This window comes from Virgibacillus sp. MSJ-26 (assembly GCF_018918075.1).
Lineage (GTDB): Bacteria > Bacillota > Bacilli > Bacillales > Amphibacillaceae > MSJ-26.
The window spans coordinates 1-115,343 of the sequence record NZ_JAHLPW010000005.1 but is presented as its reverse complement, the minus strand read 5'-3'; the positions used below and the strand labels follow the sequence as shown (position 1 = coordinate 115,343).

The 115,343-nt window shown below is 35.4% G+C and carries 120 protein-coding genes and 1 riboswitch; of the genes, 98 read left to right on the top strand and 22 right to left on the bottom strand.

Going from position 1 to position 115,343, the window contains the following annotated elements:
* The first annotated feature begins 230 nt into the window (after window positions 1-230).
* Window positions 231-1,793: a rhomboid family intramembrane serine protease gene (locus KQI49_RS06065; RefSeq protein WP_216487481.1), complete on the top strand. Its 1,563-nt coding sequence runs from the start codon at window positions 231-233 to the stop codon at window positions 1,791-1,793.
* Window positions 1,794-1,802: 9 nt separating this feature from the next.
* Here the strand turns inward: KQI49_RS06065 and KQI49_RS06060 are convergent, their stop codons facing one another.
* The gene (locus KQI49_RS06060; protein WP_216487480.1) at window positions 1,803-2,648 is read right to left on the bottom strand and encodes a hypothetical protein; all 846 of its coding nucleotides are present in this window, start codon (window positions 2,646-2,648) and stop codon (window positions 1,803-1,805) included.
* A 112-nt stretch (window positions 2,649-2,760) separates the two neighbouring features.
* On the opposite strand from KQI49_RS06060, the gene KQI49_RS06055 reads away from it, so the two are divergent.
* The 3 genes from KQI49_RS06055 (at window position 2,761) to KQI49_RS06045 (ending at window position 5,939) form a co-directional block, all read left to right on the top strand.
* A complete protein-coding gene (locus KQI49_RS06055; protein ID WP_216487479.1) occupies window positions 2,761-2,964 on the top strand; it encodes a YqgQ family protein in 204 nt (67 codons plus the stop codon).
* Window positions 2,965-2,970: 6 nt separating this feature from the next.
* Window positions 2,971-3,942: an ROK family glucokinase gene (locus KQI49_RS06050; RefSeq protein ID WP_216487478.1), complete on the top strand. Its 972-nt coding sequence runs from the start codon at window positions 2,971-2,973 to the stop codon at window positions 3,940-3,942.
* 101 nt (window positions 3,943-4,043) lie between these two features.
* Window positions 4,044-5,939, top strand: coding sequence for an LTA synthase family protein (locus KQI49_RS06045; protein ID WP_216487477.1), 1,896 nt, complete (start codon window positions 4,044-4,046; stop codon window positions 5,937-5,939).
* An 80-nt stretch (window positions 5,940-6,019) separates the two neighbouring features.
* On the opposite strand, the gene KQI49_RS06040 is transcribed toward KQI49_RS06045, so the two are convergent.
* Entirely contained in the window at window positions 6,020-6,199 is a 180-nt protein-coding gene (locus tag KQI49_RS06040) for a DUF2759 family protein (protein ID WP_216487476.1), read from the bottom strand.
* A gap of 177 nt (window positions 6,200-6,376) precedes the next feature.
* On the opposite strand from KQI49_RS06040, the gene KQI49_RS06035 reads away from it, so the two are divergent.
* Window positions 6,377-7,003: an MBL fold metallo-hydrolase gene (locus tag KQI49_RS06035; protein ID WP_216487475.1), complete on the top strand. Its 627-nt coding sequence runs from the start codon at window positions 6,377-6,379 to the stop codon at window positions 7,001-7,003.
* 67 nt (window positions 7,004-7,070) lie between these two features.
* Here KQI49_RS06035 and KQI49_RS06030 read toward each other — a convergent pair whose 3' ends face one another.
* The 9 genes from KQI49_RS06030 to comGA all read right to left on the bottom strand — a co-directional run bounded on the left by KQI49_RS06030 (window position 7,071) and on the right by comGA (window position 12,073).
* Window positions 7,071-7,313, bottom strand: a complete 243-nt coding sequence (locus tag KQI49_RS06030) for a DUF2626 domain-containing protein (protein ID WP_216487474.1) — start codon at window positions 7,311-7,313, stop codon at window positions 7,071-7,073.
* Between the two features lie 81 nt (window positions 7,314-7,394).
* Window positions 7,395-8,084 (bottom strand): helix-turn-helix transcriptional regulator, encoded by a 690-nt coding sequence (locus KQI49_RS06025; RefSeq protein ID WP_216487473.1) that lies wholly within the window; start codon window positions 8,082-8,084, stop codon window positions 7,395-7,397.
* Between the two features lie 124 nt (window positions 8,085-8,208).
* Window positions 8,209-8,598, bottom strand: coding sequence for a hypothetical protein (locus KQI49_RS06020; protein WP_216487472.1), 390 nt, complete (start codon window positions 8,596-8,598; stop codon window positions 8,209-8,211).
* Window positions 8,570-9,022, bottom strand: a complete 453-nt coding sequence (locus tag KQI49_RS06015; RefSeq protein WP_216487471.1) for a ComGF family competence protein — start codon at window positions 9,020-9,022, stop codon at window positions 8,570-8,572. The genes KQI49_RS06020 and KQI49_RS06015 overlap by 29 nt, the downstream gene beginning before the upstream one ends.
* Window positions 8,976-9,314 carry a prepilin-type N-terminal cleavage/methylation domain-containing protein gene (locus KQI49_RS06010; RefSeq protein ID WP_216487470.1) on the bottom strand — a complete coding sequence of 113 codons (339 nt, stop codon included), beginning with the start codon at window positions 9,312-9,314 and terminating at the stop codon, window positions 8,976-8,978. The genes KQI49_RS06015 and KQI49_RS06010 overlap by 47 nt, the downstream gene beginning before the upstream one ends.
* A complete protein-coding gene (locus KQI49_RS06005; RefSeq protein ID WP_216487469.1) occupies window positions 9,301-9,732 on the bottom strand; it encodes a type II secretion system protein in 432 nt (143 codons plus the stop codon). Before KQI49_RS06005 ends, KQI49_RS06010 begins: the two co-directional genes overlap by 14 nt.
* A complete protein-coding gene (gene comGC / locus KQI49_RS06000; protein ID WP_216487468.1) occupies window positions 9,722-10,027 on the bottom strand; it encodes a competence type IV pilus major pilin ComGC in 306 nt (101 codons plus the stop codon). Before comGC ends, KQI49_RS06005 begins: the two co-directional genes overlap by 11 nt.
* A 17-nt stretch (window positions 10,028-10,044) precedes the next feature.
* Complete coding sequence (gene comGB, locus KQI49_RS05995; RefSeq protein WP_216487467.1) at window positions 10,045-11,100, bottom strand: competence type IV pilus assembly protein ComGB; 1,056 nt, start codon at window positions 11,098-11,100, stop codon at window positions 10,045-10,047.
* Window positions 11,072-12,073, bottom strand: coding sequence for a competence type IV pilus ATPase ComGA (gene comGA, locus KQI49_RS05990; protein WP_216487466.1), 1,002 nt, complete (start codon window positions 12,071-12,073; stop codon window positions 11,072-11,074). The genes comGB and comGA overlap by 29 nt, the downstream gene beginning before the upstream one ends.
* A gap of 109 nt (window positions 12,074-12,182) precedes the next feature.
* Between comGA and KQI49_RS05985 the strand changes: the two genes are divergently transcribed.
* On the top strand, window positions 12,183-12,368 hold the full coding sequence (locus KQI49_RS05985) for a YqzE family protein (protein WP_216487465.1): 186 nt from the start codon (window positions 12,183-12,185) through the stop codon (window positions 12,366-12,368).
* Between the two features lie 48 nt (window positions 12,369-12,416).
* On the opposite strand, the gene KQI49_RS05980 is transcribed toward KQI49_RS05985, so the two are convergent.
* The gene (locus KQI49_RS05980) at window positions 12,417-13,199 is read right to left on the bottom strand and encodes a YqhG family protein (RefSeq protein ID WP_216487464.1); all 783 of its coding nucleotides are present in this window, start codon (window positions 13,197-13,199) and stop codon (window positions 12,417-12,419) included.
* Window positions 13,186-14,847 (bottom strand): DEAD/DEAH box helicase, encoded by a 1,662-nt coding sequence (locus KQI49_RS05975; protein ID WP_216487463.1) that lies wholly within the window; start codon window positions 14,845-14,847, stop codon window positions 13,186-13,188. The genes KQI49_RS05980 and KQI49_RS05975 overlap by 14 nt, the downstream gene beginning before the upstream one ends.
* 243 nt (window positions 14,848-15,090) lie before the next feature.
* Window positions 15,091-15,188, top strand: a riboswitch (glycine riboswitch).
* 278 nt (window positions 15,189-15,466) lie between these two features.
* Here KQI49_RS05975 and gcvT point away from each other — a divergent pair.
* The 3 genes from gcvT to gcvPB are packed head-to-tail and all read left to right on the top strand — an operon-like array spanning window position 15,467 to window position 19,404.
* Window positions 15,467-16,579, top strand: a complete 1,113-nt coding sequence (gcvT, locus tag KQI49_RS05970; RefSeq protein ID WP_216487462.1) for a glycine cleavage system aminomethyltransferase GcvT — start codon at window positions 15,467-15,469, stop codon at window positions 16,577-16,579.
* A 13-nt stretch (window positions 16,580-16,592) separates the two neighbouring features.
* Complete coding sequence (gcvPA, locus tag KQI49_RS05965; RefSeq protein ID WP_216487461.1) at window positions 16,593-17,945, top strand: aminomethyl-transferring glycine dehydrogenase subunit GcvPA; 1,353 nt, start codon at window positions 16,593-16,595, stop codon at window positions 17,943-17,945.
* Complete coding sequence (gene gcvPB, locus KQI49_RS05960; RefSeq protein WP_216487460.1) at window positions 17,938-19,404, top strand: aminomethyl-transferring glycine dehydrogenase subunit GcvPB; 1,467 nt, start codon at window positions 17,938-17,940, stop codon at window positions 19,402-19,404. Before gcvPA ends, gcvPB begins: the two co-directional genes overlap by 8 nt.
* A 222-nt stretch (window positions 19,405-19,626) precedes the next feature.
* On the opposite strand, the gene KQI49_RS05955 is transcribed toward gcvPB, so the two are convergent.
* Window positions 19,627-19,998 (bottom strand): rhodanese-like domain-containing protein, encoded by a 372-nt coding sequence (locus tag KQI49_RS05955; RefSeq protein WP_216487459.1) that lies wholly within the window; start codon window positions 19,996-19,998, stop codon window positions 19,627-19,629.
* Window positions 19,999-20,327: 329 nt separating this feature from the next.
* On the opposite strand from KQI49_RS05955, the gene KQI49_RS05950 reads away from it, so the two are divergent.
* From KQI49_RS05950 to KQI49_RS05940, 3 genes are all read left to right on the top strand, one after another.
* Window positions 20,328-22,886, top strand: coding sequence for a vitamin B12-dependent ribonucleotide reductase (locus KQI49_RS05950; protein WP_216487458.1), 2,559 nt, complete (start codon window positions 20,328-20,330; stop codon window positions 22,884-22,886).
* Window positions 22,887-23,055: 169 nt separating this feature from the next.
* A complete protein-coding gene (mntR, locus tag KQI49_RS05945) occupies window positions 23,056-23,475 on the top strand; it encodes a transcriptional regulator MntR (RefSeq protein ID WP_216487457.1) in 420 nt (139 codons plus the stop codon).
* Between the two features lie 433 nt (window positions 23,476-23,908).
* Window positions 23,909-24,799: a patatin-like phospholipase family protein gene (locus tag KQI49_RS05940; protein ID WP_216487456.1), complete on the top strand. Its 891-nt coding sequence runs from the start codon at window positions 23,909-23,911 to the stop codon at window positions 24,797-24,799.
* Between the two features lie 45 nt (window positions 24,800-24,844).
* Here the strand turns inward: KQI49_RS05940 and KQI49_RS05935 are convergent, their stop codons facing one another.
* Window positions 24,845-25,213 (bottom strand): SA1362 family protein, encoded by a 369-nt coding sequence (locus KQI49_RS05935; protein WP_216487455.1) that lies wholly within the window; start codon window positions 25,211-25,213, stop codon window positions 24,845-24,847.
* Window positions 25,214-25,479: 266 nt separating this feature from the next.
* Between KQI49_RS05935 and KQI49_RS05930 the strand changes: the two genes are divergently transcribed.
* From KQI49_RS05930 to spo0A, 26 genes are all read left to right on the top strand, one after another.
* Window positions 25,480-25,977, top strand: a complete 498-nt coding sequence (locus KQI49_RS05930; RefSeq protein WP_216487454.1) for a YqhR family membrane protein — start codon at window positions 25,480-25,482, stop codon at window positions 25,975-25,977.
* 93 nt (window positions 25,978-26,070) lie between these two features.
* Window positions 26,071-26,511, top strand: a complete 441-nt coding sequence (gene aroQ / locus KQI49_RS05925; protein WP_216487453.1) for a type II 3-dehydroquinate dehydratase — start codon at window positions 26,071-26,073, stop codon at window positions 26,509-26,511.
* A 23-nt stretch (window positions 26,512-26,534) separates the two neighbouring features.
* On the top strand, window positions 26,535-27,599 hold the full coding sequence (locus KQI49_RS05920; RefSeq protein ID WP_216487452.1) for a M24 family metallopeptidase: 1,065 nt from the start codon (window positions 26,535-26,537) through the stop codon (window positions 27,597-27,599).
* A 63-nt stretch (window positions 27,600-27,662) separates the two neighbouring features.
* On the top strand, window positions 27,663-28,220 hold the full coding sequence (efp, locus tag KQI49_RS05915) for an elongation factor P (protein ID WP_216487451.1): 558 nt from the start codon (window positions 27,663-27,665) through the stop codon (window positions 28,218-28,220).
* A 180-nt stretch (window positions 28,221-28,400) separates the two neighbouring features.
* Complete coding sequence (spoIIIAA, locus tag KQI49_RS05910; protein ID WP_216487450.1) at window positions 28,401-29,309, top strand: stage III sporulation protein AA; 909 nt, start codon at window positions 28,401-28,403, stop codon at window positions 29,307-29,309.
* Between the two features lie 11 nt (window positions 29,310-29,320).
* On the top strand, window positions 29,321-29,833 hold the full coding sequence (gene spoIIIAB, locus KQI49_RS05905; RefSeq protein ID WP_216487449.1) for a stage III sporulation protein SpoIIIAB: 513 nt from the start codon (window positions 29,321-29,323) through the stop codon (window positions 29,831-29,833).
* A 14-nt stretch (window positions 29,834-29,847) separates the two neighbouring features.
* Window positions 29,848-30,054 carry a stage III sporulation protein AC gene (gene spoIIIAC / locus KQI49_RS05900; RefSeq protein ID WP_216487448.1) on the top strand — a complete coding sequence of 69 codons (207 nt, stop codon included), beginning with the start codon at window positions 29,848-29,850 and terminating at the stop codon, window positions 30,052-30,054.
* Between the two features lie 3 nt (window positions 30,055-30,057).
* A complete protein-coding gene (gene spoIIIAD / locus KQI49_RS05895) occupies window positions 30,058-30,450 on the top strand; it encodes a stage III sporulation protein AD (protein ID WP_216487447.1) in 393 nt (130 codons plus the stop codon).
* Window positions 30,451-30,479: 29 nt separating this feature from the next.
* Window positions 30,480-31,649 (top strand): stage III sporulation protein AE, encoded by a 1,170-nt coding sequence (gene spoIIIAE, locus KQI49_RS05890; RefSeq protein ID WP_216487446.1) that lies wholly within the window; start codon window positions 30,480-30,482, stop codon window positions 31,647-31,649.
* A 10-nt stretch (window positions 31,650-31,659) separates the two neighbouring features.
* Window positions 31,660-32,286 carry a stage III sporulation protein AF gene (gene spoIIIAF, locus KQI49_RS05885; RefSeq protein ID WP_216487445.1) on the top strand — a complete coding sequence of 209 codons (627 nt, stop codon included), beginning with the start codon at window positions 31,660-31,662 and terminating at the stop codon, window positions 32,284-32,286.
* Window positions 32,283-32,918, top strand: a complete 636-nt coding sequence (gene spoIIIAG / locus KQI49_RS05880; RefSeq protein WP_253286696.1) for a stage III sporulation protein AG — start codon at window positions 32,283-32,285, stop codon at window positions 32,916-32,918. The genes spoIIIAF and spoIIIAG overlap by 4 nt, the downstream gene beginning before the upstream one ends.
* 3 nt (window positions 32,919-32,921) lie before the next feature.
* A complete protein-coding gene (locus KQI49_RS05875) occupies window positions 32,922-33,476 on the top strand; it encodes a SpoIIIAH-like family protein (RefSeq protein ID WP_216487443.1) in 555 nt (184 codons plus the stop codon).
* A 517-nt stretch (window positions 33,477-33,993) separates the two neighbouring features.
* Window positions 33,994-34,488 carry an acetyl-CoA carboxylase biotin carboxyl carrier protein gene (gene accB / locus KQI49_RS05870; RefSeq protein WP_216487442.1) on the top strand — a complete coding sequence of 165 codons (495 nt, stop codon included), beginning with the start codon at window positions 33,994-33,996 and terminating at the stop codon, window positions 34,486-34,488.
* A 17-nt stretch (window positions 34,489-34,505) separates the two neighbouring features.
* Complete coding sequence (gene accC, locus KQI49_RS05865) at window positions 34,506-35,873, top strand: acetyl-CoA carboxylase biotin carboxylase subunit (protein ID WP_216487441.1); 1,368 nt, start codon at window positions 34,506-34,508, stop codon at window positions 35,871-35,873.
* 4 nt (window positions 35,874-35,877) lie between these two features.
* A complete protein-coding gene (locus KQI49_RS05860; RefSeq protein WP_216487440.1) occupies window positions 35,878-36,270 on the top strand; it encodes an Asp23/Gls24 family envelope stress response protein in 393 nt (130 codons plus the stop codon).
* A gap of 202 nt (window positions 36,271-36,472) precedes the next feature.
* Window positions 36,473-36,856, top strand: coding sequence for a transcription antitermination factor NusB (gene nusB, locus KQI49_RS05855; protein ID WP_216487439.1), 384 nt, complete (start codon window positions 36,473-36,475; stop codon window positions 36,854-36,856).
* 48 nt (window positions 36,857-36,904) lie between these two features.
* On the top strand, window positions 36,905-37,762 hold the full coding sequence (gene folD, locus KQI49_RS05850; RefSeq protein WP_216487438.1) for a bifunctional methylenetetrahydrofolate dehydrogenase/methenyltetrahydrofolate cyclohydrolase FolD: 858 nt from the start codon (window positions 36,905-36,907) through the stop codon (window positions 37,760-37,762).
* Complete coding sequence (xseA, locus tag KQI49_RS05845) at window positions 37,755-39,095, top strand: exodeoxyribonuclease VII large subunit (RefSeq protein ID WP_216487437.1); 1,341 nt, start codon at window positions 37,755-37,757, stop codon at window positions 39,093-39,095. The genes folD and xseA overlap by 8 nt, the downstream gene beginning before the upstream one ends.
* Before the next feature lie 3 nt (window positions 39,096-39,098).
* Entirely contained in the window at window positions 39,099-39,332 is a 234-nt protein-coding gene (locus KQI49_RS05840; RefSeq protein WP_216487436.1) for an exodeoxyribonuclease VII small subunit, read from the top strand.
* Window positions 39,333-39,334: 2 nt separating this feature from the next.
* A complete protein-coding gene (locus KQI49_RS05835; RefSeq protein WP_371817530.1) occupies window positions 39,335-40,219 on the top strand; it encodes a polyprenyl synthetase family protein in 885 nt (294 codons plus the stop codon).
* Window positions 40,220-40,900: 681 nt separating this feature from the next.
* Window positions 40,901-41,476 carry a hypothetical protein gene (locus KQI49_RS05830; protein WP_216487434.1) on the top strand — a complete coding sequence of 192 codons (576 nt, stop codon included), beginning with the start codon at window positions 40,901-40,903 and terminating at the stop codon, window positions 41,474-41,476.
* A 56-nt stretch (window positions 41,477-41,532) separates the two neighbouring features.
* Window positions 41,533-42,351 (top strand): TlyA family RNA methyltransferase, encoded by an 819-nt coding sequence (locus KQI49_RS05825; RefSeq protein ID WP_216487433.1) that lies wholly within the window; start codon window positions 41,533-41,535, stop codon window positions 42,349-42,351.
* Between the two features lie 21 nt (window positions 42,352-42,372).
* Window positions 42,373-42,822: a transcriptional regulator AhrC/ArgR gene (gene ahrC / locus KQI49_RS05820; RefSeq protein WP_216487432.1), complete on the top strand. Its 450-nt coding sequence runs from the start codon at window positions 42,373-42,375 to the stop codon at window positions 42,820-42,822.
* 78 nt (window positions 42,823-42,900) lie between these two features.
* Window positions 42,901-44,634 (top strand): DNA repair protein RecN, encoded by a 1,734-nt coding sequence (recN, locus tag KQI49_RS05815; protein WP_216487431.1) that lies wholly within the window; start codon window positions 42,901-42,903, stop codon window positions 44,632-44,634.
* Window positions 44,635-44,803: 169 nt separating this feature from the next.
* Entirely contained in the window at window positions 44,804-46,084 is a 1,281-nt protein-coding gene (gene spoIVB, locus KQI49_RS05810) for a SpoIVB peptidase (RefSeq protein WP_216487430.1), read from the top strand.
* 226 nt (window positions 46,085-46,310) lie between these two features.
* The gene (gene spo0A / locus KQI49_RS05805) at window positions 46,311-47,126 is read left to right on the top strand and encodes a sporulation transcription factor Spo0A (RefSeq protein WP_216487429.1); all 816 of its coding nucleotides are present in this window, start codon (window positions 46,311-46,313) and stop codon (window positions 47,124-47,126) included.
* 25 nt (window positions 47,127-47,151) lie between these two features.
* On the opposite strand, the gene KQI49_RS05800 is transcribed toward spo0A, so the two are convergent.
* Window positions 47,152-47,400: a DUF2627 domain-containing protein gene (locus KQI49_RS05800; protein ID WP_216487428.1), complete on the bottom strand. Its 249-nt coding sequence runs from the start codon at window positions 47,398-47,400 to the stop codon at window positions 47,152-47,154.
* A 167-nt stretch (window positions 47,401-47,567) separates the two neighbouring features.
* Between KQI49_RS05800 and KQI49_RS05795 the strand changes: the two genes are divergently transcribed.
* The 9 genes from KQI49_RS05795 (at window position 47,568) to KQI49_RS05755 (ending at window position 58,151) form a co-directional block, all read left to right on the top strand.
* Window positions 47,568-49,613: a sigma 54-interacting transcriptional regulator gene (locus KQI49_RS05795; RefSeq protein WP_216487427.1), complete on the top strand. Its 2,046-nt coding sequence runs from the start codon at window positions 47,568-47,570 to the stop codon at window positions 49,611-49,613.
* 129 nt (window positions 49,614-49,742) lie between these two features.
* The gene (locus KQI49_RS05790) at window positions 49,743-50,639 is read left to right on the top strand and encodes a bifunctional enoyl-CoA hydratase/phosphate acetyltransferase (RefSeq protein ID WP_216487426.1); all 897 of its coding nucleotides are present in this window, start codon (window positions 49,743-49,745) and stop codon (window positions 50,637-50,639) included.
* Window positions 50,640-50,665: 26 nt separating this feature from the next.
* Window positions 50,666-51,763, top strand: coding sequence for a Leu/Phe/Val dehydrogenase (locus tag KQI49_RS05785; RefSeq protein WP_216487425.1), 1,098 nt, complete (start codon window positions 50,666-50,668; stop codon window positions 51,761-51,763).
* Between the two features lie 21 nt (window positions 51,764-51,784).
* The gene (buk, locus tag KQI49_RS05780; RefSeq protein ID WP_216487424.1) at window positions 51,785-52,882 is read left to right on the top strand and encodes a butyrate kinase; all 1,098 of its coding nucleotides are present in this window, start codon (window positions 51,785-51,787) and stop codon (window positions 52,880-52,882) included.
* Window positions 52,875-54,296, top strand: a complete 1,422-nt coding sequence (gene lpdA, locus KQI49_RS05775) for a dihydrolipoyl dehydrogenase (RefSeq protein WP_216487423.1) — start codon at window positions 52,875-52,877, stop codon at window positions 54,294-54,296. The genes buk and lpdA overlap by 8 nt, the downstream gene beginning before the upstream one ends.
* A gap of 23 nt (window positions 54,297-54,319) precedes the next feature.
* Window positions 54,320-55,312, top strand: a complete 993-nt coding sequence (locus tag KQI49_RS05770) for a thiamine pyrophosphate-dependent dehydrogenase E1 component subunit alpha (RefSeq protein ID WP_216487422.1) — start codon at window positions 54,320-54,322, stop codon at window positions 55,310-55,312.
* Between the two features lie 15 nt (window positions 55,313-55,327).
* Window positions 55,328-56,311: an alpha-ketoacid dehydrogenase subunit beta gene (locus tag KQI49_RS05765; protein ID WP_216487421.1), complete on the top strand. Its 984-nt coding sequence runs from the start codon at window positions 55,328-55,330 to the stop codon at window positions 56,309-56,311.
* Between the two features lie 17 nt (window positions 56,312-56,328).
* Window positions 56,329-57,603, top strand: a complete 1,275-nt coding sequence (locus KQI49_RS05760) for a dihydrolipoamide acetyltransferase family protein (protein WP_216487420.1) — start codon at window positions 56,329-56,331, stop codon at window positions 57,601-57,603.
* Window positions 57,604-57,719: 116 nt separating this feature from the next.
* Complete coding sequence (locus tag KQI49_RS05755) at window positions 57,720-58,151, top strand: BrxA/BrxB family bacilliredoxin (protein WP_216487419.1); 432 nt, start codon at window positions 57,720-57,722, stop codon at window positions 58,149-58,151.
* 136 nt (window positions 58,152-58,287) lie between these two features.
* Here KQI49_RS05755 and prli42 read toward each other — a convergent pair whose 3' ends face one another.
* Entirely contained in the window at window positions 58,288-58,428 is a 141-nt protein-coding gene (prli42, locus tag KQI49_RS05750; RefSeq protein WP_216487418.1) for a stressosome-associated protein Prli42, read from the bottom strand.
* A 126-nt stretch (window positions 58,429-58,554) separates the two neighbouring features.
* Between prli42 and KQI49_RS05745 the strand changes: the two genes are divergently transcribed.
* From KQI49_RS05745 to KQI49_RS05720, 6 genes are all read left to right on the top strand, one after another.
* Window positions 58,555-60,198 (top strand): acyl-CoA mutase large subunit family protein, encoded by a 1,644-nt coding sequence (locus KQI49_RS05745; RefSeq protein ID WP_216487417.1) that lies wholly within the window; start codon window positions 58,555-58,557, stop codon window positions 60,196-60,198.
* Window positions 60,199-60,209: 11 nt separating this feature from the next.
* Entirely contained in the window at window positions 60,210-61,037 is an 828-nt protein-coding gene (mce, locus tag KQI49_RS05740; protein WP_216487416.1) for a methylmalonyl-CoA epimerase, read from the top strand.
* Window positions 61,037-62,584, top strand: a complete 1,548-nt coding sequence (locus KQI49_RS05735; RefSeq protein WP_216487415.1) for an acyl-CoA carboxylase subunit beta — start codon at window positions 61,037-61,039, stop codon at window positions 62,582-62,584. Before mce ends, KQI49_RS05735 begins: the two co-directional genes overlap by 1 nt.
* Before the next feature lie 35 nt (window positions 62,585-62,619).
* A complete protein-coding gene (locus KQI49_RS05730) occupies window positions 62,620-63,747 on the top strand; it encodes a M20/M25/M40 family metallo-hydrolase (protein WP_216487414.1) in 1,128 nt (375 codons plus the stop codon).
* 145 nt (window positions 63,748-63,892) lie between these two features.
* Window positions 63,893-65,143: a DNA polymerase IV gene (locus KQI49_RS05725; protein ID WP_371817529.1), complete on the top strand. Its 1,251-nt coding sequence runs from the start codon at window positions 63,893-63,895 to the stop codon at window positions 65,141-65,143.
* A 109-nt stretch (window positions 65,144-65,252) separates the two neighbouring features.
* The gene (locus KQI49_RS05720; protein WP_216487412.1) at window positions 65,253-67,526 is read left to right on the top strand and encodes an ATP-binding cassette domain-containing protein; all 2,274 of its coding nucleotides are present in this window, start codon (window positions 65,253-65,255) and stop codon (window positions 67,524-67,526) included.
* Window positions 67,527-67,750: 224 nt separating this feature from the next.
* Here KQI49_RS05720 and KQI49_RS05715 read toward each other — a convergent pair whose 3' ends face one another.
* From KQI49_RS05715 to KQI49_RS05705, 3 genes are read right to left on the bottom strand one after another with little or no spacing between them, the layout of a single operon-like run.
* On the bottom strand, window positions 67,751-69,121 hold the full coding sequence (locus KQI49_RS05715; RefSeq protein WP_216487411.1) for an aldehyde dehydrogenase: 1,371 nt from the start codon (window positions 69,119-69,121) through the stop codon (window positions 67,751-67,753).
* A 17-nt stretch (window positions 69,122-69,138) separates the two neighbouring features.
* Window positions 69,139-70,065 (bottom strand): ribonuclease Z, encoded by a 927-nt coding sequence (gene rnz / locus KQI49_RS05710; RefSeq protein WP_216487410.1) that lies wholly within the window; start codon window positions 70,063-70,065, stop codon window positions 69,139-69,141.
* On the bottom strand, window positions 70,056-70,787 hold the full coding sequence (locus KQI49_RS05705) for a glycerophosphodiester phosphodiesterase (protein WP_216487409.1): 732 nt from the start codon (window positions 70,785-70,787) through the stop codon (window positions 70,056-70,058). Before KQI49_RS05705 ends, rnz begins: the two co-directional genes overlap by 10 nt.
* 172 nt (window positions 70,788-70,959) lie before the next feature.
* Between KQI49_RS05705 and KQI49_RS05700 the strand changes: the two genes are divergently transcribed.
* From KQI49_RS05700 to KQI49_RS05595, 22 genes are all read left to right on the top strand, one after another.
* Complete coding sequence (locus KQI49_RS05700; protein WP_216487408.1) at window positions 70,960-71,922, top strand: MBL fold metallo-hydrolase; 963 nt, start codon at window positions 70,960-70,962, stop codon at window positions 71,920-71,922.
* A 500-nt stretch (window positions 71,923-72,422) separates the two neighbouring features.
* Window positions 72,423-73,700, top strand: a complete 1,278-nt coding sequence (locus KQI49_RS05695; protein WP_216487407.1) for a Y-family DNA polymerase — start codon at window positions 72,423-72,425, stop codon at window positions 73,698-73,700.
* A 58-nt stretch (window positions 73,701-73,758) separates the two neighbouring features.
* Window positions 73,759-74,307, top strand: a complete 549-nt coding sequence (locus KQI49_RS05690; RefSeq protein WP_216487406.1) for an NUDIX hydrolase — start codon at window positions 73,759-73,761, stop codon at window positions 74,305-74,307.
* Window positions 74,308-74,346: 39 nt separating this feature from the next.
* Window positions 74,347-75,558, top strand: a complete 1,212-nt coding sequence (locus tag KQI49_RS05685) for an endonuclease Q family protein (protein WP_253286695.1) — start codon at window positions 74,347-74,349, stop codon at window positions 75,556-75,558.
* Window positions 75,559-75,664: 106 nt separating this feature from the next.
* Window positions 75,665-76,303 (top strand): stage II sporulation protein M, encoded by a 639-nt coding sequence (gene spoIIM, locus KQI49_RS05680; RefSeq protein ID WP_216487405.1) that lies wholly within the window; start codon window positions 75,665-75,667, stop codon window positions 76,301-76,303.
* A gap of 161 nt (window positions 76,304-76,464) precedes the next feature.
* Window positions 76,465-76,920: a ferric iron uptake transcriptional regulator gene (fur, locus tag KQI49_RS05675; protein ID WP_216487404.1), complete on the top strand. Its 456-nt coding sequence runs from the start codon at window positions 76,465-76,467 to the stop codon at window positions 76,918-76,920.
* Between the two features lie 132 nt (window positions 76,921-77,052).
* Window positions 77,053-77,259 (top strand): YqzK family protein, encoded by a 207-nt coding sequence (locus tag KQI49_RS05670; RefSeq protein WP_216487403.1) that lies wholly within the window; start codon window positions 77,053-77,055, stop codon window positions 77,257-77,259.
* Between the two features lie 3 nt (window positions 77,260-77,262).
* The gene (gene xerD, locus KQI49_RS05665) at window positions 77,263-78,156 is read left to right on the top strand and encodes a site-specific tyrosine recombinase XerD (protein WP_216487651.1); all 894 of its coding nucleotides are present in this window, start codon (window positions 77,263-77,265) and stop codon (window positions 78,154-78,156) included.
* 89 nt (window positions 78,157-78,245) lie between these two features.
* Window positions 78,246-79,424 (top strand): phosphopentomutase, encoded by a 1,179-nt coding sequence (gene deoB / locus KQI49_RS05660; protein WP_216487402.1) that lies wholly within the window; start codon window positions 78,246-78,248, stop codon window positions 79,422-79,424.
* A 21-nt stretch (window positions 79,425-79,445) separates the two neighbouring features.
* Window positions 79,446-80,264 (top strand): purine-nucleoside phosphorylase, encoded by an 819-nt coding sequence (locus KQI49_RS05655; RefSeq protein WP_216487401.1) that lies wholly within the window; start codon window positions 79,446-79,448, stop codon window positions 80,262-80,264.
* A gap of 80 nt (window positions 80,265-80,344) precedes the next feature.
* Window positions 80,345-81,649, top strand: a complete 1,305-nt coding sequence (locus KQI49_RS05650; RefSeq protein WP_216487400.1) for a pyrimidine-nucleoside phosphorylase — start codon at window positions 80,345-80,347, stop codon at window positions 81,647-81,649.
* A 123-nt stretch (window positions 81,650-81,772) separates the two neighbouring features.
* A complete protein-coding gene (locus tag KQI49_RS05645) occupies window positions 81,773-82,942 on the top strand; it encodes a D-alanyl-D-alanine carboxypeptidase family protein (RefSeq protein ID WP_216487399.1) in 1,170 nt (389 codons plus the stop codon).
* A gap of 103 nt (window positions 82,943-83,045) precedes the next feature.
* On the top strand, window positions 83,046-83,399 hold the full coding sequence (spoIIAA, locus tag KQI49_RS05640) for an anti-sigma F factor antagonist (RefSeq protein WP_216487398.1): 354 nt from the start codon (window positions 83,046-83,048) through the stop codon (window positions 83,397-83,399).
* Window positions 83,396-83,836: an anti-sigma F factor gene (spoIIAB, locus tag KQI49_RS05635; RefSeq protein ID WP_216487397.1), complete on the top strand. Its 441-nt coding sequence runs from the start codon at window positions 83,396-83,398 to the stop codon at window positions 83,834-83,836. The genes spoIIAA and spoIIAB overlap by 4 nt, the downstream gene beginning before the upstream one ends.
* A complete protein-coding gene (sigF, locus tag KQI49_RS05630) occupies window positions 83,837-84,604 on the top strand; it encodes an RNA polymerase sporulation sigma factor SigF (protein ID WP_216487396.1) in 768 nt (255 codons plus the stop codon).
* Between the two features lie 106 nt (window positions 84,605-84,710).
* Complete coding sequence (locus tag KQI49_RS05625; protein WP_216487395.1) at window positions 84,711-85,328, top strand: stage V sporulation protein AA; 618 nt, start codon at window positions 84,711-84,713, stop codon at window positions 85,326-85,328.
* On the top strand, window positions 85,306-85,737 hold the full coding sequence (locus KQI49_RS05620) for a stage V sporulation protein AB (RefSeq protein WP_216487394.1): 432 nt from the start codon (window positions 85,306-85,308) through the stop codon (window positions 85,735-85,737). Before KQI49_RS05625 ends, KQI49_RS05620 begins: the two co-directional genes overlap by 23 nt.
* A gap of 26 nt (window positions 85,738-85,763) precedes the next feature.
* Window positions 85,764-87,257: a spore germination protein gene (locus KQI49_RS05615; protein ID WP_305852316.1), complete on the top strand. Its 1,494-nt coding sequence runs from the start codon at window positions 85,764-85,766 to the stop codon at window positions 87,255-87,257.
* Window positions 87,258-87,600: 343 nt separating this feature from the next.
* Window positions 87,601-88,932 (top strand): diaminopimelate decarboxylase, encoded by a 1,332-nt coding sequence (gene lysA, locus KQI49_RS05610; RefSeq protein WP_216487392.1) that lies wholly within the window; start codon window positions 87,601-87,603, stop codon window positions 88,930-88,932.
* Between the two features lie 142 nt (window positions 88,933-89,074).
* Window positions 89,075-89,512 carry a peptidylprolyl isomerase gene (locus KQI49_RS05605; RefSeq protein WP_216487391.1) on the top strand — a complete coding sequence of 146 codons (438 nt, stop codon included), beginning with the start codon at window positions 89,075-89,077 and terminating at the stop codon, window positions 89,510-89,512.
* Window positions 89,513-89,521: 9 nt separating this feature from the next.
* Window positions 89,522-89,995, top strand: a complete 474-nt coding sequence (locus KQI49_RS05600) for a site-2 protease family protein (protein WP_371817526.1) — start codon at window positions 89,522-89,524, stop codon at window positions 89,993-89,995.
* A gap of 243 nt (window positions 89,996-90,238) precedes the next feature.
* Complete coding sequence (locus KQI49_RS05595) at window positions 90,239-90,589, top strand: GNAT family N-acetyltransferase (protein ID WP_216487389.1); 351 nt, start codon at window positions 90,239-90,241, stop codon at window positions 90,587-90,589.
* 91 nt (window positions 90,590-90,680) lie between these two features.
* Here KQI49_RS05595 and KQI49_RS05590 read toward each other — a convergent pair whose 3' ends face one another.
* Complete coding sequence (locus tag KQI49_RS05590) at window positions 90,681-90,770, bottom strand: YjcZ family sporulation protein (RefSeq protein ID WP_216487388.1); 90 nt, start codon at window positions 90,768-90,770, stop codon at window positions 90,681-90,683.
* Window positions 90,771-90,938: 168 nt separating this feature from the next.
* Here KQI49_RS05590 and KQI49_RS05585 point away from each other — a divergent pair, with 168 nt between their 5' ends.
* The 17 genes from KQI49_RS05585 (at window position 90,939) to KQI49_RS05505 (ending at window position 108,026) form a co-directional block, all read left to right on the top strand.
* Complete coding sequence (locus tag KQI49_RS05585; protein WP_216487387.1) at window positions 90,939-91,685, top strand: segregation/condensation protein A; 747 nt, start codon at window positions 90,939-90,941, stop codon at window positions 91,683-91,685.
* Between the two features lie 58 nt (window positions 91,686-91,743).
* Complete coding sequence (gene scpB / locus KQI49_RS05580) at window positions 91,744-92,322, top strand: SMC-Scp complex subunit ScpB (protein WP_371817525.1); 579 nt, start codon at window positions 91,744-91,746, stop codon at window positions 92,320-92,322.
* Between the two features lie 556 nt (window positions 92,323-92,878).
* Window positions 92,879-93,793: a D-alanyl-D-alanine carboxypeptidase family protein gene (locus tag KQI49_RS05575; protein WP_216487386.1), complete on the top strand. Its 915-nt coding sequence runs from the start codon at window positions 92,879-92,881 to the stop codon at window positions 93,791-93,793.
* Window positions 93,786-94,370: a nucleoside recognition domain-containing protein gene (locus KQI49_RS05570; RefSeq protein WP_216487385.1), complete on the top strand. Its 585-nt coding sequence runs from the start codon at window positions 93,786-93,788 to the stop codon at window positions 94,368-94,370. The genes KQI49_RS05575 and KQI49_RS05570 overlap by 8 nt, the downstream gene beginning before the upstream one ends.
* A 1-nt stretch (window position 94,371) precedes the next feature.
* Window positions 94,372-94,899, top strand: coding sequence for a spore maturation protein (locus KQI49_RS05565; RefSeq protein WP_216487384.1), 528 nt, complete (start codon window positions 94,372-94,374; stop codon window positions 94,897-94,899).
* 132 nt (window positions 94,900-95,031) lie between these two features.
* Complete coding sequence (locus KQI49_RS05560) at window positions 95,032-95,775, top strand: pseudouridine synthase (RefSeq protein WP_216487383.1); 744 nt, start codon at window positions 95,032-95,034, stop codon at window positions 95,773-95,775.
* A 51-nt stretch (window positions 95,776-95,826) separates the two neighbouring features.
* Entirely contained in the window at window positions 95,827-96,396 is a 570-nt protein-coding gene (resA, locus tag KQI49_RS05555; RefSeq protein ID WP_216487382.1) for a thiol-disulfide oxidoreductase ResA, read from the top strand.
* Between the two features lie 33 nt (window positions 96,397-96,429).
* Complete coding sequence (resB, locus tag KQI49_RS05550) at window positions 96,430-98,067, top strand: cytochrome c biogenesis protein ResB (RefSeq protein WP_216487381.1); 1,638 nt, start codon at window positions 96,430-96,432, stop codon at window positions 98,065-98,067.
* Between the two features lie 18 nt (window positions 98,068-98,085).
* Entirely contained in the window at window positions 98,086-99,282 is a 1,197-nt protein-coding gene (gene ccsB, locus KQI49_RS05545) for a c-type cytochrome biogenesis protein CcsB (RefSeq protein WP_216487380.1), read from the top strand.
* 171 nt (window positions 99,283-99,453) lie between these two features.
* Window positions 99,454-100,170 (top strand): response regulator transcription factor, encoded by a 717-nt coding sequence (locus KQI49_RS05540; protein ID WP_216487379.1) that lies wholly within the window; start codon window positions 99,454-99,456, stop codon window positions 100,168-100,170.
* On the top strand, window positions 100,170-101,927 hold the full coding sequence (locus tag KQI49_RS05535; protein WP_216487378.1) for an ATP-binding protein: 1,758 nt from the start codon (window positions 100,170-100,172) through the stop codon (window positions 101,925-101,927). The genes KQI49_RS05540 and KQI49_RS05535 overlap by 1 nt, the downstream gene beginning before the upstream one ends.
* A gap of 432 nt (window positions 101,928-102,359) precedes the next feature.
* Window positions 102,360-103,406, top strand: a complete 1,047-nt coding sequence (locus KQI49_RS18885; protein ID WP_216487377.1) for a YpbB family protein — start codon at window positions 102,360-102,362, stop codon at window positions 103,404-103,406.
* Window positions 103,407-103,431: 25 nt separating this feature from the next.
* The gene (locus tag KQI49_RS05525) at window positions 103,432-104,979 is read left to right on the top strand and encodes a RecQ family ATP-dependent DNA helicase (protein ID WP_216487376.1); all 1,548 of its coding nucleotides are present in this window, start codon (window positions 103,432-103,434) and stop codon (window positions 104,977-104,979) included.
* Window positions 104,966-105,532: a CPBP family intramembrane glutamic endopeptidase gene (locus KQI49_RS05520; protein ID WP_216487375.1), complete on the top strand. Its 567-nt coding sequence runs from the start codon at window positions 104,966-104,968 to the stop codon at window positions 105,530-105,532. Before KQI49_RS05525 ends, KQI49_RS05520 begins: the two co-directional genes overlap by 14 nt.
* A 10-nt stretch (window positions 105,533-105,542) precedes the next feature.
* The gene (locus tag KQI49_RS05515) at window positions 105,543-105,872 is read left to right on the top strand and encodes a hypothetical protein (protein WP_216487374.1); all 330 of its coding nucleotides are present in this window, start codon (window positions 105,543-105,545) and stop codon (window positions 105,870-105,872) included.
* A gap of 149 nt (window positions 105,873-106,021) precedes the next feature.
* Complete coding sequence (locus KQI49_RS05510; RefSeq protein WP_216487373.1) at window positions 106,022-106,597, top strand: genetic competence negative regulator; 576 nt, start codon at window positions 106,022-106,024, stop codon at window positions 106,595-106,597.
* Window positions 106,598-106,748: 151 nt separating this feature from the next.
* Window positions 106,749-108,026, top strand: coding sequence for a Glu/Leu/Phe/Val family dehydrogenase (locus tag KQI49_RS05505; protein ID WP_216487372.1), 1,278 nt, complete (start codon window positions 106,749-106,751; stop codon window positions 108,024-108,026).
* Window positions 108,027-108,192: 166 nt separating this feature from the next.
* Here KQI49_RS05505 and KQI49_RS05500 read toward each other — a convergent pair whose 3' ends face one another.
* Entirely contained in the window at window positions 108,193-109,167 is a 975-nt protein-coding gene (locus KQI49_RS05500; protein ID WP_216487371.1) for an asparaginase, read from the bottom strand.
* A 123-nt stretch (window positions 109,168-109,290) separates the two neighbouring features.
* On the opposite strand from KQI49_RS05500, the gene prsW reads away from it, so the two are divergent.
* The 6 genes from prsW (at window position 109,291) to rpsA (ending at window position 115,057) form a co-directional block, all read left to right on the top strand.
* Entirely contained in the window at window positions 109,291-109,944 is a 654-nt protein-coding gene (gene prsW / locus KQI49_RS05495) for a glutamic-type intramembrane protease PrsW (protein ID WP_216487370.1), read from the top strand.
* A gap of 116 nt (window positions 109,945-110,060) precedes the next feature.
* Window positions 110,061-110,825 carry a spore cortex-lytic enzyme gene (gene sleB / locus KQI49_RS05490; RefSeq protein WP_371817524.1) on the top strand — a complete coding sequence of 255 codons (765 nt, stop codon included), beginning with the start codon at window positions 110,061-110,063 and terminating at the stop codon, window positions 110,823-110,825.
* A gap of 14 nt (window positions 110,826-110,839) precedes the next feature.
* Window positions 110,840-112,189 (top strand): germination protein YpeB, encoded by a 1,350-nt coding sequence (gene ypeB / locus KQI49_RS05485; RefSeq protein ID WP_216487368.1) that lies wholly within the window; start codon window positions 110,840-110,842, stop codon window positions 112,187-112,189.
* A gap of 13 nt (window positions 112,190-112,202) precedes the next feature.
* Window positions 112,203-112,934 (top strand): flagellar brake protein, encoded by a 732-nt coding sequence (locus KQI49_RS05480; RefSeq protein ID WP_216487367.1) that lies wholly within the window; start codon window positions 112,203-112,205, stop codon window positions 112,932-112,934.
* 163 nt (window positions 112,935-113,097) lie between these two features.
* Complete coding sequence (cmk, locus tag KQI49_RS05475) at window positions 113,098-113,772, top strand: (d)CMP kinase (protein ID WP_216487366.1); 675 nt, start codon at window positions 113,098-113,100, stop codon at window positions 113,770-113,772.
* A 154-nt stretch (window positions 113,773-113,926) separates the two neighbouring features.
* Window positions 113,927-115,057 carry a 30S ribosomal protein S1 gene (gene rpsA, locus KQI49_RS05470; RefSeq protein WP_216487365.1) on the top strand — a complete coding sequence of 377 codons (1,131 nt, stop codon included), beginning with the start codon at window positions 113,927-113,929 and terminating at the stop codon, window positions 115,055-115,057.
* The last annotated feature ends 286 nt before the right edge of the window (window positions 115,058-115,343 follow it).

Sequence of the window (115,343 nt, the reverse complement as noted above, 5' to 3'; positions counted from 1 at the left end):
CATTAATTTTCTTTTAGCTGTAAGTGTTATCAGGAAATTAATGATATCATTAGCCATGAGGGTTCCTTTCTTTAAATCCAATGTTTTTAGATTCTTGTTTAATGAAGAAAAGGTATAAGAACAGAAAAAGAAGTTGTTTAATAAAAACAACTTCTTTTTCTTATTACCGCAGTCATTTGACTAAGAAAAAGAGCGTGATTTTGATATGATGGGAGTAGGGAGGAAACTGAATGAATGTTAAAGAAAATTACTTATTGTATCTAACTGCTTATGAGCTAGTATCTGACCAAGGTTATGAGTTGTTACATATAAATGATCAAATAAAAGAAATTTGGTTACAAAAAGATGAAAACAAAACATCTAAAGTTTTACGTCTAACAACACAAGAATTTAATTGGAAAAATCATTTAAAAAAAGATATAGCGCAAGTTTTTCAAAAAACCTTAGCATTGAAAAGATACTTACCAAGAAAGACAGTAGAAGTTAATAATATTTATATTACAAAACATGCTCCTGTTGACGACTGGGAAACGTTAAAAAAACCTATGATGTTGAAAGAAAAGAAAAACCCTGTTCGAATGAATATATATTATTTAGATGAAAAGGGTTTTCAGGAAGAAGAAGAAAGACTCGAGGCGAATTTACATTTCTCCTTACCTAACGAAGACATTGAGGAATCTGAAGATATACTTGAAGAAAAAACTAACCATTATAAAAGAGAGTTATCTCAATTTATATCTAATAAGAAAAAAGAACGAGAAAATGTCTTCTCATTCGGAAAGCCAAGGTTAATTTATTTATTATTATTAGTTAATGTTCTCATGTACTTTCTCTTAGAATTTAATGGCGGAAGTGATTCGATTGATACTTTAATCAAATATGGAGCAAAATACAATCCAGCTATCTTAATGGATGGAGAATGGTGGCGGATTGTTAGTTCAATGTTTTTGCATATTGGATTACTACATTTGATTATGAACATGATTGCCGTGTTCTACCTAGGAACTCTTGTTGAACGAATTTATGGGTCATTCCGATTTTTCATTATCTATATGTTAGCAGGGATTGGTGGCGGTGTAGCTAGTTTTGCCTTTTCGATGAATGTTTCAGCAGGCGCTTCTGGTGCGTTGTTTGGTTTATTTGGTGCTTTATTATTTTTTGGACTTATATATAAGCGTTTATTTTTTCAAACGATTGGTATGAACTTATTAATTTTAATTGGAATCAATATTGTGTTTGGTTTTACGGTTCCTGCAATCGATAATGCTGCTCATATTGGTGGGCTCATAACAGGGTTTATAGCTGCAGCTATTGTGCATTTACCCAGAAAAGAAGCTTTGCTTAAACAAGGTCTGGCCTTTGTTCTTTATATTATTCTTATCACAGCGCTCGTCATATTCGGCATTCAAAACAATTCAAATGATCCGACATATCAACTTTCACGTATTGATCAATTACTTGAAGAAGATAATTATGAACAAGTTGTTGAGGATGCAACAGAGGCATTGGAAAATCCTAGTGCATTAGAAGCTCCATTATTATTTCAGCGTTCCTATGCTTATATTGAATTAGATGAACTGGATTTAGCAATAAAAGATTTAGAAAAAAGTATTCAGTTAACCGATGAGGAACCACTTCCCGAGTCCTTTTACAATCTGGCATTATTATATTATGAAACGGGGGAAGAAGCGAAAGCAGAAGAAGCCATTAAAGAAGCTTATCAGTTAAAACCTGATGATGAAAATTATCTAGAGTTGTATGAGAACATTATAGGAGAAAAGCCAACTGAATAAAGCTTCATTTTATATACGTTGAATCAACATATCCTTTTTATTATTTAACTCAAATAAAACTAGAATATGAGTTTGATTTTTATCTAACAAAACAATAGGTTCTAAACCAGTTAGTTGCATGTTTTTAGTTTTCGTCGCTGGGACAATGTAATTTTTGTACACTCCTTCCCATAATTGACCAATGATTCGGTTCGTTTCACTTGTTGTCATATTTGGCAGGGGTGTATGGCTGTATTTAAATAAATTCGTAAAGGGAATTAATTGATAGTCCTCAAGAGATACATTAAAGTGCGTGGCTAACTTATGCCAATGATTAAGAAGATTTCCTTTAACCATTAAATCAATATCTTTCTGTGCTCTTTGTTTGTATGGAACAAGAGGCTTTTGAAAAGCGATTAATCCACGATTGGACGATGGAATAATATATAAATAATCATAAGACATATCTTGTACACTTGTTATATCTGTACCCGCATTTTGTAACTCACCATAATGAAAGCTAATGGCTTCCCATAGGATATTTTTATTAGAAGTTAATCTCTCTTCCATATTAATAATGTCAGCATGATCTACCCATTGACTTTTTACACCTTTTAATTTTCCATTACCAAATAATAAAGATACATCCTGACGTAAATAGGAAATTCGGTCAGATTTGGAATGTGTTTTCCATTTTAAAGGCTTGTCCTGTTCATGGGCTTCTAAAGAGAGAGAGGTAGTAGCCTGGTCAAATGCTGTATCTTCATCAATTGGGAAAAAAGTAATTGTTTGAATCGAACGTTGATTGAACAGTAATATAATCATGAATACTATAACTAGAAAAAAAGATATATAGTTGAATGCTTGCTTTTTCATTCAATCATTCCCTTAGTTTAGTTTGTAGTAAAATGTATGTAAGCGTATTGCCTAATATGTTTATCTAATTCAAAAGTAAAAATTAATTTGATATAATTAAAATGGTGATTAAATGGAATCAGTTTATGATGTACGTCAATTATTAAAAAGGTTTGGAATTTTCATTTATCTTGGGGAGAGAGCTGCTGACTTAAGTTTAATGGAGTTGGAATTACAGGAACTATATAAAATCGAATGTATTTCAACGATAGAGTATCAGATGGCTATTTTAATAATTCGCAAAGAAAAAACACGATTACAAAACAAGGAGGAGTAGCATGAGATGGAAAACATTATCATAGGTATTGATATAGGTGGCACTACAGCAAAAATCGGTTTGTTAAAAGCTACAGGTGACATACTTGAAAAGTGGGAGATTCCTACAGTTACCGAAAATAAGGGTAAATTAATTATTAATCATGTTTGTCAATCAATTGAACGCAAATTAAGAGAGTTTAACTATAAAAAAGATAATGTTTTAGGGATTGGTATAGGTGTTCCCGGTTTTATTGATGCAGAAAATGGATGTGTTTATGAAGCAGTTAATATTGGTTGGGAAAACATTAACATAACTAAAAAAGTAGAAGAAAAATTAAAGTTACCTACCTTTTTAGAGAATGACGCTAATGTTGCAGTATTAGGTGAAAACTGGTTAGGTGCGGGGAATCAGGATAAAGACATTTTGGCTGTCACACTCGGAACAGGGGTTGGTGGAGGTATTATTGCAAGTGGTAAAGTTTTAAATGGAAGTAATGGTACAGCAGGAGAAATAGGACATATGACAGTTGATATTGATGGTCCGCTTTGTAATTGTGGGCGAAAAGGATGTTTAGAAACTTATGTTTCAGCCACAGGGATGGTTCGACAAGCGATGGAAATGATCTCAAAACACCCAACAAGTAATCTAGCTAAAAGATACAAAGCTAACGAGTGTATTACGACACAAGATATTTTTGAATTATTAGAAGAAAATGATCCTATCTCACAACAAATTATAAATTTTACGACAGATGTTCTCGGTAAGGAGTTGGCAAACGTCGCCACTATTTTAAATCCCTCTAAAATTCTTATTGGCGGGGGAGTATCCAAGGCTGGAGATCAATTGATGATACCACTAAAAACTGCTTTTAAAAAATATTCTTTACCACGTATACATGAAAGTTGTGAATTTAAAGTGGCTCAACTTGGAAACGATGCTGGTATTATCGGTGCTTCCTATCTTGTAAAACAAAATATTCAGCGTTTAACCTTTTAATCCATTTTAACTGTTACCCCTTCATCTAATGCCGTAACGGGTAGAATATTTATTACATATAAATAAGAGGTAAGTAGAAGTGAATTATAGGAGGATTTAAAATGAGTGGTAAACGGCTTAAGACCCCTTTATATGTTATTGCTACCATTTTATTTGGTGTGAAAACATATATTGTATACCGTTTTATGTTTAATATTGAGGTTGAAAATTTAATGCAAGAAATTATCCTCTTTCTGAATCCTTTCATCTCAGCTTTTTTAATATTTTCAATCAGTGTGTGGATTAAAAAAACAACTAGGCAAATGAAATATATAAAATACACAGCTTTAATTGGTACCGTTATTTTATTTGTGAATCTAGTATTTTACCGAAATTTCACAGATTTTATTACTGTACCGCAATTATTTCAATCTAGTAATATGGTAGATTTAGGATCCAGTATTCTCAGCCTTATTAAGGTATATGATATATTTCTATTTTTAGATATTGCTTTTATATGGTATTTAAGTAAACGTCATCGAGATGTTGTCTACGTAAACTATCCGAAAAGTGGGCGAGTATTTGCATTAGTTTTATCGTTGTTATTGTTGACAGGTAATTTTTTTCTAGCGGAGATGGAAAGACCTGAATTGTTTACGCGAGCTTTCGATCGGGAATATCTCGTCAAAAATATTGGTTTATTTAATTATCATGTTTATGATGTGTTTATGCATTCCAAAGTAAAGTCTAAACGACTTCTTGCAGATGGAAATGATATTCCAGCTATTAAAGATTATATAAGTGATAATATAAGAAGTGATGAAGAGTCTGACTTGTTCGGTGTAGCAGAAGATAAAAATATCATTTTTATTTTTGCTGAGTCGGTGCAAAACTTTGTGATTAATAATAAGGTTAATGGTGAAGAGATTACCCCATTTATGAATAATTTAGTAAAGGATGAAGACACATATTACTTCGATAACTTTTATCACCAAACTGAACAAGGTAAAACATCTGATTCTGAGTTTTTAGTAGAAAATTCTTTATACCCTTTATCAAGAGGGGCAGTATTTTTTACTAATGGACAGAATGAATATAACGGCTTATCTGAACTTTTGAAAGAAGAAGGATACTATTCAGCTGTGTTTCATGCGAATAATAAGAGCTTTTGGAATAGGGATCAAATGTATGACAGCTTACATGTTGATGACTTTTTTGATATAGATTCGTTTGAAGTGACGCAAGAAAATTCAGTCGGATGGGGTTTGAAGGACAAAGAATATTTTGATCAATCAATCAAACATTTAGAATCGTTAGAGACCCCTTTTTATGCCAAGTTTATAACCTTGACCAATCATTTTCCATTTGAACTCGATGAAGAAGACCAATCCATTGAGCCTTATGATTCAAATTCAGCTACACTTAATAATTACTTCCCTACTGTAAGGTATACTGATGAGGCGTTAGAACAATTTTTCGAACAATTAAAACAAGCGGATCTTTACGAAGACTCTATTATAGTCATCATGGGAGATCACTACGGAATTAGTGCCAATCATAATAAGGCCATGAGTCAGTATTTAGATAAAGAAGAAATTACGCCATATGATCATGTGGAACTACAACAGGTACCATTTTTCATCCATATTCCTGGCCATGGAAAAGGGGAGACAATATCTAAAGTATCCGGTCAAATCGACGTCAAACCGACATTATTGCATATGGCTGGTGTCCATACTGATCAAGATCTTTATTTCGGAAATGATTTATTCCACGATGATCGAAAAGACTTTATTGTTTTTCGAAATGGAGACTTTGTGAGTGAAGACAATATTTATGCGGCTGGAATTTGTTTCGATGGTAAGACAGGGGAGCCTTTAAATGACCATAATACGGGCTTTACAACAACCGAGTCCAAGAACGCTTGTACTTCATTTATTGAAGAAGCAGAGAAAGAATTGAAGTATTCAGATGATATTATTTACGGAGATTTATTTCGCTTTATGGATTTTAATTAATTTTAATTGTTAAATACAAAAGACACAAGTCGAAGATATACCTTTGACTTGTGTCTTTTTCAACTAATGATAAATATTCTTTAAATAGAATCTTGAATCACATTAATAATTGTTGCGATTGAAAAGAAACCAAACACTAAAGCTGCTAGTGCTGAAAATGCTAATGCTAATAAGTTTTTAAATTTTAACTGACGTACGACAGATATAACAGCGAAAAGGGTGACAAGTAATAGGATACTTGCAAATACAAGATGTGTCATTATTAAATCGCCTCCTTATAAGTTCCTTGGTTATAATGTTTGATAAAGGAATTACATTTATATTATTATGTATCTAATCGCATACATTAGTTATTTTATAATAAGTAAACTGATTTGTCGAGGTTTATTAATTTGAAGATAAACTTATTTTTTAATTAAAGAAAGGATGAAAGTAAATTGAACATTAAAGCTTTTTCTTTAGGCCCACTAGGGACTAATTGTTATATCGTATATAAAGAAGCTAAGGCGCTAATTATAGACCCTGGTGGTGATGCTGAACAAGTGATTTCCTTTTTAGACAAAAACGACGTAGAACCACTTTGCATATTGCTGACGCATGCACATTTTGATCATATTGGTGCGGTTGATGAATTACGGAATCATTACTCGATTGATGTTTATCTTCATGAAAATGAAAAGGAATGGTTAACAGATGCCGAATTAAATCGTTCACTCTTGTTCACGGGCGTAGGATTCACTACAAGTGCACCAGACCATCTTATAGAGCCCGGTTCAATCGATATCGGTCCTTTTCATCTTGACATTATACATACACCAGGTCATTCGCCAGGTAGTGTAACTTTTATATTTCATGATGAAAAATTCATCATTAGTGGAGATGTTTTATTCCAAAGTGGTGTGGGCCGAACCGATTTACCTGGAGGAAAGTTTTCTCAGTTAGTTGCTTCGTTAAGAGAAAAAATTTACACGCTCCCAGAAGACTTCACCGTACTACCAGGACACGGTGGTCAAACTAATATTGGTATAGAAAAAAAGAATAACCCTTATATACCTGGTAAATAAAATAGCACCCGCTTAGGAGCGGGTGCTATTTTGGCTATGTATTTTTCTTTTAATAGCCTTGTCCCTATTAATGTCCAAAGCCGGGAACTAAGATAAATTCTGAGTACCACGTGAATCCAATAAAGAATAGTGTACAATAAGCTCCGAATAGGTACATATACATACGTTCAGAAAGTTTTAAATAACTTACTGCAAGGAAAAACGCCGTTTGAACAAGAAATAACACTGCTACTTTGCTCATATCGCCTACGTAGAACATTACCGTAAATATTCCTGTCCAAAAGGCAAGGACACGAAACATACGATCCATGCTTTCCCCTCCTTTTAGATAGCCTTTTACATTGCTATTATAAACGAGACAATCAAAAATGTAAATGAATGTTTATCAACTTCAAGAAAGTTCTGCTACATAAGAGCAATTTTCGCATCCTGTTAGCATATTCTCTGTCTCAATCAGTTTAATATTCGTAAATAATGATTCAAACATACCTCTTAAGAAATATTGATGCATATTACATACTAAGGAATGATTAGTTAAAGCAATCTCTTTAAATGGACAATTATTAACCTTAAACATAATACTATTTGTATCAGGTACATAAGTAAATTCAGGATACATTCCTAGCATAATGCCTGCATCTTCTAAGATTTGTAGTTTCTGATCGATGCTAAGACTTTTTATCGCAGGTGTATCATATCTTTCCATTATTTTAAGTCCATATTTTCTTCCAGTTTGATATAATGCTTCCTTACCTGGATCTCCTAATTCTGCAAAAGTCTCAAGCGCAATGATTGAAAACATCTTGTAGTCTCGGTGGGGGAAGTTTAGTTCAATAACTTCTTCGGAAAGACTATATAATCGACTTGGCCTACCACCTTTACCAGTTCTTTTTGAATAAGAAATAAGAAGGTTAATATCTTGAAGTTTAGTTAAGTGCATTCTAGCCACATTAGGATGAATATCAAAATGATCAGCAATTTCTGTGACCGTCACTTCATGTCTGTGTTGGATCATAAATTGATAAATATTGAAACGAGTTGGATCACTTAATACATTGGTAACTTTCAATGTGTGTTCCATTATATTTCACCTCATTACTATTATTATTATATTTATTATATTATTAAATACATTAATATTGGATTGTAATGAGTGATTGTTGAAAATTATACATAATCCTGAGACAAACTTCAGACATATATGCTTAGTTTCTATTGTTTTGATGATGGGCAAGTTCTATATAATCATTAATTGAAAAGGATATATTATTGTCTGTTGTAATTTGATAGTGAACGAATGCACGATTCTCTTTATGGTTAAGAAATGAAATCGTAACATCACCTGAAGGAAATGTATATGAGATAACTTCAGGAATGTGATTGCTTTGATTGACATCCTCCCTGTATTTCATATGACTCATCTGAATAAGTGTTTCTATTTTTATTTGCTCAATTAAGTGGTGCATCATGTGGATTTCATTATCGTATAGTTTAATATTTGTAGTAACTAAGAGAAATGTCAATGAAACAATAAACAGCACGTAAGGAAGAAAAAAGCCACGTTGATTATTGAAATAAAAAAATTTGTTTCTCATAAAATTCTCCTTGCATCGTTGAAACCGTTATAAGCATACCATGTGAAGTTTTTTTAAACATTAATTTATCGATATCTCTTAGATAAATTTCATGTCCTTTTTCTTCAACTCGTCGGCGAACTAAATTGTTATAAAATGAAATTTCTGCAACATCTCCATTTTTTAGTTCATAAGAAATTGCGTCTGGATTAATAACTTCGATATGTGGCGATTCTGTTAGTTCGTCACGTAAAAAGAGGAAAAACTGCTGAGTTGAAATCATTTCCTGATGTGATGAATAGGCAAGGCTATTTAGTAAATAAGCAAGAAAGGGAAGTGAGATGAAAATAATAGTGATCGTTGTGAGCATCGATATCATTGAAAATCCAAATTCATTTCTAGCGATAACCGAATAAGCATTTTTTTTCAACTTTTTCTCTGACATTGGTCCATTTGACACATCCTTTAACAATGTTATGCGATTCCTTAGTAAATAAGAATGTGACAGTTCTATTATTTAATGTTTTTTCATAGATGCTTGGAAGTTTCTTATTCTTTTGCCATAAATAAGACTGTAATTCTTCATGTAACTGAGAAGTATGATCAAATCGTTCACTTAAAATCTGCCGCTCACTAGTCAATAATGAATTGATCGGTATGGCTATTATAATAATTATGAATAGAATACTTGAGGCAATAATAACTTCGATTAAAGTAAACCCTTTATTGTTTATCAATATATCCTCTTCCTTTTCCTAATGGAAAAATTATTCGATAATCGGTATTTTCGGATTGGATTAAAATCGTGCCGGGCTTGCGAATAGTACCATTTTTAAATGAAATTTCTTTAAATAATCGTTCATCTTTTTTCCATCCTGGAGGATACGACCTTTTAATTTTCCGTTTGTGACCATTCTTATCAACATGCACTGTATAAGAATAATCTTCAAATTTAACATACGCCTTACCACTATTCATTCCGTGGGATGCTACCTGTATGAATAAGAGGTCGGAAAATAGCAAATCGAAAAACTTCTTTTCACTTTGGTTGTCTAAAATTGAAAATATAATGGGAGCGCTTAGCGAGACGATGATAGATAACATAGATAATGTAAATATAACTTCAAGGAGTGTGAATCCTCGATTACTTTTCAACCGACACAACTCCATCTTCAATTGTTAATTTGTTTCCGTTGGGGCATGATTTTTGCTCGTTTTTAATATATTTTTCTGAAGCGAGTTTATCAATGGTAGAAGGATAAGATCCTTCGTCAAGATAATAAGCATTGGTTTGGGATTGTACAACAGATATTAATGCTTCACATCCTTTACTATTGACTGTCTTTGTCTGATTTCTCAAATTGGGTACTATTAGAATAATTAATACAGAGATAATCATTAATACGATCATCATCTCTACTAGGGTAAAGCCTTTCTCATTTTTTAACACTATATCCAGACTCTCCTTTATATTGTTTTAATTAATTGAAACATAGGCCACATTAAACTGACGTAAATAAATATAATAAAGCTGGCTAAAATCATAAAAAATAATGGTTGCATCAGTGTTAAAACTTTCATCATTTTATGATGCAGCTCTTCGGTTAAATAATCTGCATAGGCTTTTAGATCGCGTCCTAAAGAATCTGCGTCTATGTTCTTTTGAAAAATAGAAGAAAGCTGTGAATCCATGAAAGTCATTTTGCTTAAAAGACTGGTGACGTATACTCCTTTAGATAATTCTGTTGTCATTTGGTCTGCATAGTGTGATAGAATTGGGAGCTTTTCTTGTAAAGCTAAAATGTTAAGTATTTCTTTAATCGGCAAGCCTGTCTTTAGTAAGGTACTTAGATGGGTGGCAAACAGTAAAGAAGTATGATTCTTCAAATAATAACGATAGAAAGGAATAGCATTATAAATTTTCATTTTTAGGTTAATGTTAATTTTTTTGTTTGAAAACCGCCATACTATCATCAGACACCCTATGCCGACTGTGAAATAGAGTATTGCTTGACTAATGATATCAATTAATAAAATTGAAATTAATAGGGTAGAGGATGAACTTTCACTCATTTGAAAAATGTCTTGAAAGGATGGTAAAACTGTGTACTTTAAGAATATAAGCAAGATAAAAAAGAAAATAAACAGTATAAGTGGATAACGAACAGTTTGTTTAAATTTATTTAAATAATTTAAGCGTTGTTCGTAGATGAGGATACATTTATGAATATGTGTTTCAAGATCTCCAACAGTGCGAACAAAGAAAAGATAGGATGTAATATCTGGATGAAATTTAGCCTCTTCTAAAGCTTGATCTATGGGCGTACCGTTTTTCAGCAATCTTGCAATCACTTGAGAGGTGTTTGCTAATTTACCATCCCATTCAATGATTTCTAAAGCTTCTAACAGAGGATAGCCACTTTCAAGTAAATGGGCCAAGCGTTTAAGAAACCGTAATTGAATATCTGTTGATAACCATCTTTTTTCAAAAAAATTAATGTTTTTTTTCAGAGATAAATCCATATGCCAATGCCTTCCTCTTCAAATGTTTAAATGAATATATTTGTTTTTTCATGTCAATCTCCTTTCCTAGAATAGCTTGGTGAAGATTATGTCCATCAAGAAGTTCCATAATTGCTGCTCTTCTCTTACCGGTTGTGTAAAGATTTAGCGAGACAAGTTCTAGTGCCGCCACACCAATTAATGATTGTTTTAGTTCAGAAGTTTCTAACCCCATATCAAGAAGTCGATGGATTGTTCCTAGAGCGTTTTTAGCATGTAGGGTGCTAAGGACAAGGTGGCCGGTCAGTGAGGCTTCAAATGCGAACTGGGCAGTATATTTATCGCGAATTTCACCAATCATAATAATATCTGGATCGTGACGTAATGCTGCTTTTAGACCTACATGGTACGAAATACCTGCTTTTTCATTAACTTGAACTTGTAAAATATCATGGATGTTTTTTTCAATTGGATCTTCTAATGTTATCGCCTGGTAGGAACTTTCATTAAGAATAGTTTGTAGTAGGGAATACAAAGTTGTGGTTTTCCCACTTCCCGTGGGGCCGGTTAATAAAATGAGACCTGCTCGTTTTGTCGTCCACTGTTTTATGGTTTTTAATTGGTTTGGAAATAAAAATAATCGATCAAGAGAGAGGTCATGTTCTTGTGGAAGTATTCGGATAGCTAAGCTCTCAGTTTGATTAACAGGTAACGTGGATAAACGAAGTGAAAAAACTGATGTTCTAAACATATGCCTGATCACTCCGTTTTGTGGTTTCCTAACTTCTCCGATGTCCATTCCGGATGTGAATTTATAGTAAGTTAATAACAACTCGTATTGCTTAGAAGATATTGTTGTGTGATGCAGACGTTTTCCATTGGTCCTAAAGTATATGTTTGTATGCTCTTGAAATGGATAGAAGTGAATGTCTGAGGCATGAACACTGTAGGCAGAAGTTAGGAGACTTTCAGATAAAGACGCAGCCTGATTCAATGGATCACCTCCTTTTAGTGGGGGTAATTATACTATTCGACATGTATCTTCAAAGTCCTGCATTTATTTTAAAATTTTTTATAATGAAATCGAAGTTAGGAGCGGTTGTATGTCGGTAAATGATTATATCAAGTATATAACAGAGCAGGTGATGACTCATCTTAATAAGTCGCCTGAAGAGAAACGACGAGAAAAGATTCAGCAAAAGAAAAAGAAAACAGGAAAAGTGAAATTGACCAATCAATGGTTGGGTGTATTACCCATGGCTTTTAAATTATTTATAAAAAAAGATTAAGAGGCCGCCATGGCCTCTTAATCTTTGTTCTTTTCGTTAAATTTTCATCTATAAATGATGTAAATAAAAAATGCCTCCATTAATTATAGAAATATTTATTTGTGGTTCATATCGAGTTTTTATTTCGTGGATTTCTTTTTTCATTTGTTTTTCTTCTTCTTCACTTGGATTAATATAAAATAACTTGAGCAGTTCAATATCTTCTTCAAGTTTTGCAATTGATTCATCCGCCCATTTGTGTTCCTGATTTTCTATATAGTTCTTAATGACGGATTCAATTCTTTTATAGCCGCTTTTCAATTTAATAAGTGGGGAAATAGTGTAACAAAAATCAGGTATAGTATTCTGTAAATTAATCTTATATAAATATTCCATCATTTGGGATTTCATCATACCATTAATTAAATTTAGCCCCAATGAAAATACTTCATCTTTTTGTAATTTACCAACATATGTTACTTTAATGTTTAAAAGCAACCATGGATGTAAAGCTGTATTAGTCGTTACATCCGCTAGATTTTGGTAGGCTTTTGTAAAGCGTTCATTTATCTTAAGATGTTCCATGATTTGTTGTAATCGTGGACTTCCAAAATGGATTAATTCTCCTTGTTTACCACTAGTTCCTTGATCTGTTATGAGTGTAAGTGTCTGAGGTTCACCAACTTGGCCCATTTTTTTAATATAATGCCAGTAGAAAGGTCGATTCATTAAAGCTCGGTCCATTTCTTCAGTCAATTGTATTGTTAGAACACCGTTTTGATTAGAGATGAGCCGGCATTTATGTGCAATGAAAAAATCACTTAAGAATTGATTTAAATTAGTTATAGCCATACGACTGCTCCTCATTATGCAATTCATTATTTTTGTTTTGAATAATTGAAGCTAAATTATCGAGTTTTATTTTAGCTTCACCATGTGATGATGAGCTTGTATAAATAGAATAGAGCTCAGACTCTAAGTTATTAATATCAAGTTCCGCTAAAATATCATCTAGCTGACCAATTACTTGTTGGAATAAATTAATTTTTTCATATAATAAGCTCATAATATGATCTTCTACAGTACCTTTAATCGCGAAATTATAAATGTAAACATCTTTCTCTTGCCCGTAGCGATGAATACGGCCGATTCGTTGCTCTAAGCGCATTGGATTCCAAGGTAAATCATAATTTATCATTATATTGCAAAATTGTAAATTTATTCCTTCCCCACCTGCTTCTGTAGCGATGAGAACTTGAGCATGGTTTTTAAATAACTGCTTCATCCAATCTTTCTTTCCGCCTTTAAAGCCCCCTCTGAAAGGCACTGATGTTATATTATGCTGTTGTAAATACCATTGTAAATAGAGCTGGGTTGCTCTATATTCGGTAAAAATAATAACCTTTTCATCTTTATGATGTTCAATTAATTCAATGACTTTTTTAGCTTTTGAATGATGTGGTAGCCCTTCGATTTCTTTCAACAATGGATCAATCAACTCTTTAGTTTCTTGTTCCTTACTCATTTTTTGAAGAGATAAGTAACAGGCTTCACGAGAGGAACAAATTTCTCTAAGTAATGTGATTTTAGCAAATGTAGATAAAGGTTGGATTGATGTACTTAATTGCTGATAGAAATCATTCTCAATCTTTGAAAAATCAACTCTTACTGTCTCTATTTTTCTCGAAGTCTGATTGAGCGATGTATTTTTTCTGGTGTTTCGGACCATAACTTTTTGAATGAGTTTTCTTAACATGGCATTCTGTTTAATTTTGTTGCGATCATTTCCATATTCCTTAATAAATGAATCATAACTCCCTAAGTGTCCTGGTTTTAAAATCGATACAAGATTAAATATTTCTATTAAATGATTTTGAATAGGTGTAGCTGTTAATAATAAGCAATACTTTTTCTTCAAGGCTCGTACTAATTTATAATTTTGTGTTTGATGGTTTTTTAATTTGTGTGCTTCATCTATTAAAATGAGGTCGTAGTCAATATCTAGTATTTCTTCCCGATGTGGTGATCGTTTAGCAGTGTCAATAGATGAGATAAGGATATCATGTTGGCTCCATTGATAATTTTTACGGTAGGGAACGGCCGGAATGAAAAATTTTTCATTCAATTCTCTCGCCCACTGATTCACGAGGGAAGCAGGAACCAGAATGAGTATTTTTTTCACAAGTCCCCTTAATAAATATTCTTTAAGAATAAGACCTGCCTCAATTGTTTTACCTAATCCTACTTCATCCGCTAAGATCGCCCTGCCATTCATGTCTTGAATAGCTTGTTTAGCTGTTTCTACTTGGTGGGGTAAAAAATCGATATGAGATAAGTAGTTTAAGGCATGCAACTCTCCAAAGTTAGGTGATATATTAGTTAGTTCAGTTTGGTAAGCCATAGAAAATAAATCCCAGGACGAAAAGGTTTCCTCCCTATTAACTTTTTCGTCTAATTCTTTTATAAATTGTTTATCGGTTTCCAATTTTATATTTTTCATTTCTTCACCTTCTCGTTATAAGACAATTTATTAAAATGAAACAATTAATTAACTATAATAATTAATCTATGCTATAATATAGATAGTAAAAGAGAGAGTTTTCACCACTTGATACATAGTATAACCAAACTAATCCTTTTTCATTAGGCGAATGAATACAAGGGGAGAGTTTACTAAACGTTTTATTAGAAAGAGTCAGGGGTCTCTTTCTAAGTGATTTTATACATATTGCGGAATATAGACATACTTTCTAAGGAATTTACTTAGTAAAACTCGTTTAGTAACGCCGAAGGAGCAAGCAGTCACGCGAATCTCTCAGGTAAAAAGACTCTTGTAGGACGCATCTCTGGAGAGAGTTTACATGTCGTCTCACAATATTTTGATATGTGAACCACCCACGAAGCAAACACTCGATAACTTGAATGCGTTTTCCAAGTTACTTTTAAGTGTGCAACTTTCTGGTTGAAGGACAGAGGTTTTTACTGGAAAAGATGGAATTCAAATATCTGTATTTAGATACTTGTTTTTCCATATCAGTGAAATCTCTGTTTTTTATTATGGAATTTATTATGAAAAATAAACTCATGAAGTAGCGAAAATGATAAAGGAGTGATGGAAGGTGAGTGAATTGAAAAAAACTTCAATTTATCCTGAGTATGAGCGGTTGGGGGCTAAAACCATTGACTTTGGCGGTTGGGATATGCCAGTTCAGTTCTCAAGTATTAAACAGGAACATGAAGCGACAAGGACTCATGCAGGATTATTTGATGTATCCCACATGGGGGAAATCGTCGTAAAAGGTGAGAAAAGCTTAGAATTCTTGCAAAAAATGGTAACGAATGATGTTTCTAAGCTGTCACCTAAGCGTGCACAATATACGTTTATGTGCTACCAAGATGGAGGCACTATTGATGACTTTCTTATTTATATGATTGAGGAAGATCATTATTTTCTAGTTGTAAATGCTGCTAATACAGAGAAAGACTTCGAGTGGATGATGGAACATAATGATTACTCAGAAGATGAATTAACTATTGAAAATGTTTCGGCTAATTACGGTTTACTTGCTTTACAAGGCCCAAATGCAGAAAAAATCTTACAAACTCTAACGGAAACAAACTTAAGTGAGATTAAATTCTTTCGTTTTGAAGAAAATGTCAAATTTACTGGTATTGAACAAGGGTCCATCGTTTCTCGAACAGGATATACAGGGGAAGATGGTTTCGAGATATATATTGATAGCCACGCGAGTCGTGAACTTTGGAACAATATTTTAGAGGCAGGAAAAAATGATGGCTTATTACCAGTTGGACTCGGAGCAAGAGATACGCTTCGTTTTGAAGCTAATTTACCACTTTATGGTCAGGAATTATCAAAGGATATTTCGCCAATTGAAGCTGGTTTGAAGTTTGCGGTTAAAGTGGATAAAGCAACTAATTTTATTGGTAAACAGGCCCTTAAAGAACAAGTCGAAAATGGTGCAAATAGAGAACTCGTTGCACTTGAGATGTTAGACCGAGGAATTCCAAGAACTGGTTATGAGGTTTATTATGAAGGTGAGAAAATTGGTTCGATAACGTCCGGTACACAGTCTCCAACATTAAAGAAGAATATCGGCTTAGCCCTAGTGAAAAGCAATGTCACTGAAGTGGGGACTGAAATTGCTGTGCAGGTGCGTAAAAGAAAGTTAAAAGCTGAAATTATTGAAACGCCATTTTTAAATAAAAAATAGGGGGAGAATTAACATGGAATTTCGTTATTTGCCCATGACAGATGCGGATAAAAGAGAAATGCTTGAAGAAATCGGTGTCGAGTCAACCGATGAATTATTTTCTGAGATTCCCGAAAAAGTTCGTTTTAAAGGGGAACTTAATCTCAAGAATCCCGTAAATGAAGTAGAGTTGAAAAAAGAATTGACTCATATGTCTAATAAAAACGCCAATTTAAAGGAATATAGTTCATTTCTAGGTGCGGGTGTGTATGATCACTTCATCCCGTCGGTTGTGGACCACGTCATTTCTAGATCTGAATTTTATACAGCCTATACACCATATCAGCCGGAAATCTCACAAGGAGAGCTCCAAGCAATATTTGAGTTCCAAACAATGGTTTCTGAATTAACAGGTATGGAAATTGCAAACTCATCAATGTATGATGGGGGGACATCGCTGGCTGAAGCTGTGACCTTAAGCGCCGGACATACAAGAAGAAAAAAAGTTCTTGTATCAAAAACAGTTCATCCTGAATCAATAGATGTTATAAAAACATATGCAAAAGCTCAATATATCGAAATTGTCGAAATTGATATGAAAGATAATCGTACTGATCTAGAGCATCTGGAAAAAGAATTGAATGAAGAGATTGCCGGTGTTGTCGTTCAATATCCAAACTTTTTTGGTGAGATAGAACCCCTAAAAGAGATTAAATCAATCATAGAAAAACAAAAGAAAACTATGATGCTCGTATCGAGTAACCCTCTAGCTTTAGGTTATCTTACGCCTCCAGGAGAGTTAGGTGCAGATATTGTAGTAGGCGACACTCAAGTATTTGGCATCCCTGCTCAATTCGGGGGACCACATTGCGGTTATTTTGCTACAACAAAGAAATTAATGCGTAAAGTACCTGGTAGATTAGTAGGGCAGACAACAGACGAAGAAGGAGTGCGTGGATTTGTCTTAACGCTCCAAGCGAGAGAACAACATATTAGACGTGATAAAGCTACATCTAACATCTGTTCAAACCAAGCTTTAAACGCGCTAGCAAGCTCTGTAGCTATGAGTTCAATAGGTAAAAACGGTCTTAAAAAGATGGCCGAATTAAATATGCAAAAAGCTCGTTATTTAAAAAACCAACTTGAGAAAAACGGAATATCTGTCGCAACAAAAGGTGCATTCTTTAATGAGTTTGTAATAAAACTTTTTAATAATGTTTCAAATATAAATAAAAAATTGCTTGAAAAAGGAATTATTGGAGGATATGATTTAGGGCTGATTAACCAAGAATTAAATAATCATATGCTTGTTGCAGTAACTGAAATTCGTACAAAAGAAGAAATTAATGCTTTTGTTAAAGAATTGGGGGAGATCAACAATGGCTAAAAAGGATTTTCCATTAATTTTTGAATTAAGTAAAGAAGGAAGAACGAGTTATAGTTTACCAGATATGGATGTTCCCGAAGTTAACTTAAATGAAGGGCTTGAGGACGATTATGTGCGAAAGTCTGCTCCCGATTTACCTGAAGTAAGTGAACTGGATATTATGAGACATTATACAAGACTATCGCAACGAAATTACGGGCTTGACTCAGGGTTTTACCCACTTGGTTCTTGTACGATGAAGTATAACCCGAAGATTAACGAAGATGTGGCAAGATTGCCTGGATTTACTCACATACATCCACATCAACCAGAGGAAAGTGTCCAGGGTGCAATGGAAATGATGTACGATCTACAAGAGTCATTAAAAGAGTTGACAGGAATGCACGAAGTATCGCTTCAATCAGCAGCCGGTGCCCATGGAGAATGGACAGCGTTAATGATGATTAGAGCATTCCATGAGGCAAATGGTGATTATAACCGGACAAAGGTCATTGTTCCCGATTCAGCTCATGGAACAAACCCAGCCTCTGCAGCCGTTGCAGGTTTTGATTCTGTAACAGTAAAAACAAATGAAGAAGGCCTTGTTGATATAGAAGATTTAAAAAAGGTTGTTGACAAAGATACAGCAGCGTTTATGTTAACAAATCCTAATACATTAGGTTTGTTCGAAACAGATATCGTAGAAATGGCAGAAATCGTCCATAGTGCGGGTGGCAAGCTTTATTATGACGGAGCTAATTTAAATGCAATTATGGGTTATACTCGTCCAGGAGACATGGGCTTTGATGCGGTTCATTTAAACTTACACAAAACGTTTACTGGGCCACATGGTGGAGGAGGTCCTGGTTCAGGCCCAGTAGGAGTTACTGAAGAATTAGCACCATTTTTACCAAAACCCGTCTTAACTAAAAAGGACGATTACTTTACGTTTGAATATGATCGTCCACAGTCAATCGGAAGAATTAAGCCTTATTACGGTAACTTTGGGATTAACTTACGAGCCTATACGTATATTCGTACGATGGGAGCGGAAGGGCTTAAAAAGGCAAGTGAGTACGCTGTATTGAATGCGAATTATATGATGCGTAAACTTGAAAAAGAATATGAATTGCCTTTCTCTCAGCACTGCAAGCATGAATTCGTACTTTCAGGGAAGAAGCAGAAGAAATTGGGTGTAAGAACACTTGATATTGCGAAACGTCTGCTAGACTATGGGTACCATCCACCGACCATATATTTCCCTCTTAATGTAGAAGAAGCAATGATGGCTGAACCAACTGAGACTGAGTCAAAAGAAACTCTGGACGGATTTATTGATGCGATGCTACAAATTGCTAAAGAAGTTGAAGAAGAGCCTGAATTAGTTCAAGAAGCACCACATGATACCATTGTGAAAAGAATGGATGAAACAACAGCAGCAAGAAAACCAATATTAAGGTATTATACTGAAAATAACTAAGATAATGTTAAAAACAGTAAAAAGCGCTCCGAATTTGGAGCGCTTTTGTCTTGTTAATGTAATGAAAACAATCAACAGATGCCGCTTATATTATTTAAATTCCGAATAAAGAATATAAGTTGATTGCTTCAGAGTTCTGTATGCATTTATAGAATCGTCCTTGCCTTCTATATCATGTTTAAAAGTAAGAGTTTGAGCTACCTATTAAGTTTTAGGAGTTCTTTATTTTGACTTGACTTTTCCTGTCCATTTTTTAAATCCACCTTTTAATTGGTAGAGATGTTTGTAGCCATTTTTGTTTAGAAGCTGTGCTGCACGAGCCGAGCGTGAGCTACCTTGACAATACAAGTAAACTGGCTTGTCAGGTCGTATTTCTACTAGTCGTTGTTTCATTTGTGTTACGGGTATATTTCTAGCGCCTAAAATATGTCCTTTATCAAATTCTTGGGGTTCCCTTACATCAATCAGTTGTGCTTTTCTATATCCCTCAATGAATTGTTCCTCAGTTAAAACATTCAGATAAGTAGATTGACGGTAATATCTAAATACACCAATACCAATTAATACAACTAAAGCCACGATTAAAAACGTCATATATTTCCCTCTTCTTTCAAATTTGTTCTAATACTATTATAAGTATATATCTTTATTATTTCAAAGATTAGTTTTTAAAAATTTATTTTTACTGTTTATTTTTATTGCTTTTTCTTCAATAAACAATTAAGTTTGATAGGGTGTTAAAATCTTAGTGGTAGTTGCAAAAATCAATAGTTGACAAAGATTTTATTTAATGTATATTACTATATGTAGTACATATAAACATTTTAAGCACAATATATTGTTTGAAGTGTAGCGAATTAGGCTATTGGCTTATAACAACAATAATTATATTCATGATGAAGAAATAAACAGGGAGTGATAGTATGTCAACTAAAACGAAAAAATCAGCCAATATTGATTTTGAAATGCTTAATAAAGATATAGCACAGTTTCCTCAAGTGCATCCCATTACAAAAGACATGAAACTTACACATGAAGGCGTCTCACGTTTGGTTATGCTAGACCGTTATGCGTTTAAAGATACCGAGAAAAAAACTCTAAAAGAAGGGGATTTCGTCGTCCTTACGGTAAAACCGGATCCTAAGTTTCCGGCTAGAGGATATGGCTTTATTAACTCAATTGATTGGACAAACGGTGAGGCATATATAAAAGTTGATACTGATTTCCTTTCTATTTTGGAAGGCGAAGAGGCGGAAACTGGATTGATTCGTCGTGGCCTAGAAGTTATAGATAAACCACTGGAGATATTTTATGAGCAAATTGCCATGAGAAATGCAACAGGACTTGCGAGTGTTGAAGAAACTGAAGATAAGGTTAACTATTGGCACGATAAATTCAAACAAGAACTGGTTAATATGAACTTTATTCCGGCAGGAAGGGTTCTTTATGGAGCAGGTTCAGGAACAGATGTGACATACTTTAACTGTTATGTTATGCCTTATATTCGGGATTCAAGGGAAGGGATTTCAAATCATAGAAAACAAGTCATGGAAATAATGAGCCGTGGTGGTGGTGTGGGCACAAATGGATCTACACTACGCCCGCGAAATACATTGGCACGAGGTGTCAATGGGAAGTCGTCAGGCTCAGTCTCATGGTTGAATGACATTGCGAAACTAACCCATTTAGTAGAGCAGGGCGGCAGTCGCAGGGGAGCCCAAATGATCATGTTAGTTGATTCTCACCCTGATATCATTGAATTTATCATTTCAAAAATGCAGAATCCTAGAATTTTACGTTATTTAATAGAAAACTCCGAAGATGAGCATATAAAACAGTTTGCGCAAGAAAAACTTAAATTCACTCCTTTAACTGAGACAGAGACAGATCTTTATCAAGGAATTGTCAATTATCAAACCATGCCTGGTCAAGGAGGCTTTACGCAAGCCGCTATTGACGAAGCTCAGAAAAAATTAAGAATGGGTGGAACATATGATGTCCACCAATCTGACTTTTTAACTGGCGCAAATATATCGGTTTGTTTAACAAAAGAGTTTATGACTGCAGTTGAAAATGATGATTATTATGAGTTGCGCTTCCCAGATGTAGAAAATTATACAAAGCAAGAAATGAAAGAATATAATGAGAAGTGGCATGAAGTGGGAGATGTCCGTAAATGGGAAGAAATGGGTTATGATATTCGAATTTATCGTCGTATTAAAGCAAAAGAATTATGGAACTTGATTAATATATGTGCGACTTATTCGGCCGAACCTGGGATATTCTTCATCGATAATGCAAATGACATGACAAATGCAAAAGCTTATGGTGACCAGGTTGTCGCGACTAATCCATGTGGTGAACAACCGTTAGCTCCATACTCAGTCTGTAATCTTGCAGCTGTTAATCTCGCTGAAATGGCTAATAAAGATACTAAAACAGTTAATTTTGAAAAGTTGAAAGAGACGGTACGTGTAGGAGTAAGAATACAAGATAACGTTATAGATGCCACTCCCTATTTCTTAGAAGAAAACAAGAAACAGGCTCTTGGAGAACGTCGAATAGGTTTAGGTGTTATGGGTCTTCATGATCTCTTAATCTATTCAGAAACTGAGTATGGTTCTAAAGAGGGTAATGATTTAGTTGATAACATATTTGAAACGATTGCGACGACCGCCTATCGTGAATCGATTGAGCTTGCTAAAGAAAAAGGTAGCTTTCCTTTTTTAGTTGGCGAAACAGAAAAAGAAACAAAGCAGCTTAGACAAGCATTTATTAGTACGGGATACATGAAAAAAATGCCAGATGCTATTCGAAATGATATCTTAAAATACGGGATACGTAATTCTCATTTGCTAACAGTAGCACCAACCGGTAGTACAGGCACAATGGTAGGGGTAAGTACTGGACTTGAACCTTATTTTTCATTTTCTTACTATAGAAGCGGAAGGTTAGGTAAGTTTATAGAAGTTAAAGCAGAGATAGTCCAAGAATATTTAGATGCCAATCCAGATGCTGATCCAGATCATTTGCCACATTGGTTCATTACTGCAATGGAATTATCACCAGAAGCCCATGCGGATACACAATGTGTTATTCAATACTGGGTCGATAGCTCTATTTCCAAAACAGTTAATGCGCCGAAAGGATACACTGTTAAACAAGTAGAAAGTGTTTATCAACGCTTATATAAAGGCGGAGCAAAAGGCGGTACTGTTTATGTTGACGGTAGTCGTGACTCTCAAGTATTGACTTTAAAAGCGGAAGAAAACAATATAGGGGAACAAACTGAGTTATTTGAAGCGGAATCTCCGCGTAAAGTGGTTGTGATGGATACTATAAACGAACTTGAAAGTACAAATGTTACTATCGGGTCTGAAGTTGGCAATACATGCCCAGTTTGCAGAAAAGGCCATATCGAAGACATTGGTGGCTGTAATACATGTACAAGCTGTGGAGCACAATTAAAGTGTGGTCTGTAGGCTTTTAGTAAGTGTTGGAAATGAATAATAAAAAGTCTTTAACTACAAAAAACTAACCAAATTGGTTAGTTTTTTGTAGTTAAACCTTGTGTATACAGCACTTTTAAGGTATTCTTTGACTAGAAACAATTTTGCCTTATATAAAATTATTTGAAATGAGGAGATGCTCTTGCCTACAGCTACTATGGAAGATTACATAGAACTAATATATAATCTTATTGAGATGAAAGGCTATGCACGCGTGTCCGATATAGCCGAAGAGTTAGAAGTACATCCTTCTTCAGTTACAAAAATGGTCCAAAAATTAGATAAAGATAATTTTGTTAATTATGAAAAATATAGAGGTTTTGTGTTAACTGAAAAAGGAGAAAAGGTAGGTAAAAAACTCGTTTTCCGTCATGAATTACTGGAAGAGTTTTTAGAAATCATAGGGGTGGAGAAGGAAAATATTTATGATGATGTAGAAGGGATTGAGCACCATTTGAGTTGGAATTCAATTGACCGAATTGGTGACTTAGTTCGCTACTTTGAAGAAGATCAAAAACGAATAAAGGATTTAAAAGGAATACAGAGTATAAATGAAGCGTAATCTCGTGAACGACTCACCACTTAATTTCATACGAAATTTGAGGTGAAAGCTTCTCGTTTCCGCGAAAATTGCTTACTATATAAGTCTTGTGTGTTTTCCACGAGCATGGATTCGGGGCATTCCAACCCTATTGACACGAAATGTTTCTAACGTACCTTGGATATCGCTGTAAATCCGCATGCAACTTCATATATCCAGTTGTCAAAGAACATTGCTTATATATAGCAACGTACTTGACCGAAAGCCAATTCACCTCTACCTTACCGCCTAAGCAATCGCTCTTCACACGCTTGAAGATGGAGACTTCTTGGCTAAAAATGTTAAAGAAGTTATCTATATGATCAAGTCATTTATCATCGACTTTTTAAAATAGTGGTTCTATTTTTGCAACTCCCGCTTATTCTAATAGAAAGTACTAATAAGGGGAGGAAATATGCAAATAGACGGTGTGTTTTCTGGCGGTGGTATTAAGGCTTATGCTTATATAGGTGCTTTACAAGAGATTCATCAGCATAATTTAACCTTTAAAAGGGTAGCTGGCACTTCAGCTGGATCCATTATTGCCTCATTTCTTGCTGCAGGCCATACACCAAGCGAAATTGAAAAGTTAACCAATCAATTAGATTTAAAAGCATTTATGGATGCTCCCGTGATAACAAAATACATACCAGGTACGAAATGGTTCTTTCTTTATTTTCAGATGGGTCTTTACCATGGTAGACGATTTGAGGAATGGTTACAGAACAAACTAGCTGATAAAAATGTGTATACATTTGGTGATCTACCTAAAGATGCCCTTAAAGTTATTATAAGTGATTTATCTTTAGGAAGGCTTATTGTTATTCCAGATGATTTGGAAAGAGTATATGGCATCCAGCCAAAGTATTTTCCTGTTGCTAAAGCAGTGCGGATGAGTTCTGGATTTCCATATTTTTTCATGCCTAAAAAAATGCCCGGTAAAGAAAAACAAAAAAGTGTTATTGTTGATGGTGGTCTATTAAGCAATTTTCCTATGTGGGTGTTTGAGAACAAGAAATCAAAAAACAGTCGACCTATTCTAGGAGTAAAGTTGAGTGAATCAATGGATAATCCTCATCCACAAAAGATTAGAAATGCCCTAGATATGTTGCACGCGCTCTTTTCAACAATGAAAAAAGCCCACGATACCAGATATATATCTAAACATGATATAAATAATATTATTTTTATTCCTGTTGATAACATTTCAGCCACTGATTTTAACCTGAGTCAAAACGAGAAGGAAAAATTAATTGATTTGGGAAGAGAACGGACAAAACAATTTTTAAAGTATTGGCCAAAATAATATAAAATTCAAAAACTAAAATATAATACAAAAAACGAGCTACACTTAATTGGAAGCTCGTTTTTTCTTGGATCCTTTGTTGCCTTCGATTACTCTTAAGTGACTTGCTCGTCTTCTTTGCTTTCTTCTTGTATTAGAAGAATTTGTTTTCTTGGATGTACGACCTGCATTTTGAGGTGAATCTTTATATTTTATTTTTGATTGTTTAACTGCTTGTTTATATTTCTTCATCTCAGAAGACGGCCGTTGTCTTAAAACCAAGAAGTAGAGCACCGCGAAGATAGCTACCCCAACTCCCACCATAATGAACACAGAAGTGAAGAAATTTACAGTATTTGTTAGCAATTGTGCCGCAACACCAATCACGGCAAGGCCGATAACTAAATAAATTAAGGTAGAAGCGATTCGACTCATTAAAAATGCCTCCCTCCTGAATCATCCTTATATACTCTATACCACATACAAGTATGAATATATCATTCTTTTTAAAATAAACAGGGTTATCATTTATCTTTTCCACTTACACCCAATTTATTCACCTCTTGTATAAGTAGTTTGTCTGTTTTCCGCTTATATGTGTCTACATTCTATTTTACTAAATAAATGGAATAAATGAAATGACTTTAACTTTTGTGATTGATTTTGAATTGAATGGTCACACTACATAATGGGGTGATGACATGCAAAAGCAAGTTAATCAGCAAAATAATAGGAACCAATCGGTCCAGTTTGGAAGAGCTCTATTAACAGGATTTATTGGTGGGGTGTTTTGGAGTGCGGTAGGAATGTTAATGTATTACTTTAACTTTATAGAGATTCCCGTAAAATCTCTTGTTCTTACTTTTTGGATAAAGGCCTCCTGGGCTCAAAGTTGGATTGGTAATGTAGTATCCATATTTTTAATAGGTCTTCTGTCAATTGTGGTGGCGATCATTTATTACGGTCTGTTTAAAAAACGTAATTCAATGTGGGTAGGATTTTGGTTCGGAATTGTACTTTGGTTTATAGTGTTTTATTTCTTCAATTCATTTATGGATAATGTGCCATCGCTATCTAATCTAAAAAACGAAACCATCGTTTCTACCCTGTCCTTGTATAGTTTGTACGGGCTTTTTGTAGGATACTCCATTTCATTTGATTATAATGACAATAGAGTTGCGGTTCGGCAAGAAGAGTAATATATTCACTTTTTAACTTAATAAAATTATTCAAAAGGCATAGTTTGTGTTAGACTAAAGTCGTCCTATTTTTTATAAAAAAGGGGAAGAGTAATGAAGCGCTTGCTTATGTTAAATGGTCCTAATATTAATTTATTAGGCGAACGTGAAAAAGATATCTATGGTGATTTCACTTTAAAAGATATTGAACAAGAGGTAAGAGACTATTTGAAAAGTGTTGGTTATTCACTTGATTGTTTCCAGTCCAATCATGAAGGAGATCTCATTGATTGGATACAAGAGGCGGATAAAAAATACGAGGGAATCATCTTCAACCCAGCAGCTTATACTCACACAAGCATTGCTCTTCGTGATGCTATCAAAACCACTGATATTCCAGTGGTGGAAGTACATATTTCAAATATTTATAAACGCGAAGAATTTAGAAGGAAATCAATAACTGCACCGGTTTGTCAGGGACAAATTGTAGGGTTTGGTAAAAATGGATATCGATTAGCTGCCATGGCACTCATCGATGTAGATGTATTTGATTAATAAAAAGAGAGGAATGACAGGACATGGAGAAAGTCAAAAAAGTACAAAGTGAATTAAAAAAACGAGAACTAGATGCCATATTGGTTACGAGTTCTATTAATCGTCGTTATTTGACAAGTTTTACAGGAACAGCTGGTGTTGCTTTAATTAGTCAAGATAAAGCTCGATTCATTACAGACTTTCGTTATACGGAGCAGGCAACTGAGCAAGCCGAGCATTTTGACGTCATAGAACATAAGGCATTGATTCATGAAGAAATTAAGAACCAATTAAACGAACTAAATATAAAACGTCTAGGATTTGAAAAAAATCAAGTTACATTTGCAACCTATGAATTGTACACAAAAACTTTCGATACTGTTGAGTTAATACCTGTAGGGGATATGATAGAGAACCTAAGAATTTATAAAACACCACAGGAACTTGAAATTATGAAGCAAGCAGCAGAAATTGCAGATAAGGCATACAATCATATCCAAACTTTTATTAAGCCGGGAGTTAAGGAAATAGATGTTTCAAATGAACTCGAATTTTTTATGCGTAAGCAGGGTGCCACATCTTCAAGCTTTGATATTATCGTTGCTTCTGGTTATCGTTCAGCATTACCGCACGGAGTTGCTTCTGACAAAATAATCGAAGAAGGCGAGTTAGTCACGTTAGATTATGGCGCGTTATATCAAGGGTACTGCTCTGATATTACTCGCACGCTGGCCGTAGGGGATATTGATGACGAACTTAAAAGAATTTACGATACAGTCTTGAAAGCCCAAGTGTTAGGTGTTGAAGGTATTAAACCAGGAATGACTGGGAAAGAAGCAGACGCTTTAACGAGGGATTATATCACTGATAAAGGATATGGTGATTACTTTGGCCATTCAACTGGCCATGGCTTAGGGATGGAAGTCCATGAGGCACCAGCATTATCTTTTCGATCAGATGTTAAATTGGAGCCTGGTATGGTTGTGACTGTTGAACCAGGGATTTATATACCAAACGTTGGTGGTTGCCGAATTGAAGATGATATTGTGATAACTGATTCAGGAAATGAAAGATTAAATCATTCAACAAAAGAATTAATTCACTTATAAGCTTGACTCTATGATTATTCGGTTAAATATATATCGGGGAGTTATTTCGAAGGAGGATAAACAATGATCTCGGTAAATGATTTTAAAACAGGGCTTACAGTAGAAGTTGATAATGACGTATGGCAAGTCATTGAGTTCCAACACGTAAAACCAGGAAAAGGTGCTGCTTTTGTCAGATCAAAATTAAGAAATTTAAGAAACGGAAATATACAAGAAAAAACGTTTCGCGCAGGTGAGAAAGTAAACAGGGCTCATGTGGAGCACAATACAATGCAATATTTATACGCCTCAGGTGATACACATGCGTTTATGGATACTAACACTTATGAACAAATTGAGCTTCAGACAAGTCAAATAGAAGATGAGTTGAAATTCATCAAAGAGAATATGGAAGTATCTATCGTTACTTATGAGGGAGAAATAATTGGAATAGATCTTCCGAAAAACGTTGAGCTGGAAGTAACTGAGACTGAACCAGGCTTGAAGGGAGATACGGTAAGTGGTGGATCAAAGTCTGCCACGCTAGAAACAGGGCTTGTTGTTCAAGTTCCTCTCTTTATAAACCAAGGTGAAACACTTGTAATTAGTACAACTGATGGGAAATACGTATCAAGAGCATAATAGAAAAGATTAAAAAAGCAGCCCGTTCAGGGTTGCTTTTTTTATGTTTAAATAACATACTCCTCTCTATTTTCCTCATATTTTTGTCCAATCTTTTAATATTCATTAATTTAAAAGTCATATTCCATTTGAATTATCATAGATTTACTATAAAGATAATTTAAAAAGTGGGGACATGCTATGAAAGAAATTCTTCGTTTATTCCCAGAAACATTAAGCGCACAAATCAACTTACAGATTGCGGGACGTTGGCACTACTTACAAGAAATTCGTTTCCGTTTCAATCAACCTATTGAATTGATTTTTGATCATCAAGTTGAATGGGTTAATAATATCAAGCCAAATCAGAAAGATAAAATGCATATTATTAACCAATTAAGCGACTTCTCTCTTTATCGAATGGAAGACGAACTAAGGGAAGGTTATATTACTATCGAAGGCGGCCACCGAGTTGGCTTAGCAGGAAAAGTCAACACAGTAGATGGGGCGGTTAAAGCCATTCAGTATATAACGTTTTTAAACATACGAATAGCTAAGGAGAAGCTAGGTGTGGCTAAACCTTTGATGTCCTATCTGTATTCCAACCAATATTTAAATACATTATTTATTGGTGCACCCCAAACGGGTAAAACGACTTTAATTCGAGATCTAATAAGAATTATATCTTCGGGGTGGAAAAACATTCCGGCAAAGAAAGTCGGGGTTATAGATGAACGCTCTGAGATTGGGGCTTCCTTAAATGGTATCCCGCAGCATAACTTAGGTAGGCGTACTGATGTCTTGGATGCTTGTCCCAAAGCGGAAGGAATGATGATGATGATTCGTTCTATGTCACCAGATGTCATTGTTGTTGATGAAATTGGAAGCCAAAAAGATGTACAAGCACTTCTAGAAGCGATTAATGCGGGTGTGACGATTATTTGTACGATTCATGGCCAATCATTAGAAGATATTAAGAAACGTCCGTCTATTCAGCCATTATTTCAACAGCATATTTTTAAAAGACTTTTTATATTGGATAACAGTGGGCAACCTGGAATAATAAAAAAAGTTTACAACGAGGATCAACAAATTGTTTTGCAAACTTAAGGAGCATAATAATGAAGTGGATAGGTGCACTTATGATTATAGGAATAACTACATGGATAGGATTCGATAAAAGCCATCAATTAAATAGAAGGCCAAAACATATTAGACAGCTAAAAAATGCTTTACAAATTTTGGAGGCTGAAATTCTTTACAGCCAATCGTCATTACAAACAGCTTTTCAAAATATAGCTGACCAAGTTCCACAACCAATGAGTAATTTTTTTCAATCATTAGCTCATAGAATGCAATCCAGAGATTTTGATTTAATGGACTGCTGGGAGAAAAGCGTTCAAAAGCTTATTAATCAATCGAGTCTTGGGCTAAATGAAGCGGAAATCCTTAAGCAATTTGGGAGAACTCTTGGACAACATGATATGGTTCAACAACAAAAACATATCCAATTAACAATTACTCATTTAGAACGAGAACTGGAAGAAGCAAGGGATGAGCAATACAGATTTGGTAAAATGTCAAAGAGCTTAGGTGTTTTATTAGGTGTATTTATTGTTTTATTGCTCATATAGGAAGGGGCATGATTATGCTAGCAGACGCAACTATTTTATTCCAGATTGCTGGAATTGGTATTATAGTGGCACTCATTCATACTATATTGAAGCAAATGGGCAAAGAAGAAATTGCCCAATTTGCTACCTTAGTTGGTTTTATTATAGTTCTTGTCATTGTCGTTAATAGTTTATCGGATCTTTTTCAACAAATAAAATCAGTGTTTTTATTTCAGGGATAATCTATGGAAATATTACACATCGTTATATTTGCTTTGATTGCTAGTATTCTTTATATCGTTTTAAAGGATTTACATGAATCATTTGCATTTTTAATTGTTCTGATCGCAGGGATTGTGATCTTTCTAGCGGTGATCAAACAATTAGGTATCATCTTTCAGCTATTACAATCGTTAGGACAAAAAGCGGCTATCGATGGAATGTATATCGAAACAATTTTAAAAATCATCGGCATCGCTTATATTGCTGAGCTGGGTGCAAATATTACAAAAGATGCAGGTTTAGATTCAGTCGCATCTAAAATCGAATTAGCTGGAAAAGTATTTATTTTGGTGTTAGCTATACCAATCATCACTGCGGTCATTGAGGCTATTTTATCCTTTTTGCCGACGACATAGATTGAATATGAAAGGAGTAACCATTGTGAATGAAACATTATAAATGGATAATTGCCTTCACATTTCTTTTCCTTTTCATTGGACAAACTGTGTCGCTAGCCTCTAGCGAGGAAGAACGTGATGATAAACAGATGATTGATGAGATATCCCTTGAAGGAGTACAAGCATACTGGAATGAACTAGTGCAAGAATACCAAGGATACCTTCCTGAATTAGAAAAAAATACTGTTTACGATTTTATAAAAGAAGAGAAGACTTTCTCCTTTAAACATACACTTACTGGATTAATAAAATTTCTGTTTCATGAATTTACTTTGAACGCTAAGTTATTAGGACAGTTACTAATTTTGACGTTATTTTCGGTACTGCTTCAGACGATTCACACGTCTTTTGAGAGAAGTGCTGTCAGTAAAATAGCTTACTTTATTGTTTACATCGTACTGTTGTTCATTTCACTTAACAGTTTTTATTTAACTTCAGAATATATTAGCAATGCCATTGGTATGATGACTAATTTTATGATTGCACTGATCCCTTTAGTTTTAGGCATTATGTCAACGTTTGGAAATCTTGCAAGTGTTTCATTTTTTCATCCCATCATAATATTTTTAATTAATTTTAGTGGGTTATTGGTTTCTAAGTTTATTATGCCGCTTTTATTGTTGTCAGCACTTTTAGAAATAGTAAGTACTTTAAATGAAAAACATCGTGTAACCCATTTGGCTAATATGATTCGATCAATCAGTGTTGGTAGTTTAGGCGTATTTTTAACAGTGTTTTTAGGCGTTATGTCGATTCAAGGAGCGGCTGGTGCCATTCAAGATGGGGTAGCCATGAAAACAACCAAATTTATCACAGGGAATTTTATTCCGGTTGTAGGTAGGACTTTTACTGATGCTGCGGACACTGTTCTTAGTGCTTCTCTCTTGTTAAAAAATGCAGTAGGGATTATAGGTGTGGCGATCATTATCTTTATTGCTATTTTTCCTGCTTTAAAAGTGTTAGCTATTGCGCTTATTTATAAATTAGCTGCTGCTATATTACAACCTCTTGCTGATGGGCCGATTATTACGTGTTTAAACTCAATTGGCCAGTATTTACTATATATGCTTGCATGTTTATTGACTGTATCCTTAATGTTTTTCTTGGCCATTGTAGTGATTGTCGTTTCCGGAAATATTACTTTATTTCTTCGTTAGGATGAAGTGTATGGATTTACTCATTAATTGGGTAACACAGATTATTGTATTCTTAATTTTTGCCGCCATTATCGATTTATTAATTCCAGCAAATAAAATGAAGAGGTATATTCAATTTGTCGTTGGATTAATTTTGTTACTAATATTCTTAAAACCAGTTTTTTATATGTTTAATATCGATATTCCCCAAGCCATAGAAACCTCATTTAAAGAATATTTACAAACAGATGAAAAGGTAGAAAATATGGATGAAATGATTAAAATACAAAAAAGTGAAATAGAATCAACACAAGATGCATATATTTTAGAAGAAATGGTTGTCCAGTTAGAAAACTTAGCAGAAGAACCTCTAGCAGAAGAACAAATCGAGTTGTCAGATATTCAATTTAGCTTTGCTGAATCAGGGAATTATACATTTGAAAATTTGGAAGAAATAATTGTCTATCTCGCAGCTATTAACGAAGAGGAGGGAGTAGTGGATGATATTGAAGAAGTAGACATCAATACAGAAGAGCCAAAGTTAGATGAAGAGGAATTAGAAGACATCGATACTGAATCAATAAAAAACATCTTACAGGAGGTTTGGGAGCTTGATGATATGAAAATTACAGTTGTATGGGAGGAGGGAGTAACTTGATCAAAAAAATTATTGAATATTTCCGATCAAAAGACAAGTCTACAACAACCTACAAAAAATATAGTTATCTAATTGTCATTGGATTAATTGGTCTGATGCTCCTTCTAATAGGAAACATATTTACTAATTCTGAAAGTGAAAAAGATTTAGCAAGTGAAACACCTATTCCAAAGAGCGAAGCTGAGCAGGTCGCATCTCAAGAAGAGTCCACATTGACTTCCAACGTAGATGAATTGGAATCAAGCTACCAAAAGGATTTAGAGGAAATGTTATCAAAAATTCAAGGTGTGTCAGACGTGGAAGTGATGATTAATCTTGATTCTACTAATGTAAAAGTCTATGAAAAAAATTTAATCTCGGGTAAACAGCTGACCGATGAAAATGATAAAAATGGGGGAGAACGACAAATAGAAGATCATACTGAAGAGACAGAAGTGGTTGTTGTCAGAAAAGGGGATCAAGAAGTTCCATTGGTTGTACAGACAAAAAAGCCTAACGTGAGGGGTGTCTTTGTAGTAGCAAAAGGTGTTGACCATGCGACTGTGAAACAATGGGTTGTAGAATCAACCTCTAGAGTGCTTGATGTACCAACACATAGAGTTTCTGTAATGCCTAAAAATAAGGAGGAATAATAAATGTTGAAAAAACAAACAATTTGGTTACTAACGATGTTAAGTTTGATGATTGTTCTAAGTATAGTTTATATGACTTCTGATTCTGAGGATTTAGCTTATATTGACGACGGCACGAATGAGACGCAAGAAACATCTCAAACAGAAGATGCAGCAGATGACTCAGATGTTGAAGTTGATGATGTTACAAATCTAGGGAAAGACGAGCTTTTTACAACTATTCGTATGAATTTACAAGATGAACGAAATATGAAAAAAGATAGATTAAATGAAGTTGTCGCAGCTTCTAATTCAACAAGTGAAGAAAAAAATGATGCATTAAATGATATTAATGATTTAGAACAGGTTTCTACAAAAGAGTCTATTATAGAAGAATCGATCATGTCCCAAGCTGAGTATCAAGATGTACTTGTTCGTTCCGATGAAGACATTATTCATGTGCATGTAAAAGTCGATGAGTTGTCAAACAAAGAAGCGAATAATATTATGCAAATGGTAAGAGATGAGTTTGGCGATGATTTGAAAGTAGATGTAAACTTTCAGCCGACAGAGGAGTAATTTCTAAATAATTATATCATAAAAATCCGAACACTGATTTATGTTCGGATTTTTATGTTTGTATATATAATGATAAAATAACTTTGTACAATGTACAGCTATAAAAACACAAGAAGATCCACTTTCCTATTAAGTTACTCCAGAGTATCGTAGTTGATATATGATGTGCAGGGTGTGTTAAATGCTTGGAAGTTGAGTTGTTTTTATTTAATAGCCGTTTTTTGTAGAAATTGCATCTTTTTCTTTTATAGATACTGAAATTGAAATGATGGATGTGTCGTGGGTTAACTGGCTTTAAACCCCAATTGGATGATGTTTCAATATATTAAAATTCAGATTCAAAGTTTTTCGAAATATATTAGCGTTGATTCTAGAACACTGTTATAATAATTTCAAAATGGTATGAAACTGTCTTTCTATAATTAATGTTGAATTTATATGAGGATATAGCGTAAAATGTTAAGAGAGATAGAAGGGATTAATACTTATGTTATTGAAAAATAAAGGGGTTGCAAACATGTTAAAAGTCCAGGAGATTCGTGAAATAATCAAATTAATCGATGATTCATCCATTAATGAATTTACTTATGAAACAGACGGAACAAAAGTCTCGATGAAGAAGTCTTTAAATGAAAAAGAAAGTTCAACAATCGAACAAAAGCCACAGCCACAAAAAGAAGAAATTTCTACAAAAGAAAATGTAGACGTTGAAGATGAAACGAGTGTGAAGGTTGAATCTACAATCAAAACAAACGAGCCTAAAGATATAGATTATGATTATGAGATTCAATCGCCGATGGTTGGTACTTTTTATAGCTCGCCAGACCCAGAAAGTGATGTTTATGTTAATGTGGGAGATTCTGTTAATAATGAAACTGTTGTTTGTATCGTAGAAGCAATGAAATTATTTAATGAAATCGAAGCCGAAACAACAGGAGAGATTGTAGAAATATTAGTGGAAAATGGCGAATTAGTTGAATATGGTCAGCCACTATTTAGAGTAAAGAACTAAATAAGGGGATGGAATAATTGATTAAGAAACTGCTTATAGCTAACAGAGGTGAAATTGCCGTCCGAATAATTCGTGCCTGCAAGGAAATGGGTATCGAATCCGTAGCTGTTTATTCAGAGGCAGATAAAGATGCTTTACACGTACAATTGGCAGATGAAGCTTATTGTGTGGGTCCTAAACTTAGTAAGGACAGTTATTTAAACATAACAAATATAATGAGCATCGCTACCTTAACAAATGTCGATGCCATCCATCCTGGATATGGTTTTTTAGCTGAGAATGTTGATTTTGCCGAGATTTGTAATGAATGTAATATTACATTTGTTGGTCCATCTCCAGAAGCTATACAAAAAATGGGTATCAAAGATGTGGCCAGGGAAACAATGGAAAAAGCAGGTGTTCCTATAGTACCTGGATCAAACGGTATATTGGAAAATGAAGAAGAAGCGATGGAAGTAGCTAAAGATATCGGTTACCCTGTGATTATAAAAGCAACTGCTGGGGGCGGTGGAAAAGGTATTCGGGTGGCAAGAGATGAACAAGAACTTCTTAATGGTATCCGTATCACGCAAAAAGAGGCCGAAACAGCATTTGGAAATCCAGGTGTATACTTAGAAAAATTTATTGAAGACTTTAGGCACGTCGAAATACAAGTTTTAGCAGATAAACATGGTCATGTTGTTCATGTTGGTGAAAGAGATTGCACTATACAAAGACGTCTGCAAAAATTAATCGAAGAATCTCCCTCGCCTGGTATAACAAAAGAGATCAGAAAGAAGATGGGTGAGGCAGCTGTAAAGGCGGCTAAAGCCGTTAATTATGTGGGTGCAGGTACGATTGAGTTTATTTTTGACCGTAGTAGCAAAACTTTTTATTTCATGGAAATGAATACACGTATACAGGTTGAACATCCAGTTACCGAAATGGTCACAGGGATTGACTTGATTAAAGAACAAATAAAAATAGCTAATAATGAATCGATTGCTTTCTCGCAAGAAGATATTGAATTCGAGGGTTGGTCTATTGAATGTCGCATAAACGCGGAGGATTCATTTAATAATTTTATGCCTTCACCAGGTACTGTTAAAATGTATCTAACGCCCGGAGGACCAGGTGTTAGAATAGATTCAGCAGTATATCAGGGTTACTCGATTCCTCCCTATTATGATTCGATGGTTGCCAAGCTCATTACTTATGGGTCATCAAGAGAAGAAGCAATACAGACAATGAAACGAGCATTGGATGAGTTTATTGTCGAAGGTGTTAAAACGACAATCCCCTTTCATAGGGAGATCATGGACCATCAAGTTTTCAAATCCGGCAAATTCAATACTAATTTTTTAGAAGAAAATCCAATCGTTGAAAAAGCCGAAGAAAGGGAGTGAAATCATGAGTGAACATCAATCGCTAGTTAATGTTAGTGAGAATACGGATTTAGGTAAAGTTGAAATTGCACCAGAAGTTATTGAAGTCATTACGGGAATTGCTGCTTCAGAAGTTGAAGGTTTATCTTCAATGCGAGGTAACTTCGCCACAGGCGTGGTAGAAAGATTTGGTGGAGTATCTCATAGCAAAGGTGTAAAAGTGGAATTAACTGAAGAAGGTATCTTAATTGATTTACATGTTGTCTTGAATTTTGGTGTATCGATACCAGAAATTGCACAAAAACTACAATCAAACATTAGACAATCATTAAAAAACATGACTGGTTTGGAAATTGCGGAAATCAATGTTCACGTAGTTGGGATTCAAATGGACCATCAAGACGCTCAAAATGAGTAAGGTAGATAATCTAGGTAATAGTAGGAATGAGTGAATAAATCACCAAGATGAAAGGCCAAAAGAGATGTTGTCTTTTGGCCTTTAGTTTATTAAATATAATCCTGTTATGTAAACCTATTTCTTGAAGATAAATTGCCATCATAGCATTGCATTAATAATCATGTTATTATTTGACTAGATGTGTTTAAAGGAGTAGTAAAAGATGAAACGACATGAAGCAAGAGAAAAAGCTTTTCAAACTTTGTTCCAGATTGATATAAATGACATAGAACCAGTTATCGCTATAAATAATATATTGGAAAACGACAAGAATGATGCATTTTTAACATATCTAGTAGAAGGAGTTATTAATAATAAACAATCGATTGATGAGGCCATCTCTGAACACCTAGAAAATTGGTCACTTTCACGACTAGCATCAGTAGAAAGAACAGTGTTACGTATTGCTACGTTTGAAATATTATGTGCAGAAGATATCCCGGAGAATGTGTCTATTAATGAGGCAGTCGAGCTGGCGAATAAATTTGGGGAAGAAAAATCCGGTAAATTTGTCAATGGTGTCTTATCAAAAATAATTCCCTCTTAATATTTTAGCAAATATATAGATAACTTCATCTTTAAGGAGAGGATTTAAATGGTAGCAGAAATAATTGACGGGAAAAAACTTTCACATGAATTGAAAATGAAAATGAAGGAAGAGGTTAATCAGTTAAAGAAAACAGGCGTGACTCCTCACTTAACCGTAATCCTTGTAGGGGATAATCCAGCATCGAAATCATATGTGAAAGGCAAGGAAAAAGCCTGTGAGGAAACGGGCATTTCATCAGATTTAATAGAATTAAATGAAACTATAACGGAAGATGAATTACTGGCCCAAATTGTGAAATTAAACAACGATAAGTCTGTTCATGGCATCCTTGTTCAATTACCCTTACCAAACCATATTGAAGAACAAAAAGTTATTGAAATTATTAGCCCTGAAAAAGACGTAGATGGTTTCCATCCAGTTAATATTGGAAGAATGATGACGGGACAAGATACTTTCCTTCCATGTACGCCGCACGGAATCATTAAAATGTTAAAATCTAAAAATATTTCAATTGAAGGTAAGCATGCTGTCGTGTTAGGACGTAGTAATATTGTTGGTAAACCAGTTGGACAATTATTACTAAATGAAAATGCTACTGTTACATATTGTCATTCTCGAACACCAAATTTAAAAGAATACACCAAAAATGCCGATATCCTTGTTGTCGCTTTAGGTAAAGCCCACTTTGTTGATGAAAATCATATCAAAGAGGGAGCTGTCGTTATTGATGTAGGTATTAATCGAACGGAGGATGGCTCACTAACCGGGGATGTTAACTTTGATAAAGTAAAAGAAAAAGCATCTTATATTACGCCGGTTCCACGTGGCGTTGGACCAATGACAATTACAATGCTTTTATCCAATACGATTAAAGCAGTAAAAGGATTGACTTCAGGTGAGTGAAAAGTACCTGACAGTAACGGCACTTACCCGTTATATAAAACGAAAGATTGATACCGACAATCATTTAAAAGATGTTTGGCTTATGGGAGAAATTTCAAATTTCAAGCATCATAATCGTGGTCATATGTATTTGACAATCAAGGATGAACAAACAAGAATTCAAGCAGTAATGTTCGCTGGGAAAAATCGCTTCTTAAAATTTATTCCCGAAAACGGGATGAAGGTTCTCATTAGAGGTGAAATAAGCGTATTTGAAGCGTTTGGTCAATATCAATTATATATCCATCAAATGGAGCCAGATGGAGTTGGTGCCTTATTTTTAGCCTACGAACAATTAAAAGAAAAATTATCTAAACAAGGTTATTTTGATCAACAAACAAAAAAACCAATCCCAGCATATCCACAACATATCGGAATTATTACATCACCGACAGGAGCAGCTGTGAGGGATATAATTATAACATTAAAACGACGTTATCCCATTGTTCAAACTACAGTGCTTCCTGTTTTGGTTCAAGGAGAAAATGCCCCCGGAACAATAGTTGATGCTATAAACAAAGCTAATCAAATGAATATGTTTGATGTTCTAATTGTAGGACGGGGTGGTGGCTCAATAGAGGAGTTATGGAGTTTCAATGAAGAAATAGTTGCAAAGGCTATCTACCAATCACGTATTCCGATTATTTCAGCTGTTGGACATGAAACAGATAACACCATTAGTGATTTTGTAGCAGACTTAAGAGCGCCTACTCCCACAGGAGCTGGGGAAATAGCCGTCCCATCCCAGCAAGAATTGCTTGACAGATTATCGGTCTGGCAACAAAGACTATCTAAAACAATGGAGCATAAACTTTATTTACAGGAAAAAACACTCAGACGTCTTAATCAATCATATGCTTTCCGTTATCCAGAGCAATTGTTGAGGCAAAAAGAACTTGAGTTGGATAAATCAATCGAAAGACTAGATAGAATAACAGAAGCACAAGTAGAACTTCGGAAAGATAGATTTAACAACGTATATAAAAGACTTATGTCTCAGCCCCCTTATAAACAATTGAACGAATCTAAACGAATGTTGAATCAATTAATGAAACAACATAAACAAGCGTTCAATCGAGTTCTCGAGAAAAAAACCTTGAATTTATCGGCGACTATTGACAAGCTTTCATTACTAAACCCGCTAGAAGTGATGAAACGAGGATTTGCTATCCCATTTACAACAAATGGAGAATTAATTAAAAGTAAAGGGCAAGTCGCTAAAAATGACTTAATACAAGTGGAATTATCCGATGGACATTTGGATTGTCAAGTCTTAGAAATAGAGGAGAAATAACCGATGGATACACCAGATGCAATGACATTTGAAGAAACTATGGAAAAGTTAGAAAAAATTGTTGAAAAATTAGAAGAAGGCGATGTACCTTTGGAAAAAGCCATTAATTATTACCAAGAGGGTATGAAGTTATCTAAAGTATGTAGTGATAAACTGAAAAATGTTCAGGAAAAAATAGTTAAAATAGTAAACGAACAAGGAAAACTTGAACCTTTTGATATTCAGGAGGACGAATGAGCGTGAATGTTAATTTAACTGAATATATAAGTGAAAAACAAACATTAATTGATAATAAAATTACAGACTATTTTCGCGATCAAGATATACCAGAGCAATTAAAGGAGTCAATGTTATATTCATTGCAAGCTGGTGGGAAGAGGCTGAGACCCGTCTTGTTGTTTGCAAGCTACCAAGTGTTTAAGGAAGATATTAGTCCTGTTGTATCATCTGCTGTTGCGTTAGAAATGATTCATACTTATTCTCTTATTCATGATGACCTTCCCGCGATGGATGATGATACCTATCGTAGAGGTCAATTGACAAACCATAAAGTCTTTAATGAAGCTACGGCAATTTTAGCAGGAGATGGATTGTTAACTTATAGTTTTGAAATCATTGCACGTGATCTTCTTCTAACAATAGAACAAAAGGTAGAAGTTGTTAAACTTTTAGCTAAAGCTAGTGGGCCAGAAGGTATGGTGGGTGGTCAAATCCTTGATTTAGAAGCTGAAAATCATGGCGTGAATTTGGAAGGTTTGGAACGGGTTCATACATCGAAAACAGGTGAATTACTCAAGTTTGCTATTTCAATAGGTGCATATCTAGGCGGCGCTTCAGAAGCTCAGATTTCTGAGTTGGAACGATTTTCATATTACCTAGGTTTAATATTCCAAGTCCAGGATGATATTTTAGATGTTACTGGCGATGAAGAAAAAATTGGAAAAGCAGTCGGTAGCGATGAAGATAATGAAAAGAGTACCTATCCTAAACTTTTAGGTCTACAAGGTGCCATTGATAAAAAAAATGAATATGTCCAATGTGCTAAAGAAGCATTGACAAAGGCTCAAGCAGATACATCTATACTTATGGCTTTGACAGATTATTTCAGCCAAAGGGATCATTGATTGTCTATATATTTTCTTGATCATATGGTATAATAGGGATGATTAGGGATGGTATAGTATTCTAGTCAACCCTCCGTTTCTGAAGGCGGGGCTAAAAATCCGCTAAAGGGCATATCGATGAAGTTCCTTGTGTTGGCTTGAGGCGCCCAGCTTTGGGTCAATGCTGGGAGTTAAGGTTTTCGGGCGATCCGCAAAGGCATGCGGGCGTTGACCCGATTACCGTGGAGGCCCATCTTTGTAGTGGGGACTAAGCCTAGGAACCACTATGAAATGGGGTATGAACCTGCATAACAAGGAAAGGGACACCTTATGTGCAGCGTAGCCTGCCCTGAGTGGTAGATGAGAGGATTAGAATCTCAAATGAAAAGCCGGTCGGCCGCTGGCTTGTCTATTTTATCTCTATGAAAGCATCACTGCAAAAGGGGCTAGGAAACGGTTAAAGGTTGTCGAGGAAATCTCCTAGACTGTTATTTTATAAATACATTCAAGCGGGATTATAGTGTGGACTAAGTGGTAATCCAGTCTAACTTTTGGTGACAAAGTTAAGATAGCTTTAAAGGGGAACCGCCTACATGGCAACATGAGGTAACTATCTGGGAAAACCTACTGGACCTAAGCCGCAGTTTTAACCGCTTGAATGACCATTCCTCATTACATAATTATAATTTTATGGAGTAAATTATGAATCCTCAAATAAAACGTTCGCTCAAATTCAGTATTACCATTGCCGTTATCACATTTGTGTTAGCGGCTATTTTTTCAGTTATATCTTCATCCATTTTAAGTAGAGTTGTATGGTTAGTCGGACTCTTTGTTGTACTAATTATTGTGTTAATAGGTGTTTTGTTTGATATGGTAGGAATTGCTTCCACATCGGCTAACGAAGCGCCATTTCATGCTATGGCTGCTGAAAAAGTCCCAGGAGCAAAGGAAGCTGTTACCATCATAAGGAATGCAGATAAATTTGCTAGCTTCTGTAATGATGTAATTGGTGATATTTCTGGAATTGTTAGTGGGACGGCTACTGCACTGGTTGTCCTCCAAATTACAAATTTACTTGGAGAAAGTGACGGATCGCCACTTGAAATAACACTGTCAGTTATGATAACGAGCATTGTCGCAGCGTTAACAGTAGGTGGCAAAGCCATCGGTAAGTACGTAGCTATCAATTCATCAACCACCATTATTCATTTTACTGGTAAGACAATTTATATTCTTGAAAAAAAACTTAAAATCACTATCTTTCGAAAAGAATAAAAAAATTCACTCATATTTAAACTAAAACTAATTGATATTAAAAAGGACTGTCGGTAATGGGTAAACAACGCTTAGATTTATTATTAGTGGAAAGAGGTTTGGTCGATAACCAAGAAGAAGCTAAACGCTTTATTATGGCCGGTACTGTCTTCTCTGAACAATTAAGACTTGATAAGCCAGGTCTGAAAGTTGATGACAGTATTTCCCTTACTATTAAACGGAAAAGCATACCATATGTGGGGCGTGGTGGTTTAAAATTAGAAAAAGCGTTAACTTCTTTTGATATAAACCTTCAAAATAAAATAATGGTGGATGTTGGCTCATCTACAGGCGGATTTACTGATTGCGCTCTGCAAAATGGGGTGAAGTTAAGTTATGCCATTGATGTTGGGTACAACCAATTGGATTGGAAATTAAGAAACGATGAACGTGTTATAGTTATGGAGCGAACCAACTTTCGTTATGTTACACCAGATCTACTTAAAAATGGATCACCTAATTTTGCTACCATCGATGTATCCTTCATTTCTTTAAAATTGATTTTACCTGTTTTGAAAAAAATACTAACGCGTGATAGTGAGGTTGTTGCTTTAATAAAGCCTCAATTTGAAGCAAGGAAAGAACAAGTTGGAAAAAAAGGAATTGTCAGGGACAAGCAAGTTCATCTAGGTGTATTAAGGCAAATACTTTCATTCGCAAAAAAAGAAGGGTTTAAAGTACAAAATATTACTTACTCCCCAATCACAGGTGGAGACGGTAATATTGAATTTTTAGGTTATTTTCGCTGGGAAACCAAAAAAGAAGAGAATGACTATGGAGATGAAAATTTGCTTCAACTTGTACTCTCGGCCCATAAAGAATTAGCAGAAATATAACTGGTATTAAGGGGATTTGATATGAGTAAAGTACAGAGGCATATAAAAATAAGAGAATTGATAACAGAAAGTGAAATCCAAACTCAAGATGAACTTGCTAACGAGTTGAAAAGACAGGGATTTACAGTGACGCAAGCTACTATTTCCCGAGATATAAAAGAACTCCATTTAGTTAAAGTTCCGACAAAAAATAACCAATATAAGTACAGTTTGCCAGCTGATCAACGATTTAATCCACATGATAAATTAAAGCGCCTTATTCGTGATGCTTTTGTGAAAATAGATTATACTAGTCATTTTATTGTATTGAAAACGTTACCTGGTAATGCTCATGCAGTGGGAGCCCTGATTGATAATCTAGATTGGGAAGAGATTATGGGGACGATTTGCGGAGACGATACATGTTTAATTATTTGTCGAAAAGAACAAGATGCGAAAATAATACAAAATCGTTTTATAAGTATGCTTTAACTTAGTTAGGTATATCCCTCACTGCTTCTTTAAAAAAGCTACTTTTTAAGCAACTAATGAACCTATGGGGTGTATATGATGTTAACAGAATTATCCATAAAAGATTTTGCTATCATTGACGAGATATCCGTAACATTTAACGATGGCTTAACCGTTTTAACAGGTGAAACTGGAGCGGGAAAATCAATAATCATCGATGCAGTACAATTACTTGCAGGGGGACGTGGATCAGTCGAGTTTGTACGTCATGGAACAAAAAAAGCCGAAATTGAAGGGTTGTTTATAATAAATCCCAAAAACCACCCAATCTACAACGTCAGCAAACAATTCGGAATTGACATTGAAGATGAGCAAATTGTCTTACACCGGACAATTACAGCCGGTGGAAAAAGCATTTGTCGAGTCAATGGAAAGTTAGTTACTCTTGCCATTTTACGTGAGTTTGGCAGTACATTAATTGATATTCATAGTCAGCATGAGACCCAATCTTTAATGCACCCAGAAAATCATATTGACTTATTGGATCTATACAATCGAGATGAAATAATGAAAGCGAAAGAAGATTATACTTACCTGTATAATGAGCTAGTTAATTTAGAAAATCGATATAGAAAACTTAGTAATAACGAGCAGGAAATGGCCCACCGATTGGACTTGTTGGAATTTCAACTTCAAGAACTTGAAGAGGCGAGTCTCAATCCGAATGAAGATGAAATACTTGAAGAAGAACTAAGCCATTTAGCCAACTTTGAACGAATTTTTACCAGTGTTCAGGACGCCTATAATGCATTATATGGTGAGAATAAAGGGCTTGATTGGTTAAATATAGCCCAACAATCCCTGCAAGATGGACGAAACTATAATGATTTTCTTTCGGAAAAAGCAGAAGAACTAACATCTTATTATTATAATATTGAAGAACTATCGTTTGCGTTGCGAAACTTTAGTGAAACATTAGAATATAATCCTGCGCGCTTAAATGAAATTGAATCACGGCTTAACGAAATTAATCGGTTAAAAAAGAAATATGGTGCTACTGTAAATGATGTACTTGAATATATGGCTAAGATTGAAGAAGAGATTGATGAAATTAAAAATAAAGACTCTCATTTAAATCGATTAGTTGAACAAATATCTGAAATGAAGAAAGATACTTTTTTAGAGGCGAAACATCTGCATGACTTAAGGAGACGGGCTGCCAACTCCTTAATTAATGAGGTACATGATGAACTTGCCAGTTTATATTTAGAAAAAGCATCTTTTTCAATTGCTTTTATCCCAGAAATTGATGAAAATGCACTCACCTATTTTGAAAATCATCCTGTAAAATTTTATAAAAATGGGATTGACCAGATTAGATTTATGATATCAACAAATGCAGGTGAGCCTTTAAAAGAACTTGATAAAGTTGCTTCAGGAGGAGAGCTATCTCGTATTATGCTTGTACTCAAAAAGATTTTTTCAAACCATCAAGGCATCACTAGTGTTATTTTTGATGAAGTTGATACAGGTGTTAGTGGTAGAGTTGCTCAAGCTATTGCCGAAAAGATATATCAGATATCACGTGATTCCCAAGTGCTTTGTATTACTCATTTACCTCAAGTAGCATCTATGGCAGATACGCATACACTTATCGAAAAAGGGGAAAATAAAAATCGAACATCGACCAACTTATTTGAACTTAAGCCCAATGAACAAGTAGAGGAATTAAGTCGAATGATTACTGGCACAAAATTAACGGAAACAGCAAAGGAGCATGCCAGTGAAATGCTACATTTAGCAGAGAACTATAAAAAACAAGAAATAAATTAAGAAACTCTTTATATAACTATCGTTTTCAGCTTTTTCTTTTTTATACTCTGGTTTTTCAGGAATTGTTATACAACTTTAACTTATCTTTCACCGTTTAAAAAAACAGTTTAAAGGTCAAATTATAGGTACAGACAATAAAAATGGTATGGGTGAGGAACGAGGAGAGTGAATGTTGGTGAAAAAAATAAAAAGTACCCGTTTTTGGATCGGGACCGCATTACTAATCGCTTTGTTCTTAGTTCCTTTTATACCCTCTATGCAAAGTTACGTCTCCATCCCTAATCAGATAGTAACTTTAAATAATGAATCCCCTATTGAAGTTCCAACAATGGGCACGTCGATAAATGTTGATGGAAATGAAAGTGTCCAAGCTATAGATTCTTCAACGTTTTTTCCAAAAGATACAGGTCAATCTGAACTCACGTATAAATACGCTGGGATTCCAATTAAGAAAGTCGATTTGTCTGTTCTAGAGGACAAAAAAGTTATCCCAGGAGGACAATCTGTAGGTATCCAACTGCATACACTAGGAGTTCTTGTCGTTGGGCATCATCTCGTGAATACTAAAGACGGAACTGTTTCACCCGGCGAAGAGGCAGATATTAATGTAGGTGATATTATTGTTAAAATTAATGGTAATAACATTAATGATATGAAAGAAGTAAAACCCTATGTTGAAAAAGCAGGTGAGAAAGGAAATACCTTGGATGTTACTCTTAAAAGAGGTAAAAAAGAAATAAATACCTCATTAAACCCGACAAAAGATAAAAAAGTCGATGAATTTAAGATTGGATTATATATTAGAGATTCCGCAGCAGGAATAGGAACAATGACATTTTTTGATCCAGAGACAAAGAAATACGGGGCGTTAGGTCATGTCATTTCTGATATGGATACAAAGAAACCTATAGAAATTCATGAAGGTACAATTGTAGGTTCCTCCGTTACTTCAATCGAAAGGGGAAATAATGGGACTCCTGGAGAGAAACAAGCGAAGTTTTCCACCAAAGAAAATAAACTTGGTTCGATTACGAAGAACAGCCCATTTGGAGTGTTTGGAGAGTTAGAAAAAAATATAAAAAATAATAAATATGATAAACCGATGTCAATAGCATTATCACACGAGGTTAAAGAAGGGCCTGCCAAAATATTAACAGTGATTAATGACGAGGAAGTTGAAGAATTTGATGTGAAAGTTGTTAGCAGTACTCCTCAAAAATCTCCGGCTACAAAAGGAATGGTTATTCAAATAACGGATCCTAAATTATTAGAAGCAACTGGTGGTATTGTTCAAGGAATGAGTGGCAGTCCAATCATTCAAGATGATAAAGTAATTGGAGCTGTAACGCATGTTTTTGTTAACGATCCCACTTCAGGTTATGGAGTTCATATCGAATGGATGATGCAAGAGGCTGGTCTTGACATCTTTAAAGAAGAAATAGCTAGTTAAGAAAGAACTTGTAGGAATAGATAGTCGCGTTTCCTACAAGTTCTTTCTCATTTTTTTCTTTTAATTTCTTTTAAATATTATTCGACAAACACAATGATTTTTGTCGCTCTTTGGTGCATGCTATCGAAAAACAACGATATTAAAAGCATTATTGAGAAAAAATGAGAAAAACCAATCTTTTTTCAAATAATAAAAGGATATTTTAAGGTTCTGTCGAATACATAGTATGGACACGTGTTTAAAGGGAGGAATAATAGTGGAGAATATTTCAGTATGTTTAGTGGATGATAATAAAGAACTCATTCATATGATGGAAGAGTATTTTAATGAACAAACGGACATTGATGTGGTAGGAAAAGCATTTAATGGAAGAGATTGTTTAGATTTAATTGAGGAAAAAGAGCCGGACGTGTTAGTGCTCGATATTATTATGCCTCATGTTGATGGTTTGGCGGTATTGCAATCAATTCGTGAAATGAATATGAAGAAGCCTCCGAATGTTATTATGTTAACAGCTTTTGGTCAGGAAGAAGTGATGAAAAAAGCCGTTGATTTAGGTGCATCTTACTTTATATTAAAGCCCTTCGATTTGGAACATTTAGCAAACCAAATTAGACAAGCTGAGGACAGTGCTGTTTTACCTCAACCAGTCATTTCGTCAGAAGGGAATCGAAAAGAACGTAAAAAGAAGGATTTAGAAGCCAGTATCACAAATATTATTCATGAAATTGGTGTTCCTGCCCATATTAAAGGTTATATGTACTTACGGGAAGCAATAACAATGGTATACCATGATATAGAATTATTAGGGTCAATTACTAAAATTCTTTATCCGGATATTGCAAAAAAATTCAAGACAACATCCTCAAGAGTGGAAAGAGCTATTCGCCATGCGATAGAGGTTGCTTGGAGCAGAGGTAATATTGACTCGATATCTGCATTGTTCGGACATACTGTCAGTGTATCAAAAGCAAAACCAACCAACAGTGAATTCATCGCCATGGTCGCCGATCGTTTGAGATTAGAACATCGTGCTAGTTAAAAATAAGGATTACTGACAAACGGTGTCAGTGATCCTTATTTTTTAAGCGTTTATTTCTCTCTATAAGGTTGTTCTTCCGATCTCTATGAACAATAAATCCAGTAATGAAAGCAATTCCGACAATAAATAGTATAAGTCCCACTCCGAATTGAATGCCTACATGATAAAACAAAGGATGAAAATCATCAAATAATGTATCCCTCATTAGTTTTATTCCAATCGCAGAAATAACCCCTGGTATTAAAAGTAACGAAACAGCAATTATTCTAACCATTTAGTCTTGTTCTCCTTTAAAGGCTTGTCTAATATGTATTTTAATTATAAAATATCTTCTCTAATATTATAACAGAGAAGTTAAGAACATAATATGAAAAGAGATTTGAAATAAGTTGCACAGTGATATAAAATAAATACATGCATTAAAATGCAAGGTGGGAAAACATGAAACGTATCCTTATTGTAGGTGCTGGTGCAGGTGGAAGCGCACTTTTAAAAATATTACACGAAACAGAACAAATGGAAGTTGTCGGTATTGTTGATAAGAATCCCGCTGCAAAGGGTTTATTGATTGCTAAAGACTTGGATGTTCAAGTTGGAACCGATTGGAAAAAATGGCTGAATGAAAAAATAGATATAATTATTGAAGCAACGGGAAATGAAGAAGTTCTAAAAGAATTATTTGAGGCTGAACATGATGTTGTTGTTATTCCAGGTACAGTTGCTTATATAATATCGGAACTCTTTGAAGAAAAAGAAATATTACTTGATGAATTGAGGACGCAGGCAATTAATCAAGAGTTAATTTTACAAAACATTCGTGACGGAATGATAGTTATTAATACAGAAGGGATTATTGACTTCATTAACCCGAGTGCAAATAAAATTCTGGGTGTTGATAAAGAAAAGGTTAAAGGAAAATACATCGGAGAAATTGTTAACAATACTAGGCTACCCCATGTCTTAAAATCTAGACGGAAGGAAGTAAATCAAAAATTATTGCTTGAAAATGGTAAAAAAGTTGTTGCAACAAGGATCCCGATAATCAATGAGGAAAATCATTTAAAGGGTGCCTTGGCCGTGTTTAAAGACATTACTGAAGTCGTCAACCTGGCTGAAGAAAACACCGACCTTGTCGAAATAAAAACATTACTTGAAGCTATTATTCATTCTTCAGACGAAGCCATTAGTGTAGTAGATGAAAATGGAATCGGTATGATGATTAACCCTGCATATACAAGAATTACTGGCCTTCAAGAGAGTGATGTAGTGGGTAAGCCAGCTACGGCGGATATATCTGAGGGCGAGAGTATGCATATGAAAGTATTGCAGACTCGGCGTCCAGTTCGTAGTGCAAGAATGAAGGTAGGACCAGGTAAAAAAGATGTTCTTGTGAATGTGGCTCCAGTCATTGTTGAGGGACAAATTAAGGGAAGTGTTGGGGTCATACATGATGTATCTGAAATAAAAGCATTAACTACTGAATTAAAGAGGGCACGCCAGATTATCCGTAATCTTGAGGCGAAATATACATTCGATGATATTGTCGCTAGCTCGACAGAAATGACAATAGCTCTTGAACAGGCAAAAGTTGGGGCTAAAACGCCAGCAACTGTGTTACTGCGCGGGCAATCTGGTACAGGTAAAGAACTATTTGCTCATGCTATACATAACGAAAGTGAACGAAAACATAATAAATTCATCCGAGTTAACTGCGCGGCAATAGCGGAAAGTATACTCGAAAGTGAACTGTTTGGCTATGAAGAAGGTGCTTTTTCAGGAGCGAAACGTGGAGGTAAAAAAGGGTATTTTGAAGAAGCGAATATGGGGAGTATTTTTCTTGATGAGATTGGTGAACTTTCGCTTAATATGCAGGCTAAACTCTTGCGTGTTCTACAAGAAAATGAAATTGTACGAGTAGGCGGGACGACACCGATTCCTCTTGATGTGCGTGTAATTGCTGCAACAAATGTAAATTTGGAAAAAGCAATCATGACCAAAACTTTTAGAGAAGATTTATATTACCGTTTAAGCAGATTACCAATTACCATTCCACCACTTAAAGAAAGATTGGCAGATCTCCCCATATTAGTTCAACGTATTATACAAAAAATAAATCAAGATTATGGAAGAAACGTGAAATCAATATCTGAAGATGCATTAAGTATCTTAAATAACTACCATTGGCCAGGAAATGTCAGGGAATTAGAAAACGTGATTGGACGGGCAATGATCTATATGGATATGAATGAAGAAGTTATTGAACAAATTCACTTGCCAGCGATGACACAAACCAATAAAGTATTACCTATGTCTCTCGAAGATATTAATACGAGTCACCCCCTTCAAAAAGCTATGGAACGGTATGAGAAGGAGTATATTAAAATTGCGTATAGAGAAAATGACTGCAATAAAACCAAGACTGCTAAAACCTTAGGCATATCAATCCGCAGTCTATATTATAAGATGGAAAAATTTGAACTTGAATAAAAAGGCATGCAATTTATTGCAAGCATGCACATTACTTCATACTATATCCACTTACCACTAAAGCGCTTTCAAGTAATTCGAGTTGGCATGGTATTTGCATACTATTAGTTGAGGAAGGAATGGCATCATATGAATAAAATACTTTCGCTTATTCAGAATGTTAATATCAATAAATCTATAGTTGCTATAGCTAATGCAGCTGATAAGCAGGTGTTATTAGCTGTTAAAGAGGCTATTGAAAAAAATTATTGTTCTTTCATCTTATTTGATGATCACAAAAATCTTATCACCTTTGCCGAAGTAGCCGGGCTCGATTTGGACAACCCGCTGATTGAAATAGTAGATACAGTAAGCTCACAAGCAGGAATGGAAGCGGTTAAGTCAATTAGAGATGGTCGAGCACACATCTTAATGAAAGGTAATATTCCAACCAAAACTTTATTACAGTCCGTTTTGAATAAGGAATATGGTTTAAGGACTTCTACAGCTCTTTCTCACGTCGCTGTGTTTGAAATTCCTACTCAGGATCGACTTATTTTATTGACGGATGCGGCGATGAATATAGAACCAGATTTAAAGCAAAAATCAGATATTATTCAAAATGCTGTTCAAGTTGCACATCAATTAAATATCAAGTATCCAAAAGTGGCTGCTTTGGCACCGGTAGAAGTCGTAAATGAAGCAATCCCATCCACAATAGATGCGGCACTTTTGACGCAAATGGCAACGCGCAATCAAATTAAAGGGTGCGAGGTTGAAGGCCCGCTTGCTTTTGATACTGCGGTTTCTAAATTAGCAGCTCGGCATAAAGGCCTCAACTCAAATGTGGCAGGTAAAGCTGATATTTTATTAGTCCCGACCTTGGAAGTTGGTAATGCTCTTTATAAATCATTTGTTTATTTTGCAAATGCTAGAGTTGCATCAATTATCAGCGGTGCTAAAGTACCTATTGTATTAACATCACGTTCTGATTCAAGTGATAGTAAAATGTATTCTCTATTGTTAGCTTTAACCGCGTCTAAATAATTAATTATATTAGGAGGAGATTTAAAATGGAAATATTAACTTATATGGAAGAGTATGATTATGAACAACTAGTGGTTTGTCAGGATAAAAACTCTGGATTAAAGGCTTTTATCGCTATTCATGATACAACACTTGGCCCGGCTCTAGGTGGTCTTAGAATGTGGACTTATAATTCGGAAAGTGAAGCAATTGAAGATGCATTAAGATTAGCAAGAGGAATGACTTATAAAAACGCTGCTGCTGGACTCAATCTCGGCGGTGGTAAAGCAGTCATAATGGGGGATCCAAAAAAGGATAAAAACCCAGAATTGTTTAGAGCTTTCGGTCGATACGTTCAAAGTTTGAATGGTCGTTATATCACCGCTGAGGATGTGGGAACCAAAGTAGAAGATATGGATCTAATTCATATGGAAACCGATTTTGTTACCGGAATATCAGCAGCAGATGGTTCGTCAGGTGGAGACCCTTCTCCTGTTACAGCTTATGGTATCTATAAAGGAATTAAAGCATCTGCCAAAGAAGCGTTTGGTGATGATTCACTAGAAGGTAAAACGATTGCTGTACAAGGAGTCGGAAATGTTGCTTTTACACTTTGCAGTCATTTGCATAAAGAAGGCGCTAAATTAATCGTAACCGATATTAATAAAGAGGCGGTTAATCGTGCTGTTGAAGCATTTGGTGCCAGGGCAGTCGATCCAGATGACATATACTCTGTAGACTGTGATATTTACTCACCATGTGCATTAGGAGCTACATTAAATGATGAAACTCTTTCAGTTTTAAAAGCAAAAGTCATAGCGGGCTCTGCAAATAATCAATTAAAAACTGCCAAACATGGTGACATTATCCACGAAAAAGGGATTGTCTATGCTCCTGATTATGTTATTAACTCAGGTGGTGTCATCAATGTTGCTGATGAACTTGTCGGCTACAATCAAGACCGTGCCATGAAAAAAGTAGAAGAAATTTACGATATTTTATTAAATGTTTTTGAAATATCTAGGAAAGAAAATATACCGACTGCAATAGCTGCAGATCGAATGGCGGAAGAGCGTATAAGGTCAATGAAAGAATCTAGAAACCAATTCTTACTTAATGAACATCATATCTTAAGCCGCAGATAGGCTTCCTATGGAGGTTGGGTCGTGCAAAAGACCTTTAGAATTTTAGTTATTAATCCTGGATCAACATCTACTAAAATTGGTGTTTTTAATAATGAAGTATGTATTTTCGAAAAAACAATCCGCCATCATAAAACGAAATTAACGGAGTATTACAGGATAATTGATCAATATGATTTCAGGAAAAAAGTGATTCTCGATCATTTAGACTATGAAGGAATCAGTATTTCAAAGTTAGACGCTGTGTGTGCCAGAGGAGGCTTGGTTCGAGCAATAGAAGGTGGTACTTACGTTGTTAATGAACCTATGCTAGAAGATCTTAAATTAGGTTACAACGGGAATCATGCCTCCAATCTTGGGGGGATTATTGCTTACGAAATTGCTTTTAATCTTAATATACCAGCCTATATCGTTGACCCAGTTGTAGTTGATGAGATGCATGACATTGCCCGCTATTCTGGTGTACCTGAAATTCCTAGGAAAAGTATTTTTCATGCTTTAAATCAAAAAGCCGTAGCAAGAAGAGCCGCTAGAGAGTTAGACAAGTTATACGAAGATATCAATCTGGTTGTTGTACATATGGGTGGTGGGATAACTGTAGGTATGCATCATCACGGAAAAGTGGTAGATGTTAATAATGGCCTACATGGTGACGGTCCCTTTTCACCAGAACGTGCCGGAACCATTCCAGTTGGGGATCTTGTCTCACTCTGCTTTTCAGGTCAATATTATATAGATGAAGTAATGAAAAAGCTTGTAGGGCAAGGTGGCTTAATGGCTTATCTTAACACAAATGACGCTATTGAGGTGGAACAAAGAATTGCACAGGGTGATGAAAAGGCAAAAGAGGTTTATGACGCCATGGCTTATCAAATAGCCAAAGAAGTTGGTGCCTTGAGTACAGTTTGTCAAGGGGAAATTGATGCTATCGTGTTAACTGGTGGCTTAGCCTATGGGAAAACTTTTGTCGAAATGATATCAACCCGTATCAATTGGATTGCCGATGTTCTGGTATATCCTGGTGAAGATGAACTCCAAGCGCTAACTGAAGGAACTTTAAGAGTCTTACAACAAATAGAAGAACCAAAAATATACTCTAAAAGGAGTGAAGCAAGTGAGTAAAGATTACGACTTAGTCATCCTTGGTGGAGGAACAGGTGGTTATGTAGCCGCTATTCGCGCAGCACAGCTCGGATTACAGGTTGCTATCGTAGAGAAATCAAAATTAGGAGGAACATGCCTGCATCGGGGATGTATTCCTTCAAAGGCCTTGCTCAGAAGTGCCGAAGTTTATAAGCAGACGAAAGAAGCTGCTCAGTATGGAATTGATACTTCAGAGGTGTCATTAAATTTTGGAAAGGTCCAAGAGAGGAAAGATAGTATCATAAGAACCCTGCATCAAGGTGTACAAGGCTTAATGAAAAAAGGTAAGATAGATGTATTTAATGGGTATGGTCGAATTTTAGGGCCTAGCATCTTTTCTCCTGTAGCAGGAACTATCTCCATTGAGTACGAATCAGGGGAAGAAAACACCATGATTGTACCTAAGAATGTTCTTATCGCTACTGGTTCACGTCCAAGAATCTTAGGTAGTCTAGAATATGATGGAGAATATGTCTTATCTTCAGATGAAGCCTTAGAAATGCAGGAGCTGCCATCTTCTATCGTTATCGTTGGCGGGGGCGTTATAGGTATTGAATGGGCATCCATGTTGGCCGATTTCGGTGTGGAAGTTACTGTGATTGAATACCTGGATCGCATCCTACCTACAGAAGACGAAGCGATTGGGAAAGAGGTTGAGAGACTTCTAAAGAAAAAAGGTATAACCTTTGTGAAAAATGCTAAAGTGCTAGATGACACACTTAAGAAAGACAAGGGAATTTCCATTGAAGTTGAAATGGCTGACGGTAAAGAGATCTACCAAGCTGATAAGATGCTCGTTTCGATTGGAAGAGAAGCGAATATAAATAATATCGGTCTTGATAATACAGATATCATTGTTGAAAATGGTGTCATACAAACAAATGACTTGTATCAAACAAAGGAATCACATATATACGCTATTGGTGATGTCATCGGTGGCATGCAGCTTGCTCATGTGGCTTCTCACGAAGGAATTGTGGCAATTGAATCAATCGCAAATAAAGCTCCAGACCCAATTGAATATAATAATATTCCAAGTTGTGTCTATTCAAATCCTGAGATTGCTAGCGTTGGCTTAACAGAAGAGCGAGCCAAAGAAGAGGGTTTTGAAATCAAGGTAGGAAAATTTCCTTTTAAAGCGATAGGGAAAGCCCTAGTCCATGGTGACTCTGAAGGATTTGTTAAAGTGATAGCGGACAAAAAGACAGAAGATTTACTAGGTATACACATGGTGGGACCTCATGTTACTGATATGGTTTCTGAAGCAGGTCTAGCAAAAGTACTTGATGCTACCCCTTGGGAAATATCCCAAACAATACATCCTCATCCATCATTATCTGAGGTTATGGGTGAAGCGGCACTTGCTGTTGATGGAAAACAAATTCATGGTTAATCAAATAAAGGAGGGAACTTATTATGACTACTAATCGTCATAAAGCATTAGGTTTGAAAGATGAAGATGTCATAGAAATGTATAAAACGATGCTGCTTTCAAGAAAGTTAGATGAGAGAATGTGGCTTTTAAATAGGGCGGGCAAACTATCGTTTGTTATCTCATGTCAAGGGCAAGAAGGTGCTCAAGTAGGTGCGTCATTTGCTCTAAATAGAGATGTTGATTATACAGCTCCGTATTACCGAGATGTAGGTGTGGTTTTAGCCTTTGGAATGACGGCGAGAGAATTAATGTTATCTGCTTTTGCTAAAGCTGAGGACCCAAACTCAGGCGGCCGTCAAATGCCTGGACATTTCGGACAAAAGAAAAATAGGATTTTGACTGGTTCTTCTCCAGTTACAACGCAGCTTCCCCATGCAGTAGGTGTAGCGTTAGCAGCAAAAATGGAGAAACAAAACATTGTTTCTTTTGTAACACTTGGAGAGGGGTCATCAAACCAAGGGGATTTCCATGAAGGCCTTAATTTTGCAGGTGTCCATCAATTACCGGTTATTACTATGGTGGAAAACAATAAATATGCCATCTCAGTCCCACTTGAGAAACAAGTCGCAGCAAAAAGCGTTGCTGACCGAGGCCAAGCTTACGGTATGCCAGGTTTAACAGTTAATGGAAATGATCCACTCGCGGTGTATGAAGTTGTTAAAGAAGCGAGAGAGCGTGCTTTAGATGGAGGTGGACCAACATTAATCGAAGCGATGACAGATCGGTTAACTGCCCATTCAAGTGATGATGACGATCGTTTATATCGTGAAAGTGCTGAATTAGAAGAAGCGAAGAAAAAAGATACTATATTAGTCTTCAAAAAATATTTGGAAGAAGCTGGTGTCCTAACTGAAGATTTAGCAAAGCAAATTACAGATGAAATTGATGACATTGTCAATGATGCTACTGAATATGCAGAAAATGCACCATATCCAGAGGCGGAATCAACATTGAAATATGTATATGAAGAGTAGGGAGGGGACGTACTTATGGCAATTATGACTTATATACAAGCTGTTACAACAGCTTTAAAAGAAGAAATGCAACGTGATGAAAAAGTTTTTGTACTTGGAGAGGACGTTGGAAAAAAAGGTGGCGTGTTTAGAGCAACAGATGGTCTTTATGATGAGTTCGGTGAAGCACGAGTTTTAGACACACCATTAGCTGAATCAGCTATTGCGGGTGTGGGCATTGGCGCTGCTATGTATGGTATGCGTCCTGTGGCAGAAATGCAGTTTGCAGACTTTATTATGCCTGCTGTGAACCAAATTATTTCTGAAGCTGCTAAGATTAGATACCGCTCTAATAATGATTGGAATTGTCCTATTACTATTAGAGCGCCATATGGTGGTGGCGTAAATGGAGCTCTTTATCACTCTCAATCGGTTGAATCTGTATTTGCAAATCAACCTGGTTTGAAAATTGTAATGCCTTCCACCCCCTACGATACTAAAGGATTATTAAAAGCGGCGATTCGAGATAATGATCCAGTCCTATTTTTTGAACATAAGCGTGCTTACCGTTTACTTAAAGGGGAAGTGCCTGAAGATGATTATGTTCTACCAATTGGAAAAGCCGATGTGAAACGAGAGGGTTCGGATATAACAGTTATTACTTACGGTATTGGTGTTCATTTTGCTTTGCAAGCAGCTGAAAAACTAGCTGAAGAAGGAATTGACGCTCATATTCTTGATTTAAGAACTGTATACCCACTTGATAAAGAAGCGATTATCGAAGCTGCTTCTAAAACTGGAAAGGTATTATTAGTCACTGAAGATAACAAGGAGGGTAGTATTATCGGTGAAGTGGCAGCTATAATTTCAGAAAATTGTCTGTTTGACCTTGATGCACCAGTTCAGAGATTGGCCGGACCAGATGTGCCTGCTATGCCATACTCTCCTCCAATGGAGAAATATTTTATGATTAATCCAGATAAAGTTGAACACGCTATGCGCGAACTCGCGGAATTTTGAATGAAGGAGGTTTACAAATGACTGAAAAAATCACTATGCCGCAACTTGGAGAAAGTGTTACTGAAGGAACGATTAGTTCGTGGCTTGTTAAAGAAGGGGATCAAGTTAATAAATACGATCCCATAGCAGAAATTATGACGGATAAAGTAAATGCTGAAGTCCCCACATCTATTGCTGGAACAATTACAGAAATTGTTGCTAGTGAAGGTGAAACAATAGCTGTTGGGGATCTCATGTGCTATATCAAAACTGAGGGAAGTCAGGAGCCAACCGAAACATCTGATGGTTCGGATAAAAGAGAAGAAATTTCGAAGACAGAAGTTTCCCAGTCAAAACCGGAAGACCAGTCTATGAAAAAGCGTTATTCTCCAGCGGTACTGAGAATGGCTCAAGAAAACGATATTGATTTAGAACAAGTCGATGGGACAGGTAAAGGTGGTCGCATCAGTCGGAAAGATATTGAGAGAATCATTAAATCGGGCGAAACACCTAAAAAAGTAGCCAAAACAGAAATGCCAACAGAGCCAGTTAAAGATACGTCACCGAAACGAAGCGTTGAACAGGTGAGTAAGTCTGCTCCTCCAGTCCAAGATGGAGACGTTGAAATTCCAGTTACGGGTGTTAGAAAGGCTATTGCCAATAATATGGTCAAATCCAAAACAGAAATTCCACATGCTTGGATGACAGTTGAAGTTGATGTGACAGATCTTGTTAAGTATCGTAACCAAATTAAAGGTGAATTTAAAGAAAAAGAAGGATTCAATTTGACGTTCTTTGCATTCTTTGTAAAGGCTGTTGCTCAAACATTAAAAGAATACCCACAATTAAATAGTATGTGGGCAGAAGACAAGATCATCCAAAAGAAAAATATTAATCTATCGATTGCAGTAGCGAAGGGACAAGAATTGTTTGTTCCGGTCATTAAACATGCTGATGAAAAAAGCATTAAAGGAATTGCGAAAGACATTAATGAGCTGGCATCTAAAGCTAGAGATGGTAAACTAACTCAAAGTGATATGGAAGGTGGAACATTTACTGTCAATAATACAGGGTCATTTGGCTCCATCTCTTCGATGGGTGTGATTAATCATCCGCAAGCGGCTATCTTACAGGTGGAATCAATTGTTAAACGTCCAGTCATTATGAATGATATGTTTGCGGCAAGAGATATGGTGAACCTCTCTTTATCTCTGGATCATCGTGTGCTTGACGGGCTCGTATGCGGTCAATTTCTAGCAAGACTTAAAGAAATTCTAGAAAATATTAATTCAGCCACCACTAACGTTTATTAAATTATGCTCGAAATCCAATTTGTAAAAATTGAAATTCATGAATAAACTTGGTAAGCTAAAATTATAAGTTAGAAGGCTTAAAATGTTTCAAATCTACTTTAAGGAGATGACTTTACATGGACTTCGATATATTTATGAACGATGTTGTAGATGTTGCCCGTCAAGACATTAGAGAAGCTGGATACGAAGAGTTGAAGACACCAGAAGATGTTGATCAGGCGCTGAAACGAGATGGAACAACCCTTGTTATGATCAATTCAGTCTGCGGTTGTGCAGGTGGTGTAGCTCGCCCGGCCGCGGCTAATTCAATCCATTATGATAAACGACCAGATCATTTAGTAACTGTGTTTGCTGGACAAGACCGCGAAGCGACGGAAGAAGCCCGTACTTACTTTGAAGGTTATCCACCATCATCTCCATCTTTTGCTTTTTTAAAGGATGGTAAAATCGTTACAATGTTAGAACGCCATGATATTGAAGGCTTTACTGCTATGGATGTTATAACTAAGCTCCAAAATATTTTTGAAGAACATTGTGAAGAAGTATAAGGATAGATTGTAAATTGATGAGGCTGTCTCACAGATTGGGGGTCAGCCTCATTTTATTAGAAGGCTTTATCTTTAATCTAATAAAAAAGACCATCATTACAATTGTAATTAGGTCTTAATCTACAATACATATTATTTATATTAAAAACGCAAGCCCACTGGTAAATAAAGATAGCAACATAGCAGCAACCATAACATAAATAGCAACTTTCATACGCTTTTCACGTTTAGACTTCCTTCTTGGAACATACTTTTGTTTTTGCTTTTTTGTAGACATTAAAATCCCCCTCAATCAGCATATCTAACCTTATTTTAACGTGAAACGAAGGATCAGACAAGTTTTATTTGTCGGATTGCAACCGCTATCATAAAAACTTTATTATTGTTTGGAGGAATTATAACAATGAACACTCGGGAACAAGAACAAAAGTGGAAGCAAACGGTAGAAAAAACGCAACAACGCTTCCCCGAACGAAAAGATAGTTTCAAAACATCGTCTGATATTGAAGTTGAGCGACTGTATTACCCTAAGGGTGATACAGAATATAATGAAAAATTAGGCTTCCCTGATACATATCCTTTCACACGAGGAATTCAGCCTACTATGTACCGAAGCCGTTTTTGGACTATGCGGCAATATGCTGGATTTGGTTCAGCGTCTGAAACTAATAAACGTTTCAGATATCTGTTAGATCAAGGACAAACAGGTTTATCAGTTGCTTTTGATTTACCTACACAAATTGGGTATGATTCTGATGATTTAATGGCAGAAGGTGAAGTCGGTAAGGTAGGAGTGGCTATAGATACGTTACATGATATGGAACAACTACTTGATAATATACCACTTGATAAAGTGAGCACATCAATGACGATCAATGCACCTGCTTCTATTTTACTTTGTATGTATATTGCGGTTGGGGAAAAACAGGGTGTTCCTGTAGAAGAGCTAACAGGGACTATCCAAAATGATATATTAAAAGAATACATTGCTAGAGGTACTTATATATTTCCACCTAAACCGTCAATGCGCTTAATTACCAATATATTCGAATATTGTCAGTCTTATGTTCCCAAATTCAACACTATTAGTATTTCTGGGTATCATATACGCGAGGCTGGCTCAACAGCTGTTCAAGAAGCTGCTTTTACACTAGCAAATGGGATGGCGTATGTGGATGCAGCTCTAGAATCTGGATTAGACATTGACTCATTTGCTCCACGTCTAGCATTTTTCTTTAATGCTCATAATAACTTTTTTGAAGAGATAGCTAAATTCAGAGCAGCTAGACGTATTTGGGCAAAGCTGATGAAGGATAAATACAAAGCTCAAAATCCAAAGAGCTGGAAATTACGTTTTCATACTCAAACAGGAGGATCAACATTAACGGCTCAACAGCCAGATAATAATATTGTTAGAGTAACATTGCAAGCGCTCGCGGCAGTGATGGGTGGAACTCAAAGTCTACATACCAATTCGAGGGATGAAGCTTTATCTCTGCCAACTGAAGAATCAGCACGGATTGCTTTAAGAACCCAACAAATCATCGCTCACGAGAGTGGGGTGGCAGATACAGTCGATCCTTTGGGGGGCTCTTACTTCGTTGAGGAATTAACTGATAAAATCGAGGAAGAGATTGAAGCATATCTTGATAGAATTGAAGAAATAGGTGGAGCAGTTCAAGCCGTGGAAGAAGGATTTATGCAACGTGAAATACAGCATGAAGCTTATGACACTCAGAAGAAAATTGAAAGTGGCGAAGAAATAATTGTCGGTTTAAATGAATTTAAACTCGATGAAGAGGTTAACCCAGATCTATTAAAAGTAGATGAAAAGCTGGAAAAAGCTCAAGTTGATAGTTTCGATAATATTCGCAAAAAACGAGACCAAGAGGCTGTAGAAAAGGCCTTGGTCACAATACGCGAACATGCTAAAAATGAAAAAACTAACTTAATACCGTATATTTTAGATGCTGTCAAAGTCTATGCTTCAGTTGGAGAAATTTGTAATGTATTAAGGGATGAATTTGGAGAATACACCGGTTTATAGGGGGAAACATGATGGCAAATACTAGAGTTCTTATTGCAAAGCCAGGACTTGATGGACATGATAGAGGTGCACTCGTCATTTCACAAGCTCTACGTGACCATGGAATGGAAGTCATTTATACGGGACTTAGACAATCACCAGCTCAAATAGCGCAAGCAGCTATTCAAGAGGATGTTGATGTTATTGGAGTGTCCTCTCTCTCAGGAGCACATAATTCGTTATTTCCGAAAATAATCGAGGAACTTGATAAACATGATGCAAGTGATATACCAGTCATTGGCGGGGGCGTTATTCCTAGTGAAGATATTCCTTATTTGCTTGAAAAAGGCATTAAAAAAGTTTTCACAAGTGGAGCATCAACTGACGCCCTTGCTAACTATATTAAAGAGTTACTTGGACATCAAGATGAATCAGTGGTCAATACAGCACCGAAAAAAATCGCCCATATTGGCATCGCAGTAAAAAATATTGAAGAATCGTTATCATTTTACACTGATATATTAAATTTAGAATTAAAAGCAGTTGAGAAAGTTGAGTCTGAATCCGTTAAAGTTGCTTTTTTAAAAATAGGGGAATCTATGTTAGAACTTTTAGAGCCACTTAACGAAAAGTCAACCATCCACCGATTTATTCAAAATAAAGGTGAAGGAGTTCATCATATTGCTTTAGAGGTAGATAATCTAGAGGAACGTCTTAATTATTATAAAAAAAATGGTGTTCGACTAATTGATACATCTCCCAGGGTAGGCGCAAATAATTCTCAAGTCGGCTTTATCCATCCTAAAGCTGCTAATAGTGTTTTAATTGAACTTTATGAACACGATGAGGAGAATGTATAATGGACATCTTTGATAAAATCAATGAATTATATGATAAACGAAGACAAGCTGAACTTGGGGGCGGCGACGATAGGATTAGACGGCAGCACGACCGAGGTAAATTGACTGCTAGAGAAAGAATTGACTACTTATTAGATAAAGACAGCTTCGTTGAACTTAACACATTTATAGAACATCGCAGTACGGATTTCGGAATGGATAACTCTGTAGGGAAAGGTGAAGGTGTCGTCACCGGCTATGGAAAGATAAATGGGAGGCCAGTTTACCTATTTGCTCAAGATTTTACGGTTTATGGGGGAGCATTAGGAGAGATGCATGGAAAGAAAATAGCTAACGTGATGGATCTGGCTGCTAAAAATGGGGTTCCTTTTATAGGGCTTAATGATTCTGGTGGTGCTAGAATTCAAGAGGGCGTTTCTTCACTTGACGGATATGGACAAGTCTTTTACCGTAATTCAATTTATTCGGGTGTAATCCCGCAAATTTCAGTCATCATGGGGCCAAGTGCAGGGGGAGCTGTGTATTCGCCTGCCATTACCGATTTTGTGATTATGGTTGAAAAAACATCGCAAATGTTTATCACAGGTCCCAAAGTTATTGAGACAGTAACAGGAGAGAACATTTCTTCGGAAGAATTAGGGGGAGCACACGTCCATAATTCCAAAAGCGGAAATGCCCATCTCAAAACAGAAACTGAACAAGAAGCATTAGATGCTGTTCGTGATCTACTTAGTTATCTCCCAGACAATAACAATCAGAAGCCACACCATAAACCAGTTGAATTAGATGATAATTTTTGTTCAGAGTTAACTGATATAGTTCCTTATGACTCAACTAGACCTTATGATGTCAAAAAAATCATTAATGAGGTTGTCGATCCAGATAGTTTCTTTGAAATCCATGAAGAGTTCGCTAAAAATATTGTGGTTGGATTTGCACGTATTAATGGGAAATCTGTTGGCCTTATCTGTAATCAACCAAAATATTTAGCTGGGGGACTTGACATTGACTCTAGTGATAAAACAGCTAGATTTATAAGGTTTTGTGATTCCTTTAATATTCCTTTGATAACATTTGAAGATGTGACAGGATTTTTCCCTGGCGTAAAACAGGAACATGGGGGTATTATAAGACACGGAGCTAAAATTTTATATGCGTATTCCGAAGCTACCGTTCCAAAAATAACCGTGATTACAAGGAAAGCATATGGAGGAGCTTATGTGGCATTAAATAGTAAATCAATTGGTGCCGACCTTGTGTATGCTTGGCCAAACGCAGAAATTGCTGTGATGGGACCAGAAGGGGCTGCAAATATAATTTTTGCTAAAGATATTGCAGAAAGTGATACCCCTGAAGCGACACGCCAAGAAAAAATTGACACTTATCGCGAGAAATTCGCAAATCCTTATATTGCTGCTGGGCTAGGTATGGTAGATGATGTCATAGATCCTAGGGAAACACGGATAAAGTTAATTCAGGCTTTGGACATGTTAAAGGATAAAGAAGAAGATCGACCGAAGAAGAAACATGGAAATATACCATTATAAAAAGCTGATGTTTAAACATAGGAGGATAAACAGCAATGATCACAGTTAATCAGGAAAGACTTACCGAAGAATTTTTAGAATTGGTTCAAATTGATTCTGAAACAAAATTTGAAACAGAAATTGCCGGTGTACTAAAAAAGAAGTTTACAGATTTAGGATTAGAAGTTGTTGAAGACAACGCAAAGGAAAAAACGGGTCATGGTGCAGGAAACTTGATCTGTACATTAAAAGGAACAAAGGCAGCAGCTGATCCTATCTACTTTACATCCCATATGGATACAGTTGTCCCAGGTAAAGGTGTGAAACCTTCAATTAAGGATGGCTACATTACCACAGACGGTACAACGATATTAGGTGCAGATGATAAGGCTGGACTCGCTGCTATATTAGAAGCTATTCGAGTTATCCAAGAACAGAAGATTGACCATGGGGATATTCAATTTGTAATCACTGTAGGTGAAGAATCAGGTCTGGTTGGTGCAAAAGCACTTGATTCTTCATTATTGAATGCGTCATATGGTTATGCAATCGATAGTAATGGAAAAGTTGGGGATATCGTTGTCGCTGCTCCTACTCAAGCTAAGATATTTGCTAAAATTAATGGGAAAACAGCCCATGCGGGAGTAGCTCCAGAAGAAGGAGTTTCCGCCATCACACTCGCGGCTAAAGCTATTTCTAAAATGCCCCTCGGTCGAATTGATGAAGAAACGACAGCGAATATCGGGCGCTTTGAAGGTGGTCAGCAAACAAATATCGTTTGTGATTATGTTGAAATTTTGGCTGAAACGAGGTCGTTAGTTCCTGAGAAAATGGAGAAACAAGCAAACAAAATGAAAGAGGCCTTTGAATCAACTGCTAATGAATTGGGTGGAGAAGCAGATGTTCAAATAGAAATTATGTACCCTGGTTTCAATCAAAAAGATGGCGACCAAGTTGTGGAAATAGCGAAACGAGCAGTCAAAACGATTGGACGTGACAGCCAACTTGTTAAAAGTGGTGGAGGAAGCGATGCGAATGTCATTGCAGGGTTTGGTATCCCGACAGTAAACCTTGCTGTTGGTTATGAAGATATTCATACAACAAATGAACGCATGCCTGTCGAAGAGTTAATTAAAATAGCAGAGTTAATTACATCGATTATTAAAGAAGTAGCTACTGAATAAGGTTTATAATTAATAAAAAAAGAATCCTACAATCAAGGATTCTTTTTTTACCTTTCTTAGTTTGGAGCTTCTAAGTACAAAAACACATTGACTATGCTATAATTAAGATGCAAACAACCGTTCTAAAAGGGTGGTTTATATGCTTATTAAACAACAGCAAAAGCGCAAGGGACGGATTATTTTTCATATTGATATGAATTGTTTTTATGCATCGGTTGAGATGGCGTATGATCCTAAATTGAAAGGAAAGCCACTCGCTATTGCAGGCAATCCAGAAGAACGAAAGGGTATTATTGTAACGAGTAGTTATGAAGCACGAGCAAAGGGGATAAAAACAACGATGCCGCTCTGGCAGGCACGGAGGCTCTGTCCTGATTTGACCGTGATGCGCCCTAATTTTAATCGATATCGCCAAGCCTCTAGAGAAATTTTTAAAATGCTATCTGAATTAACCCCACTCGTGGAACCCGTCTCAATTGATGAAGGTTATATGGACGTAACAGACATAGAGACGAGTGACCCTATAACTCTTGCGGAAGAGATACAACAACAAATTATGTCTACGCTTGATATACCGTGTAGTATTGGAATTGCACCGAATAAATTTTTAGCAAAAATGGCCTCGGATATGGAGAAACCAATGGGTCTGACTATTTTACGTAAGAGGGATATCAGTCGCATATTATGGCCGTTACCAATTGAAGAAATGCACGGAGTTGGTGAGAAAACGAAAGAAAAATTATCTACTATTAACGTGAAAACTATTGGTCAGCTTGCAAATAAAGATGTTTACACATTAAAACAACTATTAGGAGTTAATGGAGAGCGGCTAAAGAATCGTGCAAATGGGATTGATTTAAGAGAAGTCGACCCTGATGCTGTAAATGAATACAAAAGTATTGGAAGCTCTCAAACATTATCTCAAGATACTACAAATGAGATAGAAATAAGGCGATTAATGCATACTTTAGCAGATAATGTTGAGCGCCGACTGAAACGAAAAAAAGCTGCTGGTCGAAGCGTCCAGCTTATGATTCGGTATCACGATCGTAAAACAATCACAAGGAGCAAGAAGCTTCAGATGTTTATTGATACAAAAGAAGATATTATTGAAATTGCTAATGAGCTTTGGCAATTACACTGGAACATGCAACCTATTAGGCTTCTTGGGATTACTGTGCAGGATATTGAAGAAAAAAAGCAACTCGGTAAGCAACTAGATTTATTCACATATAAAAAAGAAGCTGAAAAAGAAAAACTTTATCATACGATTGATACACTTTCAGAAAAGTATGGAAAAAATCCGTTTAAGTCGTTAGAAATGGTTAATGATCAGGATGACGAGGAACCGCGTACCAGCTTTCAAAAAGATTTCTTAGATGATTATAAAAAGTAAATAAACCTGATAAAATATCTGTTATGGAAGGAGATTTTTAAATTAGTATTTAAAACAACGGTTAAGTTGAGCCGTTGTTTTTTAGTATAAAATTAGAAAGGATGATAGAATGTTCGAGATAAAGGATGAGATTGTTTTAAGAGGACTTAAAGAGAATAATTTAAAAAATATTAATTTAAATATATTAAAAGAAAAAATCACTGTTTTTACCGGCTTATCGGGTTCAGGAAAAAGTTCAGTCGTTTTTGACACATTAGCAACAGAAAGCAGAAGACAAATGACTCTAAACTATCCTCTCTATGTTAGAAATCAAATGCCAAGGTACGAGAGACCACATGCCGACCTTATGAAAAACTTGAGCCCAGTTGTCGTTGTCGAGCAACGACAAGCAGGAGGTAATTCCCGTTCAACTGTGGGCACCTATATGGATATCCATCCATTAATTCGACTTCTATTCTCTCGGATTGGAAGGCCGTCTATCACCTCTGCGACAGATTTCTCAAGCCAAAGTTCTTTTGGTAGATGTCCTGAATGTAATGGTTTTGGAAGAGTCATTTCGCCTGATTTAAATAAAATGATTGATTTTGATAAATCACTTCGAGACTATGCTGTGAAATTTAAACCATTATCGCCTTCAGGTTGGCAAGGTAGATGGATGATGACGGGGGGATTATTTGACCCAGATAAACCGATTAAAAATTACTCCGATGAAAAGCTTCGCTTATTTATATATGGTCCTCTGAAGGGAAAGAAAGTTTATGCGCCGTTTCATACCAAGAATGGGCCTCAAGATCATGAATGGGATGGATTATTACCTAGGTTCACACGCCTGTATATAAATAGAGATGTCTCTAAGCTGAAACAAATATCACAGGAAGACGTGCTGGCAGTGTCAAATCAAGTCTTGTGCCCAACGTGCTTAGGTTCGGGACTCAATCCAAAAGTGTTAAAATGTAAGATAAACGGTTTAAATATCGCGGAGTATGACCGATTAGAGATTACGGAATTACTAGAAGAATTAACGAAGATAAAAAAACCTCTGGGTGAATCGATAGCACAACAAGCAATTCCACATTTGAAACAGCTTGTCGACATGGGGTTAGGATATCTTAGCCTATCAAGAAAAATGAGTACGCTTTCCGGTGGTGAAGCACAAAGAGTGAAAATCGCACGTCATTTAGGAAGCAGTCTAAACAATATTACTTATATTTTCGATGAGCCAAGTGCAGGACTTCATCCAGAAGAAGTGAATATGCTCATTCGGATGTTAAAAAATATTAAAACCCATCATAACACTGTTATTATTATTGAACATGATTTATCAATTATAAAAGAAGCTGATGAAGTTATCGAAATGGGTCCCGGAGCAGGTGTAAATGGAGGAGTTGTTGTTCATCAAGGGAAGACACACGAACTTAAAAAATCTAAAGCCGCCACAACCCTGGACCATAAAATTAAAATAAATAAAAGTCCAAGGGGAATAAAAAATTACTATACAATTAAAGGGGTAAATAATAATAATTTAAAAAATATCGATGTGAGTATTCCTAAAAATGTCTTAGTTTCAGTATGTGGCGTGTCTGGTTCAGGGAAAAGTTCTTTAATGTTGGATGCATTCGCAGAAAAATATCCAGAAACCATCATGGCAGGACAAAATAGAATAGGGATTTCTAGCCGTTCGACCTTGGCCACCTATATGGGAATTATGGATGATATTCGTTCTATATTCTCAAAAGAGACAGGAGAACCAGCAGGTCTGTTCACTTTTAATTCTTTAGGAGCCTGTCCTGTTTGTGAGGGAAAAGGGGTGACCACACCAGATGTTGCATTTGCTGATCCGATATCCATCTCATGTGAAACATGTGGCGGGACGAGATATTCAGATGAAGCTTTATCTTTTCGATACAAAGATAAAAATATAGTAGAGGTTTTAAATTTAACAATCGTTGAGGCTCTGACCTTCTTTAAGAGACCGAAGATCATAAACAGAGTGAATACGCTAAAGGACGTAGGGTTAGAATATCTAACCTTAGGACAGACGACAAGTTCTCTAAGCGGAGGGGAAGTCCAGCGTTTAAAGTTAGCAAGCCAACTTAAGAAAGAAGGACAAATTTATCTATTAGATGAACCATCTTTAGGGCTGCACGCAAAAGATAACGGGAAGCTTTTAGAAGTATTTCAAAACCTTGTTAACAAAGGTAATTCGGTTATCATTATCGAGCACAATCTAGACTTTATAGCGGCGTGTGATTGGGTCATCGAATTAGGTCCTGGAGGAGGAAAAAGAGGCGGTTATGTAATGTTTGAGGGAACACCAGAAGAGTTGTTAAACACTGAAACAGTGACAGCAAAATGGCTGAAAAATGGTATTAAAGAGACTTAAAATAACACATTATCACGGTGAGGATCGATTAACTCGTTTTAGATATCTTTCCACTTTTTATGTAAAAGAACTATAGAGAAAACGTCTCTCTCGTTCAGAATTATTAAAAATTACTCGAGAGAGCGTCTCTATCGTATTGGATGTTAATAAATCCTTGCACGCGGTAGCCGTTCGGACTTGCTCAATTACAGTTCATACAGGTTTTGTACGCATGGTCTTGTCTTTTAAAATTTACTCATTACTTTTTTAATAATCGTTTCTGTCAATTTTCCGCCGGGGTAGCGAAAGGGTACATCAAATTTAGTTGTTTGCTTCATAATTGATTTATCATGGGAGAATGTATTGAAACTATACTTGCCATGATAAGATCCCATACCGCTCGTGCCCACGCCACCGAATGGAAGATGAGGATTTGCTAGATGGTATAATGTATCATTGATGCTTCCTCCACCAAAAGATAAGTCCGCAATAACTTTGTCTTGTTGCGTTTCATCTTCTCCAAAATAGTAAAGGGCAAGTGGTTTTTCCATTTTCTTTATATTCATTAATGCATCATCCAAAGTTTCAAAAGATAAAATAGGCAAGACTGGTCCGAAAATTTCTTCTTGCATAACAGAATCATTCCAAGATATATTATCAAGAAGAGTGGGAGCAATCAATAATCTATCTTCATCTCTATCCCCCCCATAAATAATCATCTCATCATCTAAAAATCTTTCCACATGTTTATAATGGTTATGGTTAATAATCCGTACATAGTCTCTATTTTTCAATGGATTTTTACCGTAAAATGCTTTAATTTGTTTGATAAGTGCTCGTAAAAATTTAGTTTTAATTGTATCGTGAACATAAATGAAATCAGGAGCTACACAAGTTTGACCTGCATTGGTAAATTTCCCCCAAGCGACTCGTTTAGCAGCTAATTTAATATTGGCATCTTGATTTATTATAGCAGGGCTTTTGCCACCTAATTCTAAGGTAACGGGGGTTAATGTTGCACTTGCTTTTTGCATTATAATTTTGCCAACTTTAGCACTACCTGTAAAAAAGATATAATCAAAAGATTCACTAAGCAAAGCTTGATTCGTTTCTTTTCCTCCCTCTACGACAGTAAAGTATTCTTTAGGAAATGTTGTTTCTATCATGTTTGATAAGAGACGAGATGTTGCAACAGCCGCTTCAGATGGTTTGATTATAACTGTATTCCCAGCCGCAATAGCTCCAATTGCAGGAGCAATGGCAAGTTGAAGTGGATAATTCCAGGACGAAATAATTAAAGTGACGCCGTATGGTTCTTTATATATATAATTTTTTGTTCCTTTATGAGTGATTGGCGCTTTTACTTTTTCTGGCTTCATCCAGTCTTTAAGATGTTTTAAAGCAAAGTCAATTTCCGTATAAAGTACACTCAACTCAGTTGTCAAAGTTTCAAAACGAGATTTATTTAAATCTTCTCGTAAAGCATAATAAATGTCGTCTTCGTAATTTTTAAGCATTTGTCTGAGTATTTCAAGTTGTTTTATACGATATTCATAATCGAATGTTTGATTGTTAAAAAAGTCTTGTTGTATTTTTACGATGTTTTCAATATCCATTATCGGTACTCCCACCTTTAATGTTGGTATTTAACATTAAATCTAGAAAAATCCTCAGCTAAAGTTGTGTTTGGAAAAATAGCTTGTGCTTCTTTAAGAAGACGTGGTAAATCTTCCTTTTGATAGCGTGAAGAAATATGTGTTAAAATTAGTTTTTTCACATGGCCGTCTTTTGCCAATTGAGCAGCCTCAGTCGTTGTTGAATGAAAATATTTACGAGCCTGTTCTTGTGCTTCATCTTCAAATGTTGCTTCATGTATTAGGACATCGGAATCCTCAATGAAAGAAACATTCTTACTTGTAGATCTCGTATCGCCGAGAATAGACAAAACCCTTCCTTTTTTTGGAGGGCCAATAAAATCTTTTCTATGAATGATCCGTCCATCAGATAACTCGATTGTTTCATGCTCTTTAATTTTCTTGTAGATGGGCCCAGGAGTTATCCCTATATCTTTTAACTTATCAACTTTTAGTTCACCAATTTTATCTTTTTCTTTAATTCGAAAACCGTAACTAGGTACACCATGTTCAAGCTTTTGACAGGAAACTTCGAATTGGCTATCCGCAAAAAGAATTCCGCTAGATAATTCGATTATCTCAAGAGGATATGTTAAATGAGAACCGCTCGCTTTTAGAGATACATCGATAAACTGCTTAATGCCTTTAGGTCCATAAATTGTTAATGGGCTATCTCCTCCCTGAAAAGAACGGCTACTTAACAGGCCAGGTAATCCAAAGAGATGGTCGCCGTGTAAATGAGTAATAAATATTTTATTAATCTTTCGAGGTTTAATAGAAGTGTGCAATATTTGATGTTGGGTGGCTTCACCACAATCAAATAACCATATGTTGTTCACTTCTTCTAAAATAGATAATGCAATAGCTGATACATTTCGCTCTTTCGACGGGACCCCAGCTCCTGTTCCCAAAAATATTAGTTCCATTTTAACTCACCTCTTAATTTTAGAGCTTTCTGCGGTACATCTGTTAAAATACCTCGACATTCATAATTAAAACATTTTAAGATTTGTTTTGTCCTATTTACAGTATACACTTGAACTGCAACATCTTTTTTTCGTGATTGCTTTATGAATCGAGGGGTCAATAATGTATGCTTGATGTGCAGAGTATCTGCTCCTAGTAGCTTCCCGTATTTAACAAGATTCCAACGCCGTCTAGACGTTAACAGAGCGGTTTCAATATCCAGTGAATTCATTCGTTTGATACTATAGTGATTGAATGTAGATAGAGTTGTGCGCTCGATAAGCTCAAAGTGATCCAGCATTTCGTATACGATATATTCCAGAAGGTGATAGTCGATTTTATTATTTTTTAATTCTATATTTAAATTCAAATTTTTTGGTTTAATCCATTTCAAAAAATCTTCTAAAGACAATATGGGCGTGTCTAAATAATCGTTTCCAAACCAGCTGCCTACATCAAATCCCTTTAGCTGCGTATAGGTGAAGTCTTTAATATAACCAGGATGACGTGCCGTGCGTTTTAAAGTCTCGTCATGAATAAGAACAGGAACATTATCTTTTGTTAGATGAACATCAGTCTCAATTCCATCTGCACCGAGTTCATATGCAAGTTGAAAGGCAGGAAGTGTATTTTCAGGAGCATGTCTACTTGCTCCTCGATGAGCAATTATATCAATAGGCATTTTTTCACCTCTTGTATTAGATTGTGTTTTATTTTAACGTGAATGTCAATTTGAAGCTAATTGGGTCTCATCAAAAAGCACATACAAAAAAGGTTGTGCGTGACTTTTACTGGGAAAAAATGTAGAATGAAAAGAAAATGAATCACCATTCATTATATTTGGAGGATTAAATATGAAAGTATTAAATCAAACAATTAGTCAGATAACGATTCCCACTCCTTTTGCTGTAGGGGATGTTCATGTTTATTTAATTAAGGGAGATACCATGTCATTAGTAGATGCCGGTGTCAAGACAAAGCAGGCTTGGGAAGCGGTTCAAACGCAATTAAAGGAATTAGGTTATTTCCCAAATGATATTGAACAAATTATATTAACCCATCATCACCCAGACCATATTGGGTTAATCGAAGAATTTCCCAGAGTTGAAAGTATTATCGCACATGAAGATTTAAATGCTTGGTTAACAAGAGATGAGACGTTCTTTCAACATTATGAAAATTTCTTTAAAGATTTTTTCATTACTTGTGGTGTACCTGAAAAATACCTTTCCATTATTGATAAGTTACATGGTCAATTAAACTTGGCAGGTAGAGGGAATTTAACAAGTATTATTAACGAGGGGGATTATCTGCCAGGTCATCCAGAATGGCAAGTAGTTGAAACCGCAGGTCATGCTCAAAGTCACTTATCTTTTTTAAGACAAAGTGATGGCCTCTTTATAGGTGGTGATCATATTCTGAAGCATATCTCCTCAAATCCTCTTCTGGAGCCACCCCCACTAGGAGAACAAAAGCGTCCTAAACCACTACTTCAATATCGAAACAATTTACAGAAGTGTTTAACACTTGGAATCCAGCAAGTTTTACCGGGGCACGGATCAATAATCGATAATATTGATGAACTTATTCCTACACGTCTTTCGAGGCAAGAACAACGTGCGAAAAAAGTATTGACCTTGTTAGAGAATACATCCATGACACCTTTTCAAGTCACCCAAAAATTATTTCCAAAGCGTTATGAAACCCAACTCGATTTAACACTATCAGAGACTACCGGGCAGCTTGATTTTCTCGAAAGTCAAGGACTTATTCAACAGGAAGTGATTGAAGGTATATTATCTTATCATGCAGTATAAATAATGTGTTAATAAAGGTTGGGACAAAAATAAGAATTGGTTAAACGACGAACATTTTTAAGTAAGCGTTATTCGCTTCGGAAAATACTTCGCTTTTCGTGGGCGGCTGATGAGCCCCGGGCCAACAGGATGTTGGTCATGAAGGCGCCCTCACAGGACGTCGCGAATATTAGCCTTCCAACATTCATGACGCACTGTGGGGGCGCGTCTGGCCTCATCTCCCACAAAGGTTTTCGGTGGGACGAAGCTTGCTGCAGTCCCAGGAGTCTACATATTTTTCCTACGCTGACTTGAAAAGGTGTATATTTATATAAATATACTTTAATACGTTCGCTTTTAAATTAACTAAAATACTTATGTCCCAACCTATTTATTATTATAATGGGAAAGTGTTCGACCCACATATTTTTAATAAACTGGAAAATAATAGAGCTTGAACAGGGAACATATATTCGTATACTATTATTATAAGTGAGATTTTTAAAAAGAGGTGCATATAAATGAATCCTCAAATTGATTATAATGTCTTTCCGAATCGACATATTCTATGTATAGATATGAAGAGCTTTTATGCCAGTTGTGCTGCACTTGTTGAAGGTCTTGATCCACTTACAGATCGACTGGCCGTTGTTGCTGATTTAAATCGAAGAGGCAGTGTTGTATTAGCGGCAACGCCTCGATTAAAAAAAGAATTTGGCATTCGTACAGGAAGCCGGCTTTTTGAAATACCTAAAAATGAACAAATTATTACTGTCTCTGCGCAAATGAATTTGTATTTACAAATTTCAACTGAGATTAGTCGACTTTTTAATAAGTATGTTCCTAAAGAAGCCATTCACACGTATAGTGTTGATGAAAGCTTCCTGGAAATTGATGGCACAAATAAGCTTTGGGGAAAATCTAAAGATGTAGCGATTTTAATCAAACAAGAAATAGAAGATACATTTGGTTTAACTTCAGCAATTGGCATCGGGCCTAATATGCTGTTAGCGAAATTATGTTTGGATTTAGAAGCTAAAAATAATAAATCGCAAATTGCTCGTTGTGCTTATTCAGACGTGCCGGACATGTTATGGCCATTGTCACCTTTATCACAGATGTGGGGCATTGGCCATCGACTTGAAAAACGCTTAAACAGAATGGGAATTTCTACAGTTGGACAGCTAGCCAACTATTCATTAACGCAACTACAAAAGACCTTTGGCATTATGGGCGGTCAACTTTTTTACCATGCAAATGGTGTGGATTTATCAGAATTAGGGGCACCAATTTTAAATGGACAAATCAGCTACGGTAAAAGCCAGATTTTACTTAAGGATTATCATAACCCCAGGGACGTTAGTTATGTTATTCTAGAAATGTGTGAAGAAATTGGAAAGAGAGCCCGACATGATCGTAAAGTCGGCAGAACGATTAGCCTAGGAATAGGCTATAGTGAAACAGAGGGCGGAGGTGGATTCTACCGTTCGCATACTTTGATTTCTCCTACAAATATAACGATAGAAATATATCAGGCGTGTATGTATTTATTTAAAAAGTTTTTTATTCATAAAACGGTACGTAAAATCTCAATTTCTTTAAGTAATATAGGTGAAGACCAAACAATACAGTTACAACTTTTCCAAAAAGATCGAACCAGGGAACGCCAACTAGGCTATACAATGGATGCTGTTCGTGATAAGTATGGGCAAGATGCTTTACTAAGAGCTGTGTCGTTTACGTCAGCAGGCACGGCCTTACAGCGAAGCAAATTAGTTGGAGGACATTACGCCGAGTAGACTACCACCGATCAAGCGTCCGTTGGTTGCAAATCTAAACTAACGAGGTGTTGATAAAATGAAACAATTTGAGGAACAAACAATTAAAACAGAGCAAATCTATCAAGGGAAAATTGTTGATTTACAAGTGGATGACGTAACACTACCAAATGGTAAAACAGCCAAGCGAGAGTTAATCAAACATTCTGGAGCTGTAGCAGTGATCCCTATTACAAAAGATAACAAAATTGTATTTGTTAAGCAGTACCGTAAGCCACTTGAAAAAGCTATAATAGAAATTCCGGCCGGAAAGCTTGAAAAAGGTGAAAAGCCGGAAACGACAGCTGTAAGGGAACTAGAAGAAGAGACAGGTTACACAACAGACCAACTCTCTTTCGTAACGTCTTTTTATACGTCTCCTGGTTTTGCAGATGAGCTGATGTATATTTATTTAACGGCTGATTTACACAAGTTGGATCACCCTGTTGCCGGAGATGAAGATGAGTTCGTTGAAGTTATTGAGCTTACTCTAGAAGAGGCTAAACAATATATTAAGGATGAACAGATCCACGATGCTAAAACAAATTATGCTATTCTACATTTAGAAATGCTGGAGATGAACAATTGAAATATGATAGTGACAAGTGAAAAGAAGGAGATTTAAATGATGTCGGCAGAGCACAAATTTCAAGAGAAAAACGATAATATACTAAAGTCATATTTTGCTGATATGCACATCCATATAGGACGTGATTTATACAACCACCCTGTCAAAATAACAGCAGCAAAGAATCTGACGCTGACAAATGTTTTACGTGAATCAAGCCGCCGCAAGGGAATCAATTTGATTGGAGTTATCGATAGTCAAGCCCCAGCTGTACAACAAGAAATTAAAAATTTAATAAAAGAGGGGGAGGCTTATGAACTCGAAGATGGTGGCATTCGCTTTGAGCATGTGATCTTATTATTAGGCTCAGAAATCGAGGTATATGACGATGAATGTCAAGGACCACTTCATGTGCTTTGCTATTTTCCTACATTGGCAAAGATTGAAATTTTTTCCGAGTGGCTCACAACCAGGATGAAAAATATTACATTGAGCTCACAGCGTTATTATGGAACAGCAAAAGAACTACAACACAAAGTAAAAGAGTTGGCAGGAATTTTTATCCCCGCGCATGTTTTTACTCCTTTTAAAAGTCTTTATGGTAAAGGGGTGAAGTCATCGTTAAAAGAAATACTTGATCCAGACTTAATTGATGGCGTGGAATTGGGACTAAGTTCAGATACTGAGATGGCTGATCAGATAGAAGAACTGCATGATTATACATTTGTTTCAAATTCAGATGCCCACTCCTTACCGAAAATCGCACGAGAGTATCAGGAAATATTAATGAAAGAACCGTCTTTTAAAGAGTTTTATTATGCGCTACATCAAGTTGAGGGGCGAAAAATACAACGGAATTTTGGTATGAATCCACAGCTTGGAAAATACCATACAACTGTCTGTGTAGATTGTTTGGAGGCACTATCTCCTCGAGACGATAAATGTACAAGCTGTGGTTCAAAGAAAATAGTTAAAGGCGTATTCGATCGAATTAAGGAATTAGCTAATGCTCAGGAAGAGATAGTCAGTAGACCTCCATATATTTATCAAGTTCCATTAGAATATTTACCAAAACTTGGCCCGAAAACTTTCGAGAAATTAATAAGTTCATTTCAAACTGAAATGAACATAATTCATCACGTACCACATGATGAATTAATAGAAGTTGTATCAGAAAAACTAGCAGATTATATCATCCGAAATCGAGAAGGCAGGATGTCGATAAAAGCTGGCGGAGGCGGAAAATACGGAAAAATAGAGAATGTAGACTAGGCTAGCGAAAAAATAAAAATAGATTTTTGGTATGTTTCAATGGAATTCTTCATAGTTTTAAAGTAGATACAGAAGAAGTATTGCTTGATTCGAATGGAGGATTCCGATGTATAAAAAAAGAAATGTAGCTATTAATCATGTTAAAGAACATGCCACAGTTTATGTATTCATGATTATTTTGTTTTTAACTGGAATTATATTTGGAGCGATCCTTGTTAACAGTATGAATTTTGTACAGAAACAAGATTTATTCTTTTATTTGGAACGCTTTTTCCTTCAAATTCAAGAAGGCAACTCTATTGAAAAAAACGAGGTTTTTAAGAGCAGTTTTTTTTACCACGCAAAATACTTATTTTTATTATTGATTCTAGGCCTTTCTGTGATTGGTCTGCCGATCGTATGGATATTATTGTTTTTAAAAGGATTGGTTGTGGGTTTTTCTGTCGGATTTTTGGTGAACCAAATTGGTTTGAAGGGTTTTTTCTTAGCCGCTCTGTCCATTGCACCCCAAAATATATTAACGATACCACTTTATATTGTTGCAGGAAGTTTTGCCATGATTTTTTCATTAACCTTGCTGAATAAGTTGTTTTCTAGAAAAATATCGAAACCAATTATTCAGCCATTAATTCAGTATTTGGTTATATTTTCATTGTTAATAGCACTATCCGTTATTGCTGCAACTATTGAGGCCTATGTCGCTAGCTATGCAATGGAATCCTTGATTGCCTCTGGTTCTCAATAACTTCATATATTATTATCTTAGAAATACAAACTTTTTTCTTTTAAAAATATAATTAATACTATATAATAATTATTATAAATAAATTTTTATACTTATTTTATTTTGACACTGGAATTTTGTGTGCATATAATAAAGATGGGACACGAGGGAGGGAACTTGCCATGGAACACCGAATCGACCGAATTAAAAAACAACTTCATGCACAAAGCTATAAACTAACTCCACAAAGAGCAGCAACTGTAAAAGTGCTACTTGAGCGAGAAGAGGATCATTTAAGTGCAGAAGAAATTTATTTATTAGTAAAAGAAAAAGCACCTGAAATTGGATTGGCGACTGTTTATCGTACGCTTGAATTATTATCGGAATTAAAAATTGTTGACAAAATTAATTTTGGAGATGGCGTTTCACGATATGACCTCCGTAAAGAAGGAGCAGAGCACTTTCATCACCATCTAGTATGCATAGAGTGCGGTTCTGTAGAAGAAATAGTAGAAGATTTACTTGAAGATGTTGAGAAAATTATTGAGAATGATTGGGGATTTCAAGTTAAAGATCATCGTTTGACATTCCATGGATTGTGCAAGCAATGCCAAGAAGCTAAGGTGAAAACTTCATAACGAAACGTTAAGTTGCCTTTTTTCAATTGAAGAAGGGCAAATTTTATTTTACAGTTTAATGTATAAACTACCTCTTTTTTGGCATATCTTTTAATAACTAGTAGTTCTTGTTATTAAAAGAGGTGAGAATGAATGAATCGAATGATTTGGGACACATTAAAAGTTTTTGTTATTTTTATGGTGTGTACCTTTTTATTTTATTACGGGCTCAGAATGATGCATGCAGAGTATGAACAATTTCATCGTTATGATCCACCAGAGGGGCCAGCGGTTAAAGTGTTTAATGCAGAAAAAAGTTTAATCGACCGGTTAAATTTGTTTTTTCGGCTAGGAGAGTGAGTGATTTTGAAAGATACTTTAGAAGACTTTTTTCACTATTTAAAAATTGAACGTGGATTATCGGAAAACACATTGATGTCTTATCGACGTGATTTAAATAACTACTATACTTTTATAAAGGAAAAAAGTAATAAGATATCTTGGAATGTGGTGTTAAGGGATGACATAACAAGATTCTTATATACATTAAAAGATGAGGGTAAATCCACAGCGACTATTGCTAGAATGATCTCTTCATTGAGATTATTTCATCAATTCCTCGTCCGTGAAAATTTAGTCGAGAACGACCCAAGTTTACATATAGAAACACCAAGAAAAGAAAGAAAACTTCCAAGTGTCCTATCGACTGATGAGGTTGAAAAATTATTAAATATACCAATTAATAGCCCACTTGATATAAGAAATAAAGCGATGCTGGAATTTATTTATGCAACAGGCTTACGCGTCACTGAAGTGGTGACATTAAGAGTCAGTGACCTTCATCTAACAATGGGGTTTGTGCGCTGTATTGGTAAAGGCGCGAAAGAAAGAATCGTCCCATTAGGAGATGTCGCCAAAGAGGCGTTAGAGAACTATTTACAGCATTCACGTCATATTCTATTGAAAAATCAAACAGGGATAAATGCATTATTTCTCAATCAACATGGTAGGCCGTTATCTCGACAAGGATTTTGGAAGATACTCAAAACGGTTGCTCGCCATGCTGGTATTACTAAAAACTTGACCCCACATATGCTACGACATTCATTTGCGACCCATTTGCTTGAAAATGGAGCGGATTTAAGGGCTGTTCAGGAGATGCTTGGACATGCTGATATCTCGACTACACAGATTTATACACACGTCACACAGGCTCGATTAAAGGATATATATCAAGAATTTCATCCGAGGGCATAGTCGATGTTTCGGTTGTCAGACATCCTACAACATAGTAAAATGGATATAGAAATAAAATTATTGGGAATATAGTTGTAGGAGGGATTTTGATGACAAAATTTAAACGTGTATTTTTGGTTGTAATGGATTCAGTGGGGATTGGCGAAGCACCAGATGCTGATAAATTTAATGATGTGGGTGCGAACACATTAGGCCATATTGCTGAGAAAATGAACGGACTTACTATGCCAAACATGGAAAAACTAGGTTTAGGCAATATAGCAGACATTGAAGGAATTGAAAAACAAGATAATCCCGAAGCATATTATACAAAAATGCAGGAAGCCTCAAATGGTAAAGATACGATGACAGGCCATTGGGAAATTATGGGATTGAATATTAAGCAGCCATTTAGAACCTTTCCAGACGGATTTCCACCTGAGTTAATTCAAGCACTTGAAGAAAAATCCGGACGAAAAGTTATCGGCAATAAACCAGCGTCTGGTACGGCAATACTCGATGAATTGGGAGCAGAGCATATGAAAACGGGTGCTTTAATAGTTTATACGTCTGCTGATTCGGTTTTGCAAATTGCTGCTCATGAAGATATTGTTCCTATTGAGGAACAATATCGAATTTGTGAAATAGCACGTGAACTCACTCTTGATGAAAAGTATATGGTTGGCCGGGTTATAGCTCGTCCATTTGTAGGACAACCTGGTGTGTTTGAACGCACATCAAATCGACATGATTATGCTTTAAAGCCATTTGGTCGGACTGTGATGAACGAATTAAAAGATACAAATTTTGATGTCATCGCATTAGGGAAAATTTCAGATATCTATGATGGTGAAGGTGTAACGGAAGCCATTCGTACAGTCGATAACGACGATGGGATGACTAAATTAGTAGAATCTATGAATAAAGATTTCACCGGAATTAGCTTCTTAAATCTTGTTGATTTTGATGCAAAATATGGGCATAGACGTAATCCTGAAGGTTATGGAAAAGCATTAGAAGAATATGATGCTAGACTTCCCGAGGTTTTAGAAAAATTAAGAGATGATGATCTGCTTATTATAACGGCTGATCATGGTAATGATCCAATTCACCATGGAACAGACCATACACGAGAATACGTTCCATTACTTGTATACCATAATAAGATAGAGCAAGGCCGAAAATTAGATTTAAGAAAAACATTTGCCGATATTGGAGCAACCATCAGTGAGAACTTCAATATAAAAATGCCTGAACACGGAACAAGTTTTTTAGGTAATATTCAATAGAAATGAAGGGAGAAGAGTTTGTTGAAAGATAATACCATTACTGAAGCAAGTCAATATATTCGAAAACAGACAAGTTCTACGCCAACAATAGGACTAATACTTGGATCCGGGCTTGGTGTGCTTGCCGAAGAAATTAATGAACAGATTGTCATCCCGTACGGTGATATTCCACATTTTCCTAAGTCAACAGTAGCTGGACACAAAGGTCAGATTGTGCTTGGAAATTTAGAAGGTAAACAAGTGCTTGCTATGCAAGGGCGGTTTCATTATTATGAAGGTTATTCAATGGAGCAAGTAACCTTTCCAATACGTGTTATGAAAGAATTAGGTATTCACTCAATTGTTGTAACTAATGCTGCTGGAGGGATTAATACAGATTTTTCTCCAGGAGACTTGATGTTAATTGATGACCATATTAATAATATGGGGACTAATCCTTTAATCGGACCAAACGATGAGGACTTAGGCGTTCGTTTTCCTGATATGTCGAGTGTTTATGATGAAGAATACATTCAATTAGCAGAGCGTTGTGCCAAGGAACTTGATTTAACTGTTAAAAAGGGAGTATATGTAGGAAATACAGGACCAACATATGAAACCCCCGCTGAAGTTAACATGTTAAGAACTCTAGGAGGAGATGCGGTAGGAATGTCGACTGTTCCAGAAGTCATAGTAGCCGGACATGCTAATTTGCGTGTACTCGGAATTTCCTGTATTTCAAACATGGCTGCCGGTATTTTAGATCAACCGTTATCTCATAGAGAAGTGATTGAAACAACTGATAAAGTAAGAGGAGATTTTTTGAAGTTCGTTAAAAGAATTCTTAAAACAATAGATTAATGTAATTTAAATAACAGCGACTGAAACAGACAAGGTGATCATGAGATTAAAATTATAAAGTAATCAAAAGGGTGAGACCTATGCGGATGTATGACATTATTGAGAAAAAAAGAGATGGATTAGAGCTTAACCAAGAAGAAATTCAATTTTTTATCGATGGTTATACAAGTAATGAGATTCCAGATTATCAGGTTAGTGCTTTGTTAATGGCTATTTTTTTACAGGGAATGCGAGCAAAAGAAAGAGCATTACTGACGATGGCTATGGCAGAATCTGGAGATCAAATTGACCTATCAGCTATTTCAGGAGTTAAAGTTGACAAACATTCAACGGGGGGAGTAGGGGATACAACAACTCTAATCCTGGCTCCTTTAGTAGCTTCTTTAGGTGTTCCAGTTGCTAAAATGAGCGGGAGAGGCTTAGGTCATACAGGCGGTACAATTGATAAATTGGAAGCGATTCCGGGATTTCATGTCGAGATTACGAATGATGAATTTATCGATCTTGTTAATACAAATAAAGTAGCAGTTGTAGGTCAGTCCGGCAATTTAACGCCTGCCGATAAAAAAATATATGGCTTAAGGGATGTCACAGCGACAGTGAGCTCGATTCCTTTAATCGCAAGTTCAATTATGAGTAAAAAGATAGCTTCAGGTGCAGATGCCATTGTCCTAGATGTCAAAACTGGAACTGGAGCTTTTATGAAAGAATTACAAGATGCAGAAGAATTAGCTCATGCTATGGTGTCTATTGGTAATCATGTTGGACGAAATACTATGGCTGTCATTTCAGATATGAGCCAACCTCTTGGAAGGGCCATCGGAAATGCGTTGGAGATTCAGGAAGCAATTGACACCTTAAAAAATGAGGGCCCAGAAGATTTGACTGAACTTTGCCTAACTCTTGGAAGTCAAATGGTCGTTCTTGGTGGTAAAGTGGAAACAGTTGAAGAAGCTAGGGAACTATTGAAAGAAAGCTTATCCAACGGAAGTGCATTAAAGTATTTTAAAACAATGCTTAAGGCCCAAGGTGGAGATAACAAGGTAGTTGATGAGCCGAGTCTATTACCACGAGCAGAATTTAAGATTGATCTACCAGCCCCTGCCTCAGGATTTGTGTCTAATATGGTTGCAGATGACATCGGAGTAGCAGCCTCCATGCTAGGAGCTGGAAGGACAACAAAAGATTCTGTTATTGACCTTGCAGTCGGCTTAGTTCTTCATAAAAAAGTAGGGGATAAAGTAGAAGAACATGAACCATTACTAACAATATACTCAAATAATCAAGATATTGAAGCGGTAAAAGATAAACTATATGATAGCATTCAAATAAGTGAAGAAGCGGTCGCAAAACCAACTTTAATTTATGAAACGATTACTGAATAAAACAAAAGCTAAAAACATATCATTCGTCACAAAAAGCACACAAATAATTGTGTGCTTTTTGTTATAAAAATAATAATAGTTGGCAATGATAGAGTTATATAAATTGCTGTTGGAGGTAAAATTATGAAAAAGGTTTCCCTGCTAATTGGTATAACGTTATTTATACTATTGCCAACTTTACATGTACATGGAGAAGAAAAAACATCAGATAGTAGAGACTTAACTGAGGGTTCAAAATCGGCCATATTAATGGAGCAAGATACTGGTGAAATTTTAATGGATAGAAATATACATGAACAACTTCCCCCCGCTAGCATGACTAAGGTGATGACCCTTCTTCTTATTATGGAAGAATTAGATAAGGGTAATATTAAACTTAATGAAAAAGTACGTGTAAGCGAAAACGCTTCTTCTATGGGTGGTTCTCAAGTTTTTTTAGAGGCAGGGGAAGAAATGTCGATAGAAAATTTAATAAAAGGAATTGCAGTTGCATCTGGTAATGATGCAAGTGTTGCTATGGCAGAAAGAATTGCTGGCAGTGAAGAAGCATTTGTTAAAAAGATGAATGAAAAAGTAAAACAATTGAATTTAAAAGATACTAAATTTAAAAATTCATCTGGACTCCCCGCTAAAGATCACTATAGTACAGCTCACGATATGGCAGTCATTTCAAAAGAATTATTAAAATATGAAAACGTAACAGAGTATACATCCATCTATGAAGATTATTTAAGAAAAGGGACAGACAATGAATTTTGGCTTGTTAATACAAACAGGTTAGTTAAATTTTACCCTGGTGTAGATGGTTTGAAAACTGGTTTCACAAATGAAGCGAAATATTGTTTAACAGCAACAGCTAAAAAAGATAATATGCGTGTCATAACTGTAGTTATGGGCGCTGAAACACCGAAAGAACGTAATAAAATGGTATCAAACATGCTTGATTACGCATTTAATCACTATCAAACAGAAAAACTATACGATAAAGGACAAACCATAACTGAATTAGAATTATTAAAATCAGAAACTAGTCAAGTCGACATCGTCACATCACAATCTGTCAGCATATTGTCGAAAAAAGGCGAAGAAATCGATCATGTGAAGAGTTCGTATACAATTGATGATAATATAGAACTACCACTTGAGAAAGGGACACAAGTGGGTGTGCTAACCTTAAATGATGGTGAGGATGTTGTATCCGAGATACCACTTGTTACTAACGAACATATTGATCGAGCTTCTTATTATACTTTATTTAAACGGTCATTGAATAAATTAGCAAAATATAACTGAATTTCAAAGTTCCTGACGATTTGCTTCTAGTTTTGTCTTATAAAAGGATTTCTTCTTGTTAATATAGAATTATTTATGTGGGAAATTAAAAGGAGGAAATTTTATGGGATTAACTTATACATTTGATGTAAGGGAAAATGTGTTAATTGTCCGTTTGGCTGGTGAATTAGATCACCATGAGGCTGAATTACTTAGAGATGAATGGAAGCAAATGATGTACCATAACCCAATAAAGCATGTCATTGTTAACTTAAGTGACATGACGTTTATGGATAGTTCTGGTTTAGGTGTTATTTTGGGTAGGTACAAAGAGACTTTACAACTTGGAGGAGAAATGGTTGTGTGCTCAATTTCCCCTTCAATCAAACGTTTGTTTGAAATGTCGGGCTTGTTTAAAATTGTTCACTTAGAGGAGAATGAAGAGTTTGCTTTAGAAACTTTGGGGGTGGCTTCATGAAAAATGAAATGAACATCGAGTTTTCAAGTGTCAGTGAAAATGAATCTTTTGCCAGAGTAACAGTAGGCGCATTTATTGCTCAACTTGACCCTACAATGGATGAATTAACTGAAATAAAAACAGTCGTATCTGAAGCAGTTACAAACGCAATCATCCATGGATATAACAATGAACCAAATCATAAAGTGCTTTTGTCGTGTGCGCTATATGATAATGAAATTGAATTAACAATTAAAGATAATGGCGTAGGAATCGGAGATGTAAATCAGGCTAGAGAACCACTGTATACTTCAAAACCAGAATTAGAACGATCAGGGATGGGGTTCACTATTATCGAAAATTTCATGAATTCAGTTGAGGTTATATCAAATTCAGGTGAAGGCACCATTGTGCATATGACAAAACAATTATCAACGAGTAAAACGGTATGTAAATAAATGACAATGAATGTTAAGCAAGATAATCGTGAGAAAGATCAAAGAGAAACCTTAACTGATAAACAAGTGAAAACCTATATAAAAAATAGTCAAGAAGGAGATAAACAAGCAAGAGACATTCTTGTTGAAAGAAACGTTCGGTTAGTTTGGTCAGTGGTTCAGCGATTTTTAAATCGCGGCTATGATCCCGATGATTTATTCCAAATCGGTAGTATCGGTTTAATAAAAGCTATCGATAAGTTTGATCTCTCTTATGATGTACGCTTTTCCACTTATGCAGTACCCATGATCATAGGTGAGATACAAAGATTTTTGCGCGATGATGGCACTGTAAAAGTGAGCCGATCGCTGAAAGAAATGGGTAATAAAATTAGAAAAAAGAAAGATGAACTGACGAAACAATATGGAAAGTCACCTACAGTTAATGATATCGCACGTGAATTAGATATTACTGTAGAAGAAGTGGTTCATGCAGAAGAGGCTATAAAATCACCGCAATCAATTCATCAAACTGTTTTTGAAAACGATGGTGATCCAATTACGCTACTCGACCAGATTCCAAATGAAGATACAAATTGGTTTAATAAACTTACATTGCAAGAAGCTATTCGTACACTGGATGAACGTGAGAGGCTCATTTTATACTTAAGATATTACAAGGATCAAACCCAGGCTGAAGTAGCAGCGAGGCTAGGTATATCACAAGTCCAAGTATCACGCTTAGAAAAGAAGATATTATCAGAAATGAAATATAGAATTAATCATTGACCATCGCTATTAGTGATGGTTTTTCTTTTTTATTTATTTTGAATTATATTTTTTTAGTTTCTACAGATACTATAGTTTACTGATTATATTTGAGAGGGTGATTCGTGTGAAGGATATCGTTTATATCCGAATGAAAAAAAAGCTTAGACTTGAAACTATGCAGGATATTGAACTAAAAGATATTGCACATATTGTAACCACCCTTAAAGAAAAAAGTAAATTGGAGCATTTACCAATTTATAGAATTACAAAAAAGGATAACAATGTAGTAGTTATAGATAGTTTGATTATCGTTAAGTATATTAATACTTACTTTCCCCATTTAGAAATTCAACTTATCGGACCTTCTCATTCAATTATTCAAATTGAAAAGCGAACAAAATCCGCTCCGACAATCATGATTACGTTAGTATGGCTCATTTTATTTGTTGGTTCAGCAATGACGATAATAAATTTTCATTATGACGTCAGCATGCAGGAGGTTCAGCAAAAGCTTCATTTTTTAATCACTGGGGAACGCAATGAGACTCCTTTATGGATTCAAATACCGTATTCAATTGGTTTAGGAGTGGGGATGTTGTTGTTTTTTAATCACTGGTTTAACAAACGATTTAATGAAGAACCTAGTCCACTCGAAATAGAGATATATAACTATCAGCAAAATCTTGATCACTATTTAGCCTACTATGAAAACGAAGTAAATGATACTAAGCCTCCTAGCTAGGCTATTAGAAATACTTATTGGTTTTGCTGGTGGATTAGCTGTTGGAGCTGGTTTTGTCGCTTTTCTTACTGTGTTACGTCTTATTCCAAGATTAACCCAGTTAAGTAAAACTGAGAAATATTTAAGTGTTTACAGTGCCTGTGTTATTTTAGGTACTCTATTTGGAACATATTTATCATTTACAAGCCTACCTTTCAAGCAGCCGTTTATTTTACTTATTATTATAGGTATATTGCATGGGGTATTTAACGGAATGCTTGCAGCTGCTTTAACTGAAATACTAAACGTTTTTCCAATCATTTTTAAAAGAATTCGTATTGAGAAATACTTATTAGCTTTACTTATGGCTTTAGTTTTAGGTAAAGTTTTTGGATCATTATTTCAGTGGTTAGTGCTTGTTTCCAAGTAAATAATTATTGTATGGAGGATGTCCAAATGGCTAAGAAGAAGGAATATCCTGTATTTAAAAAAGTAAAAGAAGTACAAAAATATATGGAAAATAGAGTAGGTGCCGGTACATCATATGATGTAGATTTTCGAGATCTCATTATCTTAAAAACCGAAGTCCAACTTTATTATTTAAATGGCTTAGTTGATGACGCGATTGTTAGCCAAATATTGAAAGTACTTATTGAAATTAACGATAATGAATATAACAAGCAGGATGTTGGCGGTATTATTCAAAATCGATTAGTGAACGAATCGTTAGACATTGCAAAAAATATGGATGAAGCCGTTGATCAACTTTTATCAGGTTTAATAGTCATTTTTGTTGATGGAGAAAAAAGAGCTTTCGTTTTAGATGTGAGAAGTTATCCTGGAAGGCAACCCGAAGAACCTGATACAGAACGGGTCGTTAGAGGCGCACGCGATGGATATACAGAAAATGTTGTCTTTAATACCGCGTTGACACGAATGAGAATTAGGGATGAACGACTTCGAAATGAAATGGTAAAAGTTGGGGAACGATCTAAAAGTGATGTTTGTATTAGTTATTTGCAGGATGTTGCTGACAATGAACTGGTTGAGTTAACAAAAAAGAAGATACAAGAAATTGATATTGACGGGATTCCGATGGCAGACAAAACTATCGAGGAGTTTATTGTTGAAAATAAATGGAATCCTTTCCCGCTTGTTCGTTACACTGAAAGACCTGATGTTGCTGCACAACATATTTTAGAAGGTCATGTCGTTGTCATAATAGATAATACACCAAGTGTACTTATATTGCCGACAACATTTTTTGATAGTTTAGAACATGCTGAAGAGTATCGACAAACTCCTGCAGTTGGGACTACAATGAGATGGATTCGAATCATTGCGATATTAGCTTCTTTATATCTGTTACCATTATGGTTGCTATTCGTTCTTGATCCGTCTCTGTTACCAGAAAAATTAAGTTTCATCGGACCTAATGAAGAGGGGAACATTCCCATTTTTGTACAGATATTAATAGGGATTATTGGGGTGGAATTTTTAAGGTTAGCTGCGGTACACACGCCTACCCCACTTGCCACTTCTATGGGGCTCATAGCTGCTGTGTTAATTGGTGAGATAGCGATTGATGTGGGCATGCTTAGCCCCGAGGTAATTCTGTATGTCTCAATTAGCACAATTGGGAATTACGTAACGCCTAGTTATGAGTTAAGTGTAGCGAATAAATTAGTTACAACGGCCTTGGTTTTACTGACAGCAATATTTAAATTAGAAGGTTTTGTCATTGGGGTTTTAATTCACATATTATTCTTAACTCATCTCAAAGCTTTTAAGACCCCTTATTTATGGCCTTTTATTCCATTTGATACCTTAGCTTTGATGAGATTTTTATTAAGAATACCTATACCTTATGTTAATACCAGACCAAGCATTATCCATCCAAAAGACACTTATAGTCAACCTCTTCCTGAAAAAAACAGAAGAAGAAGGTAGAGGCTAGGATAAAACTAAGTATGGTATTAAAAGAGGAACAATTTTAGTTAGCGTATTCACTCTGGAAAAATACTTCGCTTTCTGTAGCCCACTGTTGGACAAGTAAATACTTTGACAGCAATACATCGTAAGCAGAAAAAGTGGTTTTCTTTTTCAAGGAGTTTGCGTATTTTTCCTCCCTACGTTGATTTTAAAAGTGTATAATAAAAGAAATACACTTCATTCCGTAGGTTTGCTTTTTACATTAATTAAAATATTTATGTCCCAGCCTCTTAATAATTATTGTAGATGAAAATACCTTTGTTTTTTTTGAATAGTGTGTTAAAGTATTGCTAATATTTCAATGAACAAAACTAAAGGAGTGGTAAGGATAGATAATCCTACAATAGCGTACGTAAATGATAGAGGGCATATGGAAATCGGTGGAATGGATACCATCGAGTTAGCCGAAAAATATGGCACACCTTTATATGTTTACGATGTATCACTTATTCGGAAAAATTGCCGAGCTTTTGTTAATGCATTTAAAGAAGCGGGGGTTAAAGCACAAGTGGCTTATGCCAGTAAAGCTTTTTCTTCTTTAGCTATCTTACAAATTATTGATCAAGAAGGCTTATCATTAGATGTTGTTTCAACGGGAGAACTTTATACAGCAATCAAAGCCGGAGTTTCAGCTAAAAAAATTCATATGCACGGTAATAATAAAAGTATTGAGGAATTAGAGATGGCTATCGAATATGATATAGGATGTATTATTGTCGATAACTACCATGAAATTGAATTACTAGAAGCCTTGTTAAAGAAATATAAAAAGAAAATGAATGTCTTAATTCGCGTGACCCCCGGTATTAAATCAGAAACTCATCATTATATTATGACAGGAAGTGAAGATTCAAAATTTGGTTTTAACCTTAGTAATGGGGCCGCAGAAGCAGCTTTTAAAAAATTACAAAACCATGATAATATTCGTTTTAAAGGATTACACTGCCATATAGGCTCACAAATTTTTGAGACGCAAGCGTTTGTGGCCGCGACAGACATGCTTTTTGAAGAGATAAGGAAATGGCATAAGCAATATGGTTTCGTTCCAGAAGTATTGAACTTAGGTGGAGGTTTTGGAATAAAATATACCAATGATGACTCGCCTCAACCATTAAGTACATATGCTAAACAACTAACAAAAGCTGTTAGAAACCATGTGGAAAATTTAAATATACCAATGCCAGAAATTTGGATAGAGCCTGGTCGTTCTATTGTTGGACCAGCGGGAACAACCCTTTATACGATTGGATCCAAAAAAGAAATTCCAGGTATAAGAGACTATGTAGCAGTCGATGGAGGTCTAACGGATAATCTTCGTCCAGCGCTATATCAAGCAAAATATACAGGGATTATCGCGAACAAAGCTAATCACGCTAAAGAAAAGGTAGCTTCTATTGCCGGAAAGTGTTGTGAATCAGGGGACATGCTCATATGGGATTTACCTATAGCGGAACCTGAAAGTGGAGATATATTTGCCGTCTTTTCAACAGGAGCTTACGGGTATTCGATGGCAAGTCATTATAATCGCTTTCCTAAAGCTGCGGTAGTTTTTGTGGAAGAGGGTCAAGATAAACTTGTCGTAAAACGAGAAACTTTTAAAGACGTAGTACGTAATGATTTATCATACATTTGAACCATCCTTTTAAAAAAAGTAAATAAATGATAAAATAGAATTGTACATAAGTAAAACTTAATTCAGTGAGCAGTTTTACATACTTCTCCACTGAATATGCGTTGAACGAATCTTAATGATAATTTAGTTAGGAGACTTTATAATGACAAAAAAAGGTTTTATTGTAATGGAAAATAGTAATAAAATTGAATTTGAACTCTATCCCGATGCTGCTCCAAAAACCGTCGCCAATTTTGAAAAGTTAGCCAACGATAAGTTTTATGATGGTTTAACTTTCCATCGTGTAATTGATGGATTTGTAAGTCAGGGAGGCTGCCCTAACGGTAATGGAACAGGATCTGCTGGATATACGATAAAATGTGAGACAGAAGGAAATCCACATAAACATGTTGAGGGATCTTTATCAATGGCACATGCGGGGAAAGATACTGGAAGTTGCCAATTTTTCATAGTGCATGAGCCTCAACCACATTTAGACGGTGTTCACACCGTTTTTGGACAAGTAACATCGGGCATAGAATATGCTAAAGCAATGAAAAATGGTGATGTTATGAAAGAGATGAAAATTTATTCTGAATAAATTAGGGTAATGTATTTGGTTAACATCGTTATCCATTTTATTTTACCACTTGTATTCTTAATCGCTCCGATGTCTATTATCATTCATGAAATGGGACATCTACTGGGTGCAAGAATAGTGAAAGCTGATCATTATAAGTTATCAATTGGAAAAGGAAAGAAGATATTTTCTTTTTCATGTCATTCACTTCAAATTATTATTCGTACCCTGTATTTTACAGGAGGCGAAGCCAAAAGCAGGCGCAAGCATGCATATAAACCTTTCGATATTTCTTTAATCACGGCTGGCGGACCGCTCTTAAACCTTGTATTTGCTTTAATGTGCTATAGTTTTTTTAAATCTTATCCATCTAATTTAATTGGCTTATTTATTTTGTTTAATCTTTGGCTGGGTGTAGGTAATTTAATTCCATTTAAGGTAAGAGGAAAGCCCTCGGATGGTTATGTTATCTTTAAAGCTATTTTAGAATGTGTTAAGTCATAATAATGTATGTAGATATTAAAAATTGTTAATAATTGAATTAAAGGATGATATTAACTTGAATCTACGAAAAAAGCAGATTGTTTTATCGATCATCTTGTTGTTGGGTTCTGCTATTTGGGGCATTATTTATGCCTTTATATTTATTTTATAATAAAGTATAGTTAAAGGTGTAATGATATACATTCAATCAAACAAGAACTATATAAATAATCCAAGATATCATGCTTTTAATGAGGGGTAATTATGTTAATTCGTTATAAGAAAAATTTTGAAAAAATTGCAATGGGATTACTTTCATTCATGCCAGAAGGAAAAGAAGTAAAAAAGTTGCAAGAAACAATTAAAAAATATGAAGAAAACTCTGATTGGCATCTTTATTTATGGAAAGAAGATGATATTCTTGGTGCCATTGGGATAAAAATAGAAGATAATATTAATGCGGTTATCCAGCACATTAGTGTGACACCATCACATCGTAATATGGGGATTGGTAAAAAGATGGTGAATGAGGTAAAAAATATGTATAAAGATAAGTATGCAGTGTGTCCCGATGAACGAACATTAGCGTTCTATAATAAATGTGATGAAGAATAATAAAGAAATCCAGCCCTGAACAATGGGGCTGGATTTTTATTAAACTAAAAGTAAGAATTTTGTATAAAATTTTTAATGATAGTGTTTTATCTTAGCACCAAGCAGCTCCAACAATTATAAGAAGGATGAACAATACAACAATTAACGCAAATCCTCCACCAGCTCCAAAATTAGCACCCATTATAACTCCTCCTTTATTCTTCAATGAATAAATGTTTTATGGTAACATTTATCTTACGTTAATAAAGTATGTAAGACTTGAATAACGTGTATGGGCTCCTATAATAAAAATATAATAACTTATTACTTAATCCAAAGATTTTATAATGAATTACGAAGGGGAAGCTATATGACCGAGGGCTATAAAGTTAAGTTGGATGCATTCGAAGGACCTCTTGACTTATTATTACATTTAATTAACCAATACGAAATTGACATACATGACATACCTGTTTCGCAAATAACTGAACAATATATGCATTATATCCACACGATGCAACATCTAGAGTTAAATATTGCGAGCGAATATCTTGTCATGGCGTCAACTTTAGTAGCAATTAAAAGCGAAATGTTACTTCCAAAACCTGACTTATCAGACGAGGATCTTGATGATTATATGGAAGATCCAAGGGAAGAACTTAAAGGGCGGTTGATTGAATATAAAAAATATAAAGATGCTGCCAGTGGTTTGAAGGAAAAAGAAAGAGATGCAAACCAAATCTTCACAAGAACCCCGATCATGTTTGAAGAATATTTAAAAAAACCTCCAATTGTGCAAGGAGATATCTCGATTTATGATATGATTGGTGCGCTTGGAAAGGTATTTCAACGAAAAAAATGGAATGCCCCATTAGAAACAAGAGTTCAACGAGTGGAAATACCAATAGAAGATAGAATGGAGGAAATTTTAGTAAAGGTAAAATCCTCTTCCCAAGGAGTACCATTTGAAGATTTATTTACATATAAAACAAAATCACATGTCGTTGTGACTTTTATGGCTGTTTTAGAACTAATGAAACACAATCAGGTATTATGTAAACAAAAATCAAACTTCGATTCTTTGTTAATACATTCAGCTTTTGATGAGAAAAAATGAGTGAATTAAAACTATAGTTTTTCAAAATTGAACGTGTTTTACTGGAGGATGGTTCACAGTGGAAATGAGACAACTTAAGGCTCCACTTGAAGGTCTATTATTTGCGAGCGGAGACGAAGGGATTACTATTAAACAGCTTACCAAGGTGCTGAGAATTAATGCAGAGGAAATTGAGGTACTGTTAGATGAACTAAAACAAGATTATTTGGAAGAAAATCGCGGTATTATGATTATGCAATCTCACGAGGTATATCATCTAACAACTAAACCCGAACATAGTAGTTATTTCAAAAAGTTATTAGAGACCCCGCAGTCATCCCGCATGTCTCAAGCAGCTTTAGAAACATTAGCAATTATTGCATATAATCAACCCATCACTAGAACAGAAATAGAAGACATAAGAGGAGTAAAGAGCGACCGTCCTATCCAAACATTGATGTCAAGGTCATTAATTGAGGATGTTGGCCGAAGAGAAACGGTGGGACGACCTATTTTATTTGCGACAACCAAAGACTTTTTAACGTATTTCGGCTTAACCTCCCTTGATGAATTACCACCTTTACCTGAAAATGTGGATGATGAAGAAATTGAGCATGAAGCCGATTTATTTTTTGAAAAATTTAATGAGAAGACATAATGTAAAGTAATGAGGATGGGACAAAACTAAGTATTAGTAATTAAAAGACGAACAATTTTAAGCGAGCGTTATTCGCTTCGGAAAAATACTTCGCTTTCCGCAGGGGGGAGAAGAATTGCAGTTCATTCTTCTTTGATGATGAGCCCCGGGCCAACAGGATGTTGGTCATGAAGGCGCCCCCCACAGGACGTCGCGAATTTAGCCTTCCATCATTCATGGCGCTCTGCGGGGTCTCATCTAAGCTTTTCATCTTACTGGACAAGGAATACTTTGACAACGATTCATCGCGATTTTTTCAAGGAGTCCACGTATTTTTCCTACGCTGATTTTAAAAGTGTATATTACAAGAAATATACTTTAATACGTTCGTTTTTACTTTAACTAAAATACTTATGTCCAACCTCAAATTTTTAATGTATTTAGTCAAATAAAACGCACTTGTAATCACTTTTTTTCATCCGACTATTGAGCAACGTTGTTAAATTTATCTTTTTTAATCATATAGATCTTGTCCGCGCATAAAATATAGTGACTTAATTTTAGGAGGAACCTTATTATGCGCCCAGTCTATTTAATAATATGTTCAAGCATCCTATTGCTTGTTATGACAGTAACCAGCTACGCACAACCTAAAGTGGATGTTTCTGCTGAAGCTTCTATTTTATTAGATCAATCAACAGGTGACGTTTTATATGAGAAAAACGCACATAACAAACAGCAAATTGCAAGTATCACCAAAATAATGACTGCTATTATCGCTATTGAGTTGGGTCAAATGAATGAAGAGGCTAAAACAAGTAGACGAGCGATATATACAGAAGGCTCATCTATCTACTTGGAACAAGGTGAGAAAATGACGATAGAAGATTTGCTATATGGCTTAATGCTCCGCTCAGGAAATGATGCAGCAGTGGCCATTAGTGAACATATTGGCGGAAGTGTTGAAGGTTTTGTTCATTTGATGAATGAAAAAGCAAAGTGGCTTGGAATGACTAATACCCAATTTGCAAACCCACACGGTCTCACAGATGAAGATCATTATTCAACGGCGTATGATATGGCTATTCTTATGCAGTATGCGATGGCTAACGAAGAGTTCAGGAAAATTTCAGGGACAACTTCCTACCAGGCCGAAAACAGAACTTATTATTGGCAAAATAAAAATAAGTTTTTAACTAAGTATTATGAATATAGTACAGGGGGAAAAACAGGTTTCACTAAGAAATCTGGTAGAACACTTATTACTACTGCTAAAAAAGACAATATCGAACTTATCGCAGTAACTTTAAATGCTCCTGATGATTGGAATGATCATACTGTCCTATACGAGTGGGGATTTGAAAACCATAATGTAGAATCCAGTAATCTATCGATGATAGAAGATAAAAAAACAGAAACAGTGGATAGAAATATATTAACAGATTCTGTTATTATTTATAAAAAGTTAATAGGATTTAACCTCAATGATTAATTATATTTGGGCTGGCATGGCTGCTGTAGGTATTGTTTATGCAATGATAAACGGAACAATGGACGAAGTGAATGAGGCGATATTTGAAAGCGCAAGTGAAGCTGTGACATTATCTATTGGACTAATTAGTGTACTAGTTTTTTGGCTTGGTATTATGAGAGTAGCGGAAAAAGCGGGTATTTTAGACGCGATTGCAAAACTATTTAAACCAATCATCAAAAAAATTTTCCCGGAAATACCCGAAGACCATCCGGCAATTGGATATATTCTTTCAAATATTACTGCAAATATGTTCGGTTTAGGCAATGCTGCCACGCCAATGGGAATAAAGGCAATGGAACAAATGAAGCAGCTTAGTGGATCTGATACCGCTTCAAGATCCATGGTAACATTCCTAGCTTTAAATACATCTGGATTAACCTTAATACCAACGACTGTTATTGCTATTCGAATGCAATATAGTTCCGCTTCACCAACGGAAATTGTAGGTACCACTATTATTGCTACAGTTACATCAACAGTCAGTGCCCTCTTAATAGACCGTTATTTTTATTATAGAAGCGTGTGGAGGAAATAGTATGGGATTAATCACTCAAATTAGTATATGGGTTATTCCTTGTTTTTTGTTGGTTGTCCTTCTAGTTGCGAGCTGGAAAAGAATCCCCGCGTATGAACTTTTTGTAGAAGGAGGGAAAGAAGGTGTCAAAATGGCATTTTCTCTTCTTCCTTTTTTAGTTGGGATGATTGTATCCATTTCAATTTTAAGAAGTTCCGGAGCTTTGGATGCATTTATAACTCTTATTTCTCCGGTCCTTACTTTTGTTGGAATTCCACCTGAAATTCTTCCTTTAGCTGCTGTTCGACCTATATCCGGTACGGCCGCACTAGGAATGACAACAGAATTAATTGATTCTTATGGGCCAGACTCTTTTATTGGAAGGCTAGCTTCGACTATGCAAGGAAGTACAGATACGACACTTTATGTGTTGACAGTATATTTCGGGGCTGTCGGAATTAGAAGAATGGGAAATGCATTAAAAGTTGGACTGCTAGCAGATGTCATCGGAATTATTGCATCAATTGTCATCGTCTCGATCGTATTTTAAATATTTTTCGTAGCGTTAATATTATATTAGCGCTTTTTTTGTGTTAAAATGACATTTGTCATTAGGATATTATATGTCTACAGAAATCAAATTTGTATGGTTAATAAGAATAAGGGAAATGATGGTGGTTAGATGTCAAATTCATTAGAACGGCTTCAAAAAGTAATTTCCCAAAGTGGGATTACGTCCAGAAGAAAAGCGGAGCAGTTAATTGTTGATGGAAAAGTAAAAGTAAATAATAAAGTAGTCACGGAACTTGGTACAAAGGTATCTAAAACAGACAAAGTTGAAGTTAATGGGGTAGAAATAGAAAAAGAACAACTTAGATATTATTTATTATATAAACCACGAGGTGTTATTTCTAGTGTGAAAGATGATAAACATAGAAAAGTTGTCACTGACATATTAGCAGATATTCCGGAGAGGATTTTCCCTATCGGCCGGTTAGATTATAATACTTCTGGTGTCTTACTGTTAACAAATGATGGAGAATTTGCCAATCTTTTAATGCATCCAAGACATGAAGTTGAAAAGGTGTATCTCGCTAGAATAAAGGGTATACCCACAAAAAGAGAGTTAGGTAAACTCTTAGCGGGAGTTAAAGATAATAATGAAATCTTAAAGGCTAAACATTATCAAATTATTACAACGGATAGCAAAAGAGGGGTAATGGAATTAGAATTAACTTTAAATGAAGGAAAAAATAGGCATATTAGAAGAATGATGAATCAGATTGGCTATCCTGTGACTAAGTTGAAACGGATTAAATATGGCCTATTAACGCTTAAAGACCTTAGTATTGGTCAATACCGTCCTCTTAATCCTAAGGAAGTAAAGCAAATGAGAAACTTAGCATTGAAAAATGTTGAAGATTAGTCATAATTTACACTGTGACAAAGTGGTATAATGGTTCGAGGAGTGATGATAATGAGCCTAGAACAAGCTAGAAATAGAAAAAAAGATAAAAAGCGTAAACGATTTATATTTAGAACGACAATTCTATTAATTCTTTTAGCTGCCATCGTTTATGCGTTAATCAGTAATTTTCAAAAAGACAAATCTATCTATGGTGTTGGTGATGAGGCACCTGATTTCCAACTAACGCAAATCAATGACGAAAATGATATAGAAACAGTTAAATTGAGTGATTTTAAAGGAAAAGGCGTTATGCTTAACTTTTGGGCGACATATTGTAAGCCATGTGAAGCGGAAATGCCTTATATGGAAGAACTTTATCCAAAATACAAAGATAAAGACGTGGAAATCATTGCAGTAAGTTTAGATGCCGCTCCATTAGTTATACATAAATTTATCAATAAATATAATCTTACTTTCCCAATACCACATGACTCTAAGGGGCAGGTCATGGATTTATATAAAATCGGACCTATTCCAAGTACTTTCTTTATTGGACCAGACGGTAAGATAGTCGATAAGGTTGAAGGCGCTTTAACCCTAGATAAATTGGAGGGGCATTTACAAGAAATCCAACCATAAAGAAGCAGTAATTTTAATTGAGAGGGATTTTGTATGAAAAAAATAAAATGTGAATGCGGACACGTTAATCCGGAAGGAACGGTTCTTTGTGAAGCTTGCGGAAAGCCAATCGAAGAGAACCAGCATATTGATGGAAATGATCAGACACAACTTTTAAATATGCGTTATGACGGAAGCGCCAGGCGCTCACAAACTTATAATAAATCAATTGTAGATAAGATCTGGAGTTTCTTTTCTTCAGTAAAAGTTGGTGTATGGTTAATAGTTATTGCATTAATTGCGTCAGCATTTGGAACTATTTTTCCACAAGAAATGTATATACCCCCTGAAGCTGTTTCAAGGGACCCAGCTGTGTTTTATGAAGCGCGTTACGGACTACTAGGAAAAATATATTACCAATTAGGATTTCATAACCTTTATAGTTCATGGTGGTATATGATTTTGATAGCCCTAATCGGTGTATCTTTAGTAATCTGTAGTCTCGATCGATTTATACCTTTACGCAGAGCATTAAAAATACAAAAGCCTAAGCGAAATGAGATATTTTTAAAAAGACAACGTTTATATAGCAAAAGCGAAAATGTACCACCTGAAGAACTAAAGCTAGTTAAAGAAAGACTTGAGAACCAAAGATACAAGGTGAGAGAAGAAGATGGCCATCTTTTGGCTGAAAAAGGCCGTTTTTCAAGATGGGGACCTTATGTTAACCATATAGGGTTAATTATTATTCTCTTAGCAGCCATCCTCCGTATGACACCATTACTATTTTTAGATGATTATATTTGGATTCGCGAGGGAGAAGAGCTCGTTATACCAGGAACTGATGGGGAATATTATATTGAAAATAAAAAGTTTACTTTAGAGACGCACGATGCTGATGATGAACGTTTTAAAGATGCAATAGAGAAAGAGGGCATGATCGCTAGTAATTATCAATCTGATGTTATTATATATAAAGTGAAAAACTCAGATGTAGTTGGAGCAGAGCCTGAGTTAGAAAAATACAAAGAGGACAGTTTACGTTTAAATCAACCTTTGAAATTTGATGGATATACATTGTACCAAGCAGGATACCAACTTAATGAATTTAAAAACATGACCTTTAAAATATATGATGTTGAAGATCAGGATCAAAAACCACTTGATGAATTTACAATAGACCTTACCGAACCAGAATCAGTTTATGAACTAGAAAATGGGTTCCAAGTAGAAGTTGTAGAATACTTCCCTGATTACTATATGGATGGGGATGAGCCAAGATCTGAAACCAAGTATCCAAAAAATCCGGCGTTTATGTTTGAAATCACGCCACCAGACAGCAATGAATCGGAAATTAGCTTTGTCGGAATAGGTAAGAATATCAGCCCAACGGGAGAAAATAATTTTAAACTGGGCATCGAAAATTTTGAAAGTCGCGATGTCAGTGGTATAACTGTAAGACGTGATTACACCATACCGTTCTTTATATTGGGTGCAGCTATTTTTATGATTGGCGTTATCCAAGGTATGTACTGGTACCATAGAAGAATTTGGGTGCATCCGACAGATAAAGGTGTATTATTAGCAGCACATACGAATAAAAACTGGTTTGGTATCCAAAAAGACATAGAGAAAGCCATTGAAGGAACACATGTTAATATGGTAGATGACCAAAGAGGACTTGATGAATAGACTGTCAGGAGGGAAATAATGACTTTACTAAAGATAAGTAGTGCTATGCTTTTCACAGCATTTATGTTTTATTTGGTGGCAACAATATTCTTTGGAGCGACCATTAGAGATAAACGTACTGATCATAAGAGGAAAACGTTAGCAGGTAAGATTGGTATTACCTTGACGCTTATAGGATTCTTAGCACAAGTGACTTACTTTATTACAAGATGGATAGCTGGAGGACATGCTCCAGTTAGCAACTTATTTGAATTCACGACATTCTTGGGAATGACACTTGTATTTGCGTTTATTATTATTTACTTTATTTATCGTTTAGGCGCTTTGGGCTTATTTGCCCTTCCAATAGCGATGTTAATTATTGCATATGCAAGTATGTTTCCAACCAATATATCGCCGTTAGTTCCATCGTTGCAGAGTAACTGGCTTTGGATTCACGTAACGACTGTTTCATTGGGGCAAGGTATCTTGTCCATTAGCTTTGTGGCTGGATTAATTTATTTGATTCGCCAAGTTGACCAAACAGTTCGAAGTAAAAGAACAACGTGGTTAGAAATTGTTATGTACTTGTTAGTACTGACGGTAGGTTTTGTAGGTATTACTTCGGCCTTTACTTTAACTGGATATAGTGCAGAATTTGAATATTTAGATGAAAACACAGGAAATGTAGTAACGACTGAATATCACTTACCAGCCATCGCTGCTCCAAACGGTGGGGAATTACTTACAAAAGATGCAATGGAGCCATGGTTTGAGACCCCTGCATGGATGCACGGAGCCGATGCGGGTAGAAAATTCAATACAGTTCTTTGGTCATTCATTACTGGATCGATTTTATATGGGGTTATCCGGTTGATTACAAGGAGACGAATTGCTGCCGCAATACAGCCTAAACTTCAAAATATTAAACCTGATTTATTGGATGAAATTACGTATCGGGCTGTAGCGATCGGATTCCCGGTCTTTACTTTAGGTGGTCTTATCTTTGCGGCGATTTGGGCGCAAATTGCTTGGGATCGATTCTGGGGCTGGGATCCTAAAGAAGTATGGGCGCTAATTACTTGGTTCTTCTATGCGGCCTTTCTTCATTTACGCTTATCAAGAGGGTGGCATGGAGAAAAATCTGCATGGCTAGCTATTGGAGGATTTGCAATTATCATGTTTAACCTTATTGCAGTAAACTTAATACTAGCGGGATTACACTCATATGCATAAAAGTTAAATTTAATAAAATGAAACATGGCAGGATATCTTGTCATGTTTTTCTTATATACACTTATCTCATTTTAAAGTACTATAGGTGTATATTGTATTTACACTTTTCTTTATACTTTTTCTTTTCAATAGTTTATAATTCAAATAGTATGGTTTAGAGGGGGAACTGAGATGGAAAATGAGGAAAAAATTCTAGTAGTAGATGACGAAGATCGCATTCGTCGACTCTTGCGCATGTACCTTGAACGTGAAGATTATTTTATAGATGAAGCTGATAATGGAAATGACGCACTTGAGCTTGCACTTGAAAATAACTATGATGTTATTCTATTAGATCTAATGATGCCTGGCATGGATGGGATTGAAGTGTGCCAGGAATTAAGAAAAGAAAAAGATACACCGGTTATTATGCTTACCGCAAAAGGGGAGGAATCAAATCGAGTTCAAGGATTTGAAGTTGGAACAGATGATTACATTGTTAAGCCTTTTAGTCCCCGAGAAGTTGTTTTAAGGGTTAAAGCACTTCTTAGACGTGCGACATCGACTCAATTTGATGAAGTTGATAGTCAAGCTAAAAATATTCTTGTCTTTCCACACTTAACAATTGATCATGACGCCCATCGAGTGACAGCCGATGGTGCCGAAGTTAATCTGACACCTAAAGAATATGAATTATTATGTTTTCTTGCAGAAACACCAGATAAAGTATTTAATCGTGAACAATTACTGAAGGAAGTATGGGAATACGAATTTTTTGGAGATTTACGAACTGTTGATACTCATGTTAAGCGACTACGTGAAAAATTAAATGCAGCTTCAAAAAAGGCTGCAAAAATGATAGTCACTGTATGGGGTGTCGGATATAAATTTGAGGTAGATGATGCCTAATGTTCTGGAAAAGTGTAGTAGGAAAACTAGCAATAACGATTTTATTGCTAGTTTCTTTTGTGTTATTTATCTTAACAATGTTGTTAATGGAGTTTTTTGAAAACTTCCATATACAAGAAGCAGAAAAGGACATGCTCCAAACGGCAACTAAAGTATCAATTATGGTGGAAACCTATGATGATCGCTCTATGATGATTGATACAGTTAAACGTGTGAAAGATCCTGAAAGTAGAGTTGTCATTGTATTTGATGACAATACTGATTGGACCTCAGATAGTAGTGATCAAAGCCTTTCTAGTTTAGATTATAATTGGATAAAGCATGAAGACGATTTAAGTGATGTATTAGATGAAAATAAAGACGTGAAAAAACAGTTGATATTGCCAGGTAGTGAGGTTGAGGCAATGATTGTCGGCACACCAATAGAAAACCATGGTGCTGTGTTTGTTTACCAATCATTAGATGTTATTGACCAAACTAAAGCAGAGACAACTAAAATTATATTTTTAGCTGCAGGAATTGCAATTGTTTTAACAACTATTTTTGCATTCTTCTTATCAACAAGAATCACTGCTCCTCTTATTAAAATGCGAGAAGCTGCATTTGATTTAACGAGAGGGGAATTCAATACAAAGGTGCCTATTTTAACACATGATGAAATTGGAGAATTAGCTATCGCTTTTAACCGAATGGGAAGACAGTTGAAATTTCATATTAATGCGCTTAGACAAGAGAAGGAACAATTATCAGGGATTCTTAGTTCGATGGCGGATGGGGTAGTTACTTTAAACCGTAACGGGGAAATGATTATTACAAATCCTCCAGCCGACCACTTTATTGATGATTGGTACTTTGAAAATAATATACCAATATCTAAGAAAGATAATCGCCTGCCTTATGAACTTAATACTATCTTACAAGAAGTTATTCACGGTGAAAAAGAAGTTTTGGAAGAGATCAAACTACAAGGTCGAACTTGGGTTATGATTATGACGCCACTATATGATCAAAATTATGTGCGTGGTGCGGTTGCTGTCGTTCGAGATATGACTGAAGAGAGACGCTTAGATAAATTAAGAAAAGACTTTATCGCTAATGTTTCCCATGAACTAAGAACACCAATATCAATGCTGCAGGGTTACAGTGAAGCGATTGTAGATGATGTGGCTGAATCGCCAGAGGAAAAAAATGAGTTAGCTCAGATTATTTACGAGGAATCTATGCGTTTAAGTCGCTTAGTCAATGATTTACTTGACTTAGGACGTATGGAAGCGGGGCATGTTGAAGTACGTAAGGAACAAGTAGAAGTAAATGCTTATGTCGAACGGATTGTCAAAAAATTCTTAGGTGTTTCTGAGGATAACCATGTTGATTTGCAATTGACTAAAGATATGGAGCAAGATTTAGCAACATTTGATCCTGATGCTGTTGAGCAAGTGTTTACAAACTTAATAGATAATGCAATCAGACATACAAAAGAAAATGGTTTTGTTCATGTCCATATACTTAATAATAAAGAAGAATTTAATGTATCAATCCAAGACAATGGAAGTGGGGTCCCTGAGGAAGACTTGCCATTTATCTTTGAACGTTTTTATAAAGCCGATAAGGCTAGAACGAGAAATGGGCAGAAGAAAGGAACAGGTCTAGGTCTAGCTATTGCAAAAAATATTGTTGATGCTCATGATGGTGTTATTACAGTTAAAAGTAAACAAAACCAGGGAACTACTTTTAATTTTAAGATTCCCCAAAAGTAATCCGCTCGAGGTTTTTTAACTGAGAGGGTCGATTTTAATGACCCTCTTTTTTAATTGTTTAGCGTAACATTAAAACTTCTGTGGATAATTTTATACTGAAATTGGCCACGTTCAGCGCAAGCGCCCAGCAACTACCAAGCTCCGAATACCTTCCTACGATAAGTCGAACTCGAATCGCTCCGCTCTTCGGTTCTCCTTTATCTCGTCAGGTCTTCTCCAGCTTGTACGTTCCTAACCGGCCGCCCCGTGCTTTTGTTCTGATATCTTTGAGAATTCCTATTATTTCATACACCAGTAGACTGTAAAATTTCACAATTTCCTAGATTATGGTACATAACACTATAAAAACTAGTGTTAATCTTCTATAATAAAATATAACTTAATTAACTATCGGCTTAAGATATTAAAATGTCGAGATGGGATGTGTGTTCAGTGTTTTTAAAAGGTATTATCTTATACTGTCAATCTCATATAAAGCAATCTAGAAGCATATTTTCGATTTTTCATTTGTTAAAAGGGAAAAGAGGCATACAAACAGTACATGATGCACATTTATTTCGACTTGAACCTCTGTTTGGAATATATCCTGCATTAGACAAAATGTCTTTTGAAAAAGAAATCAAGACCTTAATTAGTAAAGAATATCTAATGCATACTGAGCAAGAAAATGTTTATTCATTGACTAGCAGAGCCTTTACGTGGTTAAGTGTACATCAAAAAGAACTTCGTTTAGAGTATTTCAATGGATTAAGACATCATCAGATTACCGATACTTTTTTTGGTCGTCTGCTTTTGTTTATTCAAACGTACACAAATATACAAATGAATTACTATTCATTTATCCCTGTCAGAGATAGTACTTCTATTACCTCCTGGCTTAAAGATTACTATAAAAGATCGGGCAATGTTCAGGCAGATGAAATATTATATGTCTTATATACTGATTTAGATAAGTTACTTAAAAAGTTTAAAGAAAATGAAGCACATTTTTTCATAGACCATCTGTCAGGATATAAAAAGTACGGTATGACAACAAGCCAACTTTCTAAGAAATATAATATAAACATAGTAGACTTACCGCTCTTACGTATAGCTATACTACATAAGATGTTAACGATTATTAATAAGGATAACAATCAATTTAAAATATTGCCTGCTTTAGTTCCAGAAAGAGTGGAAAGCCTATTTATTACCAATACAACGATGACAACTTATAACTTATTAAATGCGGGTTTTTCACCAGAAGAAATTAAAGTTAGGAGAAACTTGAAACTTAATACCATTTATGATCATATTGTTGAAATTTCTCTTTTTGATAAGGCATTTAATATCGATGACTATGTGAGTGAATCTGTTATTAATGAAATAAAGATGGCTGTTTCTAATACAGACTCATATAAGCTAAAAGATATTAAGGAAAAAGTCTCTGATGAGATATCCTTTTTCCAAATAAGATTGGTATTAACGCGTATAAGCTAAAATAATTAAAATTTAGGTGGTTTTAATGATACACACGTCAAGCCTTAGCGACAGTTTAAAAGAATTTAATATCACTGCTTTTAGACAAGGACAAAAGGAAATTATAACAGATGTACTAAATGGGAATGATGTCTTAGGAATATTACCAACAGGAAGTGGGAAATCTTTATGTTACCAATTACCTGCCAAATTATTTGAGGGCACTACAATTGTAGTTTCTCCATTAATATCTTTAATGCATGATCAGGTTAAACAACTTAAAGCCAAACATTTTAAAGAAGTTATTGCATTAAATAGCTCGATGAATTATATAGAAAGAAAAAATACATATAGACACTTACAATCATTTAAGCTTATTTACATGTCACCTGAACTTTTGCAAAACGAGGAATTACTGAACTATTTAACGCAAATTAAGATTAGCTTATTTGTAATTGATGAAGCCCATTGTATTTCCCAGTGGGGACATGAATTTAGACCAGATTATTTAAAGTTAGAATCAATTATTAACCGACTAGGGAATCCTCCTATCCTCGCTCTAAGTGCGACAGTTACAGAAACAGTGCAAACTGATATTGTTAAAACTTTAAAAAGACCACATATTATTAAACATATTTATCCGATTGATCGGACAAACATAGCCTTTACTATACATGAAGTTTCCGATAATACTGAAAAGATGGAACTGATATTAAAATTACTTCATCATAAACATGTTCCTACGATAATCTATTTTTCAAGTCGTGCAGTTTCTGAAAGAGTTGCTAATTTGCTTTCAGCTGAATTACCTCAGCATGAGATTGCTTTTTACCATGGAGGGATGGATCAAAACGACCGGGTCATTGTTCAACAACAATTTATGAATGATCAATTAGATGTTATTTGTTGTACAAGCGCCTTTGGTATGGGAATTGATAAACCAAATATCCGATTAGTCATCCATTATCATATGCCAAATCAAATCGAATCGTATATTCAAGAGGTTGGAAGAGCGGGAAGAGATGGAAAGGAATCTCTAAGTGTTTTGTTATATAGTCATAATGATAAATACATTCCATTAAATATAATCGACAGCGAGCTTCCATCAGAAGATGAAGTCAACATGACATTTAACAAGATATATGATATATATGATAAAAATAAAAATCTCCCATCAAAGGATGAAGAAATACTAGAGATATTACAACTGGGAGAAATTAAATGGCGATTTCTGCAATATCAAATGGAGCGATATGGTATTATAAAAGATAAATTTGTTCAGTATAATGCTAATAATTGGGACGTTGCACGACAAAATATTAAAAAACTAATAAAAGATCGACAGCTCTTGAAACAAAGAAAATTAAATGAGATGCTTAGGTGGATTCATGAAGATTATTGCCTTAGGAAACGCTTATATAAGCCATTTCAACATTCTTATCAACCAGCATTATATCAATGTTGCAGTAATTGTGGCTATTCATTGGATGAGTGGATGCCTGAGCAGAAAATGGCCACGCAGAAAAAAGATCTCGGTTGGCACCAGAAATTGAAAAATATATTGTTGATTGAGGGAGATTATGAAGCAGAGTGAAATAATAAAACGACTTTCAGATAAAGAATTGAAGCGATCATTGATTCTCTCACAATCACTCTTCTTAGCTTTATCTTTAATAGGTAGTATCCTACTATTTGAAAGTATAACAGATTGGTTTTTCTTCTTTCAGATAGACTTGAAAGAGATAATTGTTTATGGTTTGTTTCCTGGGATACTTATTGTTCTTATTGATTTAATTTTAATGTATGCTTTGCCCAAAAAATACTATGACGATGGAGGCATTAATGAACGAATCTTTACAAGTTTAAACTACAGTGAAATATTCTTTATCTGTATTTTGATAGCAGTTTCTGAAGAACTGTTGTTTAGGGGCGTTCTTCAAACTACATTTGGCTATATACCTGCAAGTGTTATTTTTGCTTTAGTTCATGTTCGTTATTTATCAAAGCCTGTCTTACTTATATCAGTTTTGTTAATTAGTTTTTTTATTGGATATTTGTTTGAAGTAACTGGAAATTTATATGTCACCATTTTTGCCCACTTTACGGTCGATTTTATCTTAGGCCTAGTTATTCGTTATCAAAAATGAGGTGTGGTTAATGAACAAATCAGTGGACGAAGATCAAGCAACCGAACTAAGGAAGCTTATTAGTGAAGTTGAAGCGAAAGATGATGTGAAAAATCCAACTAATGAAGAACGAAAGCAAGAACCTCGTCGGCAAATTGACATTCTTGACTTACCCCCGCGTAAAGAGATACATAGTAAAAAGAAATCTCGGGTTCATTTTAAATTAAATCGCTCTGTATTACGCTTAATCGTTGTCTTTCTTTTAGTAGCTGCAGTAATCGTGGGGGTCATATATTTATTTGAAAATGATTTATTGCAGCTTGCATTATTTCCGGAAACCATATCTTATAACATTTCATAGTATGCATTGAACATGGTCATATATCATAACTATAAACTATGTCAGTGTTTAACACATTTGCGGTTAAGCTTTAATATAACTATTAACAAGTATTTAATTTTGTAAAATTTGATTTAGAATGATTGTCAGTGGTTAGAGGAGGAATATGGATGCGTATCGAAAGGCTGTCAAACCATCAATTTAAAATCTTTTTAACTTTTGATGATTTAAATGAGCGTGGTTTTAATAAAGAAAGTTTGTGGATTGATCTTGATAACGTACGAGATCTTTTTAGTGATATGATGTACGAAGCAAGTGATGAAATTGGCTTTGAACTGTATGGGAGCCTATTGATTCAAGTACATTTAATGCAAGCCCAAGGTATGCATATAATTGTTACACAAAAGGTTGAAGACTATGAGATAGATGAAGATTTTATTGAAATGAAAGTCACATTAAATGAAAGTAAAGAACTTATTTTTAAGTTCGAAGAGTTTGAGGATATTATTAACGGGGCTCATCACCTATCATCATTTTCATTAATAGATGCAGCGATTTATTATTTTAATGACCATTATTATATGATTATCGAAGACCAAACAGAGTCACCTGATAAAGAAGATCTTATTGCCATTATGGCTGAATTCTCTACTCCAAGTATTACGACCTCTTATCTTATTAAAGAATATGGAAAGTCGATATTTCAGACAAATGCAATCCAAGAGATCTTACACTATTTTGAATGAATTGTGGTGTGAGGAGTGTCTCTAGGTAACCGCTTTCAATTGTGCGGGATTAATATATTTAAATAGCTTTATTTAATTGCATATTTATCATGAAGGTGTATACTAGCACATGAGTAAAGCTATTATTATAGATTTTGTGGGAGGTAAACTCATGGTAGCCGATAAAGCAGCAGATTCTACCAAGGAAGAAGAAGCAATGAATATTTTGGGTTCAACACGAACTGTTGTAAAAACCGCTTTAGAGAGGTTGGGTTATCCTGAAGAGGTTTATGAATTATTGAAAGACTCAATGCGGATGTTAAAAGTACGAATTCCTGTAAGAATGGACGACGGATCAGTAAAAATATTTACAGGTTACCGCGCCCAACATAATGATGCCGTTGGTCCAACAAAGGGTGGTGTAAGATTTCACCCAGATGTAACCGAAACTGAAGTGAATGCATTAGCGATTTGGATGAGCTTAAAAGCAGGTATTGTTGATTTACCTTATGGTGGAGGAAAAGGGGGAATAATATGTGATCCCCGCGAAATGTCATTTAGGGAGCTGGAGGGTTTAAGCCGTGGCTACGTTAGAGCTATCAGCCAATTTGTAGGCCCAACTAAAGACATTCCTGCACCAGATGTATTTACAAATTCGCAAATTATGGCTTGGATGATGGATGAATACAGTCGTATTGATGAATTTAATAATCCTGGTTTCATTACGGGTAAACCAATCGTGCTTGGTGGGTCCCATGGTAGAGAATCAGCAACAGCTAAAGGTGTCACCATTGTAATAAATGAAGCAGCTAAGAAACGAAATCTCGAAGTTAAGGGAGCGAAAGTTATCGTCCAAGGATTTGGTAATGCGGGAAGCTTCCTATCTAAGTTTTTACATGATGCTGGTGCGAAAGTCGTGGGTATCTCAGATGCCTATGGGGCTTTATATGACTCTGAAGGCTTAGATATTGATTACCTACTCGACAGAAGAGATAGCTTCGGAACTATTACAAACTTATTTGATAATACGATAACAAATCAAGAATTATTAGAGTCTGATTGTGATATACTTGTTCCTGCTGCCGTTGAAAATCAAATAACAAAAGAAAATGCCCATAAAATACAAGCAGATATTGTGGTAGAAGCAGCGAACGGTCCAACAACCATGGAAGCTACTGAAATACTTACCGAAAGAGGAAAGTTACTAGTCCCTGATGTTTTAGCTTCTGCAGGTGGAGTAACTGTGTCTTACTTTGAATGGGTACAAAATAATCAAGGATATTACTGGACAGAAGAAGAAATTGATGAGAAATTACATGAAAATATGATTAAAGCATTCAATACCATTTATGATACATCCCAAACTCGACAAATTGACATGCGACTCGCTGCATATATGATCGGGGTTAGAAAAATGGCAGAAGCTTCACGTTTCCGGGGTTGGATTTAACTTCAATTTATAAGAACAAAAATTTAAGTTTAAGTGTTTAAGCAGAATATGGCCAACTATTATATAAAGTCATCTCCACATAGATTTTAGAGTTAAATTTCCTAAAGATTATAAAGAAAAGCTCTTATTGACATGAACACGACGCAATAAGAGCTTTATTTTACTTTTAATTAATTTCTTCTTCAAACATTTTTTTCAAAACATTCATATCATTTGTTTTTTCTAGAGCGACTAAAAGTTTAATACGAGCTTTTGGACCTGTTAATCCATTTGTAAATATAACTCCCATATCTTTTAGTTGTCGACCTCCACCATCATACCCATATGTAGGCTGCACAACACCTTGGTAACATCTTGAGACAAGAATTATAGGGATACTACTATCTATTAGTAATTTGATTTCATCTACAACATCTTTTGGTAAATTTCCCTGGCCAAGCCCCTCTATGACTAGGCCATCAGGTTTTAAATATCGAATCGCTTGGATAATATCCCCCTTCATACCAGAAACAGCTGTCAGTAAATAAACCTTTTTTGTTAAACTTGTAATTGGATAAGCGTTGCCAGGTAGTAACGAATGATGAAATAATACCTTTTCTTTAGTAATAATACCAATTGGTCCATATTGGGGGCTTTGAAATGTAGCAATATTGCTGGTTGATGTCTTAGTAACATTACTGGCTGGGTGTATCTCATCGTTCATGACTACAAGTACGCCTTTTTTTCTTGCATCCTTACTGATTGCTACTCGTACGGAACTAATTAAGTTATATAAAGCGTCAGATCCAATTTCATTATAAGACCGCATCGCTCCAGTAACTATGATAGGTTTTTCCGTGTCTAAAACAAGACTCAGGAAATATGCGGTTTCTTCCAATGTATCAGTTCCGTGCGTAATAACAAAACCGTCATACATGTTAAGTAATTGATTAATTGTATTTGCAAGCGAAAGCATATGTTCAGGGGTTATTTGTGGTGAGGGAAGTGAAAACTCTATACGCTCTTCCACCACTGCATAAGTGTTTACATAGTCAACTAGTCCTGATAAAGGATGTTCGTTAGATATTGAGACTTTTCCAGTTGTTTTATCTTCCAACATTGAAATTGTTCCACCTGTATGGATAATTAATATTTTTTTCATTAATATTACACCTTCCAATTTTAAGTTAATACTTTTATTTTGTTTTAGGGCTAATTTATCGTATATTCATTTTTGTAATAACATGTTAGAATGAATGAGAATAAATAAGAAAGAGGTTCTACGATGTTAGCTATTTTATCAGCGGGTGTGGCCCCAGCATTTGCTTTGTTATCTTTTTTTTACTTAAAAGATCGATATAGTGAGCCTTTATTATTTATTTTTCGTGCTTTCATAATGGGATGCCTTCTCGTGTTACCCATTATGTTTATTCAGTATGTTATGTCTGATGAGATTAACAGCTTATTTATAGAATCTTTTCTTATTATCGCACTTATAGAAGAGTTTTTTAAATGGTTTGTCTTTTTATATATTATTTATCATCATACGGAGTTTAACACGCATTACGATGGAATTGTATACGCTGTGACTATAAGCTTGGGATTTGCCACAGTTGAAAACATTCTATTTTTATTAGTTAACGGTATAGAATATGCTTTTACTAGAGCAATTTTCCCTGTATCATCCCATGCGTTATTTGGTGTATTGATGGGATATCATTTCGGAAAAGCTAAAATACAACATAGAAATACTCATCTTACCTTAGCCTTGATTATACCTGTCTTTTTCCACGGGACATATAATTATATTATTAAAATGGTTTCAACAGACTGGTTAATTTACATGATTCCTTTTATGGCTATCTTATGGTGGATCGGTCTTTATCGGGTAAAATCTGCAAACCTTTCAGTTATAGACCATCAATTCAATAAAGTGTAACATCATTAATTCCCTGTTTTTATAGCAGGGGATTTTTTTATTGAATTTATGAATAAATTAGACTGTTAATCAAAAAATAGATATCAATGTGAAAGTAAGTTACGGGAGGCCTAATGATGAAGAGAAAAACAGCACTAATTTTAGTTGTGATTTGCGCTATTTCGATTATATTTCAGACACCACTTTCAAATCATACAGTTCAGGCATTTAGTCCACAGGTCATTCAGCAGGGTGCCTCTGGTGATGATGTGATTGAATTGCAAGCTCGTCTAAAACATATTGGATTTTATAATGGAAAAATTGATGGCGTTTTTGGATGGGGAACTTACTGGGCATTGAGGAACTTTCAATACGAGTTCGGTATGAAGGTTGATGGTTTAGCTGGTACAAGTACGAAACAAAAACTTGTTAAAGCAACTAAATATGATGAACAAAAAGTTAAGAACCAAATGTACAAAAGCCCATCACAAGGGGGGAATAAGCAAAAGCAACCCGCTAAAGCGTCCACAAATGTCCCACAAGGTTATTCTCAAAATGATATTAATTTAATGGCTAATGCTGTGCATGGTGAAGCTAGGGGGGAACCCTATGAAGGTCAAGTTGCCGTTGCAGCGGTTATTTTGAATCGTGTAGAAAGTGCGACATTTCCTAATAATATTTCGGGCGTCATCTTTGAACCTCGAGCGTTTACAGCTGTTGCAGATGGACAAATTTGGTTAACTCCTAATGAAACGGCCAAGAAAGCTGTTCTTGATGCAATGAATGGTTGGGACCCCTCCGGTAACGCGACGTATTATTTTAATCCAGATACCGCAACATCAGCATGGATTTGGTCAAGGCCACAGATTAAACGTATTGGAAAACATATATTCGCTAAATAGAAAGGTGTGATAATATGCCACGGTGGAGCTGGATAATAATTACTGTATTAACTATAGGTTTAGTGGGTACTTCATTTTGGGGATATAAAGAACACGAGGATAAGAATGCTGTTTTAATTCAAGCTGAAAATACGTACCAACGATCTTTTCACGAATTAACGCATAACATGGATTTGCTATATGACAAAATCGGCACCACACTTGCAATGAATTCAAAGGACAGTCTATCTCCAGAGCTTGTTGATATATGGCGCTTAACATCCGAAGCAATGTCCAATGTGGGACAGCTCCCATTAACATTATTGCCATTTAATAAAACAGAAGAATTTTTATCTAATATCGGAGATTTCACGTATAGAACAGCAGCTAGAGATTTAGATAAAGAGCCTTTATCAAATGAAGAGTTAAAGACACTCGAAAGTTTATATGAACAATCCGAGGATATTAAAGATGAATTAAGGACAGTACAGCATGAAGTATTAGATAACAATCTTAGGTGGATGGATGTTCAACTTGCATTAGCCACAAATGATGAACAAGAAGATAATACTATTATAGATGGTTTAAAAACGGTTGAAAAAAAGGTTGAAGGCTATTCAGAGGGAAATGAAGATTCATCCTTATTAGGTACGCGAGAGCAAGAACATGAGTTTAAAAATATAAAAGGTAATAGAATTAGTGAAGATGAAGCTCTTAACCGCAGTGCATCCTTATTTGACGTGAAAAGTGAAAAAGATATTGACATATCTCAAAGTGGAGAGGGAGCAGATCTACCTTTATATAATGTGTCATATGAAGATGATGACAAAAATGTTCACTTGGATATGAGTCAGCACGGGGGGCACCCTCTTTCAATGTTAGTTAATCGCACTGTAGGCGAGCCAAATTTGAGTTTACATGAAGCGCAGGAAGAAGCTGAAAAATATTTAAAAGAACAAAAATTTAAAAATATGACTTTATTCAGAAGCAGTCAATACGATTCAGTCGGTGTCTACTCGTTTTTACATGAAGAAGATTCAGTTAGAATGTATCCTGACGCCATTGAAGTGAAAGTTGCACTTGATAACGGTGATATACTTGGACTCACAGCAACAAATTACTTTATGAATCATAAAAAACGAGACTTGCCTAAGCCAAAAGTTACCAAAAAAGACGCAAAAGCTAAAGTTAATCCAAATGTAAAAATCCAAGAAGATTTCTTAGCAGTTATTGAAAATGATTTAGGAAAAGAAGTTTTAACCTATGAATTTCTTGGAACAATGGGCGGCAAAACATATCGTATATTCATCAACGCGTTAGATGGTAAAGAAGAAAGAATTGAAAAACTGGAACGCAAAGAAATAAATTTAGCAGGAAATTTTTAAAAAGGAGGGGCTTTTGTCCTTCCTTTTATCTAATTTATTTGCAATAATAGGTATAAAGTCTTATTTTGCTACAGGGAAACATAGAGGGGGAGAGGAATATGAAGATTGGCGCAACGCTGTCTCTAACGGAAAAAAAGAGAATTATCGAGCGAAAATAATCGACATAGATAAACATGAAGGTTACATAGTTATAGACCTGCCTGTTAGGGAAACAGACGGCAAAACAGCAATTTTAAGAGAAGGTATTCATTTAAGAGCTATTTATAATGAGGAAAACGAAAACATTTACCAATTTAATACGATAATAGTGCAGCGCTTAAATCAGAGAATTCCTGCATTTGTTTTAAAATATCCAAAAGAGGAAAATATAAAGAAAATCCAAAGAAGACAATTTGTCCGTATTAAAACAGCTGTTGACGTAGCGATCTCAAGCTTGAACAATAGTTTTTCTCCTTTTACTACAGTTACTACTGATATAAGTGCGGGCGGAGTGTCTATTATCATACCAAAAGAGCAAAAGCTAAAGTCGAAGTTATCGTGTGACTTAACGTTAGTTCTGCATGGAAGTACAAAAGAGCAACAATATATTAACGTAAAAGGGGAAATCATCAGGGTATATAGTCAAGAATATGATATACATACAGCCTCAATAAAATTTAATCAACTAACTAATCAGCAGCAACAGATGATTGTAAGATTTTGTTTTGAAAAGCAAAGAGAGGCCAGACGTAAAGAATTAACTTAATATTATTTATGTTGTAAGGTTAAACATAGACCTTTTTTTATCGAATATGTTATTATTTTATATAGTGAAGCAATTTAATGCGGAGCAAACTATGTCTATAGATTATTAAAAGATCTCAAAGCTCCGATTAGAAGATATTATGGTGAAAGGAAAGGCCGTTTGAATGACAAAAAAAATAACTATTGCAATTGATGGACCTGCTGCTGCAGGGAAAAGCACTGTAGCTAAGATGGTTGCTCAGAAACTATCGTATGTTTATATAGATACTGGTGCGATGTATCGAGCTTTAACATTAAAAGCAAAGAATAATAAAATTCCTTTTGATGAGGAAGACCAGCTCAATAAATTATTATTAGATACGACCATCAATCTTACACAGACTGAGCAAGGACAAAAAGTAGAGCTCGATGGAGTTGATATCACACGAGAAATTCGAACTCATGATGTAACAAACAATGTCTCACACGTTGCCAAACATCCATTGATACGTGCAGAAATGGTAAAAAGGCAGCAAGAACTTGCAAAAAACGGAGCCGTTGTGATGGACGGGCGGGATATTGGAACTTTTGTTTTACCAAATTCAGAACTTAAGATTTTCTTAATTGCTTCTGTGGAGGAACGGGCAAACAGGCGACATGAAGAAAACATTCAAAATGGCCTACCGTCCGATTTATCTGAGTTAAAAGAGGAAATTAAAACTCGCGATTTGCTTGATTCGAAGCGAGAAGTAGCGCCTCTTATCAAAGCGGAAGATGCTATTGAAATAGATACCACCTCTTTATCTATTATGGATGTTTGTCAGCGGATATTAAATGAAGCAGAAAAATTAGTCAACTAACTCATGATTAACTACTTCATTTACTTGACAAATCCATCTAATTATTAGAAGTTATAAAAAAGGGAATATACATTTTTCTTTGTACTAATTTAAACATTATTTTATACAAAATCAGTTTATTCCAGTTGTTTTGTATCTTAAGGAGGAAACAGTAATGAGTGAAACCAACAATGAAATGCCAAATCTTTCTGTGGGGGATATTATCCAAGGATCTATTGTAAAAGTAGAAGACAAACAAGCTCTTGTCGACTTTGGATATAAGACAGAAGGTATCATTCCAATTAGTGAGCTATCGAGCCTTCACGTTGAAACATCAAGTGATGTCGTCAATGAAGGAGACGAGTTAACTTTAAAAATAAAAAAGATTGAAGACGATGAAGTGATTTTATCTAAAAAGGAAGTCGATGCCGACCGCGCTTGGGAAGAGCTTACTGAAAAATATGAAAATGGTGAGACATTTACAACTGAAATTAAAGAAGTTGTAAAAGGTGGTTTAGTTGCTGATATAGGAGTGAGGGGTTTCATTCCTGCGTCTTTAGTAGAGACTTATTTTGTTGACGACTTCTCAGATTATAAAGGTAAGCAACTTGAAGTTAAAATTGTTGAATTGGATAAAAGCCAAAATAGACTTATTTTATCTCATCGTGCGGTAGTCGAAAAGCAAGAAGCGGAGCACAAAAAGGAATTGCTTGAAGATCTTGAAGCCGGTCAAGTTATTAAAGGTACTGTACAGAGACTCACTAATTTTGGAGCTTTTGTGGACCTGGGGGGTATCGATGGACTTGTTCATATTTCCGAGTTAGCTCATGAACATGTTGAAAAAGCCTCTGATGTTGTTTCCGAAGGCGAGGAAATTGAGGTGGAAGTACTTTCCGTTGACCGGGATAACGAACGTATTTCTTTATCAAGAAAGAATCTACAACCTGGACCATGGTCTGATATAAATGAAAAAATTTCTAAAGGCGATGTTGTTGAGGGAACGGTTAAAAGATTAGTTAACTTCGGAGCTTTCGTTGAGGTATTGCCTGGTGTTGAAGGCCTTGTTCATATCTCGCAAATTGCTAATCGCCATATAGGTACACCACAAGAAGTTTTAGAAGAAGGGCAAACAGTGAACGTTAAAGTCCTTGATGTCAACGAAGAAGAAGAACGTATGTCACTCAGTATTAAAGAATTGGAAGAAGATCAAGAAGCTGATGATATTAGAGAATATGAAAAAAGCGATGAACAGACTGGATTCCAGTTCGGCGACTTTATCGGTGACAAGTTAAATAAATATAAATAACCCTAGTTAAATAAACTAGCGAAAACCCTACTGATACAGTAGGGTTTTTTGTATAGACCCCACAACATATGGGATTCACCAAAAGTGCACACCATACATATTATGCGCAGTAATTTAACACTTTCTACTAAAAGAATGAGGTAAACCGTCGCTACGGAAATACGCTTCGCTTTGATATGCTCCCTTTTGAGTAGACAGTTAAAAAATAAAAAAACAACTATTCAAAAGGAGAGGTATTCATTGGCAAATCCATATTATTCACCCGACTTTAAATGGAAAGTAGTTC

What these genes read in the sequence shown, in the direction of transcription:
- spoIIIAC (WP_216487448.1), top strand. Translation starts at nt 29,848, where the DNA reads ATGCTAGCAGACGCAACTATTTTATTCCAGATTGCTGGAATTGGTATT.
- KQI49_RS05800 (WP_216487428.1), bottom strand. Translation starts at nt 47,400, where the DNA reads ATGGTTAGAATAATTGCTGTTTCGTTACTTTTAATACCAGGGGTTATT.
- KQI49_RS05700 (WP_216487408.1), top strand. Translation starts at nt 70,960, where the DNA reads ATGAAAGTATTAAATCAAACAATTAGTCAGATAACGATTCCCACTCCT.
- KQI49_RS05715 (WP_216487411.1), bottom strand. Translation starts at nt 69,121, where the DNA reads ATGGATATTGAAAACATCGTAAAAATACAACAAGACTTTTTTAACAAT.
- ccsB (WP_216487380.1), top strand. Translation starts at nt 98,086, where the DNA reads ATGACTTTACTAAAGATAAGTAGTGCTATGCTTTTCACAGCATTTATG.
- KQI49_RS05620 (WP_216487394.1), top strand. Translation starts at nt 85,306, where the DNA reads ATGATACTAAGCCTCCTAGCTAGGCTATTAGAAATACTTATTGGTTTT.
- KQI49_RS05520 (WP_216487375.1), top strand. Translation starts at nt 104,966, where the DNA reads ATGAAGCAGAGTGAAATAATAAAACGACTTTCAGATAAAGAATTGAAG.
- KQI49_RS06030 (WP_216487474.1), bottom strand. Translation starts at nt 7,313, where the DNA reads ATGGATCGTATGTTTCGTGTCCTTGCCTTTTGGACAGGAATATTTACG.
- spoIIIAE (WP_216487446.1), top strand. Translation starts at nt 30,480, where the DNA reads ATGAAACATTATAAATGGATAATTGCCTTCACATTTCTTTTCCTTTTC.
- KQI49_RS06060 (WP_216487480.1), bottom strand. Translation starts at nt 2,648, where the DNA reads ATGAAAAAGCAAGCATTCAACTATATATCTTTTTTTCTAGTTATAGTA.
- KQI49_RS05920 (WP_216487452.1), top strand. Translation starts at nt 26,535, where the DNA reads ATGGAGAAAGTCAAAAAAGTACAAAGTGAATTAAAAAAACGAGAACTA.
- aroQ (WP_216487453.1), top strand. Translation starts at nt 26,071, where the DNA reads ATGAAGCGCTTGCTTATGTTAAATGGTCCTAATATTAATTTATTAGGC.
- KQI49_RS06045 (WP_216487477.1), top strand. Translation starts at nt 4,044, where the DNA reads ATGAGTGGTAAACGGCTTAAGACCCCTTTATATGTTATTGCTACCATT.
- KQI49_RS05515 (WP_216487374.1), top strand. Translation starts at nt 105,543, where the DNA reads ATGAACAAATCAGTGGACGAAGATCAAGCAACCGAACTAAGGAAGCTT.
- gcvPB (WP_216487460.1), top strand. Translation starts at nt 17,938, where the DNA reads ATGGCTAAAAAGGATTTTCCATTAATTTTTGAATTAAGTAAAGAAGGA.
- KQI49_RS05565 (WP_216487384.1), top strand. Translation starts at nt 94,372, where the DNA reads ATGGGATTAATCACTCAAATTAGTATATGGGTTATTCCTTGTTTTTTG.
- resB (WP_216487381.1), top strand. Translation starts at nt 96,430, where the DNA reads ATGAAAAAAATAAAATGTGAATGCGGACACGTTAATCCGGAAGGAACG.
- KQI49_RS06055 (WP_216487479.1), top strand. Translation starts at nt 2,761, where the DNA reads ATGGAATCAGTTTATGATGTACGTCAATTATTAAAAAGGTTTGGAATT.
- KQI49_RS05955 (WP_216487459.1), bottom strand. Translation starts at nt 19,998, where the DNA reads ATGACGTTTTTAATCGTGGCTTTAGTTGTATTAATTGGTATTGGTGTA.
- KQI49_RS05685 (WP_253286695.1), top strand. Translation starts at nt 74,347, where the DNA reads ATGTCGGCAGAGCACAAATTTCAAGAGAAAAACGATAATATACTAAAG.
- KQI49_RS05860 (WP_216487440.1), top strand. Translation starts at nt 35,878, where the DNA reads ATGAGTGAACATCAATCGCTAGTTAATGTTAGTGAGAATACGGATTTA.
- recN (WP_216487431.1), top strand. Translation starts at nt 42,901, where the DNA reads ATGTTAACAGAATTATCCATAAAAGATTTTGCTATCATTGACGAGATA.
- KQI49_RS05575 (WP_216487386.1), top strand. Translation starts at nt 92,879, where the DNA reads ATGCGCCCAGTCTATTTAATAATATGTTCAAGCATCCTATTGCTTGTT.
- KQI49_RS05745 (WP_216487417.1), top strand. Translation starts at nt 58,555, where the DNA reads ATGAACACTCGGGAACAAGAACAAAAGTGGAAGCAAACGGTAGAAAAA.
- KQI49_RS05935 (WP_216487455.1), bottom strand. Translation starts at nt 25,213, where the DNA reads ATGAGTCGAATCGCTTCTACCTTAATTTATTTAGTTATCGGCCTTGCC.
- KQI49_RS05540 (WP_216487379.1), top strand. Translation starts at nt 99,454, where the DNA reads ATGGAAAATGAGGAAAAAATTCTAGTAGTAGATGACGAAGATCGCATT.
- KQI49_RS05615 (WP_305852316.1), top strand. Translation starts at nt 85,764, where the DNA reads ATGGCTAAGAAGAAGGAATATCCTGTATTTAAAAAAGTAAAAGAAGTA.
- KQI49_RS06040 (WP_216487476.1), bottom strand. Translation starts at nt 6,199, where the DNA reads ATGACACATCTTGTATTTGCAAGTATCCTATTACTTGTCACCCTTTTC.
- KQI49_RS05930 (WP_216487454.1), top strand. Translation starts at nt 25,480, where the DNA reads ATGCAAAAGCAAGTTAATCAGCAAAATAATAGGAACCAATCGGTCCAG.
- KQI49_RS05705 (WP_216487409.1), bottom strand. Translation starts at nt 70,787, where the DNA reads ATGCCTATTGATATAATTGCTCATCGAGGAGCAAGTAGACATGCTCCT.
- folD (WP_216487438.1), top strand. Translation starts at nt 36,905, where the DNA reads ATGGTAGCAGAAATAATTGACGGGAAAAAACTTTCACATGAATTGAAA.
- KQI49_RS05830 (WP_216487434.1), top strand. Translation starts at nt 40,901, where the DNA reads ATGAATCCTCAAATAAAACGTTCGCTCAAATTCAGTATTACCATTGCC.
- KQI49_RS05755 (WP_216487419.1), top strand. Translation starts at nt 57,720, where the DNA reads ATGGACTTCGATATATTTATGAACGATGTTGTAGATGTTGCCCGTCAA.
- KQI49_RS05590 (WP_216487388.1), bottom strand. Translation starts at nt 90,770, where the DNA reads ATGGGTGCTAATTTTGGAGCTGGTGGAGGATTTGCGTTAATTGTTGTA.
- mce (WP_216487416.1), top strand. Translation starts at nt 60,210, where the DNA reads ATGGCAAATACTAGAGTTCTTATTGCAAAGCCAGGACTTGATGGACAT.
- KQI49_RS05720 (WP_216487412.1), top strand. Translation starts at nt 65,253, where the DNA reads ATGTTCGAGATAAAGGATGAGATTGTTTTAAGAGGACTTAAAGAGAAT.
- accB (WP_216487442.1), top strand. Translation starts at nt 33,994, where the DNA reads ATGTTAAAAGTCCAGGAGATTCGTGAAATAATCAAATTAATCGATGAT.
- KQI49_RS05535 (WP_216487378.1), top strand. Translation starts at nt 100,170, where the DNA reads ATGTTCTGGAAAAGTGTAGTAGGAAAACTAGCAATAACGATTTTATTG.
- KQI49_RS06065 (WP_216487481.1), top strand. Translation starts at nt 231, where the DNA reads ATGAATGTTAAAGAAAATTACTTATTGTATCTAACTGCTTATGAGCTA.
- KQI49_RS05980 (WP_216487464.1), bottom strand. Translation starts at nt 13,199, where the DNA reads ATGGCTATAACTAATTTAAATCAATTCTTAAGTGATTTTTTCATTGCA.
- KQI49_RS05695 (WP_216487407.1), top strand. Translation starts at nt 72,423, where the DNA reads ATGAATCCTCAAATTGATTATAATGTCTTTCCGAATCGACATATTCTA.
- resA (WP_216487382.1), top strand. Translation starts at nt 95,827, where the DNA reads ATGAGCCTAGAACAAGCTAGAAATAGAAAAAAAGATAAAAAGCGTAAA.
- gcvPA (WP_216487461.1), top strand. Translation starts at nt 16,593, where the DNA reads ATGGAATTTCGTTATTTGCCCATGACAGATGCGGATAAAAGAGAAATG.
- KQI49_RS05985 (WP_216487465.1), top strand. Translation starts at nt 12,183, where the DNA reads ATGTCGGTAAATGATTATATCAAGTATATAACAGAGCAGGTGATGACT.
- KQI49_RS05795 (WP_216487427.1), top strand. Translation starts at nt 47,568, where the DNA reads ATGAAACGTATCCTTATTGTAGGTGCTGGTGCAGGTGGAAGCGCACTT.
- spoIIIAB (WP_216487449.1), top strand. Translation starts at nt 29,321, where the DNA reads ATGAAGTGGATAGGTGCACTTATGATTATAGGAATAACTACATGGATA.
- KQI49_RS05505 (WP_216487372.1), top strand. Translation starts at nt 106,749, where the DNA reads ATGGTAGCCGATAAAGCAGCAGATTCTACCAAGGAAGAAGAAGCAATG.
- deoB (WP_216487402.1), top strand. Translation starts at nt 78,246, where the DNA reads ATGACAAAATTTAAACGTGTATTTTTGGTTGTAATGGATTCAGTGGGG.
- KQI49_RS05760 (WP_216487420.1), top strand. Translation starts at nt 56,329, where the DNA reads ATGACTGAAAAAATCACTATGCCGCAACTTGGAGAAAGTGTTACTGAA.
- KQI49_RS06050 (WP_216487478.1), top strand. Translation starts at nt 2,971, where the DNA reads ATGGAAAACATTATCATAGGTATTGATATAGGTGGCACTACAGCAAAA.
- KQI49_RS05570 (WP_216487385.1), top strand. Translation starts at nt 93,786, where the DNA reads ATGATTAATTATATTTGGGCTGGCATGGCTGCTGTAGGTATTGTTTAT.
- comGB (WP_216487467.1), bottom strand. Translation starts at nt 11,100, where the DNA reads ATGGATTTATCTCTGAAAAAAAACATTAATTTTTTTGAAAAAAGATGG.
- KQI49_RS05940 (WP_216487456.1), top strand. Translation starts at nt 23,909, where the DNA reads ATGCAAATAGACGGTGTGTTTTCTGGCGGTGGTATTAAGGCTTATGCT.
- spoIIIAF (WP_216487445.1), top strand. Translation starts at nt 31,660, where the DNA reads ATGGATTTACTCATTAATTGGGTAACACAGATTATTGTATTCTTAATT.
- KQI49_RS05600 (WP_371817526.1), top strand. Translation starts at nt 89,522, where the DNA reads ATGTATTTGGTTAACATCGTTATCCATTTTATTTTACCACTTGTATTC.
- KQI49_RS05585 (WP_216487387.1), top strand. Translation starts at nt 90,939, where the DNA reads ATGACCGAGGGCTATAAAGTTAAGTTGGATGCATTCGAAGGACCTCTT.
- prli42 (WP_216487418.1), bottom strand. Translation starts at nt 58,428, where the DNA reads ATGTCTACAAAAAAGCAAAAACAAAAGTATGTTCCAAGAAGGAAGTCT.
- KQI49_RS05950 (WP_216487458.1), top strand. Translation starts at nt 20,328, where the DNA reads ATGTCAACTAAAACGAAAAAATCAGCCAATATTGATTTTGAAATGCTT.
- KQI49_RS05690 (WP_216487406.1), top strand. Translation starts at nt 73,759, where the DNA reads ATGAAACAATTTGAGGAACAAACAATTAAAACAGAGCAAATCTATCAA.
- KQI49_RS05510 (WP_216487373.1), top strand. Translation starts at nt 106,022, where the DNA reads ATGCGTATCGAAAGGCTGTCAAACCATCAATTTAAAATCTTTTTAACT.
- KQI49_RS05560 (WP_216487383.1), top strand. Translation starts at nt 95,032, where the DNA reads ATGTCAAATTCATTAGAACGGCTTCAAAAAGTAATTTCCCAAAGTGGG.
- spo0A (WP_216487429.1), top strand. Translation starts at nt 46,311, where the DNA reads ATGGACACGTGTTTAAAGGGAGGAATAATAGTGGAGAATATTTCAGTA.
- KQI49_RS06025 (WP_216487473.1), bottom strand. Translation starts at nt 8,084, where the DNA reads ATGGAACACACATTGAAAGTTACCAATGTATTAAGTGATCCAACTCGT.
- KQI49_RS05825 (WP_216487433.1), top strand. Translation starts at nt 41,533, where the DNA reads ATGGGTAAACAACGCTTAGATTTATTATTAGTGGAAAGAGGTTTGGTC.
- fur (WP_216487404.1), top strand. Translation starts at nt 76,465, where the DNA reads ATGGAACACCGAATCGACCGAATTAAAAAACAACTTCATGCACAAAGC.
- spoIIIAD (WP_216487447.1), top strand. Translation starts at nt 30,058, where the DNA reads ATGGAAATATTACACATCGTTATATTTGCTTTGATTGCTAGTATTCTT.
- spoIVB (WP_216487430.1), top strand. Translation starts at nt 44,804, where the DNA reads ATGTTGGTGAAAAAAATAAAAAGTACCCGTTTTTGGATCGGGACCGCA.
- KQI49_RS05875 (WP_216487443.1), top strand. Translation starts at nt 32,922, where the DNA reads ATGTTGAAAAAACAAACAATTTGGTTACTAACGATGTTAAGTTTGATG.
- KQI49_RS05770 (WP_216487422.1), top strand. Translation starts at nt 54,320, where the DNA reads ATGACTACTAATCGTCATAAAGCATTAGGTTTGAAAGATGAAGATGTC.
- rpsA (WP_216487365.1), top strand. Translation starts at nt 113,927, where the DNA reads ATGAGTGAAACCAACAATGAAATGCCAAATCTTTCTGTGGGGGATATT.
- KQI49_RS05670 (WP_216487403.1), top strand. Translation starts at nt 77,053, where the DNA reads ATGAATCGAATGATTTGGGACACATTAAAAGTTTTTGTTATTTTTATG.
- KQI49_RS05525 (WP_216487376.1), top strand. Translation starts at nt 103,432, where the DNA reads ATGATACACACGTCAAGCCTTAGCGACAGTTTAAAAGAATTTAATATC.
- KQI49_RS05765 (WP_216487421.1), top strand. Translation starts at nt 55,328, where the DNA reads ATGGCAATTATGACTTATATACAAGCTGTTACAACAGCTTTAAAAGAA.
- prsW (WP_216487370.1), top strand. Translation starts at nt 109,291, where the DNA reads ATGTTAGCTATTTTATCAGCGGGTGTGGCCCCAGCATTTGCTTTGTTA.
- spoIIIAA (WP_216487450.1), top strand. Translation starts at nt 28,401, where the DNA reads ATGAAAGAAATTCTTCGTTTATTCCCAGAAACATTAAGCGCACAAATC.
- ahrC (WP_216487432.1), top strand. Translation starts at nt 42,373, where the DNA reads ATGAGTAAAGTACAGAGGCATATAAAAATAAGAGAATTGATAACAGAA.
- lysA (WP_216487392.1), top strand. Translation starts at nt 87,601, where the DNA reads ATGAACAAAACTAAAGGAGTGGTAAGGATAGATAATCCTACAATAGCG.
- spoIIM (WP_216487405.1), top strand. Translation starts at nt 75,665, where the DNA reads ATGTATAAAAAAAGAAATGTAGCTATTAATCATGTTAAAGAACATGCC.
- nusB (WP_216487439.1), top strand. Translation starts at nt 36,473, where the DNA reads ATGAAACGACATGAAGCAAGAGAAAAAGCTTTTCAAACTTTGTTCCAG.
- efp (WP_216487451.1), top strand. Translation starts at nt 27,663, where the DNA reads ATGATCTCGGTAAATGATTTTAAAACAGGGCTTACAGTAGAAGTTGAT.
- KQI49_RS05650 (WP_216487400.1), top strand. Translation starts at nt 80,345, where the DNA reads ATGCGGATGTATGACATTATTGAGAAAAAAAGAGATGGATTAGAGCTT.
- KQI49_RS05500 (WP_216487371.1), bottom strand. Translation starts at nt 109,167, where the DNA reads ATGAAAAAAATATTAATTATCCATACAGGTGGAACAATTTCAATGTTG.
- KQI49_RS05595 (WP_216487389.1), top strand. Translation starts at nt 90,239, where the DNA reads ATGTTAATTCGTTATAAGAAAAATTTTGAAAAAATTGCAATGGGATTA.
- KQI49_RS06015 (WP_216487471.1), bottom strand. Translation starts at nt 9,022, where the DNA reads ATGTCAGAGAAAAAGTTGAAAAAAAATGCTTATTCGGTTATCGCTAGA.
- KQI49_RS05730 (WP_216487414.1), top strand. Translation starts at nt 62,620, where the DNA reads ATGATCACAGTTAATCAGGAAAGACTTACCGAAGAATTTTTAGAATTG.
- KQI49_RS05735 (WP_216487415.1), top strand. Translation starts at nt 61,037, where the DNA reads ATGGACATCTTTGATAAAATCAATGAATTATATGATAAACGAAGACAA.
- KQI49_RS05785 (WP_216487425.1), top strand. Translation starts at nt 50,666, where the DNA reads ATGGAAATATTAACTTATATGGAAGAGTATGATTATGAACAACTAGTG.
- rnz (WP_216487410.1), bottom strand. Translation starts at nt 70,065, where the DNA reads ATGGAACTAATATTTTTGGGAACAGGAGCTGGGGTCCCGTCGAAAGAG.
- cmk (WP_216487366.1), top strand. Translation starts at nt 113,098, where the DNA reads ATGACAAAAAAAATAACTATTGCAATTGATGGACCTGCTGCTGCAGGG.
- sigF (WP_216487396.1), top strand. Translation starts at nt 83,837, where the DNA reads ATGACAATGAATGTTAAGCAAGATAATCGTGAGAAAGATCAAAGAGAA.
- spoIIAB (WP_216487397.1), top strand. Translation starts at nt 83,396, where the DNA reads ATGAAAAATGAAATGAACATCGAGTTTTCAAGTGTCAGTGAAAATGAA.
- spoIIAA (WP_216487398.1), top strand. Translation starts at nt 83,046, where the DNA reads ATGGGATTAACTTATACATTTGATGTAAGGGAAAATGTGTTAATTGTC.
- KQI49_RS05790 (WP_216487426.1), top strand. Translation starts at nt 49,743, where the DNA reads ATGAATAAAATACTTTCGCTTATTCAGAATGTTAATATCAATAAATCT.
- KQI49_RS05605 (WP_216487391.1), top strand. Translation starts at nt 89,075, where the DNA reads ATGACAAAAAAAGGTTTTATTGTAATGGAAAATAGTAATAAAATTGAA.
- KQI49_RS06020 (WP_216487472.1), bottom strand. Translation starts at nt 8,598, where the DNA reads ATGAGAAACAAATTTTTTTATTTCAATAATCAACGTGGCTTTTTTCTT.
- sleB (WP_371817524.1), top strand. Translation starts at nt 110,061, where the DNA reads ATGAAGAGAAAAACAGCACTAATTTTAGTTGTGATTTGCGCTATTTCG.
- KQI49_RS05645 (WP_216487399.1), top strand. Translation starts at nt 81,773, where the DNA reads ATGAAAAAGGTTTCCCTGCTAATTGGTATAACGTTATTTATACTATTG.
- KQI49_RS05840 (WP_216487436.1), top strand. Translation starts at nt 39,099, where the DNA reads ATGGATACACCAGATGCAATGACATTTGAAGAAACTATGGAAAAGTTA.
- KQI49_RS05975 (WP_216487463.1), bottom strand. Translation starts at nt 14,847, where the DNA reads ATGAAAAATATAAAATTGGAAACCGATAAACAATTTATAAAAGAATTA.
- ypeB (WP_216487368.1), top strand. Translation starts at nt 110,840, where the DNA reads ATGCCACGGTGGAGCTGGATAATAATTACTGTATTAACTATAGGTTTA.